This is a genomic window from Alloalcanivorax marinus, from assembly GCF_016785095.1.
GTDB lineage: Bacteria > Pseudomonadota > Gammaproteobacteria > Pseudomonadales > Alcanivoracaceae > Alloalcanivorax > Alloalcanivorax marinus_A.
Genome location: NZ_JAEKJB010000015.1, coordinates 1 through 112836, shown reverse-complemented (window position 1 = coordinate 112836; position 112836 = coordinate 1). Strand labels below are relative to the sequence as shown.

The window sequence follows — 112836 nt, the reverse complement described above, 5'->3', positions numbered from 1 at the left end:
CAGATTCTGGCGTTCCGAATGGGCACGGTTGGTGTTGCCGTGCATAAGTCTGGCGACCTTGCTGGTCGGCTGGCAGCTGTTGGTTCAGGGAATGGATATCGAGGAATGGATTCTGCCGGCCCCCACGGCGGTGGGCAGTACCGCTCTGGACTGGCGTACCGAGCTGTTCCAGCACAGTTGGGTCACCTTGTATGAAACGGTACTGGGCTTCCTGGTGGCGGTGGCCATTGCCTTACCGGTTTCCGTTCTGGTGGTGTATGTGCCGGCGCTGCATTACACCCTGTATCCGGTGCTGCTGGCGCTGCAGTCCGTGCCCAAGGTGGCGGTGGCGCCATTGATTACGTTATGGGTGGGGTTTGGTATTGCACCGAAGGTGATGGTGGTCTTTCTGGTGTGCTTTTTCCCCATCGTGGTCAATACCGTTGCCGGGCTGCGGTCCACACCGACGTCCATGCTGCATCTGATGACATCGATGCAGGCGGGGCCCTGGCAAGTGTTTCGCCGGGTACGGCTGCCGGTGGCCTTGCCGTCGATCATGGTGGGCTGCAAGGTGGCCATTACCCTGGCGGTGATCGGCGCGGTAATCGGTGAATTCGTGGGTTCGGAGGAAGGCTTGGGTTATCTGATTCTCACCTCCACGGCCCAGTCGAAGACCGCCCTGGCGTTCGCCGCCCTGGCGATCCTCACACTGATAAGCATTGTTCTATACTACTTGGTGGAGCTGCTGGAAAAGTTGCTGATCCGCTGGTGAAAGAATCATGGCGTGGCCCAAAACCGTCGGTGCAGGACCGCCGCTTCATCTTCCAGTAGTGGGCCTATCACCTCTATCTGGCGTTGCCCGGCGTTGAACACACACCGGCAGGGCAGGTCCAGGGTGGGGTTTTCCGGATGGTCGCCGGTGAGTGCCTTGAGGCGCTTTTCGGACAGGCCGTAGACCACCCGACCGACGCCGGTCCAATAGGCGGCGCCGGCGCACATGGCGCAGGGCTCCGCGGAGGTGTACATCGTGCAGCCGGCGAGAAAGTCCGGCGACCAGGCGGTGGAGGCGCGGGTCATCAACACCCGCTCGGCGTGGCCGGTCATGTCGTGATCGGGCAGGAAGGCGTTTTCCTGCTCCATCAGAATCTCGCCGTCCGGCCCGGCGAGCAGGGCGCCGAACGGGTGGCCGCCAGCCTCCAGGGCCCGTTGCGCCACCTGGAAGGCGAGGCGCAGATAGTGTTCGTGGTCCAGGACCGCCAGGGTGTCGCTCATGTTATTTCTCCGCGTCGGGCAGGCTCCAGGGGAACAGCAGGCGCTGGGTCAGGGACACCAACTGGAACAGTACCAGGCTCAGGGTGACCAGCACGCCCAGGGCGGCGAATGCCTGGGGTACCTTGAAGAAGGACGTGGAAAAGGCGATGAAGAAGCCCAGGCCGTCCTCGGCGGCCACGAACTCCGCCACCACCGCGCCGATGATCGCCAGGGTCACGGAGATGCGCAGCGCCGAGAAGATGTAGGGCACCGCGAACGGCAACTGGATGTTCTTCACCTCGCGCAGCCGGCTGGCGCCCAGCGAGCGGGACAGCTCAAGCATCGCCGGTGGCGTCGCCAGCAGGCCGGTGACCGTGGACACCACGATCGGGAAGAAGGTGATCAGAAAGGTGATCGCCACCCGGGGCGCGTCGCCGGCGCCGAGCACCACCACGATGATCGGCGCCACCGCCACGATCGGCGTGGACTGGATGATCACCAGCTGCGGATACAGGGTGCGCGACAACAGTCGGCTGTTGGCCAGGGCCACCGCCAGCGGAATGCCTATGATCACCGCCAGGGCGTAGCCCTGCAGGCTTACCCGCAGGGTGGCCCAGATGTGGCCCAGCCAGCTTTCCAGGGAAACGGACAGGGCGCCCTGGACGATGGCGCTGGGCGCCGGCAGCAGGTAGGAGGGCACCTGGAACAGCCGGCACCCCAGTTCCCAGATCAGCAGTAGAAGCAGCGACGCGAACAGCGGGGCACCCCGGTCGAGCACCTTGAGAAGGGCGCGCCCCATGTCAGGCCAGCGCCGCCGGTCGGAAGACCTGGGCGCGGATATGGTTGGCGATTTCATGGAAGCGGGGCTCCGACAGCGTCTGCATGGAACGGGGCCGGGCTAGGCCCACGTCGATGATCTCCCGCACCCGGCCCGGGCGCGCCGACATCACCAGGATGCGGTCGGCCAGCAACAGGGCCTCGGGAATGGAATGGGTGATGAACAACACGGTTTTGGGCCGCTCGGTCCAGATGCGCAGCAGTTCGAAGCTCATTTCATCCCGGGTCAGGGCGTCCAGTGCCGAGAACGGCTCGTCCATGAGCAGGATGTCCGGGTCGTGGAGCAGGGCGCGGGCGATGCCGACGCGCTGCTGCATGCCGCCGGACAGCTCGTTGGGGCGGCGGGTGGCGAAGTCCTCCAGGCCGACCATGGCGAGCAGTTCCGCGGCCCGTTGCTTCTCCGCCTGGGTGACCCGGCCATGCTTGTGTTTCATCGGGAAGGTCACGTTGTCGCGCACGTTCAGCCACGGCAGCAGGGTGGGCTGCTGGAACACGATGCCCACTTCCTCGCGGGGGCCGGTCACCGGCAGGCCGTAGATTTCCGCCTGGCCGCCGGTGGGTTTCACCAGCCCGGCGATGATGCGCAGCAGGGTGGACTTGCCGCAGCCGGAGGGCCCGATCACCGCCACGAATTCGTGGCGGTGCAGGGTGAAGCTGACGTCCTCCAGGGCGGTCACGCTGCCGCCGTCGGACCCGTTGAATACCTGGCCGACGCGGTCGAAGCGGATCGCCGGGCGGCTGCCGTCCGGTTCGATGCGGGTGGTCATGGCGTTACTCCGGGATGAACTCGCGGGTCACCGAGGTTTCCGGGTCCAGGCTGTCCTCGGGCAGATCCTGGGCCTTGGCCACCCAGCGCCAGGTCTCCGCCAGCAATTCCGGCTCGAAGGCGCCCAGGCCATCCTGTCCGGCGACGTCGGTATCGATCAGGCGCGCGGAGGCGGCGAATTCCTCGGCGGCGATGTCCGCGTCCACATCCGGCACCATGGCCTTGAGGGCGGCGCCGGCCTTGGCCGGGTCATCGATGGCGATGCGCAGGGCCTTCTTGTAGATATCGAGCACCTTGGCCACCAGCGCCGGGTTCTCCTGGATCAAGCGGTCGGAGGCGAACACCGACAGGCCATAGCCATTGAAGCCGTATTCGGACCAGGGCAGCACCTTGATCTCCTTGCCGGCGTCGTTCATCAGGGCCTCGAAGGCGGGCAGCTTGGTGATCCAGTTGATGGTGCCGTCCACCCGACCGGTGGCGAACATTGGGCCCATCGCGCCCGGGTCCACCTTGAGCACCTTCACCGCGTCCGGCTCCATGCCGTTGGCTTCCAGCACCAGCGGCCAGGTCACGTTGGAGGCGGAGAAAGTGGCGGTGGCCAGGGTCTTGCCCTTCAGGTCCTGCAGGCGGTCGATGCCGGCGCCCTTGGCGACGAACACCGCGTCCGGTTGTTTGGTGTAGATCGACATCACCGCGGTCACCGGCACCTCGGCGCCGGCCTGGGCCTGGAGCAGGGCGGACAGACCGCCGGTGCCCATGTCGGCGGCACCGGTGCCCAGCTTGGTGACCACGTCGCTGGAGCCACGGCCACTGTTGATTTCCACCTCGATGCCGGCGTCCTCGAACAGGCCTTCCTGCACGGCCAGATAGATCACCGCCTTGTCGCCGGCGGGCAGCCAGTCGTTCAACCAGCGGATTTTGTCGGCGGCGCCGGCGGTGGCGGACAGGGCACTTACCCCCAAGGCGAGCAATATGGATCGCAGGGCACGGAACGTCATGGCGTCACTCCTCGATAATAATTATGTATACAGTTCGGTATGCAATGGGCATGCCCGTCACGGTCTCGACGAGGCGAAAAAATCAGTCAGGTTGGCGGCGAGGTCGTCGGGGGCGGACACCTGGGGGGCATGGCCGGTGTCCAGGGACACCACCCGGGCGCCGGGTACCAGGGCCTGCATGCGACGCTGCGCGGCGGGCACCACGGAGCGGTCGCGCAGGGCTTCCACATACAGCCGGCGCACCCGGCCGAAGCGTTCCGTGCTCCAGCGCGGGGCGGCGGCACGGGCCTTTTCCGGTTGCGCGGTGAGTCGCCGCGCGGCTTGCTCGGCCACGGCGTCCGGCAGGTCCTGGAAGAAGATCGCCCGGGCCGCCTCCGGCGGTACCCGGCTGGCGCGGCGTTCGGCGTCCCATTGCAGGTGCGGCACGATGCCGGCGGCGTCCGGGTCGGCGGTTTTGAGCGGCGCGGTCAGTTCCGCGAAGCCCATGCCGGAGGGCAGCATCATGCCGGCCACATAGGCGACCCCGGCGATCCGTTGCGGCGCCCGTTCCGCCACCCGGGTAGCGGTGACGCCACCACCGGAATGGGCCACCAGGCCGACGCGGCCAGGCAGTGCCGCCAGCGTTTCCAGCACGCTGTTTTCGTAGTCGTCGAGGCCGGCGTCCAGCTCGCCGCGGGGGCCGTGGCCATTGCCGGGCAGGTCCACGGCATGGGGCTGGAAGCCGGCGGCGCGCAGCGGTGCCAGCAGACGCTCCCACACCCAGGCGCCGGCCCAGGCACCGTGAATCAGAATCAGGTGCTCAGGCATGCCTTCACGCATAGGTGCGCCGGTACATGTCGATGATGTGCTGTTCCACGGTCACTGGCGGGTACTTGGGCTGCTCGCCGGCGGCCAGGCAGCCGGGCAGGCAGCGTACTTCGTGGTCCGGGTTGCCGGAGTAGAAGAACGGAATGGAGTAGCGTTCCTGGCCGGAGATGTTCACCACCCGGTGCAGCGTCGAGCGGTAACGGTCGTTGGTCCACCGGGCGATCATGTCGCCCAGGTTGACCACGTAGGTACCGGGCACCGGGTCGGCATGAATCCAGGTGCCGCGGGTCTGGTTCCAGACCTGCAGCCCGGGGTTGTCGTCCTGCAGTAACAGGGTGATGCCGCCGAAATCCGTGTGCGCGCCGCAGCCCTTTTCGTTGGGCGCCGGGTTGGCGGGCTGGGGCGGATAGTGCAGCAGCCGCACGATGGCCTGGGGCTCCACGCAGAAGTCGTCGAAGTAGTGCTCGTCGAGATCCAGGGACAGGGCCAGGCCGCGCATGATCAATTCGCTGAGCGCGGTCATTTCCCGGTAATAGGCCTCGATGGCCGGGCGGAAATCCACCACCCCTTCGGGCCATTGATTGGGGCCATGGTTGAACTTGCCGGCTTTCACCTTGGGGTCGTCCGGGCCCCGTTCCTCGCCCATGTAGTAACTTTCCTTCAGATCCGGCGGCGCGCCGGCTTCCAGGGTCTGTCCACGCAATGGGTCGTAGCCCCGGTTGGCGGCGGAGTGCGCCATGCCGACCCGGTTCTTCTCTTCCATGGGGCGGGCGAAGAAGCGCCGGCTGGCGTCGAACACCCGGGCCTGCAGAGCCGGGTCGACGCCATGGTTGCGAATGTAGAAAAAGCCCTTGTCGGCGCAGGCGGCGCGCAGTGCCCGACCCACCGCCCGGCGCTCCGCCCGGTCCGGGGAGCGCAGGCCGGACACGTCGATAATGGGCAGGGCGCCCTGGGACACTCGCATCGCTTCGAAATCGGCGTTCATGGTGGTTTGCCCTCCGGGCAAGGCTGGCGGTCATTGATCCGGAATTCAGTGTGCGCCCGGCCGGCTGTCCGCCAAAGCAGAGAATATCGACCACGGTGATGCCGAATCGGCATCGGCCGCGGGCGGGCCCGGTTGAATCAGGTGGGGGCTGGCAACAGCGCCGCCTCGGCGGCCTCGCGGCGGGCCATTTCCTCGCCCAGCAGGCGGGCGAAGGCGTCCACCGCCACCGGCAGGGCCCGACCGGCGCGGGCGTAGATGCCCAGGTCGCTGTACACCGGACCGGCGTCGTTGAGTGGCAGGTGCACCAGGCTGCCCCGGTTGAGGTCCGTCTCCAGGCCGATGCGGGTCTGGAAGGCGATGCCGATGCCGCGGCGGGCCAGCTCCTTGCTCAACTCCACCGAGCCCGAGCGCACCACGCCCCGGGCGGTGGCGCCGGCCCGCTCCATGGCGGGGCGCATCAGGTGGTGGACGGACAGGTCCTGTTTGGCCAATACCAGGGGGTAGGCCATGCAGGTGGCCACGCTGACCTCCTCGCGACCGGCCAGGGGATGGTCCGGCGGCATCACCGCGCCGAGCCGGAAGCGCGCCAGGGTGAGCTGGCGCAGCTCGGCGGTGCGCGGCAGGGCGAACGCCAGCCCGAGATCGGCGGTGCCGTTGGTGACGGTTCCCGGAATCGCCTGGGAGCCCAGGGTGGCGATGCCGATGGTGATGTTGGGGAAATCCTCGCGCAGGCGGCCGATCACCACCGGCAGCAGATCCGTGGTGACGCCCTCCACGGTGGCCACTTCCACATGGCCGGTGCGCAGCCCCTTGAGGGCGTCCAGTTCGGAGCGGGCCCGCTCCGCGTCCTGCAGCACCACGATGGCGTGGCGGGCGAACACCTCGCCGGCGGCGGTGAGCTTGAGGCCGCCGGGCAGGCGTTCGAACAGGGGCGCGCCGATTTCATCCTCGAGTTTGAGTATCTGCCGGTTCACCGCCGACGACGCCACATGCAGGCGGCGCGCCGCTTCACGGATGGAGCCGGCGCGCCGCACCGCGTCGAAGTAGAGCACCGCCGGCGAATGAACGCGCAGCCGGGTGGCCATGTCAGCCGTCGACCAGTTGCCGGGCCAGGCGATTGTGTTGCTCCACCAGCACCGGTAGCTCGATGGGGGTAAGCCGGCCCCGGTCCACCACGGTGCGGCCGTTGATGATGCTGTAGGCGACCCGGCGCGGCGCCGAGAACAGCAGCGAGGCAAGCGGGTCGATCTGGCCGCCGGCGTAGGCGATGTCGCTCAGGTCGAAGGCGATCAGGTCGGCGCAGTAGCCCGGCGCCAGCCGGCCGATGTTGTCGTCGCGGCCGAGCACCCGGGCGCCGCCCCGGGTGGCCAGCCACAGGGCTTCCCGGGCGCTCATGGCGGTGGGGTCCTCGTGGCGCACCCGCGCCACCAGCATCGCCTGACGGGCCTCGCCGAGCAGGTCGTTGCCGTCGTTGGAGGCGGTGCCGTCCACGCCCAGGCCCACCTTGACGCCCTGATCGAGCATCTTGCGGATCGGCGCGATGCCCGAGGCCAGGCGCATGTTCGAACAGGGGCAGTGGGCGACGCCGGTGCCGGTGCGACCGAACAGCTTGATGCCATGGTCGTCCAGATGCACGCAGTGGGCGTGCCAGACGTCCTCGCCGACCCAGCCGGTTTCCTCGGCGAACTGGGCCGGCGTCATGCCGTAGCGTTCCTGACTGAACGCCAGGTCCTTGTTGTTCTCGGCGGTGTGGGTGTGCATCAGCACACCCAGGTCCCGGGCCAGTACGGCGCTCTGGCGCATCAGGTCCGGGCTCACGGTGAATGGCGAGGAAGGGCCCAGGGCGACGCGGATCATGGCGTCGTCGGCGTGGTCGTGGTGGGCTTCCACCACGCGCTGCATTTCCTTGAGCACCGCGTCCTCGTCGTGCTCAACCACGTGATCCGGCGGCAGGCCGCCCTGGCTCTGGCCCAGGGTGATGGCGCCGCGCACGCCGTGATAGCGCATGCCCAGGCGCCGGGCCGCTTCCAGGTTGTCTTCCAGGCGCGAGCCATTGACGTAGAAATAGGCATGGTCCGCCGCCGTGGTGCAGCCGGACAGCATCAACTCCGCCATGGAGGTCTGGGCGGACACCGTCATCATCTCCGGGGTGATGTTGCCCCACACCGGGAACAGGGCGCTGAGCCAGTCGAACAGCTCCGCGTTCTGGGCCGCTGGCAGGGCCCGGGTCAGCGACTGGAACATATGATGGTGGGTGTTCACCAGGCCCGGCATCAGCACATGGCCGCTCAGGTCGATCACCTGGTCGGCGTCGGCGGGCAGTTCGGCGGTGGGGCCCACGGCGGTGATGCGGTTGTCGGTGATCAGCACGGCGCCATCGGCGATCTCGCGCTGTTCATCGTCCATGGTGGCCACCACGGTGGCGTTCTTCAGCAGCAGGGTGCGGGGCATGCGGCGGCTCTCCTCTCGGCCTTTTTGTATACAGTCGGCGGTATGCGGTGCATCCAAGCAGGAGCCGTGCCGGAATCCGCGCTTTCAGGTTTCCGGGCGCAGAATGCGGGCCAGATCGATGGTGGTGTCGGCTTCGTTCAGGTCGAGCAGGTCTTCCAGGGCGCGCAGATGCCGGTGCGCCAGGTCCGCCGCCTGGTCCCCCTTGCCTTGGGCGATCAGTTCCGCCAGCCGGGCGTGGTCGTCGCCCAGGAAGCAGGCGCTCATGCCCGGTGACTTGTACAGGGCGATGACGATGGAGGTGCGCAGTACCAGTTCGCGCATCATTCGCCCGAGCACCTGATTGGGGCAGTGCCGGGCCAGAAAACGGTGCACTTCCATGGAGCAGTGCACCCGGTCCTGGTCGCGACCGCTCTGGTGGGCGCTTTTTTCGTCCTTCACCAGCCGTTTCAGCTCCTGCAGGCGCGCCTTGCTCAGAGTGCCGGCGGTGAGCCGCATCACCTCGCCTTCCACCAGCCGGCGGGCGGCAAAGATCTGGCGGGTTTCCTCCACGTCCGGGCGCGCCACCATGGCCATCTGGTTGGGGCGTTGCTCGATGACGTGGTCGGAGGCCAGCCGCGTCAGTGCCTTGCGGATGATCGAACGGCTCACCCCGAACAACTCGCTGAGGGCCACTTCGGGCAATCGCGAGCCTGGCGGTAGCCGCTGGGTCAGCACCGCCTCGTAGATGGCGTCATAGATGCTCTGGTCGCTGGCCTTGCGGTGGCGGTCCGGCGCGAGGGCCTGGGCCGCGGTCGGCTTGCCGGAATCGGGGGCCGTTGCCATAGATTCAATCTCCCTGGTCGAGCCCGAAATGTATACACCGGGTGGCGCCGGGGCAACCGCCCCCCGCCGCCGGATCAGGGCGTGCCGGCGGGCTGGTTCAGCCAGCGCTCCAGCAGGGCGCGCTCGTCGTCGGTCATGCCGGTCAGGTTGCCCGGCGGCATGATGCGGGTGCGCACCGCCACCTGGCCGATCTGGTCCCGGTGCTGGCGGATCGCCGCTTCGCTGTCCAGGCGAATCCCCTTGGGCGGCGCCGTGAAGCCGGCGAAGGAGGGCGCGGCGGCGTGGCAGGCGACGCAGCGCTGCTGGACCACCGTGTTGACCGCTTCCATGGCCACCGGCGGGGTGTCGGCGCCGGCCTCGCGGTGCGGGGCGCGGGGCGCGGTGGCCAGGATGATCGCCGCCAGGCCGGCCAGGCCCAGGAGCATCAGTCTCCAATGCCGGCCAGGCAGGTGGCGCACGTTGAAGTAATGGCGGATGACGATGGCCGCCAGCGCCAGGGCGGTTAGGATCAGCCAGTTCCAGCCGCTGCCGTAGGTGCTTGGGAAGTGGTTGCTGATCATGATGAACAGCACCGGCAGGGTCAGGTAGTTGTTGTGCCGGGAACGCAGGGCGCCGGCCCGGCCCCGCGCGCCGTCCGGCTCGCGGCCGGCTTTCATGGCTTCCACCATGGCGCGCTGGCCGGGAATGATCACGAAGAACACATTGGCCACCATGCAGGTGCCGATGGCCGCGCCCACATGAATGTAGGCGCCACGACCGCTGAACACCTGGCTCAGCCCCCAGGCCAGCAGCACCAGCAGCGCGAACAGCACGGCGGCCAGCGCCACCGGTTTGCGCCCCAGCGGCGAGCGGCACAGGCCGTCGTAGACCAGCCAGCTCAGCGCCAGGGTGGCCAGGCCGATCAGGCTGGCGGCCAGCGGCGACAGCTCCGCCACGGACGGGTCGATCAGGTTGGTGCGCGCGTTCAGGTAATAGACCACCGCCAGCAAAAGAACGCCGCTGATCCAGGTGTAGTAGGCCTCCCATTTGAACCAGTGCAGACGCTCCGGCAGCCGCGCCGGCGCCACCTGGAATTTTTGCAGGTGGTAGAAGCCGCCGCCGTGGATCGCCCAGAGGGTGCCTTCCACGCCGTCCGGCTTGTCGCCATGCCGTTCGAGCTGATTTTCCAGCCAGTTGAAGTAGAAGGAGGCACCGATCCAGGCGATGCCGACGGTGATGTGCAGCCAGCGAATCAGCAGGTTGGCCCACTCATACAAATGCGCTTCCATCAGCTTCCCCGGTAGGTGCTGTAGCCGTAGGGGGAAAGCAGCAGTGGCACATGGTAGTGACGCTGCGCGTCGGCGACGCCGAAACGCACCACCACCTCATCCAGGAACGCCGGCTCCGGCAGGGAGGTGCCTTGGCGGCGGAAGTGGTCGCCGGCCTGGAATACCAGTTGGTAGCGCCCCGGGCGCAGGGCTTCGCCCTCCAGCAGTGGCGCCGGGCAGCGCCCGTCGGCATCAGTATTGCATTGGCAAACCAGGGCCGGTGAATCACCGTCATCCAGCCGCCACAGCTGCAGCGCCAGGCCGGCGGCGGGCTGGCCCGAGGCAGTGTCGAGAACATGCGTGGTAAGACGCCCCATGGGCCGCTCCTCGAATTTGTATATTTCGATGTCGACAATAAAATCATAGAAATGTATACATGTACAATCCGAGCCCGGTGAACGCCACGACACCGTCACCACCCATGAATCAGGAGGAACGCCATGGCGGCTGCACGCTCCGGCGGGGACTATCCCCGGGATCTGATCGGCTATGGGCCGCATCCACCGGACCCGCGCTGGCCCGGTGGCGCGCGGCTGGCGGTGCAGTTCGTACTCAACTACGAGGAGGGTGGCGAGAACTGCGTGCTGCACGGCGATGCCGCCTCGGAATCCTTCCTTTCGGAAATGGTGGGTGCCGAGGCCCGTCCCGGCGTGCGCCACATGAGCATGGAATCGCTTTACGAGTACGGCAGCCGGGTGGGCCTTTGGCGGCTGATGCGCCTGTTTCGCCGCTACCGGATGCCGCTTACCGTGTTCGCCGTGGGCATGGCCGCCGAGCGCCACCCGGACGCCATCCGCGCCCTGGTGGACGAGGGCCATGAGATCTGCAGCCACGGTTACCGCTGGATCGACTATCAGTACGTGCCCGAGGCGGTGGAAGCGGAGCACATCGGCCGCGCCGTGGAGGCGCTGACCCGCGCCGCCGGCGCCCCGCCCCTGGGCTGGTACACCGGCCGCACCAGCCCCAATACCCGGCGCCTGGTGGTGGAGCACGGCGGTTTCCTTTACGACGCCGATGACTACAACGACGAACTGCCGTTCTGGACCCGGGTGGCCGATCGCCGCCATCTGGTGGTGCCCTACACCCTGGACGTGAACGACATGCGCTTTTCGTCACCGGCGGGCTTCAATAATGGCGAGCAGTACTTCAACTACCTGCGCGATAGCTTCGATTATCTCTACCAGGAAGGCGCGGAGCAGCCGCGCATGCTGTCGGTGGGCTTGCACTGCCGGCTCGCCGGGCGTCCTGGTCGAGCCGCTGCCCTGGAGAAATTTCTCAAGCATGTGAGCGCCCACCGGGACGTCTGGGTGACGCGCCGCATCGACATCGCTCGCCACTGGATGGAGCACCATGGCTGATACTCCGTTGCTGTCGCCACGTCCCAGCACCCTGGACGAGGAGGCGTTCGTGGCCTGCTATGGCGACGTCTATGAACACTCCCCCTGGATCGCCCGCCAGGCCCACCGGCAGGGCCTGGGCGAGGACGACGACTCCCCGGCGGCCCTGGCCGCGCGGCTGGCGGTGGTGTTCGACGCCGCCGACGCGGCGGCCCAACTGGCGGTGCTGCGCGCCCACCCGGACCTGGCCGGCAGGCTGGCGGTGGGCGAGGCGCTCACCGCCGACTCCAGCGCCGAACAGGCCGGTGCCGGCCTGGATCAGTGCACGGCGGAGGAATTCGAGCGCTTCCAGGCGCTCAACGAGGAATACAAGGCGCGTTTCCGGTTTCCCTTCATCCTTGCGGTGCGCGGCCTGCATCGTCGCGACATTCTTGCCGCCTTCGAAGCGCGGGTGCGCAACGATCCGGACACGGAACGGGCCACGGCGGTGGCCCAGGTGAACCGCATCGCCGCCCTGCGCCTGGCGGCCCGGGTCTAGGGCCTGTTAACAGGTCCTAGACCGGCGCGCCGCCAATCCAGGTTTGCAGGGGCCGGGTCTCCAGATCCCGGGCCTCGCCGCTCAGCAATTCCTCGAACCAGTCCTCGGCGGCCACGCCGGCGTCCGGCGCCGGCAACACCACGAAGTCCGCGCGCCTGCCCGAGGTAAGGCTACCGGCGCGGTCGCCGCGCCCCAGGCATTCGGCGCCGGCCAGGGTCGCGCGGTAGAGGGCCTCCTGGGGCGCGACGGCTTCGCCGGCCTGGCGATGCTGGGCCAGGAAACGCTGCATGACGTGCAGCATGCTGTGGCTGGGCCCGGCGCCCACGTCCGAGGCCAGCGCATAGCGGGTGCCATGGCGGCGTACCGCCGCCAGATCCATGCGCCCGCTGCCCAGGGCCTCATTGCTGGACGGGCAGTGGGCGATCCAGGCGCGGCGCCGGGCCAGGGTGTCATGTTCCCGCTCCGACAGATGGATGCAGTGGCCCAGCACCGAGCGTGGCCCCAACAGGCCGGCCCGATCGTACACGTCGGTGTAGTCCTCCGCCTCCGGGAAGGCGGCGCGGATCTCGCGGATCTCGTTCACTGATTCCGACAGATGGGTCTGCACGAAGGCGTTCTCGCGGCGCGCCAGCTCTCCCAGGTCACGCATCAGCCCGGCGCTGCAGTTGAGCGCGAAGCGCGGCGTGATGGCGTAACGCTCGCGACCGAGCTGTTCCAACAGCGGTGCCACCTGATCCACGTTGTCCGGACTGGCCCGGCGCAACGGCTCCGGTGCCGCCTTCTCCATGATGGCGTTGCCCAACAGCCAGTCGCCGCGGGCCTCCTCGCCGGCCAGCCGCAGGGCACTCAGGTGCGGGCTGGAGTAGGCCATGCCCAGGGTGGTGCCGGCGCGGACCGTGTCGGCGAAAAAGGCGCGGGCATGGCGGCGTGCGAAGTCGTCCGCCTCGAAGCCGGCTTCCTCGGGCCAGATGTGCTCGCGCAGCCATTCCATCAGGTCGCTCTGGAAGCGCCCGCGCACATGGTGCTGTACCCAGTGGATGTGCACGTCCACGAAGCCGGGCACCAGCACGCCGTCCACGTCCAGCACCCGGCTTGCCGGATGATCGCGGAAGCGCGTCAGCGGGCCGGCGTCGACGATGCGATCGCCGTGCAGCAGCAGGCCGCCTTCCCGGTGGAAATCCCAGCGGTCGGCGTGCACCGGGTTCAGCAGGCTGGCGCGGATCAGCAGAGAGTCGCCCATGGGGGTCCTTTTCCTAAAAATGTATACATGATTTAAACCAGTCTGGCACCGACCGGCAAGCCCGGATTGGTGGGCTCGCAAATGGTGCGACACCCTGTATTTTGCGCCATGCAGGTGCGCCGGGATGTTCCGGGCCAGAGCCCTTTCGGTTACGCGGTGAGCGCTCCGGGTGATGATCTGGAGCGTGGCATGGGCCTTGCCTGTATACAGAAAATGGCCCTGGCCGGGCATGCGACAACGCTGGAGATACCCCCATGCAAGAACCGATGCGCGTCTGCGTGATCTGCGATTCCCGTTACGGCACCACCCTGGAGCTGGCCCGCGCGGTGGCGCGTGGCGCCGAACAGGAAGGGGCGGAAGTGCGTCTGTGCCGGGTGGACATCGAGGAGCCGGAGTACAGCGTGGACCCGGAGCGGTCGGATTTTCAGGCCACCCTGGCGGAATACCGGGCTTTGCCCCGGGCCACCGGGGAGGATCTGGAGTGGGCGCGAGGCATCGTCTGGGGCTCACCAACCCGCTATGGGCTGATGAGCACGCCGTTGCGCGCTTTCATCGATGAGGTGGCGCCGTTGTGGCGGCGTGGTGCGCTGATCGGCAAGGTGGGCGCCGCCTTCACTTCCACCGGGGGCATGCATTCGGGCAATGAGATCACGTTGATTAATCTGCTGTTGCCGTTTTTTCAGCATGGGATGGTGCTGGTGGGGGTGCCGCACAGCGTGCCGGAGCTGGTACGCACGGTGAAGGGCGGGTCGCCCTATGGGGCGTCGGCGGTGACCGGGTTCGATGGCACCCGGGGAGTGGACGATAACGAGCGGGCCATTGCTCGGGCGTTGGGGGCGCGGGTGGCGCGTCTGGCCGGGCAGGTCCGGCCGGAGCCCGCCTCCGTGGAGTTGGCCGCCTACGGATATTAAGAACGGAAACCAAGTTGGTGCATTCGGGGCGGGCATGAAGGTTGCTTGTATACGAAAAGAACCAATGCAACCGGAGCAACAAGCATGCGCGTGATATCCACTCTTCGAACCTACGGGCGCCTGGGCGCCACTTTGATGGCGGTGGCGCTGGGCGTGGGCGTGGGCACCGCCCGGGCCGCCGATGAAGTGACCATCGGCACCAGCTGGTACGCCCAGGCCGAGCACGGCGGTTTCTATCAGGCCAAGGCCACCGGCATCTACGACAAGTACGACCTGGACGTGAACATCAAGATGGGCGGCCCCCAGGTGAATGGCCTGCAGTTGCTGGTGGCCGGGCAGTACGACTTCACCATGGGCTACCCGCTGCGCAACATCAAAGCGGTGAGCGAGGGGTTGCCGGTGGTGAGCGTGGCGGCCTGCTTCCAGAAGGACCCGCAGGGGCTGATTGCTCATCCGCACGTGAAGTCCCTGGAGGAGGTGGGTGATCGCACCGTGCTGATTTCCACCTCGGCCCGTTCCACCTATTGGCCCTGGCTGCAGTCCGAGTACGGTTTCACGGATGCTCAGGCCAAGCCTTACACCTTCAGCCTGGGGCCGTTCCTGGCGGACAAGGAACTGGTGCAGCAGGCCTATGTGAGTTCCGAGCCGTTTGCCGCCGAGAAGGGCGGGGTGACGCCGAATTTCTTCCTGTTCGCGGATAACGGTTATCCGCCGTACGCGGCCACGCTGGAGACGCGGCGGGAGCTGGTGGAAAGCAATCCGGATCTGGTGCGGCGTTTCGTGCAGGCGACCATGGAGGGCTGGAAGAGCTACCTGGAAAACCCGGCGCCGGGTAACGAGCTGATCCAGAAGGACAATCCGGAGATGACCGATGCGCAGTTGGCGTTCGGCCTCGAAAAGCTCAAGGAATACGGCATTGTCACCGGCGGCGATGCGGGGGAAGAGGGGATCGGCTACATGAACGATGCCCGTTGGCAGAAGACCTTCCAGTTCATGGTGGACGCGGATCTGGTGTCCGAGGACGTGGATTACAAGAAAGCCTACACCCTGGAGTTCCTGCCCGAGGAGCCGGTGCTGCCCTGATGGTTGGCGTTTTTGTGCACAACAGCGGGCCGGACGCACCGACCTGGCGCGTCCTGGCCGTCGCTGGAATCCGGGCCGGGGCGCGTAAGGTCCCGGCCTGCAAGGGAACCGGCCATACCCACAAAGGTGGCACGGCCTTTGCGTCGATATCGGCATCAGAACTGGATACCAAGCTGTATACATAATGGAGCTGGCACCATGAAGAAGGCACGAGAAAGTCGTTTCGAGGGCATCGGGAAGGGGGTTCGACGGACCGTGGCCGGGCTTGTCCTGGGGGCGGGCCTGCTGGGCACCGGCGTCGCCGGCGCCGAGGAACTCACCGAGCTGACGTTCGGCACCAACTGGTTTGCCCAGGCGGAGCACGGCGGTTTCTATCAGGCCAAGGCCACCGGCATCTACGAGAAGTACGGCCTGGATGTGTCCATCGAGATGGGTGGTCCGCAGGTCAATAACGTTCAGCTGCTGCTGGCCGGCAAGCAGGACGTGACCATGGGATATCCGATTCGCAACATCAAATCCCTGGTCCAGGATCTGCCGGTGGTGACCATCGCCGCGCCGTTCCAGAGCGACCCGCAGGCGCTGCTTGCGCACCCGCACGTGAAGTCCCTGGAGGAGATCAAGGGCAATCCGGTGTACGTGTTCTCCGGTGCCAAGCAGACGTTCTGGCCCTGGTTGGAAGCCAACTATGGTTTCACCGACGACATGATCCGTCCCTATACCTTCAGTGTGCAGCCGTTCCTCGCCGATAAGTCCGTGGTGCAGCAGGGCTATGTAACGTCCGAGCCCTACGCCATGGAGAAAGGCGGCGTGACGCCGTCGATCTTCCTGTTCGCCGAATACGGTTACCCGCCCTACGCCCAGACCCTGGAAACCACCCGCAAGATGGTGGCGGAGCAGCCGGAGGTTCTGCGCAAGTTCGTCCAGGCTTCCATGGAAGGCTGGAAGAGCTATTTCGAGAACCCGGCGCCGGCCAACGAACTGATCAAACAGGACAACCCGGAGATGACCGATGAGCAGATCGCCTTCGGCATCGAGAAGATGAAGGAGTACGGCCTGGTGGCCGGTGGCGACGCCAAGACCAAGGGGCTGGGCGTGATGACCGACGCGCGCTGGAAAGCCACCTTCGACTTCATGGCCAAGGCCGGCATGGTGCCCGAGGACCTGGATTACAAGCAGGCCTATACCCTGGAATTCCTGCCCGAGGAACCGGTGTTGCCATGAGCGTTACCCGCGTCCCGGTGATCGATTTCGCGCCCTTCTTGAAGGGGGGCGAGAGTGAGCGAGCCAAGGTGGTGGCGGCGGTTGACCGCGCCGCCCGTGACGTGGGCTTTATGTGTCTGGTGGGGCACGGCCTTCCGGAGGCCCGGTTGACCACGCTGTTCCAGGCCCAGCGTGACTTTTTCGCGCTGCCGGACGCGGTCAAGGCGGAAGCCGCCTTCGCCTACGACGATACCGATGCCAACACCGGTTATGTGGCGGTGGGCAAGGAGCGTCTGGACGTCAAGCGCGCGCCGGACTTGAAAGAGAGCTTTCAGATTCGCGAGCCCGGTCTGTACGGCCACGTTAATCGCTGGCCATCCGGGCAGGCGGCGTTCCGGGCCACGGTGGAGGACTTTTTTGCCGCGGTGTCGGATCTGTCCATGCAGGTGTTGGAAGCGTTCGAGCTGGGGCTGGGCACCGAGCCCGGCTACTTTCGCGACCGCCATCGCACCCACAGCCAGATTCTGCGGTTGCTCCATTATCCGCCGCTGCCGCCGGCGTTCGAGGCCGAGCGTGGCCAGGCGCGGGCCGGCGGACACACCGACTATGGCAGCGTGACGCTGCTGTTCCAGGATGACATTGGTGGCCTGGAAGTGCGCGACGGTGCCGGTAAGTGGGTACCCGTGGACCCGGTGCCGGGCGGCGTGGTGATCAACACCGGCGACATCATGGCCCGCTGGACCAACGATGTGTACCGCTCCACCTTGCACCGCGTGCGTCTACCCGAACACGCCGGTGGCGGTCGGGCCCGCTATTCGGTGGCCTTTTTCAACGACCCGGACAACGACGCGGAAATCCGCGTGCTTGATCAGTGCGTGGGCGACGACAACGCCCGTCGCTACCCGCCGATTCTCACCGGCGACTACCTGGTGAGCCGGCGCGCCGCTTCTTATTGATGTCCGGCGCGGGTCCGAATGGCGGAGGCCCGCGCCGCGTTCAACCTTCCGCCAACAGTGAGGAAAAGCCGGCCTTAAAGAGCGCGAACAGGCTCTCGGCGGGGGCTGCCTCGTCCATAGGAGATGAGCCATGCTAGTAACCCAACAACCCGTCCTGCGCCGTTTCTGGTATCCCGTGATTCCGATGGCGCAACTCGATGACGGCCCGAAACCGTTCCGTCTGCTCAATCAGGATCTGGTGCTGTGGCTGGATAGCCAGGGCAAACCGCAAGCCGCCGAAGACCGCTGTGCTCACCGCAGCGCCAAACTGTCCCTGGGCTGGGTGGAGGGCGACAATATCGTCTGCCCCTACCACGGCTGGAACTACGACGGCACCGGCGCCTGCAAGAAAATTCCGCAAACCCCGGACCGCCCCGCCGGCCGCGCCAAGGTGCCGGCTTTCAAGGCCGACGAGCGTTACGGCTACGTCTGGGTCTGCCTGGGCGAACCGCTTACCGATATTCCCGACATGCCGGAGGCCAAGGAGCCGGGCTATCGCATGTTCCATCAGTTCCATGAGGTATGGCACACCGCCGGCCTGCGTCTGATGGAGAACTCCTTCGACAACGCCCATTTCAGCTTCGTGCATCGGGAAAGCTTCGGCCAGTTCGACAAGCCGATTCCCGCCGACCTGAACATCGAGGAAGGCGAGTACGGCTTCCGTTTCGAGACCAAGGCGCCGGTGAACAACCCGGAATCCCAGAAAAAGCTGCTGCAAATGGACAGCGACACCACCGTGCGGCACATGACCAGCAACTGGTACATGCCGTTCGGCCGCCGCCTGAACATCCGCTATCCGAACGGCCTGGTGCACTCCATCGTTACCTACGCCACGCCCATCGACGACGAGTACTCCATGATCTGCCAGTGGGCGTTCCGCAGTGACACGGAAGAAGATGCGCCGCAGGCGGAGATCATCGCCTTTGATCGCCAGGTCACCGAGGAAGACAAGCGGGTACTGGAAAGCACCGATTACGACGTGCCCCTGGACACCGCCAGCGGCGAGGAAAAACACATGCCCTCGGATCAGCCCGGCATGGTGATGCGCAAGATGATGAAGGCGCTGCTGGAACGGTTCGGCGAAAGCGAGGCGCGCAGCGACCACGCGCGCATTCCGGTGAAGCAGGAGAAAGCGTCGTGACCGACCTGCTGATCCAGGGCGCGGACGCGGTGATGACCGGCCGGGCGGGCGACGCCGCCCGCGCCGGCGCCGTGGATATCCGCGTGCGTGACGGCCTGATCACGGAAATGGCCGCCGGGTTGACCCCGGCGGCCGGCGAGGAAGTGCTGGATGCCCGCGGCTGCGTGATCTATCCGGGCTGGGTGAACACCCACCATCACCTGTTCCAGAGTGTGCTCAAGGCGGTACCGGAGGGCATCAACGAGCCGCTGTTCGGCTGGCTGGGCGCGGTGCCCTATCCGCGCCTGACGCGCATTCGCGACCGCCATCTGGAAGTGGCGGCGGAGGTGGGGCTGGCGGAGCTGTTGCTGTCCGGCACCACCACCTGCGCCGATCACCATTACATTTATTACGGCGGTCTCGACAGCGAGATGGGCGATGTGCTGTTCGAGGTGGCCGGGCGGCTGGGGCTGCGTTTCACCTTGTGCCGGGGCGGCGCCACCGAACAGGGTCGCCACCCGGGTTACCCCAATGACCTGGAATCGGAAACCCTGGACGCCTACGTGGCCGACGTGGAACGACTCGCCGCCCGCTATCACCAAAGCGGCCCGCGCGCCATGCGCCAGGTGGTGATGGCGCCCACCACGCCAACCTTCTCGGTGGACCCGTCGACCTTGCGTGAGCTGGCCCGGGCCGGTCGTGCCCTGGGTTTGCGCCTGCACAGCCATCTGTCGGAAACCTTCAACTACGTGGAGTACTGCCGGGACGTGCACAACATGACGCCGGTGGAATTCTGCGGCGAGAACGAATGGCTGGGCGAGGACGTCTGGTTCGCGCACATGGTGCACGTGGCCGATTCGGAGCTGCCGATCCTGGCGGAAACCGGCACCGGCATCGCCCACTGCCCGCAAAGCAATTGCCGGCTGGGCAGCGGCATCGCCCGGGTACCGGAGATGGCCGCCCGCGGCATCCCGATTTCCCTGGCGGTGGACGGCGCCGCTTCCAACGAAGCCGCCGACATGATTCAGGAGGCGCACACCACCTGGATGATCCATCGCGCCCTGGGTGGCGCCGACGCGGTCACCGTGGAGGACGTGGTCCATTGGGGAACGTCCGGCGGTGCGCGTGTGCTCGGCCTCGACCAGGTCGGTGAGCTGGCGCCGGGGCGCGCCGCCGATCTGGCGCTCTATGATCTGGACCAGCCGCGCTACTTCGGCATGCACGACCCGGCCATCGCGCCGGTGGCCGGCGGCGGCAGCGCCTCGGTGCGCCATTTGCTGGTGGACGGCGAGGTGCGAGTGCGCGACGGCGCCATTCCGGGCCTGGAGCTGGCCGCTCTGCGTGAGCGCGCCGCCGAGGTGGTGGCGGAACTGAACTGAAGGAGCGCGGGGGCGTTCCGGGAGAAATCATATGGATTCAGCGAAACAGGCCGACGTCGCCACTATTCCGGTGATTGATTTCGGGCCTTTCCTGCACGGCGACGCCGAGGACCGCAAGGCGGTGGCACGGGCGATGCGCCAGGCCAGCGCTGACTGGGGCTTTTTCTATCTGTCCAATCACGGCGTGCCGGAGACCCTGCTGCGCCGCTCCTTTCAGGCGTCGCGTTCCTTCTTCGCGTTGCCCTATGAAGAGAAAATGGGCGTGGCCTGGCAAAACGCCAGTAGCAACCGGGGCTATGTGGCGGTGCGCCGTGAGCGACTGGACGCGAGCAAGCCCGGCGATCTCAAGGAAGCCTTCAATGCCGGCCCCGAGGCGGCGCCGGATAGCCTGTCGGAAGCGGAGCGCCCGTATCGGGAAAACCGCTGGCCAGTGGGGCAGCCCGCCTTTCGCGCCACGGTGATGGATTTGATGGAAGGCTGCGTGGCGGCGTCCAACCGGGTGCTGGCCGCTTTCGCCCTGGCATTGCATTTGCCCGACGGTTTTTTCGTCGACACCCATGATCAGCTCCATCATACCCTGCGGTTGCTTCACTACCCGCCGCTGCCCGGGTCGTTCCAGCCCCAGGGCGGCGAGCGTCGCGCCGGCGCGCACACCGATTACGGCAGCATCACCTTGTTGTTTCAGGATGGCGTCGGCGGTCTGGAGGTGCGCACCCGGGACGGCGAGTGGATCACCGCGCCGCCGATTCCCGGCACCGTGGTGGTCAACACCGGCGATCTGATGCAGCGCTGGACCAACCATGTATTTTGCTCCACGCCGCACCGGGTATCGCCGTTCACCGGTGAGGGGTCTCCGGATCGCTATTCCATTGCTTTCTTTTGCCACCCGAATCCGGACGCGGAAATCCGCTGCATTGAAAGCTGCGCGGACGCGGATAACCCGCCGCGCTATCCGCCGATCCGGGCCGGTGAGCACCTGATGGAAAGACTGAATGCCACCTACTGAGTCGCCGTCGGCGGCATTGAAAAGTCCGTCGGTGGCGCCGGCGGTGGGGTTGGGCTGGATCGCGGTGATGATCGTGGTGGCCGGGCTCAATCTGCGGCCCTTGTTGACCTCCCTGGGCGTGAGTCTGGAGGCGGTGCGTCTGGATCTGGGGTTGAGCAGTACCGGAGCCGGGTTGCTGGCGGCGCTGCCCACCTTCTGCATGGGCGCGGTGGCGCTGGTGGGCGGCTGGCTGATTGGCCGGCTGGGCATCGGCGTTGGCATGCGCGTGGCATTGTGGCTGGTGGCGGCGGGCTGTGCCGCACGCTGGGCGGGCCTGCATCCGGCGGTGATGTTCGCCGCCACACTGTTGGGCGGGTTGGGGATTGCCTGCGGGCAGGTGTTGATCCCGGTGGTGGTGAAACAGTATTTCCCCGGGCGTGCCGCGCTGATGATGGGAATTTTCACCACCGCCATGAATCTGGGGGCGGCTATCGGCGCCGCCGCCACCCCGGCCTTGACCGCCGGCGCCGGTGGCGACTGGCGGCTGGCGCTGGGCATCTGGGCGCTGCCGGCGCTGCTGGCCGCCTTGCTCTGGCCGGCACGGCTTGAGCGCGCCCGGGGTGAAAATGCCCGCGTGTTGCCCTGGCGCGATCCGTTGGCCTGGCGCATGGCGCTGCTGCTGGGCACCGGGTCGGTGGCCTATATGTCCTTGCTGGCCTGGCTGGTGCCGTTCTACGTGGCCCAGGGCCACAGCCAGGCTCAGGGGGCAGCGCTGCTGACCGTGTTCACCGGCGCCCAGATCGCTGGCGCTCTGCTGGTGCCGCCGCTGGCCCAGTTTCAGCGCGACCGCCGGCCGGCGTTGGCCGCCACTCTGGGGCTGCTGATGATCGGCGTGGCCGGTTTCTGGTGGTCTCCCGAACCCGGCGGTCTGCTTTGGGCGGTGATCGCCGGGGTCGGGCTGGGCGGTTCCTTTCCGCTGGCGTTGACCCTGCCGCTGGATTACTCGGCGACGCCCGCCGAGGCTGGTCGTCTGTCGGCGCTGGTGCAGGGGCTGGCCATGCTGATGGGCGCGCTGGGGCCGCTGGTGTTCGGTGTGCTGCGCGACGGCTACGGCTTTCCCGCGGCCATGTTGTTTTTGCTGCTGTCGGTGGTGGCGTCGTTCCTGATTGGCCTGACGTTCCGGCCGCCGCCGCTGCCCGCCCATTGAGGAGAACGCGTGATGAATGTCATGGAGCATCCCGTCTTTCGACGTTTCTGGTACCCGGTGATGCCGCTCGCCCATCTGCGTGAGGGGCCGCGTCGTTTTGTGCTGCTGGGGCAGCCGCTGGTGTTGTTTCTGGACCCGGATGGCGCTCCCGCCGCTCTGGAGGACCGCTGTTGCCACCGCAGCGCGCAGTTGTCGCTGGGTGACGTGTGTCAGGGCAGGGTGGCCTGTCCCTATCATGGCTGGCAGTACGACCGCACCGGCCAGTGCGTGCACGTACCACAGATGCCGGGCCGGGATCCGGGCCCCCAGCGTCGGGTGCGGGCGTTTCATTGTGACACCCGTTATGGCTATGCCTGGGTGGCCCTGGAGGATCCGATCTACGAAATCCCGACCATTCCGGAAGCCGGCGAGCCGGACTTCGAACTGATTCAGGAGTTCTACGAGGAATGGAAGGTGGCGGGGCTGCGGGTGATGGAGAACGAATTGGACATGGCCCACCCCAGTTATGTGCACTTGGGTACCTTCGGCAGCCCGGAGCATCTGGTGGCCCGGGATGCGCGCATCGAGGAATTCGAGGGCGGCTTCCACTACACGGGCCGGCTCGGGGTAACCCAGGCTCACCATGCACAGGAAGACGCCAATGAGCGCTTTCTGGATTGTTCCTGGTTCGCGCCTTTCGTGTGCCGCCTGCGCATCAATTACGCCGATGGCGGCCCGGCCCATGTGATCGTCAATTGCCAGGTGCCCATCGATCACGGCCGTTCCCAGGTGGTGCAGTTTTGCCTGCAGCAGGATGACGGCACCGGTTTTGATCGTGAAGCACTGCTTGCCTTCGACCGCAAGGTGACCCTGGAGGATAAGCACGTGCTGGAGAGCACCGACCCGGACATGCCGTTGGACCCGCGTGGTGAAAAACACATGGAGTCCGATAAGCCGGGGCTGGTGATCCGGCGCATGATGGAACGGCTGATCGAGGAGCATGAGTCGGCGGCGTCGGTCTGAGTCCTGGCGTGGGTTCTCCATCTGGCCGCGTCTCGGTGTGGCTTCGTTATTTTGTATACAAAAACACGTGTGAAAGGTTGAATTTTCACCGCTTCCTTTCCGTTCGCCGGGCCCGGCGGGCGCCCATGGCCCCGTCTGGCACGGCTTTTTTCTGTCCCCGCTCTTGTATTTTCCTCGCGCCCCCATAGGGCGAAATTTCCAGGTTCGCCCCAAAAGCGGGCAGGAAACACCCGGTCCGCCGACTGCCTTCCCTCCGTTTGACGTCCTGTTCACCCGTCCGTAGTGCCTTTCAGGCCGCCGCCGAGCGGCTGGCACGCATCTTGAAAGTAGAGGCTTATCGTGTATGCAAGGCTGGGTTTTGCCAGTCCGGTGCACAGGATAACGGCATGCCGCGGCCGAGCCGCCATGCCCGACGAGTCGCCGCCACGGGATGTGGTGGCGTCGGATGCAAGAGGGTTTCGTGGTCGTTCGGGAAGACGACGCGAATCCGGGGGACACCGGCCATACCGGTGGATCGAGGTCGCCTTTGGCGCGGTTCGGAATTCGCTACCGACGCGCGGGTGCCTCCCCACTTTTCAGAGAGGAAAGCACGTGAAACTTAACAGAAAGGTTGCTAAGACTTTGGGGGCCGCCACCCTGATGGGCGCCAGTGGCATGGCCTGCGCGGATGTTGAAGTGGACTTCTACGGTTTGCTTGATCTGTTCGCCGGCAGCCGGGAAAGCGCCGTGGCCGGAGACGATTCCAAGGTGCTGGACGCCGGCGGCATGACCACTTCCTTCGTTGGCTTCAGCGCCACCGCGGACCTTAACGAGAGCACCCAGGCGTTCGCCAAGGCGGAAATGTTCCTGCGCCCGGACACCGGTGACGATGGCCGCTACAACGGCGACGAGTTCTTCGCCCGCGCCGCGCAGATTGGCGTCAAGGGTGATCTGGGTACCTTCTCCGCCGGTCGTGTGGGAGCGCCCATGTTCCTGCCGGTGATTTTCTCCAACCCGTTTGGCGGCTCCTTCGTGTTCTCGCCGGCGATCCTGCATTCCTACCAGGGCGGCAACTATGGCGCCACCGTGGGTGACTCCGGGTGGAGCAACGGTGTCAGCTATACCTCCCCGAACATGAGCGGCCTGACCGCCACCGTGACCTACGCCTTCGGCGAGGAAGAGGGTGAGGACTCCGAGAACAAATTCGGTGGCAACCTGGTGTATCGCAACGGTGGCCTGATGCTCACCGCGGCGGCTCACTCCGTGAAGCAGGGTGCCCTGAACAGCGGCGACAGCCCGGGCTTCGGCGAGAGCGGTGGTCTGGCTGCCATTGGCGGCGGTGTTTTCTCCGTCACCGATCAGGACGCCTACCTGGTGGGCGCCAGCTATGACTTCCAGGTGATCAAGGTCTACGGCATGTTCCACAGCCTGGACACCGACACCACCACCGGCAGCGTGGACGTGGATACCTACCAGGGTGGCGTGGACATTCCGGTGGGCCCGGGCTCGGTACTGGCCTCCTACGCCAGCTCCGATTTCGAGGGTGACATCGACACCGAGCGTAACACCTGGACCGTGGGTTACGACTGGATCATCAACGACCAGTTCGACGTTTACGCCAACTTCATGAACGACGACATCGACGACCTTGGCGATGGCGACACCTACGGCGTGGGCGCCCGCTTCAAGTTCTAACCGTTCGCGTTGCCTTGGGGTGGCGGCGTCCCTCTGCGTCGCCGCCCCAGGGTCCCGCCTCACGGGCTATTTCGCAGTGATTTCGCAGTGAAGGGGCCGAGTAGAGATGAGCGATCAAACCACGCACCATCACCCCGAACTTCTACCGCTGGGCCCCCGGCCCGGCGGCCAGTGGCGGGTCAGCGACCAGGTCGCCGACCTTAGCCGCCGCGGACCGGCGCCGCGTCCCGTTGACGTGCCGGCCGCGCCCAAATCCCTGGTACTCGACCTGAATCGCACGGCGCTGATCGTCGTCGACATGCAGAACGATTTCTGTACCCCTGGTGGCTGGCTGGATCACATCGGCGTGGACACCACGCCGGCGCGCCGACCGGTGGCACCGTTGCAAACCCTGCTGCCCGCCCTGCGTCGTGCCGCCGTGCCGGTGATCTGGGTGAACTGGGGCAACCGCAAGGATCTGATGAACATCTCGCCGGCGCTGCGCCACGTCTACAACGGCAGTGGCCGGGACGTGGGCCTCGGTGACCCGGTGCCGGGCACCGGCGCGCCGGTGCTGGAGAAAGACAGTTGGGGCGCCGCGGTGATCGATGATCTGGACATCGCCGATCAGGACATCCGCGTCGACAAGTTCCGCATGAGCGGCTTCTGGGACACGCCCCTGGATTCCATTCTCCGCAATCTCGGTATCAGCACCTGTCTGTTCGCTGGCGTCAATGCCGACCAGTGCGTGCTGCACACCCTGGCGGACGCCAACTTCCTCGGCTACGACACCATTCTGCTGGAGGACTGCACCGCCACCACCTCCCCGGATTTCTGCTGGCAGGCCACGCTTTACAACGCCCGCCAGATCTTCGGCTTCACCGCCCTGTCGGCGGACCTGATTCCAGCTCTGGAGACATTCTGATGCTGCCGTTCTTCAAGCGCCCCGAGCAGTTCGAGGCTTTCCGCATCAAGGAAGGCGAGAGCAACCGGCTCGTGGTGATGTTTGATTCGATCAACGAAAAGCTGGATTTCATCGCCTGCGTGGAGATCTTCGACGTGGGCGGGCTGACGCCGCCCAATACCCACAAGGCCGCCGATGAACTGTTTTTCGTGCTGGAAGGCGAAGGCCGGGCGCGCTGTGATGACGACTGGCTGGAACTGCGCAAGGGCGACGCCATGGTGGTGCCCGCCGGCGCCGAGCACGTGGTGGAAAACACTGGCGATGGGCGGCTCTACACTCTTACGGTAATGGTGCCCGACGAGAATTTCGCGCGGCTGATCCGCAATGGCGTGCCCGACCATCTGGATGCCGAGGATCTGCGCGTGTTGCGGGGAGCGGGCCCATGACCGCCGGGCTGCCGATGCCGGAAGTGATCAGCATGCGCACCCGCGATGGCGTGCGTCTGGACGCGGATGTGTACCGCCCGGACGGCGAGGGCCCGTTCCCGGCGTTGCTGATGCGCCAGCCCTACGGGCGTCGTATCGCTTCCACGGTCACCTACGCCCACCCTTCCTGGTACGCGGAACAGGGCTATCTGGTGGTGATCCAGGATGTGCGTGGGCGTGGCTCCTCGGAAGGAGTGTTCGAGCCCTTCGTCAACGAGCAGCGGGACGGCGAGGACACCCTGGAATGGCTTGCCGGCCTGACGGACTGCAACGGCCGGGTGGGCATGTACGGCTTTTCCTACCAGGGCGTCACCCAATTGTTCGCCGCCGCCAGCGGGCACCCGGCCCTGAAAACCATCGTGCCGGCCATGACCGGCTTCCGGCTTGCCAGCGACTGGGCCTGCGAGGGGGGCGCCCTGCGTCTGCAGAACAGCCTGTCCTGGGCGGCCCAACTGGGCGCGGAAACCGACCGCCGCGACGGCCACCACGACCGCTTCGCCCAGCGCTACCGGCTGGGCCACGACCCGGCCGCCGATGAACTGATCGACCCGGCCTCGCCGGCGGTGCGCGAATTGCTGGAGGGCACCTTTTTCGGTGACTGGCTGGACCAGCCCCTGGACAGTAAGTACTGGACCGAGCGCTCCGCCGCCGGGACCTTGCCGGTGGTGGATCTGCCGGCGCTGCACGTGGGTGGCTGGTTCGACAGCTTCCTCACCGGCACCTTCGCCACCTACGAGCACCTGCGAGCCGGTGCCGCGCCCCAGCGTCTGGTGGTGGGTCCCTGGACCCACCTGCCGTGGACGCCGGCGGTGGGCCAGGCCTGGCTCGGCGACGCCGCCCGCTCCACCATCGATACCCTGCAACTGCGCTGGTTCGATCGTTTCCTCAAGGAGCGTGACACCGGCGTGGAAAGCGACCCTCCGGTACAGCTCTATGACCTGGGCGCCAATCGCTGGCGCGCCTATGAGGATTACGCCGGCCTGCCCACGGAGCGTTTGTGTCTGGCCAGCGACGGCAGTGCCGGGTTCGACCTGGACGGTGGCCGCCTCGGCGAGACCGGCGAAGCCACCGTGGACACCATCATCCATGATCCGTGGCGGCCGGTACCGGCGGTGGGCGGCCATCTGGCGCCGTCCCCCGGCATCCATGATCGCACCGTGGTGGACGCCCGCCCGGACGTGCTCACCTACACCAGCGCGCCGCTCGGCGCCGACCGTCAACTGGCCGGCCCGGTGCGCGCGACTCTCAATGCCGCCGCCGACGCCGACAGCTTTGATCTGTGCGCGGTGCTGTCGGTGGTGGACGCCGGCGGTCGCGCCCGCAATCTCACCCAGGGTTATGTCCGCGCCAGTGGCAACGGCCCGGTGCGGCTGGATCTGCGTGGTACCTGCGCTCTGGTGCGCGCTGGCGAGCGGCTGCGTCTGAGCGTCAGTGGCGCCTGCTATCCCGCCTATACCCTCAACGATGGCAGCGGCCGCGCCCCGGGCGCGGTGCGCGCCGCCGACTACCGCATTCTGACCCTCAGCCTGAACACCCAGGGGTCCTGGCTCGAGCTGCCAGCCCGAGCCCCGGCCGCAAAGGAGGAAGTGTCGTGACAAACGTCAAAGCAACCCGCCCCGAGGTGGTGGTGCCGATGAGCACCGAACAACAAACCCGGCCCGCCGTGGGCGGCCGGCCGGTGGTGTCCGTGCGCGACGTGGACAAGGTCTACGGCAACGGTACCGTGGCGCTGAAGGGCGTCAACCTGACCGTCAAGGAAGGGGAATTCGTCAGCCTGCTGGGCCCCAGTGGCTGCGGCAAATCCACCCTGTTGCGACTGATGGCCGGGCTCGGCGACGTGAGCGCCGGCAAGGTGAGCTGGTGGGAGCAGGATTACAACGTGGTCGGGCATAAGGGCCGCAAGCTGGCCTTCGTGTTCCAGAACGCCACCCTGATGCCATGGGCCCGGGTGCGCAAGAACGTGCGCCTGCCCCTGGACCTGAACCGGGAGAAAGGCCCGGAAACCGAACAGCGCATCGACCAGGCCCTGGACATGGTGGGCCTGAACAAGTTCGGCGACGCCTACCCCAGGGAGTTGTCCGGCGGCATGCAGATGCGTGTGTCCATTGCCCGCGCCATGGTTACCGAGCCGAACCTGCTGCTGATGGATGAGCCGTTCGGCGCCCTCGATGAAATGACCCGCAACAAGCTCAACGACGATCTGTTGCGTCTGTGGAAAGCCAACGGTTGGACCGTGGTGTTTGTTACCCACTCGGTGTACGAGGCGGTTTACCTGTCCAACCGGGTGGTGGTGATGGCCGCCCGTCCGGGCCGTGTGATCGAGGACGTGCCCATCGAGGCGCCCTATCCGCGCGGTCAGGAATTCCGCGTGTCCACCGAGTTCGCCGGTTACTGCCGGCGCGTGTCCGAGGCACTGGAAGTGGCCAGTCGCCAGGGCGAGGAGGCGAAATAATGAAATCCCCGTTGCTGGAAAACGAACGATTCGTGCAGATCGCCGCGCCGGTGTTCGTGGGCGTGGTGTTCCTGTTGTTGTGGGAAGCGGTGGTGCGCGCCACCGGCACGCCGGTGTACATCCTGCCCGGGCCGTTGGACATCGCCAAGGCGTTCGTGGCGGACTGGGCGGTGCTGTTCCACAGCCTGCTGATGACGCTCAAGGTGACGCTGATGGCGTTCGCCATTTCCGTGGTGCTGGGCACCGCCGCCTCGCTGTTGTTCGTGCAGAGCCGTTGGATCGAGGTAAGCCTGTTCCCCTACGCGGTGCTGATGCAGGTGACGCCGATCGTGGCGATCGCGCCGCTGATCATCATCTGGGTCGACGACACCACCTGGGCGCTCACCGTGTGCGCGGTGATCATCGCCATCTTCCCGATCATTTCCAACACCACCCTGGGGCTGCGCAGCGTCGATCCGAACCTGCTCAGCATGTTCCGTATGTATCGCACCGGGCGCCTGCAGCAACTGATTCGCCTGCGTATCCCCAGCGCCTTGCCGTACTTCTTCGGCGGCATGCGCATCAGCACCGGCCTGGCGTTGATCGGCGCGGTGGTGGCCGAATTCGTGGCCGGCACCGGCGGCACCCAGGCCGGCCTCGCCTATCTGATTCTGCAGTCCGGCTACAACCTGAATATTCCCCGTATGTTCGCCGCCCTGGGGTTGATCACTCTCACCGGGATCATTCTGTTCGCGCTGATGGTGTGGCTGTCGGACCGGGTGCTGCGCAACTGGCACGAAAGCGCACTCAAGGTCGAGCAATAGGATGGCGAGCGTAAGAATGGAGAGAACCATGACCGACGACAATACGTTAAAGCAGCTGTGCGCGGACCTGGACGGCCTGGAAATCAGCATGGAGGACCGGGCCCTGCAGCGTTACTCCAAGGATTTCGCCTGGTTCAGTCCGGTGCTGGTGGAGCGGCTCCGTGGCAAGCAGGCGGAACTGGTGGTCAAGCCCGCCAGCGAAGAGGAGGTAAAGCGGGTGGCGGCGGCCTGCAGCCGGCACCGCATTCCGCTCACCCTGCGCGGCAGCGGTACCGGCAATTACGGCCAGAGCACGCCGCTGCATGGCGGGGTGCTGATGGACATGAGTGGCCTGAACAAAATTCTCTGGATCAAGGACGGCGTGGCCCGGGTGCAGGCCGGCGCGCGCCTGGTGGACATCGACAAGGCCGCCCGTGAGCATGGTTGGGAGCTGCGGCTGATGCCGTCGACCTACCGGCTGGCCACCGCCGGCGGCTTTTTCTGCGGCGGTTTCGGCGGCGTCGGTTCGATTTCCTACGGCTCCATCGGCGACCCGGGTAACGTACTGGGCGTGCGTGCCCTGAGCATGGCGGAGCAGCCCGAGGCCGAGGAACTGCGCGGCGCCGAGGCCCGCGATCTTTACCACGCCTATGGTGTCAACGGGCTGATCAGCGAGCTGGAGTTCGCCCTGGCCCCGGCCCTGGACTGGCGCGAGAACCTGCTCAGTTTCCCGGATTTCATGCAGGCGGTGAAATTCTGCCAGGCCCTGGGCAGCACCTGCGGCACCATGAAGAAGCTGCTCACCCTGCTGGCGGACCCGTTGCCGCAAATGTGCGGCCTGGAAGACAAGATCGCCGCCGGCCACACCGCGGTGGTCACCATCGTTAACCAGCCGGGGATGGACGCGCTCCACGAGCTGCGCGAGAAATTCGGCGGCGAACTGGTGGAGGAGCAGTCCCATGCCGAGGTGTTCGGTACCACCAAGAGCATGATCGAGCACAGCTGGAACCACACCACCCTGCACATCTTCCGCAAACACAAGGACATCACTTACCTGCAAAGCGGTTTCCGGCCCTGGGAGAACGTGCAGCGGGTGGAACAGATGCACGAGCACTTCGGCGAGGAAGTGATGATGCATCTGGAATTCCTGCGCGCCGACGGTGCCGTTACCTGCAGTGGCATCCAGGTGGTGCGCTACACCACCGAGGAGCGTCTCAACGAGATCATTCAGTACCACCGGGAGCAGAACGTGCACATCAGCAACCCGCACACCTACATCCTGGAAGACGGCGGCAAGCTCAGCGTCGACCCGGGCCAGCTCGCCATGAAGCGCCGGCTCGATCCCCAGGGCCTGCTCAACCCCGGCAAGATGCGCACCTGGGACGAGGAGGCCGCGGCATGACCCAGCTCCACGGCGCCGTGCCGCCGTCCCGTTTCCTGCCGTATTTCACCGCGCCGGCCATCGAGGCGCTGCCGGACAAGGAAAACACGGTGATCGTGCTGCCCATCGGCGCCATCGAGCAGCACGGCCCCCACCTGCCGGTGTGCACCGACACCGCCATCGCCACGGAGCTCACCGGTCGCGCCCTGGCGGCGCTGCCGGAATCCGTGCCGGCGTTCGCGTTGCCGCCGGTGTGGTGTGGCAAATCCAACGAGCACATTAATTTTTCCGGCACCGTGATCCTCAAGGCCGAGACTCTGATGCGGATTCTCTGGGACATTGGCGAAAGTGTTTACCGCATGGGTTTCCGCAAGCTGGTGTTGCTTAACGGCCACGGCGGCCAGCCCCAGGTGGTGGAAATCATCGCCCGGGATCTGCGCGCCGAATACCAGGATTTCTGTCTGTTCCCGGTGTTTTCCTGGGCGGTGCCGAATTGCGCCAGTGAGTTCCTTTCCACCAAGGAACTGGAAGAGGGCATCCACGCCGGCCGCTCGGAAACCAGCCTGATGATGGCCCTGGCCGGGGATTACGTGCACGCCGACAGGGCGGTGGGGGAGTACCCGCCACCGCACCAGGGCCTGCTTACCCCGGAAGGGCGTTTCCGCTACGCCTGGCTGACCCATGATCTGAGCAAGAGCGGAGTGGTCGGCGATCCGGCGGGCTCCTGCCCGGAAGAGGGGAGCCGGATGCTGGATTCCCTGATCGATGGCTGGGTGCGGGCGTTCACCGAGATTCACCATTTCCGAATGCCGGGCAACGGCCAATAACGATGCAATCGTGGAGGTAGCGATGAAACTCTGGACCCTGACGCGCGTGGCTCTCGCCGGCGCGCTGCTTGGCGGCGCCCTGTCGGCCCAGGCCGAGGAACTGACGCCGGTGACGGTGAGCACCACCTGGTACGCCCAGGCGGAACACGGCGGCCTGTACGCCGCCAAGGCCATGGGACTCTACGAGCAGCACGGCCTGGACGTGACCATCAAGATGGGCGGGCCCCAGGTCAACAACATGCAGTTGCTGCTCGGCGGCGCCACGGATTTCAGCATGAGCTACAGCCTGCAGGCCCTGAACGCGGTCCAGCAGGGGTTGCCGCTGGTCACCGTGGCGGCGTTTTTCCAGAAGGACCCGCAATCGCTGATGGTTCATGAAGGGCAGGGTTACGACGAGATCGCCGATCTCAAGGGTGCCGGCATCCGCGTTCCCACCGCCGGCCGCGTCGCTTACTGGCCCTGGCTGAAAGCGGAGTACGGTTTCACCGATGATCAACTGCGTCCCTACGATTACACCATCGGCCCGTTCATCGCCGACCCCACCATCGCCCAGCAGGGCTATATCACCAACGACGGATATTTCCTGGCCAAGGAAAACGTGGATGCCAAGAGTCTGCTGCTGGCGGACGCCGGTTGGGGGGCCTATTCCGCCACCCTGGTGACCACCCGGGACATGATCGAGGAGCAACCGGAAGTGGTGCAGGCCATGGTGGACGCCACCGCCGAGGGCTGGGCCGCTTACTTCGAGAACCCGGCGCCGGCCAATGCACTGATCAAACAGGATAACCCGGAAATGCAGGACGACCTGATCGCCTATTCAATCCGGGAAATGGAGGAGCAGGGAATTCTGTTGTCGGACGCCGCCGAGGGCGGCGAGTACGGAATGATGACCGACGCACGCTGGCAGTCGTTCTACCAGGACATGGTCGAGGCCGGCACCCTGCCTGAGGGACTGGATTACCGGAAAGCCTACGACCTGCGTTTCATTCAGGAAACCTGGAAGTCCGGCGACTCCTGATCGCCGTCCCGGGGCGCGCGGCGTTCCAGCAGATCCTTGGAGGTACGGTGGGCACTGAGCACGTGGTCGCGGATCTGTTCCGCCGCGTGCTCGCTCTCGCCGCGCACGATGGCCATGACGATGGCGCTGTGCTCGGCGAAGGAGTTGGACAACCGGTCGCCCACGGTGAATTGCACCCGCCGGTAGGCCAGCACCCGTGAGCGCGCCGCCATCGCCGCTTCGAACAGATAGCTGTTGTGGCAACCCCGGAACAGCCGTTCATGGAAGCGCAGGTTGGCGGCGTCGTAGGCGTCCATGTCCTCGTTGACCACGTGCACGTGGCTGTCCAGATGCACGGCCAGCAGCTCCTCCCGTTCCGCCCGGCTCATCTTGGTCGCCGCCATGCGCGCGCACACCGCTTCCATCTCCGCGGCGTACTCGAACATGTCCGCGAGCCGCTGATCGGGGATCTCGATCACGAACACGCCACGCCGGTGCTGGTGTTCCACCAGGCCGGCGGACGCCATCTCCCGCAGCGCCTCACGGACCGGCGTGCGTGACACATCGAAGCGATTGGCGAGCGCGATTTCATCCAGGCGGGTGCCCGGCGGCAGAACGCCGCTGAGAATTTCATCTGAGAGGACGCGCCGGATCTGTTCCGCCAGCGGGCGATCCGAGTCCATCGGGACTTGCACGGAAAACTGCTCGTTCATTGTTATTAACCCTCGTCCATGAACGATACATGGGCGGCGACGACGCGCCATCCCTCCGGCCGTCGTGCCCACACCTGGCTTTGACGCCCGGTGCGCGGATTGCCCGGCCGGTGGAACTCGGTCCAGACCGTGGCGAGGTCGCGGCCGTGGGTGGTGATACGGGTGTTATGCAGGGTGCGGGCCAAATTGCCACCGGGGCGGCCGGCGCGAAACGCCTGAATCTGGTCGTAGCCGTACAGGTTCTCCCCGGCGCCGTAACGCACCACCCGGGCATCCTCCCAGAATAACCGATCCAGCACCGCCACGTCGTTATTTACCAAGGCTTTTTCGTATTCCTGGAAAGCCGCGCTCACTTCCTCGATCACTTCCGGGATATCCAGTTCCTGGGACATTAGCCGTTCTCCCATCGTGCGGCCAGTTGCAGAAGCGCCAGGTCAGCCCCTGGCGGGCCGATCAATGACAGGCCCACCGGGCCGCGCTCGTCATGCAGCAACGGCAGGGTCAGTTGTGGCAGGCCGGCGGTGCCGGCCACCGCGGTCATGCACAGGGTGCGCAGGCGCACCTCGTCCACCGCCGCGTCGCTGGCGTCCAGGGCAATCGCCGCGGTGGGCGTGGTGGGCAGGCACAGCACGGTGCCGTCGGCGACCAGTTGGCGTACCCGGCGGCGCAGCAGGTCGCAGGCCTCGCGGGCCTCGGCGGCCTGGGCCGGCGTGACGTCGGCGGCGGCGGCGAAGCGTTCACGAATACCGGGGCCGAATTCAGGCCGGTGTTCGCTGATCCAGTCGCCAAAATAGCGCCAGGCCTCGAACGCCTGGGCCGGCCGGAAAGCATCGAAGAAGGCCCGCAGCGGGCCCACGGATACCGGCTCGCCGGGGCTCAGCCCGGCGAAGCCCTCGGCGGTGAGTTCGTTAAGCTGGCCGGCCAGGTTCTCGCCGGCCATGGTCAGCGCTTCCCGCAGGGGGCACAGACGCCGCAACGCCGGACCGGTGTAGGCGGGCAGCAGTTGCCGACCCACCGCCAACAGGGTGGCGGCGTCGCGGGCGAACCAGCCGAGCGTGTCGAAGCTTTTCGCCAGGTGCGCGGTGTGGCGGTCGTCGACCAGGCCATGGGTGGGGCGCAGCCCATAAATACCGCAGTAACTGGCCGGCACTCGCACCGAGCCGCCGGTATCGCTGCCCAGGGCGAAATCCACCAGGCCGGCGGCCACCACCGAGGCGGAGCCGCTGGAGGAGCCGCCGGGGATGCCGTCCGGCACCGCCGGATTGGGCGGCGTGCCGTAGTGTATGTTCTGGCCGGCCAGGCTGTAGGTGAGTTCGTCGGTGTGGGTCTTGCCCACTAGTTCGGCGCCGGCGGCCAGCAGGGCGGTCACCACCGGGGAGGTGTGCTCGGCGGGGGCGTGGGTGGCGCGATAGAGCGGGTGGCCGACGCCGGTGACGGTGCCGGCGATATCGTAAACATCCTTGGCGGCGAAGCGGAGCCCGTCCAGGGGGCCGCTACCAGTAGGGGCGAGGTGGACCGGGTCGAAGTCCAGAAAGCCGTTGTCCAGTTTCACTCGTATCTCCAAACAGATTCAAAGGCCCGACATCACGGAGCGCGGCAGCCACAGGCTGATTCCCGGGAACACATTGACGATCACCAGGGCCAGCAGTGCCAGCCACACCAGGGGCAGGGCGCCGCGCACCGCCTCCGCGTAGCGCACATCGCCCAGGCCGCTGGCGACGAACAGGTTCATGCCGAACGGTGGCGTGAACATGCCGATGGCGCAGTTCACGCACAGGATCACGCCCAGATGCACCAGGTCGATGCCCACCGCCCGGGCCACGTTGACGATCAACGGTACCAGGATGATGACGATGGAGTTGGGGTCCAGGAACATACCGGCCACCAGCACCACCAGGTTGATCATCAGCAGCAGGGTCCAGGGATTGTCGCTGAGCGCCAGCAGCCCGCCGGCGATGGTCTCGGTGATGCCACTGGAGGTCAGGTACCAGGAAAACGCCGCCGCCGCCGAGATGATGACCATCACCTGGGCGGTGACCACGGCGCTGTCCACGCATACCTTCCAGAGGCCGGGGAGGTCCAGTTCCCGGTACACGAACAGCCCCACGAAGGCGGCGTAGGCCACCGCCACGGCGGCCGCCTCGGTGGGCGTGAAAATGCCGCCGTAGATGCCACCCAGGATCAACACCGGAATCGCCAGTCCCCAGGATGCCTCGCCCACGGCGCTGAGCCATTCCTCCAGGCCGGGCCAGGGCTTCGGTTCCAGGCCGTCCCGGTGGGCCCGGTAGAAACAGTAGGCGAAGAACACCGCCCCGTACACCAGGCCGGCGCCGATACCGGCCATGAACAGGGCGCCGATGGAAACGCCGGCCACGGCACCGTAGACGATCATGAAGATGCTCGGCGGAATAATAATGCCCAGGGCACCGGTGGCCATCAGCAGGCCCAGGGTGAACTTCTTGTCGTAGCCCTGCTCGGTCATGGTGGGCAGCATCATGCGACCGATGGACACCACCGTGGCCGGGCTGGAGCCGGAGATGGCGCCGAAGAACATGGAGCCGGTGACGGTGGTCATCGCCAGGCCGCCACGCATCGGGCCCACCAGCAGCATGGCCACGCGCAGGATGCGCTGGGACAGACCGCCGGTGCTCATCAGGTTGCCGGCCAGGATGAACAGCGGAATCGCCATCAGCGGAAAGCTGTCCAGGCCGGAGAACATGCGCTGAATGATCAGCATCAGCGGCGTGCCGTTTTCCAGGTGCAGGCCGATGAACACCGCCAGCAGCAGCGCCACGAAGATTGGCAGGCCCACGGTGAGCAGACCCGATACCATCACGAAGAATCCCGCGCCCATGCCGCTACCCCGCCAGTACCGGCGCCGTGGAGGGCGCCGGCTTGCAACGCAGCACCCGTACCAGGGATTCGCCCAGGCGGATCAGCATAAGCACGCCGCTCACCGGGATCGCCAGGTAGAACAGGTACATGGGCGCCTCCATGGCCGGCGATACCTGGCCGAAACGGTACAGGGTGGCGACCATGGCGCCACCGTACCAGACCAGCAGTCCGGCCAGCGCCGCGCAGGCCAGGATGATGATCACTTCCAGCACCTTGCGCGCCGGGCCGGGGAGCAACTGGCGCAGCACGTCGATGTTGATGTGCGCGTCCTGCCGGAACGCCAGGCCACAGGACAGGAACACCATCCAGATAATGGCGTAGCGCACGCTCTCCTCGGCCCAGCTGAACGAATGATTGAACAGGGCGCGGGCGGTGATTTGCACGCACAGCATGACGGCGGCGAACAGGATCAGGGCGCCCACGGACGCCGCCTCCACCCTGGCCAGGCCGCGACTGAATCGTTGCCACATGACGCTAACTCCCCGGGGCTGTTTATTGCCCCTCGTTGAGACGATCCAGTTCCTGGCGAGTGGCCTGCATCAGGTCCTCGCCGAGAATGGCGCCGAATTCCTCGTAGACCGGGTCCATGGCATCGCGGAAGGCCTGCTTTTGCTCGTCATTGAGTACCACCACCTCGGTGCCGCCGGCTTCCTTGATGCCGTCCAGGTAGCCCTGTTCGCGGGCGACGGAGCGCTCACGCTGGTACTGGCCGGCTTCCCGGGCGGCGTCCATCAGGATTGTTTGCTGCGCTTCGGGGAGCTTGTCGAACCACACCTTGCTGAAGATGAAGGCGGTGCCCAGGTAGCCGTGGTTGGACAGCATCAGGTAGTCCTGGACCTCGTAGAACTTCATTTGCGAGATCGATACCAGCGGGTTCTCCTGGCAATCCACCACGCCCTGCTGCAGGGCGGTGTAGGTTTCCGAGAAGGCGATCGGCACCGGGTTTGCGCCCACCGCCTTGTACTGGGCGATCAACAACGGGCTTTCCATGACGCGGAACTTGGCGCCATCCAGGTCCGCGGGTTCATGCACCGGCTTGTTGCAGGTCATCTGCTTGAAGCCACTCTCCCAAAAACTGGCCGGTTCGAAGCCGGCGTCGCGCAGGCCATCCAGCACGCGCTGACCCACCGGGCCGTCCAGGAATTGATAGGCGATGTCCCGGGAGGGGAACAGGAAGGGCAGGTCGATCAACTGAAGCTGCTTGTTGAAGCCGCTCAGTTTGGCGGTGGGAATGGGCGCCGCCTGCACCGCGCCGAACTGCATCTGCTGGGCCACCTGGACGTCGTCGCCAAGGGCGTTGTTGGGGAAGATCTTGACCTGGATGTCGCCGTTGCTGCGTTCTTCCACCAGCTTTTTGAAGCGCAGGGCCCCTTCGTGCTGGGCGCTGTCCTCGGTGAGGTCGTGGTGCAGTTTGACCACGGTGGCGGCCTGGGCGGTCAGGGTGCCCAGACTCAAGGTGACCAGGGATAGCGCCACCACGGTGAGCGGGCGGATCAGTCGGTTCAACATGCTGTTCTCCTGCCAATCGGATAAGGACGACAGGAACAGAGCAGGCTTTGTGCCAAACAGAAAAGCCCTTCCTAATCAAAGGCTTGAATATTTATTGCCCACAAAAAATGATCCGCCTTGGTGCGCTGTGCTCCGAATGTATACACAGGCCCGGCGAGGAGAAGGCGGGAGAAGAAAGGAAAGGGGAAAAAAGAAGGCGGACGACACGACCGGGAAGGGGCCGTGCCGCCGCCGAGGGTTGCTCGGTTGAAACGGGTTACAGCGTTGCCACCAGGCCGTCACTGCGCGGATCGCTGGCGCCTTCGATGACGCCGTCCGGATGGCGCACCACGGCGCCGGCATGGCCCATGGTGTCGCTGAAGTCCTGGTCCAGCACTTCCACCTGGTGGCCGGCGTCGCGCAGCTTTTCCACCAGCTCCGCTTCGAAGCGGGCCTCCAGCTTCAGGCTGGTGCTTTCCTCGCCCCAGGTACGGCCCAGCAGCCAGCGCGGCGCGGTCACCGCCTGCTGTAGCGACTGGTTGAACAGCCCGTAACGGCTGAACACCGCCGCCTGGGTTTGCGGTTGCCCTTCGCCGCCCATGGTGCCGTAGACCATGGTGCGACCGTCGTCGAAGCGGGCCATGGCCGGGTTCAGGGTGTGGAACGGCTTGCGGCCCGGTTTCAGGGCCTGGGGCGCGTTTTCGTCCAGAGAGAAGCTGATGCCCCGGTTTTGCCACAGCACGCCGGTGGCGGGCAGCGCCACGCCGCTGCCGAATTCCCAGTAGATGCTCTGGATAAAGCTGGCGGAGCGGCCCTCGCGGTCGATGCAGCCCATCCAGATGGTGTCGCCGGGCAGCGCCGGTTGCGGCCAGGGCAGGGCGCGGGTGGGGTCGATGCCGGCGGCCCGTTCGGCCAGGTCATCGCCGGACAGGAAGTCCGCCGGGTCCACGTCCATGTAGGCCGGGTCGGTGCAGTGGCGGTCGCGGATCAGGAACGCCTGCTTGGTGGCTTCCACCAGGCCGTGGATGTGGTCGAAGCCTTCCGCCTCGGTGACGCCCAGGCGGTCGAACATGCCCAGGATCATCAGCGACGCCATGCCCTGGGTGGGCGGTGGCTGGTTGTAGAGGGTAGCGGTGCGCAGCCGGGTGGACAGCGGTTCCACCACCCGGGCCCGGTAGGCGGCCAGGTCGTCCCCGGTCAGCGGGCTGCCGGCCCGGGCCAGATCCGCCGCCAGGGCGGCGGCCAGCTCGCCCCGGTAGAAATCATCCAGGCCGGCCTGGCCCAGACGCTCCAGGGTATCGGCCAGGGCCGGTTGACGCAGCACCTGGCCTTCCTTGGGAACCTGGCCGTCGAGCAGGAAGGCGTCGGCGAAGCCGGGGACGTCGGCCAGCTCCGCCAGTTTGGCGCGGGTCAGGCCTTCCTGGCTGGCGGTGACCGCCACGCCGTCGCGGGCGTGGCGCCGGGCGTCGTCCAGCAGTCGCGGTAGAGGCAGGCGACCGCCCCACCGCTCGGCGATTTCCCGGGCGCGCTCCCAGCCGCCGATGGTACCGGCCACGGTGAGCGCCGCCAGCGGCCCCCGGGACGGGATCACGTCGTGGCCGCGGGCACGGTAGAAATCCGCGTCGGCGGCGGCGGCCGCGGGGCCGCAGGCTTCGATGGCCTTGGGCGCCTGGCCGGGTTCGGCGAGCAGCCAGAAGCCGTCGCCGCCGATGGCGTTCATGTGCGGGTAGACCACGGCGATCGCCGCCGCCGCCGCGATCATCGCTTCGGCGGCGTTGCCTCCCTCGCGGAGCACGTCCCGACCGGCCTGGGCGGCCAGGTGATGGGGGGCGACGAAGACACCGCCGAGGGCGCGTTTGGTATGCAGCATGGTGATTCCTCAGAGCAGGCCGTAGAACATCCGCAGGGATGTCAGGAACAGGAACACGGCGAACGCCTGGCGCAGCCGGGTGGCGTTGATGGCGTGGGCCAGGCGCGCGCCCACCGGGGCCATCAGCATGGTCATTGGCACGATCAGAATAAAGCCGATCAGGTTCACGTAGCCCACGGTGAACGGCGGCCGGCCCGGATCGTCCATGCCATGCAGCAGAAAACCAATGGCGCCGGGCACGCTGATGAACAGGCCGATGGCGGCGGCGGTGCCGACCGCCTTGTGAATCGGATAGTTGAACAGGGTCAGGATCGGCACCGTCAGGGTGCCACCGCCGATGCCCATGAGCGTGGAGAAGCCGCCGATCACGGTACCGATCAATTGCTTGAACGGGGTCGGCGGCAGTGATTCGGCCAGCGCGCCGCCCTGGGTACGGAACGCCATGTTGGCGGCCACCAGCAGGGCCACGGCGGCGAAGATGGCGGTCAGGGCGGTGCCGCCCAGGTAGCCACTCAGCCAGGTGCCGATCAGCACGCCGATCACCAGCGCCGGGCCCAGGGTCTTGAGCAGTGAGAAATCCAGGTTGCCCTTGGCGGCGTGGGCCCGTGCCGACATGATCGAGGTGGGAATGATGGTGGCCAGGGAAGTGCCCACCGCAACGTGCATTTTCACGGATTCGTCCACGCCCAGCAGGGTGAACAGATGATAGAGCACCGGCACGATGACGATGCCGCCGCCCACCCCCAACAGGCCGGCCATGACGCCGGCGATCACGCCGGTGGCCAGCAGCGCCACCACCAGGCCCGCCAGCCAGGCGATGCTGTATTGATCCAGGAATTCCAAAAGGTGACTCCTTCAACGGCTTTGTGGTCCGTCCCGGCGGCGCATCCCCAGCATATCGAGGCCGCCCTGGGCGGTTTCAGGGCATGGAGCAAGTTATGTGCCGTTCTTGTATACACGAAAATTGGCAGGAAAGTGAAGGGTTTAGGGGTATTTAGGTGGTGAATGTTGGGGGTTCATGGGATGGATGCACTTTTATGGTGCGTTTTTGTGGGGTGGGTGGGTGGTTTGGGGGCAGGGTGGGGGTGGCGGGCCGGCGGGGGGAAGGTGGCCGGATCGCTTTTGGCGATCCGGCCATCCCGGCCTTTGGCCGGGACCGTCCCCGCGGGGCGGGGACGTCCTGCGCGAAGCTTTGCTTCGCTTGTCGAACCCCGACGGGGGTTCTTAACCCTCCACCCCCGACCGCGCAAAGAAAAAGGGGCACCCCGTTTGGGGTGCCCCTTTTTCTTTGCGTTGGTGGAGGCGGGGGGAATCGAACCCCCGTCCGCCAGCAATCCGCCTGTGGATCTACATGTTTAGTCTGGTCTATTGATTTAAGTGGCTGCGGCCCGACCGACAGGGCGCAGTCACCGAGTCCCTAAGAGTTTTAACGGCGCCGTCCGGGACGGACTTTGCCGCGAGCCTGTGTAGCGATGCTCGCCGCACTTCCCCACAGGCTGGGTCGTTTGGCGATAAGCGGGGTTTAAGCCGCTAGTGCGTAAGTATCGTCGTTTGCGATTACTTTAAAATGCCACAAGGAATTTACGAGCATTGCGACGCTACTCGACATGCACCACAGGTTTCTTTACCGGCGTCGAATCCATGTCGCCCCCTGTGATCTGGCCGCACAGGCCAAGCGGCGTATTGTAGGAGATGGGGGCGCCGGGAGGAAAGCCAAGGGGCGCTTTATTTGTTGAGAATGCTCAAAGAGGGCCGCATTGCCGGTTTTTTGTACGCCTTGTCGGACAATCAGACCCGAATGCCATGGCGTTGTCATTGCCCGGGTGCATGATTCTGGTCAAAGCGAGCCTCGAATACCGATGACAAAGTCAGCCGCTAACCCATCCGTTTAAAGAGGGAGCGAGATCATGAAAGCGATCTTCCGGTCAGCTGAACAGGTTGTCGAGAAAGCCCTGGCGCCGGTGGCGGCGCGTCCGTTGCTGGCGCGTACCCTGCAGTTGGTGCTGGCGGTGGCATTATACGCCGGCGGTATCGCGGCGTTGGTGGCGGTGAGCGGCGACGCCCGGATTCCGGTGCTGTTGTTCGCGGTGTACTTTCTGCCGGCGGTGCTGCGTGCCTGGCTGCGGGTGTACTGGTGGGTGCGTGACGAGGTGCGCGGCTGGCGCCGCCGCCATGGCCGCACCGGCAAGGCGTTTTAATCGAGTCTGGCGAAATCGCGACCAAAGTCGCTCCTACGGGATTGCTGTAGGAGCGACTTTGGTCGCGATCAGTGCTGGCGCAGAATACGCTGCTTCTGGCGGTTCCAGTCGCGTTCGCGCTCGGTGGCCCGTTTGTCGTGTTTCTGCTTGCCCTTGGCCAGGGCGATGTCCAGTTTCACCCGGCCCCGCCTCCAGTGCAGGTTCACCGGCACGCAGGTGAAGCCTTGTTTTTGCACGCCGCTGAACACCTTGGCCAGCTCCTTGCGGTGCAGCAGCAGCTTGCGGCTGCGCTGCGGGTCCGGCACGAAATGGGTGCTGGCGGCGGGCAGGGGTTCGAAGCGGGCGCCAAACAGGAACGCCTCGCCATCCTTGAGCAGGATGTAGGATTCCGTCAGGTTGGCCTTGCCGGCGCGCAGGGACTTAACCTCCCAGCCTTCCAGGGCCAGGCCGGCCTCGAAGAATTCTTCCAGATGATAGTCGAAGCGCGCCTTGCGGTTCTGCGCGATGGCGTCGGACGTCGACTTTTGCTTTTTCGCTTTGCCCATGGGGCGGCGATTATAGAGAGTGCCCGCGGTTCTGGCGAGGGCGCCGTTCGTCGGGGTGGGTGAGCGTTCACGCACTGTCCCTTGAGGGGTCCCTGGAAAATCAAGACAATGGCCGCATTGCGTCGAGGGGTTGATAGCCGATGAGCGAACAGAACAAGCCGGTCCACGGCATGTGGGCCAGCCGGTGGGTCTTTATTCTTGCCGCCACCGGGTCCGCGGTGGGCCTGGGCAACATATGGCGGTTTCCGTACATCACCGGCGAGTATGGCGGCGGGGCCTTCGTGGTGCTGTATCTGCTCTGCATCGCCTTGATGGGCGTGCCGATCATGATCGCCGAAGTGCTGCTGGGGCGCCGGGGTGGCCTCAGCCCGATTCATTCCATGGGGCGGCTGGCCGAGCAGAGTAAGGTGAGCCAGCGCTGGAAGGGCATTGGCTACCTGGGGGCACTGGCCGGCTTTCTGATTCTGTCGTTCTATTCCGTGGTCGCCAGCTGGGCGCTGATCTACGTCTGGGAGGCGGTCACCGGCATGTTCCAGGGGCTTACGGCGATGCAGTCCCAGGCTAACTTCGAGGCCATGCAGGCCAATCCCTGGCTGATGATGGGCTCGCACACCGCTTTCATGGTGCTGACCATGGGCGTGGTGGCCCTGGGGGTGAAACGGGGTCTGGAGCGGGCGGTGGAAGTGCTGATGCCGTTGCTGTTCCTGCTGCTGGTGGTGTTGATCGGTTACGCCGCCACCACGCCGGGGTTCGCCGAGGGCGTCAGTTTCCTGTTCGCGTTCGATTTCTCCAAGCTGTCCGGAGAGGCGGTGATCATCGCCCTGGGCCAGGCGTTCTTCACCCTCAGCCTGGGGATGGGCGCGATCATGGCCTACGGCGCCTACATGCCCCGCGAGATCAAGGACAAGAAGAGCGGCCGCTCCCGGCCGGTATCGATCGTTTCGTCGGTGGTCATTATCGCGGCCCTGGACACCCTGGTGGCTCTGGGCGCCGGGCTGGCCATGTTCCCACTGCTGTTCACCGGCGGGCTGGAGCCGGCCCAGGGGCCGGGCATGATGTTCGTCACTCTGCCGCTGGCCTTCGGCCAGATGCCCGGTGGCATTCTGTTCGGCAGCTTGTTCTTCGTGCTGGTGGTGTGCGCCGCCTGGAGCTCCTCGATTTCCCTGGGCGAGCCGATGGTGGCCTGGCTGGTGGAGCGCGGTCACAAGCGCGGCGTGGCCGCCACCATGGTGGGGCTGGCGGCCTGGGTGCTGGGTATCGGTTCGGTGCTTTCGTTCAATCTGTGGAAGGAAGATACCTTCCTGATGGGTACCTTCTTCGACAATATCGAGTTCCTGTCCACCAGTATTCTGCTGCCGCTGGGCGGCTTGCTGATCGCCGTGTTCACCGGCTGGGTGATGAAGGAGACCCAGGTGCGCAAGGAGCTGGCGATGAAGAGCTTCCCGCTGTACCTGGTGTGGCGGGCCCTGGTGAGGGTGTTCTCGCCGCTGGCGGTGATCGCCCTGATTCTCTACTCGATCTGGTCCGCGGTCGGAGGTGGTGGTGGCTGAGTCGATCCGCGTGGAGGTGGTCTACGCGCTGCCGGACAAGCAGCGCCTGGTCGCCCTGGAGGTGGCGCCGGGGACCACCATGCTGGACGCCGCGCGCCAGTCCGGTATCGCCGGGCAGTTCGAGGGGCTGGAATTGGAAAATATGCCCATGGGCATCTTCGGCAAGGCGGAGCCGGACCCGGCCCGGCGCGTACTGGCGGACGGCGAGCGGGTGGAGATCTACCGGCCGCTCAGCATCGACCCGAAGGCCGCCCGGCGGGCCCGGGCGGAGCGTTCACGCTAGCAGGGCCTGTCGGCGTCTTCAGCCGTCGCGGGGCAGGGGAACGGTGGTGGCGTCCGGGGTGCTCTGGGCGCCCGGTTCCGGGGCCGGATCGTTGAGCGGCTCCTGATCCACCACATTGCCTTCGCGGCGGTCCTCGGCGCGCTGTTCCAGCTCCCGGTCTCGGCGACCGGAGGTCCGTTCGCGCACATTGGCCACCACTTCGCCCCGGTAATGGCTGTATTGACCGTTTTCGAAGAACACCACGATGTCCTGCTCGACGGTATCGGCCTTGCCGGGCTGGTAATGCAGCAGGTAGTACCAGGTGTCCGGGGTGAAGGGGTCGGTGAGGGTCGGCGGCCCCAGCACGAAGCGTACCTGTTCCGGGCTCATGCCCGGTTCCAGTTCGGCCAGCATGTCCTCGGTCACCACGTTGCCCTGGGGGATATCAATACGGTATACCCCGGGGAAGCGGAGGGAGCTGCAGCCGGTGAGAAGACCGGCCAATAACAGGGATAGGAGAAAGGTCCTTGGCATGATGTTTCGACTTGGCATAATGTCCGGGCGATAATACAGACTTGTTGAAGGGGAACAAGGTTCCTCACGGAATCAGGAATCCCCGCTGGCGGCATACGGAGCAATTGTTTTGGATAATCAGGATCTTAGAAAAGCAGGCTTGAAGGTGACCCTGCCGCGGATGAAAATTCTGCAGCAGCTGGAATCCTCCAAGGAGCGGCATCTCAGCGCCGAGGACATCTATAAATCGCTGATGGACGCCGGCGAGGACGTGGGGCTGGCCACCGTTTACCGGGTGCTGACCCAGTTCGAGCAGGCCGGTATCGTGCTGCGCCATAACTTCGAAGGCGGTTCCGCGGTGTTCGAGCTGGCCGACGAGGATCACCATGATCACATGGTGTGCATGGAGACCGGCGAGGTGATCGAGTTCGTGGACCAGGAGATCGAGGAGCGTCAGCACCGCATCGCCGAGGAGCACGGTTACGAGATCGTCGACCACTCCCTGGTGCTTTATGTGAAGCCCAAGGGCGGCAAGAAGTAAGCCGCCTTCCCGCCAGCCTGCGCCGCGGCACCCGCCGGGACGCGCCGCCAGCCCCATGAAACACCCCGCCCGGATTGCCGTCAGGCAATCCGGGCGGGGTGCGTTCAGGCGACCCGCTGGCCCTTGTCGAGCATTTCCCGGGCATGGGCCAGGGTGGATTCGGTGATTTCCACGCCGCCGAGCATGCGCGCCACTTCCTCCACCCGGGCGGTTTCCGCCAGGGGCTGAATGCGGGTGCGGGTGCTGTCCTTGCCCTGCAGTTTGTGCACCTGCCAGTGCTGGTGGCCCTGGGCGGCCACCTGGGGCTGGTGGGTGATGCACAGTACCTGGGCGTGATCACCCAGTTCGCGCAGCAGCCGACCGACGATCTCGGCGACCCCGCCGCCCACGCCCACGTCCACTTCGTCGAACACCAGGCTGGGCACGGTCAGGTTGCGCGCGCAGATCACCTGGATCGCCAGACTCACCCGGGACAGCTCGCCGCCGGAGGCCACCTTGGCCAGGGCGCGCGGCGGCTGGCCCGGGTTGGCGGAAAAGCGGAATTCCACCTCCTCGAGCCCGTCCGGTCCCGGTTTGCTTTCCTCGACCACCGCTTCCAGGCGGGCGGCCTTCATGCCCAGGGCCTTGAGTTGCTTGAGCACGTCGCGGGTCAGTATGCCGGCGGCGTCGCGGCGTCGCCGGCCCAGCGCCTGGGCCTGTTTCATGTAGGCGTCGCGGGCCTTTTGCTCGGTGGCGGCGAGGGCTTCCAGGTGTTCGTCGAAATGTTCCAGGGTGTCCGCTTCCTCGGCCAGGCGCTGGTGGTGTTCCACCAGTTCCTCCGGGCGCAGGCGGTGCTTGCGGGCCAGGGTGTAGGCCTGGCCGAGCCGCTCTTCCACGTGATTGAGCCGTTCCGGGTCCAGGTCCAGCCTCTCCAGGTAGTGACGCAGGTCCTCGGCGGCGGCCTCCACCTGCAGGCGGGCGGATTCCACGGTATCGAACACGCCGGCCAGGGCGTCGTCGCTGGCGCGGGCTTCCTCCACCCAGTGGCTGACCTGGCCCAGGTGGTCGTTGACGGTGCCGTCCTCGCCGTCGTAAAGGGCGGTGACCGCCTGCTGGCACAGGCGGATCAGGGCGTCGGCGTTGCCCAGGCGCTGCTGTTCCTGCTCCAGCTCCGGCAGCTCGCCCTCGGCCAGAGCCAGGGCATCCAGTTCCTCGAGCTGGAAGCGCAGCAGCTCCTGACGCTCGGTTTGCTCCCGGGCGCTGGCCAGAGCGTCGTCATGGGCGCGCCGGGCGGCCTGCCACTCGCGCCAGCGCTCACGTACCCTGGTGGCAAGGTCTCCGGCTTCGGCCAGGTTGTCGAGCAGGGCGCGGTGGGTTTCCTTGCGAAGCAGGGCCTGGTGTTCGTGCTGGCTGTGGATGCTGATCAGGTGTTCGCCCAGGTCGCGCACCTCGGTGAGTGGCGTGGGGGTGCCGTTGATGTAGGCGCGGGAGCGACCATCGGCGCGTACCGTGCGGCGCAGCAGGCATTCGTCGCCGTCGTCCAGCTCGCGCTCGGCGAGCCAGGCACGGGCCGCCGGGTTGTCGCCCAGGTGAAAGGTGGCCAGCACCTCGGCGCGTTCGCAGCCGGGCCGCACCACGGCGCTGTCCGCCCGTTCCCCCAGGGTCAGCGACAGGGCGTCGATGAGCACCGATTTGCCGGCGCCGGTCTCGCCGCTGATCACGGTCAGGCCGCCCTCGGGTTCCAGCTCCAGCTGGTCCACGGTGGCGAAGTGGCGAACACTGAGATGGGTCAGCATGGACTGTCCTTCTGGCCAGTAGTTGTGAGGATGTTAGGGCATTCCCGCCGCCAGTGTAAGCCCCTGTCCCGGGGCACTGGACGGCGCCGCCGCCGGACGCCGAAAATGGGCGCCGGGAATCAGGCTATACTGAGTCGTCTTTCTTGGTATTTGAAGTATATGTCCAGGCTGGAACTGAACGAACGCAAGCAACGGTTGTTGATGACCCTGGTGGAGCGCCATATCCGTCACGGGCAACCCGTGGGCTCCAAGACCCTGGCGGCCGGCAGCGGCCTCAGCGTGAGCCCGGCCACCATCCGCAACATCATGGCCGAGCTGGAGGAAATGGGCTTGCTGGCCAGCCCGCACACCTCCGCCGGCCGGGTTCCCACCGAGTTGGGCTATCGGCTTTACGTGGACACCCTGCTTGCCTCCAGCACCATGGAGCGGCCGGACAACGCCCGCCTGCGCGATGAACTGCGGCGCATGCTGGCGCCGGATCAATCTCCCCAGGCGCTGGTGTCCCAGGCTTCGCGAACCCTGGCGGAGTTGACCCGCATGGCCGGGCTGGTGGCGGTGCCGCGCCGTCAGGTCACCACCTTGCGCCAGGTGGAATTCCTGCCGTTATCCGGCCAGCGGGTGCTGGTGGTGCTGGTGGTGAACCGCTCCGAGGTGCAGAACCGCATCATCCAGACCAGCCGGGAATACGATGAGGTGGAGCTGCGTCAGGCCGCCAACTACATCAACCAGACCTACGCCGGCTGCGATCTGGACGGTATCTGTGAAGGCCTGCTCAGCACCATGGAGGCGGATCGCGCCCAGCTCGATGAAATGATGCAGACCACTCTGGACGTGGCCGGCAAGGCGCTGCGCCCGGAGCGTGAGGACTCCGACTATGTGGTGTCCGGTGAGTCCAATCTGATCGACAGTGCCGGGCTGGACAGCATCGACAAGCTGCGCGACCTGTTCGATGCGTTCAATCGAAAGCGTGACATTCTGCATTTGCTGGAACGCAGCATGAAGGCGGACGGCGTGCAGATATTCATCGGCCGCGAATCCGGCTACCAGCCGTTCGAGGAATATTCCCTGGTGTCCGCTCCGTACCGGGTGGACAACGGTCCCATGGGGGTGCTGGCGGTGGTCGGTCCCACCCGCATGGACTATGAGAAGGTGATTCCCACCGTGGACATCACCGCCCGCATCCTCTCCGCCGCGCTTACCCAATTGTAGGCCGTGACTCGGCGGTTCCGGGGCGCGCGTCGTCGTCGCCCTTGAATCCCTCCCCGGCGTTCCCATATCTTTGCCCGCTTTCCCAGAATTCGGGATGTCTGGAGTGGATATGAGCGAACAGGACAAAAAACAGCCGGCCGACGAGGCCGAAATCAACGAAGGTGCCCGCCCCGAGGCGGAAGCCGAACAGGTGGCGTCCGGGCAGCAGGACGGCAACGGCGTCGAGGACGAGCTGGCGGAAACCCGCGATCGGCTCGCCCGCGTGGAAAAGGCGCTGGCCGAGGCCGACCTGCGTGCCCAGGCGGAAATTCAGAATGTGCGCCGCCGCGCCGAGCGCGATGTGGAGAGTGCTCACAAGTTCGCGCTGGAGAAGTTCGCCGCCGATGTGCTCACCGTGGCGGACAGCCTGGAGCGGGGCCTGGCCACGCTGAACCCCGAGGACGAGGCGCTCAAGCCCGCCCGCGAGGGGCTCGAACTGACCCTCAAGGTGCTGCTCGATGTGTTCGCCAAATACAACCTCGAGCAGATCGATCCTCAGGGGCAGCCCTTCAACCCGGAGCACCACGAAGCGATGACCATGGTGCCGGCACCCAATGCCGAGCCCAACACCGTGATCGAGGTGCTGGAGAAGGGGTATCAACTCAACGGTCGCCTGATCCGCCCGGCCCGGGTGGTGGTCAGCAAGGCCGAATAAGGCGCGCGGCGCCTCTCTTGAAAAGCCACCGCCAGCCGCCATATAGCTGGCAGGTCATTAAGGTTCAGCTGTCCGGGCGGCCATTCGGGGTCCGGACCGTGTGAAGGAGAATGGAGCATTATGGGTAAGATCATTGGTATCGACCTTGGCACCACCAACAGCTGTGTCGCTGTCATGGAAGGGGACAAAACCAAGGTCATCGAGAACGCCGAGGGCGCGCGCACCACGCCGTCCATCATCGCCTACACCGAGGACAACGAGATCCTCGTCGGTCAGGCCGCCAAGCGTCAGGCGGTGACCAACCCCACCAACACCCTGTACGCGGTCAAGCGTCTGATCGGTCGTCGTTTCGAAGACGACGTGGTGCAGAAGGACATCAAAATGGTGCCCTACAAGATCACCAAGGCCGACAACGGTGACGCCTGGGTGGAAGTGAAGGGCGAGAAGATGGCGCCGCCGCAGATCTCCGCGCAGGTCCTCAAGAAAATGAAGAAGACCGCGGAAGACTATCTGGGCGAGGAAGTCACCGAGGCGGTGATCACCGTGCCCGCCTACTTCAACGACTCCCAGCGTCAGGCCACCAAGGATGCCGGGCGCATCGCCGGCCTCGAGGTCAAGCGCATCATCAACGAGCCCACCGCCGCGGCCCTGGCCTATGGTCTGGACAAGAAAGGCGGTGATCGCACCATCGCGGTCTACGACCTGGGTGGCGGTACCTTCGACATCTCCATCATCGAGATCGCCGAGGTGGACGGTGAGCATCAGTTCGAGGTGCTGGCCACCAACGGTGACACCTTCCTGGGTGGCGAGGACTTCGACCTGGCGATCATCAACTACCTGGCGGATGAGTTCAAAAAGGACTCCGGCATTGATCTGGGTGGCGACGCCCTGGCCATGCAGCGCCTCAAGGAAGCCGCCGAGAAAGCCAAGATCGAGCTTTCCTCCGCGGAACAGACCGAGGTCAACCTGCCTTACATCACCGCCGATCAGACCGGTCCCAAGCACCTGGTGGTGAAAGTGACCCGGGCCAAGCTGGAATCCCTGGTCGAGCAGCTGGTGACCCGCTCCCTGGAGCCGTGCAAGACCGCGCTCAGCGATGCCGGCGTGAAAGCCTCCGACATCACCGACGTGATCCTGGTGGGCGGCCAGACCCGCATGCCCATGGTGCAGAAGAAAGTGGCCGAGTTCTTCGGTAAGGACGCCCGCAAGGACGTCAACCCGGACGAAGCCGTGGCCATCGGTGCTGCTATCCAGGGCGCGGTACTGTCCGGCGACGTGAAGGACGTGCTGCTGCTCGACGTGACCCCGCTGACCCTGGGCATCGAGACCATGGGTGGCGTGATGACGCCGCTGATCGAGAAGAACACCACGATCCCGACCAACGCGTCGCAGGTGTTCTCCACCGCCGAGGACAACCAGACCGCGGTGACCGTGCACGTGCTGCAGGGCGAGCGCAAGCAGGCGGCCCAGAACAAGTCCCTGGGGCAGTTCAACCTGGAGGACATTCCGCCGGCGCCGCGTGGCGTGCCGCAGATCGAGGTAACCTTCGACATCGACGCCAACGGCATCCTGCATGTGGGCGCCAAGGACAAGGCCACCGGCAAGGAACAGACCATTCAGATCAAGGCTTCCTCCGGCCTGTCCGATGATGAAGTCGATCAAATGGTCAAGGACGCCGAGGCCCACGCCGACGAGGACAAGAAGTTCGAGGAGCTGGTGCAGGCGCGCAACCAGGGCGACCACCTGGTGCACGCCACCCGCAAGACCCTGGAAGAAGCCGGCGACAAGGCCAGCGAGGAAGAGAAAGAGGCCATCAACAAGGCCATCGCCGAGCTGGAAGAGGCCCTCAAGGGTAGCGACAAGGACGACATCGAGGCCAAGACCAAGGCGCTCACCGAGGCGTCCGGGGCTCTGGCGCAGAAGATGTACGCCGAAGCCCAGCAGGCCGAAGCCGGCGCCGGTGATCAGCAGAAGGCCTCCGGCGATGACGTGGTCGACGCTGAATTCGAGGAAGTCGACGACGACAAGAAAAAATAAGTCCGCACGCCGGCACGCTGCACGCTGACACGCTGGTCTGCCGCGTTGCCAAGCGCTCACCGCGCTTCACGTGAGTACGCTTCGCGTTTTTTAGCGTGTAGCGTGCAAGCGTGAAGCGTGTTTGCGTTTTCGAACAGAGAATTTCTATGTCCAAACGCGATTATTATGACGTGCTGGGTGTGGCCAAGGACGCCAGCCAGCAGGATCTGAAAAAAGCCTATCGTCGCCTGGCGATGAAGTACCATCCGGATCGCAATCCGGATGACCAGGAGGCGGTGGCCAAGTTCAAGGAGGCAAAGGAAGCCTACGAAGTGCTCGCCGACGAGCAGAAACGCGCCGCCTACGATCAGTTCGGCCATGCCGGCGTCAACGGCCAGGGTGGCTTCGGCGGCGGTGGCGCCGGCGGTTTCGGCGGTGGCGGTTTCGGCGATATTTTCGGGGACATCTTCGGTGATATCTTCGGCGGCGGTCGTCGCGGCCCGGCCCGTGGCGCCGACCTGCGCTACACCCTGGAGCTGACCCTGGAACAGGCGGTACGCGGCTGCGAGGAACAAATCCGCGTGCCCAGCTGGGATACCTGTGAAGTTTGCGACGGCAGTGGTGCCCAGGCCGGCGAGCAGCCGGTCACCTGCCCGACCTGTAATGGCATGGGCCAGGTGCGCATGCAGCAGGGTTTCTTCACGGTGCAACAGGCCTGCCCCACCTGTCACGGCGAGGGCAAGGTGGTGGAAAACCCGTGCGGAAACTGCGGTGGCCAGGGCCGGGTGCAGACCACCCGTACCCTGTCGGTGAAAATTCCCGCCGGCGTCGACACCGGCGACCGCATCCGCCTGGCAGGCAAGGGCGAAGCCGGCATGAACGGGGCGCCCCCGGGGGACCTGTACGTGCAGGTGGCGGTGCGCGAGCACGACATCTTCAAGCGCGACGGCGAGAACCTGCACGTGGACGTGCCGCTCAGTTTCGTTGATGCCGCCCTGGGTGGCGAGTTGGAGGTGCCCACCCTGAATGGCCAGGTGAAGCTCAAGGTGCCGCCGGAAACCCAGACCGGCAAGCTGTTCCGGTTGCGTGGCAAGGGGGTTACTCCGGTGCGCGGCGGGCCGCCCGGCGATCTGATCTGCAAGGTGGTGGTGGAGACTCCGGTGAAGCTGTCCGGCGAACAGAAAGACCTGCTGCGCGATTTCCAGGAATCCCTGGAGAAGGGCGGCGAGCGCCACAATCCGCGTCGCACCAGTTGGTTCGAGGGCGTGAAACGCTTCTTCGAAGGGCTCTGAGGAAAGATCATGAAAGTAGGCATTATTGGCGCCGCCGGGCGCATGGGACGCATCCTCATGGAGGCCACGCTGGCCAATCCGGATACCGAACTGGCCGCCGCCGTGGATGTGCCCGGCTCCAGCCTGATCGGTGTCGACGCCGGTGAACTGGTGGGCCAGGGCCGCCTCGGCGTGGTCCTGGCGGATGAGCTGGAAAAGGTGGTTCGCGACGCGGATGTGTTCATCGACTTCACCGTGCCCGAGGCCACCGCGCGCCATATCGAGGTGTGCCGGGCCGCCGGCACCCGGCTGGTGATCGGCACCACCGGGCTGGATGATCACCAGACCGCCTCGTTGCGCGCCGCCGGCGAGGACATCGCCATCTGCTTCGCGCCCAACTATTCGATCGGTGTGAACCTCTGCTTCAAGCTGCTGGAGACCGCCGCCGCGGTGCTCGGTGACGAGGTGGACATCGAGGTAATCGAGGCCCACCACCGGCACAAGATCGATGCCCCCTCCGGCACCGCCCTGCGCATGGGCGAGGTGGTGGCCCAGACCCTGGGCCGTGATCTCAAGGAGTGCGCGGTGTATGGCCGCGAGGGCCGCACCGGCGAACGGGAGCGGCGCACCATCGGCTTCGAGACCATCCGTGCCGGCGATATCGTCGGCGACCACACGGTGCTGTTCGCCGCCGATGGTGAACGCGTGGAAATCACCCACAAGGCGTCCAGCCGCATGTCCTTCGCCCGGGGCGCGGTGCGGGCGGCTCTGTGGCTGGGCGGGCACGATCGCGGGCTGTACGACATGCAGGATGTGCTCGGTCTGGCCGGCGACAGCGCCGGCTGGGGCCGCTGAGGCGGCACGATCGCGGCTAAAGCCGCTCCTACAGCGGGCGCCACCTCTTTGTAGGAGCGGCTTCCGCCGCGATTACGGGCGTGTGACGTGACACCAGGGCGGTTACGTCCTAAAATGGCGCCTGCCCAAGATGGGCGAGCGGGTGGCCGAGTGAAAAATGGGCTTCTGGCCCAAGAGCGCGTTTCATGAAAGCGAGGTGGAGCAATCCATCTCGCTTTTTTGCGAACCCCGGACGGGGTGGCGCGCGGCCCCCGCCACCGATCTCCACAAGTCCCTATCCGCCAGGAGGTTGCGTTGACGGTACCCGCCATACTAGCTCTGGAAGACGGTAGCCTCTTTCGGGGCGTCGCCATTGGCGCCACGGGTGAAACCGTGGGTGAAGTGGTGTTCAACACCGCCATGACAGGCTATCAGGAAATTCTCACCGATCCGTCCTATGCCAAGCAGATCGTGACCCTGACCTACCCGCATATTGGCAATACCGGGGTGAACCCGGAGGACGAGGAGTCCGACCGCGTCTGGGCCGCCGGCCTGGTGATCCGCGATCTGACGCTGACCGTGAGCAGTTGGCGGGCCGAGCAGTCCCTGCCGGACTACCTCAAGGCGCGTGACATCGTCGCCATCGCCGACATCGATACCCGCCGCCTGACGCGCATCCTGCGCGACAAGGGTGCTCAGAACGGCTGCATCCTGGCCGGCGACGACATCGATGAAGAGAAGGCGCTGGCCGCCGCCCGGGGCTTCCCCGGCCTCAAGGGCATGGATCTGGCCCGGGAAGTCAGCGTGCGCGACACCTATACCTGGACCGAAGGCACCTGGGACCGGCCCACCGGGCACCGGCCCGGCGGCGACCCGCGCTTCCACGTGGTGGCCTACGATTATGGCTGCAAGCGCAATATTCTGCGCATGCTCGCCGATCGCGGCTGCAAGCTCACCGTGGTGCCGGCGCAAACCCCGGCCTCGGAAGTGCTGGCGATGAACCCGGACGGCGTGTTCCTGGCCAATGGCCCCGGTGACCCGGAGCCGTGTGATTACGCCATCGCCGCGATCCGCGAGATCCTCGCCACCGGCCTGCCGGTGTTCGGCATCTGCCTGGGCCACCAGTTACTGGGGCTGGCCAGCGGCGCGCGCACCATGAAGATGAAGAACGGCCACCATGGCGCCAACCACCCGGTCAAGAACCTGGAGGACGGCACCGTGATGATCACCAGTCAGAACCACGGGTTCGCGGTGGACGCCGATACCCTGCCGGACAACGTCAAGGTGACCCATGTGTCCCTGTTCGATGGCACCCTGCAGGGCATTCACCGTACCGACGTGCCGGCGTTCAGCTTCCAGGGGCACCCGGAAGCGAGCCCAGGCCCGCACGATTGCGCGCCGTTGTTCGATCATTTCATCGAGCTGATGGAGGCCCACGGGGCCCGCTGAGAGCGTCCGGCGCCGCGCGCGCCGGACCCCTGGAAAGAATCAACGCCTGACGGTTAGCACTTATGCCCAAGAGAACCGATCTAAAGAGCATCCTCATCATCGGCGCCGGCCCCATTGTCATCGGCCAGGCCTGCGAGTTCGATTACTCCGGCGCCCAGGCCTGCAAGGCCCTGCGCGAGGAAGGCTTCCGGGTGATCCTGGTGAACTCCAACCCGGCCACCATCATGACCGACCCGGCGATGGCGGATGCCACCTACATCGAACCCATCACCTGGGAAACGGTGGCCAGGATCATCGAGAAGGAGCGCCCGGACGCGCTGCTGCCCACCATGGGTGGCCAGACCGCGCTCAACTGCGCCCTGGATCTGGAGCGCCACGGCGTGCTCGCCAAATTCAACGTCGAGATGATCGGCGCCAACGCCGACACCATCGACAAGGCCGAGAACCGTGATCGCTTCGACAAGGCGATGCGGAACATCGGCCTGGAATGCCCGCGCGCCAAGGTGGCCCGTACCATGGAACAGGCCTGGGAAATCCAGGCCGAGCTGGGCTTCCCCACCATCATCCGGCCATCGTTCACCATGGGCGGCTCTGGTGGTGGCGTGGCTTATAACAAGGAAGAGTTCGAGGAAATCTGCGGTCGCGGGTTCGAGCTCTCTCCCACCCATGAGCTGCTGATCGACGAGTCGCTGCTGGGTTGGAAGGAATACGAAATGGAGGTCGTTCGCGACAAGAACGACAACTGCATCATCGTCTGCGCCATCGAGAACTTCGACCCCATGGGCGTGCACACTGGTGACTCCATCACCGTGGCCCCGGCGCAAACGCTCACCGACAAGGAATACCAGGTGATGCGTGATGCCTCCCTGGCGGTGCTGCGCGAAATCGGCGTGGAAACCGGCGGCTCCAACGTGCAGTTCGGCATGTGCCCGGACACCGGCCGCATGGTGGTGATCGAGATGAACCCGCGGGTGTCTCGCTCCTCGGCGCTGGCCTCCAAGGCCACCGGCTTCCCGATCGCCAAGGTGGCCGCCAAGCTGGCGGTGGGCTACACCCTGGACGAGCTGCAGAACGAGATCACCGGCGGTGCCACCCCGGCCTCCTTCGAGCCGTCCATCGATTACGTGGTCACCAAGATCCCGCGCTTCAACTTCGAGAAGTTCGCCGCCGCCGATCCGGTGCTGACCACACAGATGAAATCCGTCGGCGAGGTGATGGCCATCGGCCGTAACCTGCAGGAATCCCTGCACAAGGCACTGCGTGGCCTGGAAACCGATTCCGTGGGCTTCGACCCGAAGGTGGATCTGGACGCGCCGGATGCCCGGGAAGTGATCGCCCGCCAACTGTCCACGCCGGGCCCGGAGCGCATCTGGATCGTCGGTGACGCCTTCCGTGCCGGTATGACCGTGGACGAGGTGTTCCAGATTTCGCAGATCGACCGCTGGTTCCTGGTGCAGATCGAGGATCTCATCAAGGAAGAGGCCGCGGTGGCCGCCGGTGTTTTCAGCGATCTTACCAAGGCTCGCCTATACGGGCTTAAGCGCAAGGGCTTTTCCGATGCCCGCCTGGCGCAGTTGCTGGGCGTGAAAGAGCAGGATGTGCGCAGCCGTCGCCGCGAACTGGGCGTGCAGCCGGTGTTCAAGCGCGTTGATACCTGCGCCGCGGAGTTCCCCACCGCCACCGCCTACATGTACTCCAGCTACGACGAGGAGTGTGAGGCGAACGTCTCCGACCGCGACAAGATCATGGTGATCGGCGGCGGCCCCAACCGCATCGGGCAGGGCATCGAGTTCGATTACTGTTGCGTGCACGCCGCCTTCGCCATGAAGGATGACGGTTACGAGACCATCATGGTCAACTGCAACCCGGAGACCGTGTCCACGGACTACGACACTTCCGACCGGTTGTATTTCGAGCCGGTTACCCTGGAAGACGTGCTGGCCATCGTCGACAAGGAAAAACCCAAGGGCGTGATCGTCCAGTACGGCGGTCAGACGCCGCTCAAGCTGGCCCGCGAACTGCAGGCGTTCGGCGTGCCGATCATCGGCACCAGCCCGGACGCCATCGACGAGGCCGAGGACCGCGAACGCTTCCAGCAGATGGTCAACAAGCTCGGCCTCAAGCAGCCGCCGAACCGTACCGCTCGCTCCCTGGACGAGGGCCTGCGGCTGGCCGCCGAGATCGGCTACCCGCTGGTGGTGCGGCCTTCCTACGTGCTCGGTGGCCGGGCCATGGAGATCGTCTACAACGAGGCGGAGCTGCGCAGCTACATGAACAACGCGGTGAGCGTGTCCAACGACTCGCCGGTACTGCTGGACCGCTTCCTGGACGACGCCATCGAGGTGGACGTGGACGCCATTTGTGACGGCAAGCAGGTGGTGATCGGCGGCATCATGCAGCACATCGAACAGGCCGGCGTGCATTCCGGCGACTCGGCCTGTTCCCTGCCGCCGTACTCCCTGGACGCGGCTGTGCAGGACGTGATGCGCGAACAGGCCGCCGCCATGGCCCTGGAGCTGGGCGTGATCGGCTTGATGAACGTGCAGTTCGCGGTCAAGGGCGACGAAGTCTATGTGCTGGAAGTGAACCCGCGCGCCTCGCGCACGGTCCCCTATGTGTCCAAGTGCATCGGCGTGTCCCTGGCCAAGGTGGCGGCGCGCTGCATGGCCGGCACCTCGCTGGCCGAGCAGGGGTTCACCGAGGAGGTGGCGCCGCGTCACTACTTCGTCAAGGAGGCGGTGTTCCCGTTCGCCAAGTTCCCGAAGGTGGACCCGATCCTCGGCCCGGAAATGAAATCCACCGGTGAGGTGATGGGGGTCGGCGAAACCTTCGCCGAGGCGTTCGGCAAGGCGTCCCTGGGCGCCGGTGAGCGTCTTCCGGAGGGCGGCACCGCCTTTATTTCCGTGCGCGACGCCGACAAGGCCGCCGCCGTGGAAGTAGCGCGCTCGCTGATCAGCCATGGCTTCGAGTTGGTGGCCACGCGCGGTACCGCCGCTCACCTGGCCGAGGCCGGGCTGGCGGTGAAGGCGGTGAACAAGGTGCTGGAGGGGCGTCCGCACATCGTCGACATGATCAAGAACGACGGCGTGGACCTGATCGTGAACACCACCGAGGGCAAGCAGGCGATCCGCGACTCGTTCGCCATCCGCCGCTCCGCCCTGCAGCACAAGGTGTTCTACACCACCACCATCACCGCGGCCTACGCGGTTTGCCAGGCGATGGCCATCAGCGGTGAGCCGCGGGTGCGTCGTCTGCAGGACCTGCACGCCGATATGCACTGACCGTTGCCGTCCCGAGGGCCGTTTCCTTCGGGGCGGCCCCAAGGACGACAAAAGAGGTTAATCCTATGCAACGCTTTCCCATGACGGTGGCCGGCGCCGACGCGCTTCGCCGCGAGCTGGAGCGGCTCAAGAGGGAAGACCGGCCGCGCATCTCCGCGGCCATCGCCGAGGCCCGTGAACACGGTGATCTGAAGGAAAACGCCGAGTACCACGCCGCCCGCGAACAGCAGGGCTTCTGCGAAGGCCGTATCCAGGACATCGAGAGCAAGCTCTCCAATGCCCAAATCATCGACATCACCAGTATCCAGAATACTGGCAAGGTGATTTTCGGCGTTACCATCACCATCGTCGACGTGGACACCGACGAGGAGAAGGTCTACCAGATCGTCGGTGACGACGAGGCCGACATCAAGAACGGCAAGCTGAGCGTCAATTCACCCATCGCCCGGGGCCTGATCGGTCGCGAGGAAGGTGATGTGGTGCAGATCGAGACCCCGGGCGGGGTCAAGGAATACGAAGTGGACAAGGTGGAGCATCTCTGAGGCTGGACGCTGGACGCCGGACGCTGAGAACCCTTAACCGGATAGGTGCGACGTGTTTCCTGCCTGCATCGAGCTGAACCTTTCAGGCAAACACGCCAATGCCATCCGCACCGGGTTGTAGCGTCCGGCGTCCAGCGTCAGGCGTCTAGCTTTCATTGGCCCGCAGGATATTGGACAGCTTCGGGTTAGGCTTGGCGGCGGCGCGGTAGAGCAGGGCGATGTTGCCGATGCGCTGCACCAGTTCGGCGCCGCTTTGCTCGCAGAGCTCGTCGATCATGCGGGCGCGGTCATCGCGGGTGGGCGCGCTGATTTTTACCTTGATCAGCTCGTGATCTTCCAGGCGGCCCTGAAGTTCTTCCAGGAAGGTTTCGCTGAGGCCCTTGTCGCCGGACAGCAGCACCGGTTTCAGGTGGTGGCCGATACGGCGCAGGCGTTTCTTGTCCAACGGGCTCAGGGGCATGATCTTCTCCAAAAACGGGGGCGCCATTCTAGAGCCGTGCGCGCCTGAAACCAACCGATCTCGACGCAGTGGTGACCGATGGCCCGATCAAAAAGCAGCCAGCGCTGGCTCAGGGAGCACTTCGACGACCATTGGGTGGCGAAGGCCCAGGCCGAGGGGTATCGCTCCCGGGCCAGCTTCAAGTTGCTGGAAATCCACGAGAAGGACAAGCTGTTCCGCCCCGGCATGCGCGTGCTGGACCTGGGGGCGGCCCCGGGCGGCTGGTCCCAGGTAGCGGCCCGCCTGGTGGGTTCACGCGGTACCGTCGTGGCCAGCGATATTCTGCCCATGGACGCCATTCCGGACGTCTCCTTCGTGCAGGGGGATTTTCGGGAACAGGATGTGTATGCGCAAATAACCGCATTGCTGGGTGAGCAGAAAGTCGACCTTGTAATGTCGGACATGGCCCCCAATATGAGTGGTAATAAGGCCGTGGATTTGCCCCGCGCCATGTATCTCGCCGAACTGGCACTGGATATGGCGGTCAATGTGCTGCAACCGCGCGGGATGTTCCTGGTCAAGGTGTTCCAGGGCGAAGGGTTCGACGAGTATCGCCGCACCCTGCAAGGCGCCTTCAAGAAGGTGGTCAGCCGCAAGCCGGCGGCCAGCCGGCCGCGCTCTACCGAGGTGTACCAATTGGGGTCCATCCTGAAGTAGTGTAGAGTTGCAAGTCTGTCAGTACGCGCAATTGCGCCCAGTAAGTCGAGGTCTCCCTTGAACGACATGACCAAGAACATCGTGCTGTGGCTGGTGATCGCCGGGGTGCTTTACGTAGTCGCCTCCAGCATCAATCCGCAGCCGTCGCAGCAAATGCTGAACTACTCCTCGTTCATTCATAACGTGGAGAGTGGCAACGTGGATCAGGTGACCATCGGTGGCACCCGCATTTCCGGGCAGATGAAGGACGGTACCCGCTTCGAGACCGTCAAGCCGCAGGCCATGGACACCAACCTGATGCCCACCTTGATCCAGAACGACGTGCAGGTCACCGGTAAGGAGCCGGAGCGCCAGGGTTTCCTGACCCAGCTGTTCCTGTCGGTGCTGCCGATTCTGCTGATCCTGGCGATCTTCATCTTCTTCATGCGTCAGATGCAGGGTGGCGGCAAGGGCGGCTCCGGGCCCATGACGTTCGGCAAGTCCAAGGCCCGCCTGATGGGTGAGGACCAGATCAAGACCACTTTCGCCGACGTGGCGGGCGTGGAGGAATCCAAGGAAGAAGTGCAGGAACTGGTGGAGTTCCTGCGTGATCCGGCCAAATTCCAGCGCCTCGGCGGCAAGATTCCGCGCGGCGTGCTGATGGTGGGCTCGCCGGGTACCGGTAAAACCCTGCTCGCCAAGGCCATCGCCGGTGAGGCCAAGGTGCCGTTCTTCAGCATTTCCGGTTCCGATTTCGTGGAAATGTTCGTGGGCGTGGGCGCTTCCCGCGTGCGTGACATGTTCGATCAGGCCAAGAAGCACGCGCCGTGCATCATTTTCATCGACGAGATCGACGCCGTGGGCCGCTCCCGGGGCGCCGGCGTGGGCGGTGGTCACGATGAGCGTGAACAGACCCTCAACCAGCTTTTGGTGGAGATGGACGGTTTCGACGCCAACGACGGCATCATCGTGATCGCCGCCACTAACCGTCCGGACGTGCTCGACCCCGCGTTGCTGCGCCCCGGCCGGTTCGACCGTCAGGTCACCGTGCCGCTGCCGGACGTGCGCGGTCGCGAGCAGGTGCTCAAGGTGCACATGCGCCCGGTTCCGGTGGGCGAGGACGTGGACGCCAGCGTGCTGGCCCGTGGTACGCCCGGCTTTTCCGGCGCCGACCTGGCCAACCTGGTCAATGAGGCCGCCCTGTTCGCCGCTCGCGCCAACAAGCGCGTGGTGGGCATGGAGGAGTTCGAGAAGGCCAAGGACAAGATTTTGATGGGCTCCGAGCGTCGCTCCATGGTGATGAGCGAGAAAGAGAAGCTGAACACCGCCTATCACGAATCCGGCCACGCCATCGTCGGTCGGCTGGTGCCGGACCACGATCCGGTCTACAAGGTCAGTATCATTCCCCGTGGCCGCGCCCTGGGCGTGACCATGTACCTCCCCGAGGAGGACAAGTACTCCCAGTCCAAGCGCGCCATCGAGTCCTCGATCTGCTCGCTGTACGGCGGTCGCCTGGCCGAGGAAATGACGCTGGGCTTCGACGGGGTCACCACCGGTGCCTCCAACGATATTGAGCGCGCCACCAAGATGGCCCGTGCCATGGTCACCAAATGGGGCCTGAGCGAGAAGATGGGGCCGCTGGCCTACGAGGAAGACGAAGGCGAGGTGTTCCTCGGTAAGCAGATGTCGCAGCGCAAGCACGTCTCCGAGCAGACCGCCGAGGAGATCGACCGCGAAGTGCGTGCCATCATCGATAGCTGCTACCAGCGGGCCAAGCAGATCCTGGAGGACAACCGGGACAAGCTCGACCTGATGGCCGAGGCGCTGATGCAGTACGAGACCATCGATGCCGATCAGATCGACGACATCATGGCTGGCCACAAACCCCGTCCGCCCCGTGACTGGCGCGACCAGGGCCCGGGTGGCAGCGGCGCTTCCTCCAAGGGCGACGAAAGCACCGGTGACGCCAAGCCCGGCGACGACGCCATCGGCGGTCCGGCGAACACGCACTGACGACCGGGCTTCAATGACGACAACCAGCCTGACCTGTGGGGCGCGGACACTGAATCTGTCCGCGCCCCTCGTTATGGGGGTCCTCAATGTGACCCCGGATTCCTTTTCCGACGGCGGCCGCTATACCTCGCGGGACGCAGCCCTGCGCCAGGCGGAACGCCTGCTGGCGGACGGGGCGGCGATCATCGACGTGGGCGGTGAATCCACCCGCCCCGGGGCCGAGCCGGTCTCCGAGCAGGAAGAACTGGACCGCGTGATTCCGGTGGTGGAAGCGCTCACCCGGGAGCTGGATGCCCTGGTGTCCGTGGACACCAGTACTCCGGCGGTGATCCGCGATTGCGCCGCTGCCGGCGCCGGTCTGATCAACGACGTGCGCTCCCTGCGCCGTCCCGGCGCCCTCGAAGCTGCCGCCGCCACCGGTTTGCCGGTATGTGTCATGCACATGCGTGGTGAACCCGGCAATATGCAGGACGATCCCCGCTACCAGGATGTCACCGCCGAGGTGATCGCCTTTTTGCGCGAGCGGGTGGAGGCCTGCGTGGCCGCTGGTATTGCCCGTGACAAGCTGCTGGTGGACCCGGGGTTCGGATTCGCCAAGACCCTGGAGCATAATTTGCGCCTGTTGGCCGAGCTCGAGCAGCTTCGTGTCCTGGAGCTGCCCATCCTGGTGGGCCTGTCGCGCAAGGGCATGATCGGCAAGGTGCTGGACCGTCCCGTGGACGAGCGCATGCCGGGTTCGGTGGCGGCGGCGGTACTGTGCGTGGAACGGGGCGCGATGATCGTGCGCGCCCATGACGTCAAGGCCACTTTGGACGGCGTGCGTTTCGCCCACGCCGTGAACCAATATAAGAAACGCTGAACGCGGCCCGGCGGCGACGCGCGCCGGACGCGGGAAACCCCTGGCAGAGGAGGCAAGGGATGAGTCGCAAGTATTTTGGAACCGATGGCATTCGCGGCACGGTTGGGGAGCCGCCGATCACGCCGGATTTCGTGCTCAAGCTGGGCTGGGCCGCGGGCCGGGTGCTGGCCGCCCGGGGCAGCAGCAAGATTCTGATTGGCAAGGACACCCGCATCTCCGGCTATATGTTCGAGTCGGCCCTGGAAGCCGGTATTTCCGCCGCCGGCGTGGATGTTCGCCTGCTCGGCCCGATGCCCACTCCGGCCATCGCCTACCTCACGCGCACCCTGCATGCCCAGGCGGGCATCGTGATTTCCGCGTCGCACAATGCCTATACCGATAACGGCATCAAGTTCTTTGGTGACGATGGGCGCAAACTCAGCGATCAGATCGAAGCGGACATCGAGCGCATGCTCGACGAGCCGATATCGGTGGTGCCCACCGACAAGCTTGGTAAGGTGCGGCGGATCGATGATGCCCGTGGGCGTTACATCGAGTTTTGCAAAAGCACCGCGCCGGGGCTGAACCTGGGCGGGCTCAAGATCGTGGTGGATACCGCCAACGGCGCCGCTTACCACATTACGCCGGATGTGCTTGAGGAACTGGGCGCCGAGGTGGTGCCCATGGCCAACAAGCCGGACGGCTTCAATATCAACCGTGACTGCGGTTCCACCAACCCGGATGCACTGCGCCGCCAGGTGGTGGAAGAGGGCGCGGATCTGGGGCTGGCCCTGGACGGCGATGCCGATCGCCTGATCATGGTGGATGACCGGGGCCAGGTGGTGGATGGTGATCAATTGCTGTACATCATCGCCCGTGACCGCCACCGGCGCGGCCGCCTTGAGGGCGGGGTGGTCGGCACGCTGATGTCCAATCTGGGGCTTGAGCTGGCGCTGCGCGCCCGGGATATCCCGTTCGTTCGCGCCAAGGTGGGCGACCGCTATGTCATGGAACAACTGGACCAGCGTGGCTGGCTGCTGGGAGGCGAATCCTCCGGGCACCTGGTCTGTCTGGACCGTACCTCCACCGGGGATGGAACCGTGGCGGCCCTGCAGGTGCTCGATGCCTTGCGGCGCGAGGGGCGCGGTCTGCGCGAGGCGGTCACCGAGGCGCCGCTGTTGCCGCAGACGCTGATCAATGTACGTGGCGCTCACCGTGATCGCTATCAGGATGACGATGGGCTGCGCGCGGCGCTGGGCGAAGTGGAGGCGGAGCTGGGCGATAATGGTCGGGTGCTGTTGCGCCCCTCCGGTACCGAACCCCTGGTGCGGGTGATGGTGGAGGGCAAGGACGCCGACCAGGTGGAACGGCTGTGCCGGCGCCTGGCGGACGCGGTGGAAACGGCGATTGCCTGAGATCGGTTTTAAGAGGGTCGACCCATGACAAGAACACCGCTGGTGGCGGGCAACTGGAAGATGAATGGCCGGCTGGCGCTGGTCGAAGAGGTCGCCGCCGCTCTGCGCGGCGTCATGACCGAGGGCGTGGAAGCGGCGCTGTGCCCGCCTTTCCCGTACCTGGCGGCACTGCGCCGGGCACTGGACGGCAGCGGTATCATGCTTGGCGCCCAGGATCTCTGTGATCATGAGGACGGTGCTTTCACCGGTGAAGTCTCCGCGGAAATGCTCAAGGAGCTGGGCTGCGTGTACGTCATCGTCGGCCATTCCGAGCGCCGCGAGCTGTATGGCGAGGACGATGACCGGGTAGCCAGCAAGTTCCTGCGCGCGCAACAGGCCGGGCTCACTCCGATCCTGTGCGTGGGCGAGACTCTGCGCGAGCGGGAGGCGGAGCAGACCGAGCAGGTGGTGGTGCGGCAATTGATGGCGGTGGTGGAGGCCGCCGGCGTGGGCGCTCTGGCCGGGGCGGTGGTGGCCTATGAGCCGGTCTGGGCGATTGGTACCGGCCTTACCGCGACGCCTGAACAGGCCCAGGAAGTGCACGCCCGGCTGCGTGCCGCGGTGGCCGATCTGGACGCCGGGGTGGCCGCCGGCCTGAGGCTCCTTTACGGCGGCAGTGTAAAGGCGGATAATGCCGCCCCTCTATTTGCTCAGCCGGATATCGACGGTGGTCTGATCGGCGGGGCCTCATTGAAAGCAGAACAATTTATCGCCATTTGTCGGGCGGCAGGTTGATTTATGGATATTGTGCTTCACGTAGTGCACGTGCTTGCGGCATTGGGTCTTATTGGCCTGATTCTGATCCAGCACGGCAAGGGCGCCGACGCCGGCGCCTCCTTTGGTGGCGGCGGTTCGCAAACCGTGTTCGGCAGTGCCGGCTCCGCCAACTTCCTGACCCGCTCCACGGCGGTGCTCGCGGTGGTGTTCTTTATCACCAGCCTGGGCCTGGCCTGGATGGCCCGCCAGGAAGCCACGGGTGGCGGCAGTATTCTGCCGGCGCTGGAATCCGTGGACGAGCAGGACGTGCCGGCCATGGATCAGAGCGGTGCCGAGGTGCCGTCCACGGACGCTCCGGCCGCCAGTGACGTGCCCGGTGGCGACGTGCCGGCGATGGATTCGCCCGAATCCGAAAAAGAGTCTTTAGATGTGCCGGCGGCTGAGTTAGAATCCCCGGCCCCGGATGAGACCACGTCTCAGCCGGAGCAGTAAGCGAGTTCTTTGCCGAAGTGGTGGAATTGGTAGACACGCTATCTTGAGGGGGTAGTGACCTTACGGTCGTGCCGGTTCAAGTCCGGCCTTCGGCACCAAAATAAGGTTGGGTTCCTGGCGGAACCCGCTTGTGATTCTTGGCCGCACTGCCGGCCAACGCCGAGACGCGGCGGGCGGTATCCCCGCCGCTGCGTTGGCGCGGGAAGCGGGGCTTCCCGCCCAGCCTTCGGCAGCAAATGTGGAAGGGTTTTGCACTCGTTAAGGTTCGGAAAAATAAATACTTTTTTCTCGAATCGGATTGACAAGGCCCGCGCGAATCCTTAGTATTTGCGCTCGATTTCAAGTGCGGGGTGGAGCAGTCTGGTAGCTCGTCGGGCTCATAACCCGAAGGTCGTAGGTTCAAATCCTGCCCCCGCTACCACTTGTCGGAGCCGATCCCGGTTCCGTAGAACAAAAAGCCCCTCTAGAGGGGCTTTTTGCTATCCACAACCGGGGTCGCTAGTGGGAATGGGCGTTATGCCCATTTTTTGTTTGTGGCGCCGGAAAAGAGGCACATGTCAAAACGCACTGAACAACTCAAGGAGCTGCTGGCTCCGCTGGTCGAGGACCTGGGTTATACGCTCTGGGGCGTGCAATACCTCCAGGGGCGCAGTGCCGTGTTGCGTCTTTTTATCGACCACGACGAAGGCATCACCGTTGATGATTGCGTACGGGTGAGCCATGAGGTCAGCGGCCTGTTGGACGTGGAAGACCCGATTCCCGGTGAATACAACCTGGAAGTGTCTTCCCCGGGCATGGACCGTCCCCTCTTCGAACTTTCCCAATTCGACCGTTACCTGGGCGAGGACGTGCAGCTCAAGCTGCTGGCTCCGGTGGCGGGCAAGCGTAAAATGACGGCGACCCTGGTTGCCGTGGATGGCGATACGCTGGTGGTGACGCTTGACGGCGACACCCTGCGTGTTCCCTACAGTCAGGTGGACCGCGCCCGATTGCAGCCCCGCTTCGATTGAGCGCGCCCCGGAGACATAGGTAAAGGCCTGGCCATGAACAAAGAGATCCTGCTGGTAGCGGAAACCGTTTCCAACGAGAAAGGCGTCAGTCGCGATGTAATTTTCGAGGCCATCGAATCGGCCCTGGCGGCGGCGACCAAGAAACGGTTCAAGGAAGAAGACGTGGAAATCCGCGTGGAAATCGATCGCGTCAGCGGCGATTACCGCACCTTCCGCGTCTGGCACGTGGTACCCGACGAAGAGCTGTTCGAGTTCGGGCGCCAACTGACTTTGGATGAGGCCCACGAGCAGGATAAGAGCCTCCGGATCGGCGACACCTACGAAGAGGAAGTCGAATCCGAGGCGTTCGGCCGCATCGCCGCCCAGACCGCCAAGCAGGTGATCGTGCAGAAGGTGCGCGAAGCCGAGCGCCGGCAGATCATCGAGGAATATCGTGATCGCATCGGCGAACTGATCAGCGGCGTGGTCAAGAAGTCCAGCCGTGACGCCATCGTGCTCGACCTGGGCGGCAACGCCGAGGCGCTGATCACCCGCGAGCACATGATTACCCGCGAAAGCGTGCGCCAGAACGACCGGCTGCGCGCCTATCTGCTGGGCGTCAACGAGGAGAACCGGGGCCCGCAGTTGTTCGCCAGCCGCGCCTGCCCGGAAATGCTCATCGAGCTGTTCAAGATCGAAGTGCCGGAGATCGGCGAGGAGCTCATCGAGATCAAGGGCGCCGCCCGTGATCCGGGTTCCCGCGCCAAGATCGCGGTGAAGACCAACGACCAGCGCATCGATCCGGTGGGCGCCTGCGTCGGCATGCGCGGCGCGCGCGTGCAGGCGGTGTCCAACGAACTGGCCGGCGAGCGCATCGACATCGTCCTGTGGGACGACAATCCGGCGCAACTGGTAATCAACGCCATGCAGCCGGCGGAAGTGGCCTCCATCGTCGTCGATGAGGAAAGCCACACCATGGACATCGCGGTGGAAGACGAATCCGCCCTGGCCCAGGCCATCGGCCGCAGCGGCCAGAATATCCGTCTCGCTTCCGAGCTGACCGGCTGGGAACTGAACGTGATGACCATTGACGAGGCGGAGAACAAGCAGCAGCAAGAGGCCGAACAGGCCCTGGAAACCTTCATGGAGTTCCTCGACGTGGACGAGGACGTGGCCGCCGTGCTGGTGGAGGAAGGTTTCTCCTCCCTTGAGGAAGTGGCTTACGTGCCCACCGAGGAGATGCTGGCCATCGAGGGTTTTGACGAGGATATCGTCGAAGCGCTGCGCCAGCGCGCCAAGGATGCGCTGTTGACCCGGGCCCTGGTGTCCGAGGAAAAATTCGAACAGGCCGAACCCGCCGACGATCTGCTGAACATGGACGGCATGGACCGTGACCTGGCGGTGGAGATGGCCTCCAAAGGCATCGTCACCATGGAAGACCTTGCCGAACAAGCGGTGGATGACCTGCTCGACATCGAAGGGATGGACGAAGAGCGCGCGGCCCAGTTGATCATGACCGCTCGCGCCCCCTGGTTCGAAGGTGAGGAAGCCGGCGAGTAACCTCCGTCGGAGAAAGCAGGGCGTCACCAAGAAGCGGACAGGAGAGTGTTGCTGACATGGCAGAAACGACCGTAAAAAAACTGGCCGACGTGGTTGGCATTCCGGTGGATACACTGCTTACGCAGATGAAGGAAGCCGGGCTGCCGCACACCGACGCTGGTGATGGGGTCTCCGATGAACAAAAGCAGCAGCTGCTCGCGCATCTGCGCAAGTCCCATGGTGCCCAGTCGTCGGAGCCCAGCAAGATCACCCTGAAGCGTCGTTCCACGAGCACCATCAAGACCACCGGCGCGGCGGGCAAGGCCAAGACCGTGAATGTGGAAGTGCGCAAGAAGCGCACCTATGTGAAGCGCGCGGCGATCGAGGAAGAAGAGCGCCTGGAAGCCGAGCGCAAGGCCGCCGAGGAAGAAGCGGCGCGCCTGGCCGAGGAAGAAGCGAAGCGCAAGGCCGAGGAAGAAGAGGCCAGGCGCAAGGCGGAGGAAGAAGAAGCCCTGCGTCGCGAGCAGGAAGCCAAGGCCCGCGCCGAGGAAGAGCGCAAGGCCGAGGAAGAAAAGGCTTCCCAGGAAAAAGCCAAGCGTGCCAGCGTGCCCAAGACTGGCAAGAAGGCGCAGAAGGAAGAAACCGAGGAAGAACGCAAGCAGCGTGAGGCCGAGGAGCGCAAGCAGCGCGAAGCCGAGGAAGCACGCCGCAAGCAGGAAGCCGAGCAGCGCCAGAAAGCCGAGGAAGAGGCCGCCCGGCGCACCGCCGAGGAAGCCAAGCGTATCGCCGAGGAGCTGGAGAAGCGCGGCGGCGAACAGGAACAGGAAAAGAGCGACGAGGAAGAAGAGAAAGGCTCGTCCATTGTTCGCGACGCCGTGGAAGCCGGCTACCGTACCGAGGAGCGGCAATCCCGCCGTCGCCGCCGCAAGCCCCGCGGTGGTGGCGTGGCCCACGGCCAGATGCGCAGCTCCATGAACAAACAGCACGGGTTCAAGAGCCCCACGGAGAAAATGGTATACGACGTCGAGATTCCCGAGACCATCACCGTGGCCGAGCTGGCTCAGCGCATGAACATCAAGTCCAAGGAACTCATCAAGGCGATGATGAAGATGGGCGAGATGGCCACCGTGAACCAGTACATCGACCAGGAAACGGCGGTACTGCTCACCGAGGAAATGGGCCATACGCCGAAGCCGGTGAAAGGCGAGGAAGAAGCCCTGGAAGACGATCTGGCCAACCTGGCGGACTACAGCGGCGTGGATGAAGTGCCGCGCGCCCCGGTGGTGACCATCATGGGCCACGTGGACCACGGCAAGACCTCGCTGCTGGATTACATCCGCAAGGCCAAGGTGGCCGCCGGCGAGGCCGGGGGTATCACCCAGCACATCGGTGCCTACCATGTGCAGCTTGACAAGGGCATGATCACCTTCCTGGATACCCCGGGCCACGCCGCCTTCACGGCGATGCGCGCGCGCGGTGCCAAGGCCACCGACATCGCCATCATCGTGGTAGCCGCCGACGACGGTGTGATGCCGCAGACCGAGGAGGCGATCAACCACGCCAAGGCGGCCGGTATTCCCCTGATCATCGCGGTCAACAAGATCGACAAGGAAAGCGCCGATCCGGACCGGGTCAAGAACGAACTGGCCGGCAAGGATGTGATCCCCGAGGAATGGGGCGGTGAGTATCAGTTCGTTAACGTGTCCGCGCACAGCGGCCAGGGTGTCGACGATCTGCTCGAAGCGGTGCTGCTGCAGGCGGAACTGCTGGAGCTCAAGGCGCCGGATTCAGGCCCGGCCAGCGGCGTGGTGATCGAGTCCCGCGTCGAGAAAGGCCGTGGCACCGTGGCGTCCGTGCTGATCCAATCCGGTGAGCTTAATGTCGGCGACATGCTGCTGGCCGGCGCGCACTATGGTCGTGTCCGGGCGTTGGTCGACGAAAACGGTCAACCGGTCAAAAAAGCCGGCCCCTCCATTCCCGTGGAGGTGCTGGGTCTGGACGGCGCGCCGGAAGCCGGCGAGCAGATCCAGGTGGTGCCGGACGAGAAGAAAGCCCGCGAAGTGGCGGAATTCCGGCAGGATCGCGACCGCGACGTCAAGCTCAAGCGTCAGCAGGCCTCCAAGCTGGAGAACCTGTTCGAGAACATGGGCAGCGCCGAGGCCAGCCAGGTCAATATCGTGCTCAAGACCGACGTGCGCGGCTCCCTGGAAGCACTGATCGGCGCGCTCAACGACCTGTCCACCGACGAAGTGAAGGTGAGCCTGGTGTCCGCCGGCGTGGGCGCGATCAACGAATCCGACGTCAACCTGGCGATGACCAGCGAGGCGGTACTGCTCGGCTTCAACGTGCGTGCCGACAGCAAGGCCAAGAAGCTGTGCGAGCAGGAAGGCATCGACCTGCGCTACTACAGCGTGATCTACGAGCTGATCGACGACGTCAAACAGGCCATGAGCGGTCTGCTGGCGCCGGAGAAACGCGAGGAGATCCTCGGTGTCGCCGAGGTGCGGGATGTGTTCCGCTCCTCCAAGTTCGGCGCCGTGGCCGGCTGCATGGTGGTGGAGGGTACCCTCTACCGGAACCGTCCGATCCGCGTGCTGCGCGACGACGTGGTGGTCTTCGAGGGCGAGCTGGAATCCCTGCGCCGCTTCAAGGACGATGTCCAGGAAGTTCGCAGCGGTATCGAGTGTGGCATCGCCGTGAAGAGCTACAACGACGTCAAGGAAGGCGACAAGATCGAGGTGTTCGAAGTGAAGGAGGTGGCGCGCAGCCTGTAGGCGCGCCCAGCCATGAGCCGTCATCGTCGCCCCAGTGGTTTTCAGCGCACCGACCGTGTCGCCGACCAGATCCAGCGCGAGCTGTCCCGGGTGCTTCAGTTTGAACTGAAGGACCCGCGGGTCGGGCTGGTGACGGTGCAGGACGTGACCGTGGCCCGGGATCTGGCCTTCGCCGACGTGTATTTCACGCTGCTTGGCGAGGGCGAGGACGCCGGCCTGGAGGCGGAGCAGGTGCTGTCCGGCGCCGCCGGCTTCCTGCGCACGGCGCTGGCCCAGACGCTGAACACCCGCATCACGCCGCGCCTGCGGTTTCACTACGACAAGACCCCGGAGCGGGCGTCGGAGCTGTCCAAGCTGATCGACGAAGCTCGCGCCGAGGACCGGGAATTGCGCCCGGAAGACGACACCAACCCCGATAACGATTGATCACGGAGCAAGAACAGTGGGAAGACGGCGCCGTGGAGGTCGTAATCTCAATGGCATTCTGTTGCTCGACAAGAGCCAGGGCGTAACCAGCAATGGTGCCCTGCAGATGGCCAAGAAGATGTTCGCCGCCGCCAAGGCCGGCCATACCGGGAGCCTGGACCCTCTGGCCACCGGCATGTTGCCGATCTGTTTCGGCGAGGCGACCAAGTTCAGTCAGTTTCTGCTCGACGCGGACAAGCGTTACCAGGTCACCGCCCAATTGGGCGTGAGCACGGAAACCGGCGACGCCGACGGCGAGGTTCGCGAAACCCGGCCGGTGGAGGTCACCGAGGCCCGGGTGCTGGAAGCGCTGGATCGTTTCCTGGGCGAGATCGAGCAGGTGCCGAGCATGTACTCGGCGATCAAGCACAACGGCACGCCGCTCTACAAACTGGCCCGCGAGGGCATCACCGTGGAGCGCAAGCCGCGCCGGGTCACGATTCACGAGATCAGTGACGCGCGCCTGGAAGAGGGCGACCGGGTCAGTTTCGAGGTGGCCTGTTCCAAGGGCACCTATGTGCGCTCCCTGGTCGAGGACCTGGGCGAGATGCTCGGTTGCGGCGCCCATGTGGCGGCTCTGCGGCGGCTGTCCGCCGGCCCTTACCCGGCGGAGCGCATGCTGACCCTGGAGCAGCTTGGCGAAATCAAGGCCGCCGGTGGCTTCGAGGCGATTGATGAATTGCTCTTGCCTTTATCCACCAGCGTGGCAGACTGGCCGCGCGTTGCCTTGGGCGAGACCTCGGCGTATTACCTGCGTCAGGGGCAGCCGGTGATGACCAGTGACCGGCCGCTGGACGGCTGGGTCAGTATTTATGAAGCTTCCACGGACACCTTCATGGGTGTCGGTGAAGTACTGGAGGACGGGCGGATCGCCCCTCGTCGTCTGGTTTCCTGAAGGCGGCGGCTGTAAATATGCACGGCCGACCGTGACATGAACTGCATATTGGAGCAATGATCATGGCTTTGACCAACGAGCAAAAAGCACAAATCCTGAAGGACTTCGGCCTCAAAGAAGGCGATACCGGTTCCCCGGAAGTTCAGATCGCCCTGCTGACCGAGAACATCAACCAGCTGCAAGGTCACTTCAAGGATCACCACAAGGATCACCACAGCCGTCGCGGCCTGATCCGCATGGTAAACCAGCGCCGTAAGCTGCTGGACTACCTGGCCGGCAAGAACCGCGATCGCTACCTGAAGCTGATCGAGCGTCTGGGCCTGCGCCGCTAAGCGAGCCCCTGACCTTGGTGACATTGGAAGCTCGGCCCCGTGCCGGGCTTCCTTTGTTTCTGGGTGGTGGTTTTCTGGCCGCTAAAAGGCTTCGGTGCCGGCCAGCGCCGGGTTATGATGCCCCGGCATGTAACGGAAAGCATGAGCGATAGCGACGAGAGAGCAACGTCGCGCAGTCGAAGAAAAGAGACGACGAAACGAAGAGAAGCGATATGTTCAATATAGTGCGCAAGGAAATTCAATACGGCGACCACAACGTGGTGCTGGAAACGGGGCGCATCGCCCGCCAGGCCACCGCCGCCGTGATGGTGACCATTGGTGAAACCCAGGTACTGGTCACCGTGGTTGGCAAGAAAGAAGCGGATCCGAACAAGCCGTTCTTCCCCCTGACCGTGAACTACCAGGAAAAGACCTACTCCACCGGGCGCATTCCCGGGGGCTTCCTCAAGCGCGAAGGCCGGCCCAGCGAGAAAGAAACCCTCACCTGCCGCCTGATCGACCGGCCGATCCGCCCGCTGTTCCCGAAAGGCTTCATGAATGAAGTCCAGGTGGTGGCCACGGTGATGTCCTCCGACAAGAACCAGGACCCGGATATCGCCGCCATGATCGGCACCTCCGCCGCCCTGGCGATCTCCGGCATTCCGTTCAACGGCCCCATCGGCGCCGCTCGCGTGGGCTTCAAGGACGGTTTCTACCTGCTCAACCCGAGCTACTCCGAGCTGGAAGCCTCCAACCTGAATCTGGTGGTGGCCGGCACCGAAGCCGCCGTGCTGATGGTGGAGTCCGAAGCCGAGGAACTCAGCGAAGACCAGATGCTGGGCGCCGTGCTGTTCGGCCACCAGGAAATGCAGGCCCTGATCGAGGGTATCAAGGCGTTCGCCGCCGAGGTGGGCACCCCCGCCTGGGACTGGCAGCCGGCCCCGGAAAACACCGAGCTGAAGTCGGTGATTCAGAGCAAATACCAGGCCCCGCTGGCCGAGGCCTACACCATCACCGACAAGATGTCCCGTCAGCAGAAAGTCGGCGAGCTGCGTGATGCCTGCGTGGCCGAGTTCGCCACCGAGCAGGACGGCGCGCCGGAAGCCGGCGAAGTGAAGGACCTGTTCGGCAAGATCGAGAAGAGCGTGGTCCGCGAAGCGGTGGTGTCCGGCAAGCCGCGTATCGACGGCCGTGCCCTGAACGCCGTGCGTCCCATCGATTGCCAGGTGGGCGTGCTCAACAAGACCCACGGTTCCGCCCTGTTCACCCGTGGCGAGACCCAGGCCATCGTCACCGCCACCCTGGGCGGCATGCGCGATGCCCAGCTGATCGACGCGCTGGAAGGGGCCCGTCAGGACCACTTCATGCTGCAGTACAACTTCCCTCCGTACTGCGTCGGCGAGACCGGCATGATCGGCTCTCCCAAGCGTCGTGAGATCGGCCATGGCCGTCTCGCCCGCCGTGGCGTGGAAGCGGTGGTGCCCAACGAGCAGGACTTCCCGTACACCATTCGCGTGGTGTCCGAGATCACCGAATCCAACGGTTCTTCCTCCATGGCGTCCGTGTGTGGTACCTCCATGGCGCTGATGGACGCCGGCGTGCCGCTGAGCGCTCCGGTGGCCGGTATCGCCATGGGCCTGGTCAAGGAAGAAGACGGTCGCTACGCGGTGCTGTCCGACATCCTTGGCGACGAGGACCACCTCGGCGACATGGACTTCAAGGTGGCCGGCACCGAGCGCGGTGTTACCGCCCTGCAGATGGACATCAAGATCGAGGGTATCACCGAGGAAATCATGGAGAAGGCCCTGGGCCAGGCCCGCGAAGGCCGCCTCCATATCCTCGGCGAAATGAGCAAGGCGATCAGCGAATCGCGCAGCCAGGTGTCCGAGAACGCGCCCACCCTGATCACCCTGAAGATCAACCCGGAGAAAATCCGCGACGTGATCGGCAAGGGCGGCGCCACCATCCGCGCTCTCACCGAAGAGACCAAATGCACCATCGACATCGAGGACGATGGCAGCGTGAAGATCTACGGTGAAACCCGCGAAGCGGCCGCCGAGGCCCAGCGCCGGGTGGAGGAGATCACCGCCGAGGCCGAGATCGACAAGATCTACGAAGGCAAGGTGATGCGCGTGGTGGACTTCGGCGCCTTCGTGCAGATCATGCCGGGCACCGAGGGCCTGCTGCACATCTCCCAGATCGCCGAGGAGCGCGTGGAGAAGGTCACCGACTACGTCAACGAGGGCGACATCATCAAGGTGAAAGTCCTGGACGTGGACCAGCGTGGCCGCATCAAGCTGTCCATGAAGGAAGCCAAGGAAGCGTAAACGGATATTACAATCCTTTTACATTTGGCTAGAATGAAAAGCCCGCCTATCAGGCGGGCTTTTTTTTGACCAAATGGAAGGGAATACATCCATGAAAACCATAATGGGAACGGCGGCGTTGGCCGCCACGATTCATCTTTCGGGTTGCGCGTCCATTGTTTCTGATTCCAGCTACCCGGTGAGCATCCAAAGCTCGCCGGATCGGGCCGAATACGTGATCACCGATATTCACGATGGCAAACGGGTGGCGGCGGGGACCACGCCGGACACCGTGACCCTGCGGGCCAAGCACGGGTTCTTTTCCAGTGCCCGTTATCAGGTGTCCTTCGAGAAAGAGGGCTATCAGGGCACGATTTCTCCCCTGGACGCGAATTTGGATGGCTGGTACTTCGGCAACATTCTGATCGGCGGCTTGCTGGGTATTCTGATCGTTGATCCGGCCACTGGTGCCATGTGGAAGCTCGACGACAGTCTCCAGGTAGGACTGGATAGCGTACCGGTGGCGCAGCCGCTGCTGGCGCCTCTGGAGGCCGCACCGGGTGAGGAGGTCGTGCCCGCCGGGGACGAGGCGGCCGGCCAGGAAACCGACACCTTGTCCTTGAACCAGAGCGGCGCCACGACGCGCTGATTCCCGCCCGCCGCGCCCCCGCTGTGCGTGGGGGCGCCCATGATTCCTTCCTCCTTTCCCCCTTTGCAAAGAATATAAAGCAAGTTGCCTTAATGGTCTTCATGTAATAAGCTTGCTTATTATAAGTTTCCTTATGAATGGGGTCTCCCATGAACAAAGACACCACCGTGGGCCTGGGGCTGCACGATGTGGCGCGCATGCTGCGTCGGGAATTCGACCGGCGCGCTCGGGCCCAGGGCCTGACCCGCGCCCGCTGGCAGGTGCTTTGGAACCTGTCGCTCCGGGAGGGCATTCACCAGGCCGCCCTGGCCGAAATCATGGATGTGGCGCCGATTTCCCTGACCCGCCAGTTGGAGCGCCTGGAGGAAGAGGGCCTGGTGGAGCGCCGCGTGGATCAGACCGACCGCCGCCGGCTGCGCCTGTACCTCACCGATCAGGCGGCGCCGGCGTTGGAGAGCCTGCGCGAACTGGCCATGGGCGTCCGTCATCAAGCCCTGGCGGGCATCGAGGCCGACGACATCGACATCCTGGTGCGCGTGCTGGGCCGTATGCGCGCCAATCTTTGCCAGCGAACCGAAAAAGAGGAATAACGACGTGACCACCACGCAACGAAATCGCCGCTTCGCCATGGGCCTGGGCCTGATCGTCGCCCTGGTCGTGGTGCTCTGGCTGGTGTTTGGCGGCCGGCGCTATGTCGGCACCGAGAACGCCTATGTAAAGATCGATATGGTATCGCTGACCGCCGATGTGAGCGGCCCGCTGGTCAGCGTCACGGTGGACCGCAACCAGGCGGTGAAGAAAGGTCAGGTGCTCGCCGAGGTGGATCCGGAGCCCTACCGGATCGCCTTGGAGGAAGCCCGTGCCGACCAGCAGGCGGTGCGCAATCGGATTCTTTCCGAGCGCGCCGACTATGCGCGCCTGGAAGCCCAGCAAGACCAGGCGCGTCGGGATCTGGCTTACTACCAGCGCGAACTGGATCGTTTCCAGGGGCTGGATCGGGTGGCGGTGTCCAAATCCCAGTTGGACGGCGCTGAACAGAAACGTGATCAGGCCCGCTCCCAGCGGGATGTGATCGGCCAGGAGCTGGCCAGCCTCAAGGCCCGTCTGGGCGGCGGGCCGGATGTGGCGGTGGAAGAACACCCGGACTATCAGGCGGCCACCGCCAAGCTGGAGAAAGCCCGCTACGATCTGGCGCACACCCGCATCGTGGCGCCCTCGGATGGGGTCATCGGCGGCTCCACGCCCATGCTGGGCGAGCGGGTCAACGCCGGGGTGCCGGTGTTCACCCTGGCCAAGAACGGCTCCGCCTGGGTCGAGGCCAACCTCAAGGAAACCCAGCTCACCAACGTGCGTGAGGGCCAGGAGGTCGAGGTGGAGGTGGATACTTATCCCGGCGTGACCTGGAAGGCCAGGGTGCAGAGTCTGAGCCCGGCCACCGGTTCCGAATACGCGCTGATCCCGCCCCAGAACGCCAGCGGCAACTGGGTGAAAGTGGTGCAGCGGGTACCGGTGAAGCTCCAGCTTACCGACCTGGATGGCAAGCCACCGCTGCGTGCCGGCATGAGCGCGGAGATTTCCATCGATACCGGGGCGTCGTTGTTCGCCGATGACCCGGCGCAACCGGCCAGGACCGCCGATGCCACGCATTAACGACCAGCGCCTGGTCACGGCCAGCATCATGCTGGCCACGATCATGCAGGTGCTGGATACCACCATCGCCAACGTGGCCCTGCCGCACATGCAGGGCAGCCTGTCGGCGAGTACCGACCAGATTACCTGGGTGTTGACCTCCTACATCGTGTCGGCGGCGATCATGACGCCGGCGGTGGGTTTCTTCGCCGGGCGGTTGGGCCGGCGTCAGCTGTTCCTCTGGTCGGTGGCCGGGTTCACGGTGGCGTCGGGACTGTGCGGGCTATCCGCCAACCTGGACCAGATGGTCATGTTCCGCATCCTGCAGGGCATCTTCGGTGCCGCTCTGGTGCCGTTGTCGCAGTCCGTGCTGCTGGATGCCTACCCGGTGGAGAAACACGGCCAGGCCATGGCGATCTGGGGCATGGGCGTGATGGTGGGGCCGATTCTGGGGCCCACCCTGGGCGGCTGGCTCACCGAGTGGTACAGCTGGCGCTGGGTGTTCTACATCAATCTGCCGTTCGGGTTGTTGGCGTTCGCCGGTATCTGGCTCAGCGTGGCGGAAACGGAAACCCGTAAGATCCGCTTCGACTTGATGGGCTTCGCCTATCTGGGCCTGGCCATCGGCGCCTTCCAACTGATGCTCGACCGGGGCGAGCAGGAGAAATGGTTCGAGAGTTTCGAGATTCAGCTCGAGGCGCTGCTGGCCATGCTGGGCTTCTACCTGTTTCTGGTCCACTCGCTGACCCGCAAGGACCCGTTCATCAACCTGAGTCTGTTCAAGGACCGTAATTTCCTCACCGGCGTGGTGTTCATCTTCGTGGTCGGGATCATCCTGCTCGCCACCATGGCCCTGCTGCCGCCGTTCCTGCAGCAATGGAAGGACTATCCGGCGGTGACCACCGGCCTGGTGCTGGCGCCCCGGGGGCTGGGTTCCATGTTCTCGATGATGCTGGTGGGGCGGCTGATGCGAACCCGCCTGGACCCCCGCGTGCTGGTGGTGGTCGGCCTGGTGCTGATCACCGCGTCGCTGCATGAAATGGCGGGGTTCACCCTGGAAGTGAGCCGCGACATGCTGGTCTGGACCGGCGTGCTCCAGGGCCTGGGGCTGGGCTTGGTGTTCGTGCCCGCCAGCGCGCTCACGTACGCCACTCTCAAGCCTGAATTGCGCACCGAGGGCGCGTCGCTGTTTTCCCTGTCCCGCAACCTGGGTTCCAGCGTGGGCATCTCGATCATGACCGCCATGCTGTCGCGTAACATGTGGATTAACCAGCAGCAGTTGGGCGAGCATGTTCAGTTGGGTGCCTGGATCAGCCAGGGGCTGCCGATGAAGGACATGGTGGGTGGCGTGCCGGCGGCGCTTTATCAGACCCTGATGGCGCAGGCGGCGGAAATCAGCTACATGAATGATTTCCGGTTGCTTATGTGGATCAACATGGCGGCGATACCGCTGGTGTTGCTGCTCAAGCACAGCCGGCCGGCGACTGCGTAGCTTTTTGGGACGCGGTACGCCGCCCGGTCGCTTCTACGGCAATGCCGCTGATCCGCGAGAATAAAAAAGGGCGCCGTTAAGGCGCCCTTGTTCATGGTGGCCTGGCCGGCGTTAGTCGCCGTTGCCGTTCTTGCGGGTCTTGATCAGCTGGTCCACCACGGACGGGTCGGCCAGGGTGGAGGTGTCGCCCAGGGAGTCCAGCTCGTCGGCGGCGATCTTGCGCAGGATGCGGCGCATGATCTTGCCGGAGCGGGTCTTGGGCAGGCCCGGCGCGAAGTGGATCAGGTCCGGCTTGGCGATCGGGCCGATCTCCTGGGTGACCAGTTCGCGCAGTTCGGTGATCAGGTCGTCACTGCCCTCGGAGCCGCTCATCAGCGACACATAGGCGTAGATGCCCTGGCCCTTCACGTCGTGCTGGTAACCCACCACGGCGGCCTCGGAGATGCTCTTGTGCAGTACCAGCGCGGATTCGATCTCCGCGGTGCCCAGTCGGTGGCCGGACACATTGAGCACGTCGTCCACGCGGCCGGTGATCCAGTAGTAGCCGTCCTCGTCCCGGCGCGCGCCGTCGCCGGTGAAGTAATACCCCGGGTAGGCACTGAAGTAGGTGTCGATCATGCGCTGATGGTCGCCATACACGGTACGGATCTGGCTCGGCCAGCTGGCCTTGATCACCAGGTTGCCGGCGTTGGCGCCTTCCAGCTCCTTGCCGTCCGGGTCCATCAGAGCGGGTTGCACGCCAAACATGGGCAGGGTGGCGGAGCCGGGTTTCAGGTCCACGGCGCCGGGCAGCGGCGCGATCATGATGGCGCCGGTCTCGGTCTGCCACCAGGTGTCCACGATCGGGCAGCGGTTTTCACCCACCACCCGGTAGTACCACTCCCAGGCTTCCGGGTTGATCGGTTCGCCCACGGTGCCCAGCAGTTTGAGGCTGGAGCGGTCGGTCTTGCGCACCGGCTCGTCGCCCTGGCCCATCAGGGCGCGGATGGCGGTGGGCGCGGTGTAGTAGATGTTGACCTTGTGTTTGTCCACCACTTGCCAGTGGCGGGAGGCGTCCGGGTAGGTGGGCACGCCCTCGAACATCACCGTGGTGGCGCCGTTGGCCAGTGGTCCGTAGACAATGTAGCTGTGGCCGGTGATCCAGCCCACGTCGGCGGTGCACCAGTAGATGTCGCCTTCGTGATAGTCGAACACGTATTTGTGGGTGAGCGCCGCCTGCAGCATGTAGCCGGCGGTGCTGTGCAGCACGCCCTTGGGCTTGCCGGTGGAACCGGAGGTGTAGAGAGTGAACAGCGGGTCCTCGGCTTCCACCCATTCCGGCTCGCACTGATCGGAGACCTGTTGCACCGCCTCGTGGTACCAGACGTCGCGGCTGTCTTTCCAGTCCACGCCGTTGCCGGTGCGCCGCACCACCACGCAGGTGTGCACGCCGTCGCCACCGTTCATGGCCTTGTCGGCGTTGGCTTTGAGGGGCACGATCTTGCCACCGCGCACGCCCTCGTCGGCGGTGATCAGCGTGCAGGCCCCCGCGTTCTGGATGCGATCCTTGAGCGCTTCCGGCGAGAAGCCGCCGAACACCACGGAATGGATGGCGCCGATGCGCGCGCATGCCAGCATGGCGTAGGCCGCTTCCGGAATCATCGGCATATAGATCACCACCCGGTCGCCTTTCTTGACGCCGCGTTCCTTGAGTACGTTGGCCAGCCGTGAAACGTGCTCCAGCAGCTCCTGATAGGTGATGTGCTTGTCCTGGTCCGGCTCGTCACCTTCCCAGATGATGGCGGTCTGATTGGCGCGCTTGGGCAGGTGGCGGTCCACGCAGTTGTAGCAGGCGTTCAGTTTGGCGCCCTGGAACCAGGCCGCGCGGCCTTCCTTGAAGTCCCAGTCGCTGACGGTGTCCCAGCGGGTCCGCCAGTCGAGCAGCTCGTCGGCGCGTTCCGCCCAGAAGGTGTCCGGGTCGCGCACGGATTGCTCGTACCAGCGATCGTAGGTGGCCCGATCCATCAGGGTCTGGCGCTTGAACGCCTCCGGAACCGGGTGAATCTTCTTCTCTGACATAACTGCCTCCTTCGTACTGCCCGCTGGTATTTGTTATTCCCGCGTGACGCGGGAGCCGTATTCGTATGGCGACGCATTATCCCGTTCGCGTCGACCGGACTGAATTCCACCATGGTCTATAAAGCCCGTGGTTATACATACTGTAGATCGGATACGAAGGGCCTGCACCCCGGACTACGACTAAAGAACAATGGCCGCGATCGGCGGGGTGGTTAGCATGGGACGTTGCTGAAGGGCGCGAAAAGGCTATAAAAAGAAACGCCGGCGCGAGGGCCGGCGTTCATGAAAGGGTCAACCGTGCAAAACGGTCGAGGCGGCGGGAGCCGCGCGGAAGTCAGGCCACCTGCACGGGAATCGCGTTGCTGCTGCCTTTCACCGCGTTGCCTTCGCCCATGTAGATCAGGCGCGGCTTGTAATTGATCAGCTCGGAACTGCTGTAGCCGGCGTAGGCGCAGATGATCACCCGGTGACCCGGCTGCGCCTTGTGGGCGGCGGCGCCGTTCACGGAGATGATTTTGGAGCCTTCCTCGCCACGAATGGCGTAGGTTTCGAAGCGCTCCCCGTTATCCAGGTTGTAGATCTGGATCTGCTCGTACTCCAGGATACCGGCCATGTCCATCAACTCGCCGTCGATGGCGCAGGAGCCTTCATACTCGAGTTCCGCGTGGGTTACGCGGGCCTGGTGCAACTTGGCTTTCAGCATGGTGCACTGCATGTCGGGTACCTCTCTGAACAACCCCGGGCGGGCCCGTCGGGCCGGCCTCCGCGAGGGGCCGGCAGTATGCATGAACCCCCGGTCACATACAAGAAAACAGCCTGTTTCCTGACCAGCGGGGGATGAGTGTATCAGCCCGCCGGCAGTGACAACGTCAGATTGTCGATCAATCTCGGCTTGCCCAGCCGGGCGGCGGCGGCGATCAGCAGGTCCCGGTCGTCCGGGCCCGCCGGGGCCAGCGTGTCGGCATTGGCCACGGTCAGGTAATCCACCTCGAAGCCATGGTCTGCCAGGGACACGGTGAGGCGTTTCTCCAGGGCCCGGAAGTCGCGCTCGCCCTGTTCCACGGCGCGGCGGGCATCCTGCAGATGCTGTTGCAGCAGCGGTGCCCGGGCACGCTCCGTTTCGGTGAGAAAACCGTTGCGCGAACTCATCGCCAGGCCGTCCGCCTCGCGGGCGGTGGGCGCGCCGATGATGCGGATCGGGAACAGCAATTCGGTGGCCATGCGGCGCAGGATGGCGAGCTGCTGGAAGTCCTTCTCGCCGAACACCGCCACGTCCGGCTGCACGATGTTGAACAGTTTGCTGACCACCGTGGCCACGCCACGGAAATGGCCGGGCCGGTCGGCGCCGCACAGGTGATCCCCAAGGGCGTCCACTTCCACCCAGGTGCGGTTGGCGCCAAGCGGGTACATGGCCTCCACGGTGGGCGCGAACAGCATTTCCACGCCGGCCTCGCGGAGCCGTTCGGCGTCCGCTTCCAGGGTGCGCGGGTAGGCGTCGAAGTCTTCCCCCGGACCAAACTGGGTGGGGTTGACGAACACCGAGACCACCACCCTTTCGCAGTGGCGCCGGGCCTCCCGGACCAGGCTCAAGTGGCCGTCATGAAGATTGCCCATGGTGGGCACCAGGCCGACGGCGCGGCCTTCGCGACGCCATTGCGTCACGCGCTCGCGCACCTCGGCGACAGCGTGCAGTCGTTCCATGGTCAGAAGCAGTGCTCGTCGGTGGGGAAGCGGCCGTCCTTGACGGCCTCGTGGTAGGCGCGGAAGGCACCGGCCAGATCGCCGCCACCGTCTGGCATGAAATCCTTCACGAAGCGGGCCGGGCGAGGGTTCAGGCCCAGCATGTCGTGCATCACCAGCACCTGGCCGTCGCACTCCGGCGCCGCGCCGATGCCGATCACCGGCGCTTCCACGGCGGCGGTGATCTCCGCGCTCAGCACCCGTGGCACGCACTCGAGCACGAACAGGGCGGTGCCGGCACGGTCCAGCTCGCAGGCGGCATCCAGCAGCTCCCGGGCGCCATGCTCGTCCTTGCCCTGCACCCGGTAGCCGCCGAAGGCATTCACCGATTGCGGCGTCAGGCCCAGGTGCGCGCACACCGGAATACCGTTGCGTTTCAATACCTTGACCGCGTCGGCCAGCCAGGCGCCGCCTTCCAGCTTGATGACGTTGGCGCCGGCCTGCATCAGCGCGGTGGCCGCCTCCAGGGTACGTTCCAGAGTGGCGGCGCCCATGAAGGGCACGTCGGCGATGATCAGGCTGCCCTGGTTGCCGCGCGCCACGCACTCGGTGTGGTAGACCATCTGTTCCAGGGTCACCGGCACGGTGCTGTCGCGGCCCTGGACCACGTTGCCCAGGGAGTCGCCAATCAGCATGGCGTCCACCCCGGCCTCGCTGATCAGGCGCGAGAAAGTGGCGTCATAGGCGGTCAGGACGGAGAATTTTTCGCCGTCCTCCTTGCGTTTCTTGAGGGTGCGGATGGTAACGGGCATGGGAGCTCCCTTGGGACGCTATACCAGCGGGCGGGGGTTAAAATAGTGTCGCCCCGTGCGGATGTCCAGCAACTCGTCCACCAACTGTTGATAGTCCGCCTCGCCATCGACCAGATCAATCTCGGCGGCGTTGACGATCAGCAGCGGGGCGCCGTCGTAGAAGTGGAAGAAACGGGTGTAGGCGTCGTTGAGGCGGGCCAGGTAGTCCGGGTCGATGCGCTGCTCGAAATCGTTGCCCCGTTTCTGAACCCGCTGGCGCAGCACGCCGGTGGGGGCTTGCAGGTAGATCACCAGATCCGGCGCCGGGGCGTCCAGCAGCATGTGCCGGTAGACATTGTCGTACAGCTCGAACTCGTCCTCGTCCAGGTTCACCTCGGCGAACAGGCGGTTCTTGTCGATCAGGAAATCCGCCACCTTGGGGCCGGTGAACAGATCCTGCTGACGCAACTGACGCAGCTGATCGGCACGCTGGAACAGGAAGAACAGCTCGGTCTGCAGGGCGTAGCGGGCCGGGTCCTGATAAAAGCGGGTCAGGAACGGATTGTCCTCGGCCTGTTCGAGCAGGGTGTCGAAGCCGAAGGTGTCCGCCAGTCGGCGGGTGAGGGTGGTCTTGCCCACGCCGATCGGGCCTTCCACGGCGATGAAGCGGGGCAGGTCGCCACTGGCGCGCAGCCGGTTGATGCGTTCAGTCAGCAAACTCATCCTCCTCCAGGCGGTGCAGCCGATGCAGCGGCTGATCGGACACCGATGCCCAATGGTCGGCCAGCGCAGTGCCGTCCGGCAAGCGGCAATCCGGCAGCCGGTCGAGCAGCGGGCGCAGCACGAAGGCGCGGCGGGTCATTTCCGGGTGCGGCACCACCAGTCTTGGCAGGCGGATCGTCGCCTCGCCCCACAGCAGCACATCCAGGTCCAGGGTGCGCTCGCCCCAGTGGCGGCGGCGCTCGCGGCCGGCGGCCTGTTCCAGGCCTTGGAGAGCGTCGAGCAGGGTGAGCGGATCAAGGGCGGTTTCCAGCAGCGCCACCGCGTTAACGTAGTCGGGCTGGTCCTGGGGCCCCACCGGCGCGGTGCTGTACAGGTCGGAGTGGCCGCTCAGGCGGGTATCGGGAAGGCCGGCCAGGGCCTTCAGGGCCGCCGTGACCTGAGCCTGCGGATCGTTCAGGTTGCTGCCCAGGCCGATCACCACCATGGGGTCAGTCCTTGTTGCCGGAAGAGCGGGGCCGCCGGCGCCGGCGGCGTCGGCCGCCATTCCCGCCGCCACCCCCGCCACTGCCCTGGTTGGGGCCCAGGGCCTGGACCATGTCGTAGCGGTCCTGCTCGTCGAGCTGCTGATAGCGGGTCCACCAGGCTCCCAGGCCGGCCTTGATTTCACCGGCGTCCTCGCGTAGCAGCAGGAAGTCATAGGCGGCGCGGAAGCGTGGATGCTGCAGCAGCGTATCCGCCCGTTTGCCGCCCCGGCGGGGCAGCCGTTGTTGCAAATCCCACATTTCGCGCATCACCGTGGAGAAGCGGCGCGGCACGGCGGTGTGGTCCACCTGGCGGGCCAGGGCCCAGCCGGCGGCTTTGTGCAGCGCCGGCGCTGGCGGCATGCCATCGGCGCGCAGCTTGTCGAAACGCGTCACCACCACCGGCCACAGCAGTACCGCCAGGATGAAGGCCGGCGTTACCGGCTTGTCCTCGGCCAGGCGCCGGTCGGTGTTGTCCATGGCGGCCAGGATCAGCCGTTCCCAGAGTTCGCCTTGCTCACCGTTCAGGCATTCCTCGGTTTCCGGAAACAGGAACGGGAACAGCCCCAGGTGGCGCAACTGGGTAAAGGAGGCGCGGGCATGGCCGCTGAGAAACAACTTGAGCACTTCGTCGAACAGGCGTGCCGGTGGTACCTGAAGCAGCAGTTCGGCGAGGCGCGGGATGGGGCCGGCGGTGGCGGGCTCAAGCTCGAAGCCCAGCTTGGCGGCGAATCGGGCAGCGCGCAGCATGCGCACCGGGTCTTCCCGGTAACGCTGCTCAGGATCGCCGATCAGGCGGATCACGCCTTTTTCGATGTCACGGCGGCTCTGAACGAAATCGTAGAGCGCGAAATCGGCGATATTGTAATAGAGGGCATTGATGGTGAAGTCGCGGCGCAGGGCGTCTTCCTCGATGCAGCCCCAGACGTTATCGCGCAGCACCAGGCCGGTTTCCTCGTGGGCCAGGTGCTGGTCCTCGTCCAGGTCGTCGCGCTGGAAGGCCCGGAAGGTGGAGACCTCGATCACCTCGCGGCCAAAGCGCACATGCACGATCTGGAAGCGCCGGCCGATAATGCGGCTGCGTTTGAACAGCCGGTGCACTTCATCGGGGGTGGCGTCGGTGACCACGTCGAAGTCCTTGGGCTTGCGGCCACTGAGCAGATCACGCAGGCAGCCGCCCACCAGGTAGGCCTCGAAACCGGCTTTGTGCAGCCCGTAGAGCACATTGAGGGCCGCCCGGGAGACGTCCTTGCGGGAAATGGAGTGCTGGTCCCGGGGAATGATCCGCGCCTGGGGAAGCCGGGGCCGGGTGGCGGAACCTTTGCCCAGGAGACGGGTCCAGAGGAGTACAAGCGGTCTAGATATGCGAGTCCAAAGGAGCGGAAGAAATGCCGCGGGGCGCTCTGAGAATCTGGATGTCATTGAGCAAAAAACGTCCTGACGAGATGAAAGGCGGCATGGTAGCACTTTTTGACCGCCACCGGTCACGCGATCTGGAGAAAGGGGCGGGTTTCGGGTTACCATCCCTCCTTGGCCCTGAAAGTAAAAAGGGACCACAACCTTGGTCGTGGTCCCCTATGCGCTGATTCTGTTGTTGTTATTGTTTGTGTTGTTTTCTGCCTTGCGCCGTAACCAATTTTCGCTACGGCATTTGTTTCGGGCTCAACGTTTATTCTTCTTCTTTTCTTGTTCTTATTGTGAGCCTTCGCCGCCGTGTTGTTTTGTTTATCTGGCGTGGGATTCATAGTGCATGGATGGATTTTGCATTGCAACAGGTTGTTAAAACCTTAAAAAACAACGACTTACGGAAATTTTGAAAAATGGGGTGGTGGCGCGGGGTGCGCGCGGTAACGCACCTGTTACCGCGCTGTGTAGTAAGGTAACACTTCTGGGCAGTCCGGCGAGCAGGGGTGACGACGGCGCCGGAAGCAAGAGCGAAAATGGGGAAATATTTTTCGTCATCGCTTGCTCCGGGCGTGGAATCAGCGGCGGGCGCCACGTTTGGGGCGTTGAATTCCGAGGCGCTGGCGCCGTTCCCACAGGCTCTTGCGGCTGATCCCCAGCTTCTGGGCCAGTTCGGTCTCGGTCATGTTGTCCTGGTTTTCCATCACGAAGCGGGTGAAGTAGTCCTCCAGGGACAGATCCTCGGAGGGGTCCAGGCTGGCCCGGCTGGGGCGCTGTGGGGTGCGGTTGGGGTTGAGGCCCAGTTGGGCCGGGCCGATACGGTCCTCCTCGCTGAGAATCACCGCCCGCTCGATCACATTTTCCAGTTCCCGTACGTTGCCCGGCCAGGCATAGCGCTGCATGGCGGACAGGGCCTCCTCGGTGAAAGAGAGCTCGCCGCGATGCATTTTCTCGCGGCTGCGTGCCAGCAGGGCATTGGCCAGTTCCTCAATGTCGTCCTCGCGTTCGCGCAGCGGTGGCAATTCCAGCTCCATGACGTTGAGACGGTAATAGAGATCGTGGCGGAAGCCGCCATCGCTGACCCGCGCCGGCAGGTCCACCTGGCTGCTGGCGATCACCCGCACATCCACGCGGCGCGGGGCCAATGAGTCCTGACGGTGGATCACTCCCTGCTCGAGCAGGGTCAACAGACGGCTCTGAACCTCCGGGTCCAGTTCACCGACTTCATCGAGAAACAGGGTGCCGCCGTCCGCTTCCTCGATGCGACCGGGTTGTTCCTCGCTGCCGAACAATTCCTCCAGTTGCAGGGCCTTGGGCAAGGCGGCGCAGTGCACCGTGACCAGCGGCGCCGAGGCACGCTCGCTGTGCTCGTGCAGGGCTCGGGCGGTGAGTTCCTTGCCGGTGCCGGCCTCGCCGAGGATCAGCACCGGGGTTTCGGTGGGGCCGACCCGGCTGATGCGGTGCTTGAGATCACGCATGGCTTCGCATTCACCGATCATCGAGTGGACCGGATAGGTGCGCTCCAGGTCCCGGCGCAGAGCCTGATTGCCGCGATTGATGCGGCCCTCCTTGAGGACCCGCTCCACCGCCATCAGCATCTCGTCGTGGTCAAACGGTTTGGGGATGTAGTCCACGGCGCCTTCGCGCATGGCGTCCACCGCCGAGCGCAGGCTGGCGTAGCTGGTCATGATCAACACCGGTACCGGCCGCGCCAGTTCGATCAGGGCGGTGCCCGGTTCGCCGGGCAGGCGCAGGTCGCTGATGATCAGATCATACTGTGTCAGGCCCTGATCATGGGCCTGTTCCACGGATTCCGCCTCCGCCACCGAGTGGTCATGTCGCTCCAGAAGCTTGCGCAGGGCGCCGCGAATAACGGGCTCGTCCTCGACGATCAGGATATGGCTCATGGTGCCGTTCCTTCTTTTAATCCGTGCTTTTTAATCTCCGGACGACCGCTGGCCGGCGAAAACAGGCAACTCGATCACGAAGCGGGTGCCGTGTCCGTCGATGATCGGGCTTTCCACCCGCACCGTGCCGCGATGGTCCTCGATAATACTGTAAACCAGCGCCAGACCGAGGCCGGTGCCCCGGCCCGGCGGCTTGCTGGTGACAAACGGTTCAAACAGGGCGTCGCGAAGTTCCGCGGGCACCCCATGGCCCTGGTCCTCGACGCGAATACGCAGGCGCTCGCCATGGCGCTCGCAGCCTACCACGATGGGTTGCTCGTCCCGGCAAGCGTCGGCGGCATTGCCGAGCAGGTTCACGAATACCTGTAGCAGGCGCTGCGGGTCGCCCTTCACTTCCTGCCCTCGCGGGCACAGATTATCAAATCGCTGGCCACGATGGTCCGGGTCGAGGCGCAGCAGAGCAATGGCTTCCTGGACGGTGTCGGCCAGATCCACCGGCCCCTGGATGGTGTCGCGCACGCCGCCGGAGTGGCTGAAGGTGACCAGGGATTCAACGATGCGGGTGATGCGGCGGGTCTGCTCGACGATCTGGCCGGCGCTTTGCCGCTGTTCCTGCTCGTCGCAGTGACCGTCCAGGTTCTGTGCCAGGCAGGCGATGGCGGTGACCGGATTGCCGATCTCGTGGGCCACGCCGGCGGCCAGCCGGCCGATGGAGGCGAGCCGCTCATTGTGCGCCAGGTGTGATTCCATCTGGCGCAGGTCGGTGATGTCCTCAAGCACCAGCACCTGGCCGCCGGCCTGCTCGGTGGGCCCGGGGCTGTGGATGCGCGAGCGATGCAGGCTCAACCAGCGTGGCTGGCCATCCACTTCCAGTTGCCGCTGGGGGTCGTGTTCGGACTCGCCGCGGCTGAATTCCGCCAACAGATCGCCCCAGGGCGCGGGCAGGTGATCCAGGCGCGAGCCGATAGTGTGTTCGGCGTCGATGCCGGTCAGTGTTTCCACCGCCCTGTTCCAACCGATGATTTCGCCGTCCGCGCCCAGGGAGATGACGCCCATGGGCAGCTCCAGCAGGGTCTGACGGTGAAAGCGACGCAGGCTGTCCAGCTCCGCCGCCAGCCCGGAGAGCCGGTCCCGGTATTGCTCCAGGCGTGATTCGATGAACTGGATGTCCTCCGATTCTCCTTCCTGGGGCCGATAGGGCAGGTTGTCGTCCATCAACTGGTGGGCCACGGACGGTCCCAGCAGCCCGGACAGATTGGTTTCCAACTGGTCGCGCAGGCGCCGCAACGCGTAGGGCCGGGTCTCGCCCTGCTTGAGGCGCAGGTCGCGCAGCGCCATGTCCACCTCGCGGGCGGCGGTTACCGGCCCCAGCGGGCCGCTCAGAGCCTTGATGAAATCGTCCACGGTCTGCGCGCCCAGGTCCCAGCGATAGGGCCGGCGCAGGCTGTCCACGGCACAGGCCTCGGCGGCGGTGCGTTCGGCCCGGGAGGTGGGGGTGACAATGGAGACGATGGCGTAGATCAGGCCGTTCAGGCTCAGGGAGGCGACCGCCACCTGATTCCAATGGGTCATGCCCTGTTCCGGGTCCAATCCCAGGGCGTTGATCAGGGTGGTGGCCCGCCAGTCCGGGAACACCATGGGAATCAGCAATCCCAGAACCCATACCGCGAAGCCCACGCCGAGACCGGCGAACAGGCCACTGCGGTTGCCGGAGGGCCAGAACAGCGTGCCGATAAGGCCCGGCACGAACTGTAGCGCGGCCACGAACGACAGCACCCCCAGCTCCACCGAGGAGTGCCCGGGGCCGGCCAGGCGGTAGAACCCGTAGGCCAGCGCCAGGATGGCGCCGATCAGAACCCGGCGGGTCCAGAGCAGGTTGCGGTACAGATCGTGGGCGGAACTCAGCGGGCTGGCGGGCAGCACCAGATGGTTGAGGCTCATGCCGGACAACGCCAGGGTGGCGACGATCAGCATGCCACTGGCGCCGGCCAGCCCGGCCAGGTAGCCGAGCACGGCGCCGCCGCCGTTGGCCAGTCCCACCCCCAGGGCGAAATAGTCCGGTTTGGTGGGTGCGTTGCTGGCCAGCGCCGCCCACAGGATCAGCGGCACGCACAGGGCCATGACCAGGAACAGCAACGGCAGTGCCCAGCTTGCCGATACCAGGGCGCGCGGGTTGAGGTTTTCGGTGAACGCCATGTGGAACATATGTGGCATCACCACCGCGGACACGAAGAACGCCATGATCAGGCTGTGCCAGGTGCCGTTCTGAAGCGGACCGTAAAGCCGTGACAGCATCTCCGGGTGGGCATTGAGCCACTGGCCGAGGCCGCCGGGGCCGTCGAACACGCCGAACAGGCCGATCAGAGCCACCGCCACGAACGCCACTACCTTGATCAGGGATTCCGTGGCGATCGCCACCACCAGCCCTTCGTGGCGTTCCCGGGCGGTGGCGTGGCGGGCGCCGAACAGGATCGCGAACAGGGTGATCAGCAGGCAGAACCACAATGCCACCCAGGCCGGGTCCGGTTCGCCGGTAAGAATCTGGATCGATTCCGCCACCGCCTTGATCTGCATGGACAGCAGCGGCAGCATGCCGGCCAGCATCATCAGGGTGGTCAGGGCACCGGCCAGGCGGCTGCGGTAACGGAAGGCGAACAGGTCCGCCAGGGAGCTCAACTGGTAGGTGGTGGTCAGGCGGAGGATCGGCGCCAACAAGATCGGCGCCAGCAGGAACACCCCGGAAATGCCGAGGAAATAGGCCAGGAAATTGTAGCCGTAATCATGAGCATAGCCCACTGAGCCGTAAATCGCCCAGGCGCTGGCGTACACCCCCAGCGAGAACACGAACACCGCCGGATGGCGTACCAGTCGGGCGGGAATGTGCCCTTTCTCGGTGACCCAGGCCACCAGGAACAGGAACAGCAGGTAGCCGCCGGCGATCAGAATCAGTTCGCTAACACTATAGGTCATCGACGTCCCGGCTCCTGGCGATCCAATAGCTGAGCGCGATCAGGCCCAGCCAGACCAGATACGGACGGTACCAGGCACGCCCGCCTTCACTCCACCAGTCGATCAGCGCCGGTGACAGCAGGTAGGTGCCCAGGATGAAAATGATCAGCAGGCGGTCGGTATACATGGCGGCTCCCAGACGGCCAGCATATCAATCCCACTCCGTGCGTAAAAACGCCGGAGGCGGCTGGCGTCGGCCGCCGGGCAGAAGCGCCGGGCGCCAATGGGCCCGTGCCCAGGCCAGTTGTTCGTCGATGCCGGCCCGGCCCAGGGCCGGCTCCGGCGCCAGGCCCACACAGGCCAGGGCGGCGAACAAGGCGGGCGCCGGATGGTCCGGGTCCAGAGCGGCGGCGCCGGCGGACTTGCTCATCTTGCCGCCGGTCGGGTCCATGATCACCGGCAGGTGGGCATAGCGTGGCGGCGGCGCGGCCAGGCATTCCAGCACGCGTAATTGACGCAGGGTGGAGGCCAGCAGGTCGCTGCCGCGCACCACGTCGGTAATGCCCTGGTCGGCGTCGTCCAGGGCACAGGCCAGTTGATAGGCGAACAGGCCGTCGCGGCGTCGAATCACGAAGGGGCCGCCCTCGCGGGCCAGGTTCGCGCACACCCGGCCTTGCAGACGGTCCTCGAAACAGCGCTCCGCGTCGGGCACGGTCAGACGCACGGCACGGTCCGGTCCGGGCGGCTGGGCCGCCGCCGGGCCCGGATGGACATTGTCCAGCGCCTGGAGCTGTTTGCGCGACAGGGTGCAGTAAAAGGCCTGTTTGCCAGCCAGCAGCCGCTCCACCGCGGCGTCATAGGCGTCGGCGCGCCGGCTCTGATGGAGCGGCGCGCCGTCCCAGTGCAGGCCGAAGCGATCAAGCTGATGGAGGATGGTGTCCACGGCGCCGGGTTGCTGGCGGGGTGGGTCAAGATCGTCCACCCGCAGCAGCCAGCGCCCGCCGTGATGGCGGGCATCCAGCCAGCTCGCCAGCGCCGTGACCAGGGACCCGAAGTGCAGCGGGCCCGATGGTGTGGGCGCGAATCGCCCGACGTAGGCGCGCTTCACCCCGCCAGTTGTCTTTCCTTGATTTCCGCCAGTTCCTTGCAGTCGATGCAAAGCTCGGCGGTGGGGCGGGCTTCCAGGCGGCGAATGCCGATTTCGACGCCACAGGCTTCGCAGAAGCCGTAGTCGTCCTTGTCGATCTGGTCCAGGGCCTTCTCGATCTTCTTAAGCAGCTTGCGCTCCCGGTCCCGGGTGCGCAGTTCCAGCGCGAATTCCTCTTCCTGGGTGGCGCGGTCCGCCGGGTCCGGCAGGTTGGCCACTTCGTCCTGAAGGTGGTGCATGGTGCGGTCGGCTTCCTCCATCAGTTCCTGGCGCCAGGCCAGAAGGATCTGACGAAAATGCGCGCGTTGAGCCTCGTTCATGTACTCCTCGCCTTTCTTGGGAACGTACGGAGTAAAACCATGAATGAGCGTGTCCGCCTTGGCGGCGGTGGCGGGGGATTTCTTCACCTTGGATGTCACCTGATCAGAAGCGGTGGAACGGGACGCAGCCCTTGCCTGGCTCTTGGACGCCGTCCTGGCGGTCCCGGTGGGACGCTGTGTGTTGGTTTTGGCGGTCGCCTTGGCGGCCGGCCCGGCGGGCTTCGCCGTCGTCTGTTTACGGGGCGCGGCCGTTTTCGCGGTCGCGGTGGTGCTGTTCGTGGTCTTGCGCGCCGGTGCCTTGCCAGCGGTCTTGGTCGCCGGGCGGCTGGCCGGTTTGCTCGCCGAGGTCTTCTTCACGGCGGCCTTTTTGGCCGTCGTTTTCGTGGTCACGGCTTTCTTGGCGGTGGCGGTCTTGCGAGTGGGGGAGGCCGCGGTCTTGCGGGCGCTGGCTTTCTTCGGCGCGGTTTTCTTGCTGGTGGCCTTACTTGCCGCCGCCGTTTTCTTCGCGACGGCCTTCTTCACCGCTGCTTTCTTGGTGGCTTTCTTGGCGGTGGTCTTTTTCGCCGCCGCCTTTTTCACCGTCGTCTTTTTCGCCGCGCTTTTCCGGGCCGTCGTCTTTGGGGTCGTGGCCTTTTTCGCCGGCGCGGCCTTGGCCGCCGCCTTCTTCGCCGGGCTCTTCTTCACCGCCGCTTTTTTGGCGGTGCTTTTCCCGGCGCCGGTTTTACTGGCCGTCTTTTTTTTGCTTTTGCTACCGGTGGCCATTTTGATCAACTCCCTTAACATAGTCGCGACTCGCTGTCCTGGGCTCCCCCCGGAGGTGAAGGCCGGCCCGACGGGTTCGCCCGGGCGAGTACCGCCCCGGGACGGACGATAGTGTAAGCTTCGACCTTACCGTTTTATTGCGACCCTTGTCACCATTGGCCGGCGCCGTTCAAGGCGGCCCGATTATAGCCAACTCGGGGCGCTTTCCCAGCCCCCCGACAGTGGTCGAAGCGACGAACATATATCAGAGCTTTCCCCGCGGAAAAAGAGGTTTTTCTTGAGTGGTATCCAACTCTCCCGGCTGGCCGGGCAAACACCCCCCTTTCACGTCATGGCGTTACTTGAGCGGGCTCAGGCCTTGCAAGCGGCGGGCCGGGATATTCTGCACCTGGAAGTAGGGGAGCCGGATTTTCCTTGCCCGGCGCCGATCATGGCCGCTGCCGGGGCCGCTCTGGAACGTGGTGATACCCGTTATACACCGGCGGCGGGGCTGCCGGCGCTGCGTGAAGCCATCGCCCGCGATTACCGGCAACGCCTTGGCGCGCCGGTCGATGCCGGGCAGGTGGTGGTCACGCCGGGTGCCTCCGGCGCTCTGCAACTGGTGATGACGGCCCTGCTGGACCCCGGCGACGAGGCGTTGCTGTGCGATCCGGGTTACCCCTGCAACCGCCAGTTCGTGACCCTGGCCGGTGGCGTGCCCAAGCCGCTGCCGCTGGACGTGGGTGACCAGTTCCGGCTCAGCCAGGAGAAACTTGCCCGATATTGGGGCGCGCGCACCCGCCTGGCCATGGTGGCCAGCCCGGATAACCCCACCGGCAACCGGGTCGATACCGGTGAACTCGCGGCCATGGCCGCCTGGTGCGAGGAGCGAGGTGGCACCCTGGTGGTTGACGAGATCTACCAGGGCCTGTGCTACGGCGCGCCGGCCGACACGGTGCTGCGCCATGGCGGCCAGGCCGTGGTGATCAACAGTTTCAGCAAGTACTTCGGTATGACCGGCTGGCGGTTGGGCTGGCTGGTGGCGCCTCGGGAAATGGTGCCGGCGCTGGAGCGCCTGGCGCAGAACTGGTTTCTGGCGCCGGCCACCGTGGCCCAGCACGCCGCGCTGGCGGCGTTCGATGAGGAAACCCTGCTGATCGCCGAGCAGCGCCGTCAGTTGCTGGACCGCCGCCGCACCCTGCTGCTGGAAGCTCTGCCTGCGCTAGGCTTGCCGGTGGTCGGCGGTGCCGAGGGCGCCTTCTATCTGTATCTGGACGCGAGCCGGCACACCGATGACAGCTTCGCGTTCTGCCAGGACCTGCTGGAGAAGGCGGGCGTGGCGTTGACGCCGGGGCTGGACTTTGGCGAAGGCCATGATCCGCGTCGTTATCTGCGCCTTGCCTATACCTGTGACGAGGACCGGCTGCGCGAGGCGCTGCGTCGCCTGGCGAACTACCTGGAGGCCCGGTGAACTTCGATCCGCCACTGATGGCCGTCACCCTGCTGCGCCGTTATAAACGTTTCCTTGCCGATGTGCGCTTGCCCGGCGGCGAGGAGATCACCGTGCACTGCCCAAACACCGGCTCCATGAAATACTGCGTGCTGCCCGGTGAGGAACAGGCGGCGTTGATTTCCGATAGCGGCAACGACAAACGCAAGTACCGGCACACCCTGGAGGCGGTCCGGGTCGCCCACGGGCACTGGGCCGGGGTCAACACCGGGCGCACCAATGCCCTGGTGGCGGAGGCGCTGCGCGCCGGTCGTCTGCCGGGGCTGGACCCGACCGGCGGGGTGGAGCGGGAGGTCACCTTCGGTGACAGCCGTTTCGACCTGGCACTGGGGGAACGGGCCGCGCCGCACACCTATATTGAAGTGAAGAACGTGACCCTGGGGCCGGGGCCGGATGATCCGGACCATGGGGTGATCCGCTTTCCGGATTCAGTCACCGAGCGTGGTCAAAAGCACCTGCTGTCACTGATGGACGTGGTTCGCGCCGGCCAGCGGGCGGTGCTGTTTTTCTGCGTGCAGCACAGCGGGGCTCGCGCCGCCGGGCCGGCGGACCATGTCGATGCCCGTTATGGGCGGCTGTTGCGGGAAGCCATGGAGGCCGGCGTGGAGGTGCGTGCCTGGCGCACGCGCATGGCGCCGGCGTGCTTCGAGCTGGATGCGGAGGTGCCGGTGACCTTGGCGCCCCCGGAAACCGATATTGAAGGACATCGCGGCTGAAGCGGAGTCGCTCCTGCCGCGCCGGTTTAATCACTGTAGGAGCGGCTTCAGCCGCGATTGCCGCTAGCCGTTATCGTCCGAGGTCAACGCCGCCAGTTCCTGCTGAAGATCATTGAGGTGATCCTGCCAGTAACGGGGCGACTCGAACCAGGGAAACGCCGGCGGGAAGGCCGGGTCGTCCCAGCGTTGCGCCAGCCAGGCGCTGTGGCGCAGCAGGCGGCGGGTGCGCAGCGGTTCGATCAGCCGGCGCTGCTCCCAGGGGAATGGCAGGAAGGTCTCGTAGCCTTCAGCGAGCACCCGCAGTTGCTGGCGGTTCTCTTCCTGGTCACCGGACAGCAGCATCCACAGGTCCTGCATGGCCGGGCCGCGCAGGCTGTCGTCCAGGTCCACGAAGTGCGGCAGGTCGTCACGCCACAGGATATTGCCGGTGTGGCAGTCGCCATGCACGTTGATCGCTGGCCACTGGTGGTCGCCGAGCCGGGCGGCCATGGCGTCGAGCAGGGCGGCGGTCAGGTCCCGGTAGGGAGCGGCGAAGTTGGGGTCGATGACGCCGCCGCCGACATAGTCCGCCGCCGCCCGGCTGTCGGCGAGGATGTCCAGCACCGGGCGGGCCTGGAACGGGCGATCGTTGCCGGCGGCGTGCCAGCGCGCCAGGGTGCGGCCCAAAAGACGAAGGTGGCTGTCATTGTCCAGCTCCGGGGCGTGCCCGCCCTGGCGCGGGAACACCGTGAACCGGAAGCCGGCGTGCTCGAACAGGGTTTCGCCGTCGCCGTTGGCGAGCGGCGCCACCACGGGCAGCTCCTGGTCGCGCAGGAAGCGGCTGAAGGCGTGCTCTTCGTGGATCTGATCGTCGCTCCAGCGGTTCGGTCGGTAAAACTTGGTGACCACCGGCTCGGCGTCCTCAAGCCCTACCTGATAGACCCGGTTCTCGAAGCTGTTCAGCGCCAACAGACGGCCATCGGTGACGAAACCGGCGCCATCCACCGCGTCGAGGATGACATCCGGCGTCAGGTCGTCGAACGGATGGTGGCTGGCACTGGTCTCGCTCATGCCGGCGTCTCGGCCTGGCCCACCCAGATTTCCTCGCCGCGTACCTCCAGGGGTACCGCGGTGAGGGCGTCGCCGCTGCACGGCCCGGACAGGCATTGGCCGTTCTCCGGTTCGAACAGGGCGCCGTGGTTGGCGCACACCAGGAAACGGCCCTCGTCGTCCATGAACTGGTCGGGCATGAAGTTCAACTCGATGCCCAGGTGCGGGCACCAGTTCAGGTAGGCGTGGAACTGTCCATCGAACTTGACCACCACCACCGACTGGTCGCCGACCTGGAATTCCCGGGCGCTTTCGTCGGCCACGTCGTGCACCGAGCACACCGCCCGCAGCTGCGCGGCGCTCATTCGCCCAGCACCCGCCGGCGGACTTCCAGATGCGCCTCGGCGGGCAGGCGCGGGCCGAACTCGCGGATCAGCCGCGCGCAGGCGGCGCTGGCCAGGCGACCGGCGGTGGGGAAGTCGTGCCCCTGAGTGATCGCGTAGAGGAAGGCTCCAGCGAACATGTCACCGGCGCCGTTGGTGTCCACCGGCTTCACCGGTTCCGCTTCCACGTGGTGGGTGTTCTCACCGTCCCAGAGCAGGGCGCCACGGGCGCCCAGGGTCATGGCCAGGCCGTTGCACATCGGTTTGAGGGCTTCCAGGGCCGCTTGCGGGGAATCGGTGCCGGTGAAGCCCAGGGCCTCGGCCTCGTTGCAGAACAACAGGTCCACGCCGGTGCCGAGCATCTCCACCAGGCCGTCGCGGAACAATTGCACCATGGCCGGGTCGGAAAACGTCAGCGAGGTCCGCACGCCATGCTGTTCCGCCAGCTCTCGCAGGCGCACGGCGGCGGCGCGGGCACTGTCGGAACTGACCAGGTAGCCTTCCAGATAGACATAACGGGAGGCGGCGATGGCGGCCTCGTTCAGTTCGCCCTTGCCGACGAACTGGGAAATGCCGAGGAAGCTGTTCATGGTGCGTTCCGCGTCCGGGGTGATCATCACCAGGCATTTGCCGGAGGTTCCCGGTTCGCGGTCGCCATCCATGTTGGTGTCCACCCCGGCGGCGCGCAAAGCGTCCACAAAAAAGGTGCCGGTGTCGTCATCGGCCACCTTGCAGGCGTAGTAGCCGCGGCCACCGAAATAGCGGGTGGCCACCACGGTATTGCAGGCGGAGCCGCCGCAGGTGTGGTTGTGTGGTTCGGCTTCGCCGGCCAGGGCGTCCAGAAGTTCCCGCTGGCGGGCCTCGTCAACCAGGGTCATCAGGCCCTTGCCCAGGTCCATGCGGGCGAGGAACTCGTCGCTGACCTCGATTTCGGTATCCACCAGGGCGTTGCCGATGGCGTACACGTCGTATTTCTTTTCCACGGGGACTCCGGACTCGATTGCGAAGGGGCCTATTATGGTGACGCCGTCTAACAGTGTAAAACCGGAACCGCGCCCGTAGGCGGCTTCCCGGTGTCTCTCTATACTCGCGGCCATGGCGAAGAAAGCGAAAACATCGAAGAAGCGGAAAACTTCCGCTAAGCAGCGGCAGCGCCGTTGGTGGAGCTGGCGTTTCATCGGCAAGCTGGCCTTGGTCGGGCTGGTGCTGTCGGCCGCCGGCCTGGTGTATCTGGATGCCTATGTGCGTGACCGTTTCGACAGTCACGTCTGGCAGTTGCCGGCGCGGGTCTATGCCCGGCCGGTGGAGCTGTATCCCGGCCGGGTGCTGTCGCGCAACGACATGCTCAAGCTGCTGGAGCTGATGCGCTACCGGCGCGCCGCCGGCGCGCCCACGCCTGGCAGCTACACCACCGACGGCAACACCCTGGTGATCCATACCCGTGGCTTCCGCGACAGCGACGGCGGCGAGCCGTCGGAACGCCTGCGGGTGTCGCTCAGCGGAGGCCGTGTCAGTGGCCTGAGCGGTGGCGATGGCGACTCGGTGGCGCGGCTGGAGCCGCTGCAGATCGGCAGTATCCACCCGGGGCACACCGAGGACCGGGTGTTCGTGCCCCTCGACCGGGTACCGCCCCTGCTGGTGCAGATGCTGATCGCCACCGAGGACCGGGATTTCTACGACCACCACGGCATTTCCCCGCGCGGCCTGGCCCGGGCCATGGTCGCCAACGTCAAGGCCGGCGGGCTGGTCCAGGGCGGCAGTACCCTGACCCAGCAACTGGTGAAGAACTTCTGGCTCACCCAGGACCGCACCCTGGCGCGCAAGCTGGTGGAAATGCCCATGGCGGTGCTGCTCGAACTGCACTACAGCAAGGAGCAGATTCTCGAGGCCTATCTGAACGAGGTGTACCTGGGCCAGGACGGCAACCGCGCCATCCACGGCATGGGCCTGGGCGCGCAGTTTTACTTCGGTCGTCCGCTGGAGGAACTGGAGCCTCACCAGTTGGCGACCCTGGTGGCGTTGCTGAAAGGGCCCAGTTATTACGATCCGCGTCGCAACCCGGAGCGTGCCAAGTCCCGCCGCGATACCGTTCTGCGGGTGGCCCGGGATGAAGGCGCTCTCGATGATCAGGCGTTCCAGCGTTACAAGGAGCGGGACCTGGAAGTGGTGCCCCGGGGCGTCTCTCCCCTGTATGCCTTCCCCGCCTTCATCGATCTGGTGCGCCGCCAACTGGCCCGGGACTATCCGCCGGAAGTGCTCGGCGAGGACGGGATGCGTATTCACTCCACCCTGGATGTGCTGGCGCAGCTGGCCTCGGAAAGTGCCTTGCGTGACCATCTCAATCGCATCGACGGCTCCGGCGACCGCCTCAATGGTTCGGTGGTGGTGGTGGCGCCCTCGCAGGGTGACGTGCTGGCGTTGGTGAGCAGTCGCAAACCTCGTGACCATGGGTACAACCGGGCCCTGGACGCGGTGCGCCCGATCGGTTCGCTGGTCAAGCCGGCGGTGATGCTGACCGCCCTGGAGCAGCCCAAGCGTTACAGTCTGGCCACGCCGGTCCCCGACGAGCCGATCAGCGTGTCCTTGCCCAACGGCACCACCTGGACGCCCCAGAACTTCAGCGGCGAATCCCACGGACCGATCCCGATGCTCGATGCTCTGGTGCATTCCCGTAATCAGGCCACCGTGCAGCTGGGTATGGACCTGGGGCCGGGCAAGGTGGTCAAGACCCTGGATCAGCTCGGCGTGAAGCGCAAGGTGCCTGCCTATCCCAGTATCCTGCTGGGCAGCATCAACATGACCCCCTTCGAGGTAGCGATGTGGTACCAGCCGCTGGCCACCGGTGGCTTCGCCACGCCGCTTCGCTCCATCACCGATGTGCTCGACAAGAACGGCGAGCCGCTGGCCCGTTACCCGGTGGAAACCCGGGAAGTGCTCGATTCCGGCCCGGCGTTTCTGATTCAGTGGGCCATGCAGCAGGTGATCAACGACGGCACCGGTCGCGGTGCCCGCAAGGTGCTGCCTGCGGATCTGCGCGTGGCGGGCAAGACCGGCACCAGCGATGAGTACCGCGATGCCTGGTTCGCCGGCTTCTCCGGCAACCATCTGGCGGTGGTCTGGGTGGGCCGCGACAACAATCAGAGCGCCCGGGTGACCGGCGCCACCGGCGCGCTGCCGGTATGGAGCCAGTTGATGGCGTCGCTGCCGCAGACCAGCCTGCCGGAGGCGCCGCCCCCGGGCGTGGAAATGGTGTGGATGGACCCGGCCGGCGACAAGACCAGTGGCGAGGGCTGCGCCGGCGCCCGCCTTTATCCGATGCTGGAGGCCTCGATTCCGGAGAAGAGTGACGGCTGTGGCACCGTGCACAAGGCCGGCAAGGGTGTGGTGGACTGGTTCAAGGGCCTGTTCAACTGACCACCGGGGTGGGGCCATGCCGGGAGCATCGCGACTGAAGTCGCTCCTACAACGGTGATCGTAGGAGCGGCTTCAGCCGCGATGCTGTTGGCGGGCCGCCTGTTTTTCGAATTCCGCGCGGATCGCCTCGGCGCCGTAGGTTCGCTCCAGGCGTTTGACGGTGAAATGGCCCAGGGCCATGTCCTGGTAGAAGTCCGTGAACAGCGCATTCAGGGTGGCACCGGTAGCGGCGCCGATGATCGGTACCGCCTGGGCCGCCACCTTGTTGGTGATCACCACGCCGAAGCGCTCCGCCACCTTTTCGATCAGGCGAGCCATCCACTTGCCCGTCTGGGTGGATGTCATCAGTCGGGCGCTCTGGCCGGCGCCCTGGCGGGCGGCGATCTCCGCCAACTCCCGGGACAACTGGTTCATGGCCTGGGTGGCGAAGCCGCGCGCCATGTAATAGCCGGTCTCCGCCGCGTCGTCCTGGTCCGTGGGGCCGCCCATGGCGAACACCTCCAGGCAGGCCGCCTTGGTATCCATGTCGCTAAGGTCGAAGCCCTCGGCCCGGGCCACGTCCGCCACGGCGCGCATCATCAGGGTGGTGGAAACCGGTAATTCGGCGAGCAGGGAAGTCAGGCCAAAGGCGCCGCCCACCGCCCCGGAGGCCGCCGCGTAGAGCTTGTGGCGCCGTGTCGAGGCGGCGGTGTGGGGGCGGTTCTCCAGGCTCCACAGGGCGGCGTCCACGGCCTTGCGCAGCGCCGTTTCCACGGCCTCGTTGATGCGCGCGGACGCGGCGGCGGGCAGCCGTCTCACCGCGCCCTCGATGGGCGAGCCGACCAGGTTGGATAGCCGGGCGGTGACGCTGGGCGCGGTCAGCAGGGCCACCGCCTTTTTCAGCGCCGCGTAATCCTCGGGATGGTCGCGAATTTCCATGGAATATCCGGTGTGCGGGTCGGATCACAACTGTAGCCGTGGCCAACGGCGAGGAAAAGCAGCAGAATTCCGCCCATTCCCGCGAACACAAAACGAGGACTGCAACGATGCCGCAAGGACCGGTTCGACTGATTTTCCTGGCCGCGCTGCTGGTCTCCGGCTGTTCGGTGATGCCGCCGGCCGAGGAGGCGCAGACGCCGGTGACCGCCGACACCGAACTGGCCGGCTCGCCGGCGCTGTCGCTGCTGGAGCGTGCTGACCAGGCCCGTGATCAGGGGCGTATGGCCGCCGCCGGCCGCTATCTGGAACGGGCGTTGACCATGGCTCCCAACTCTTCCTGGCTGTACCGGGAGCTGGCGTTGCTGCGCCTGGAGGAGGGTGATCCCGCCGGCGCGGAGGGGCTGGCCCGGCGTGCCCTGCGCCTGGCGCCGGACAACGATGCCTACCGGGCCGATCTCTGGGAACTGGTGGCCGCGGCGCGCGCCGAGCAGGGTGATCCGGACGGCGCCGATGCCGCCCGCAAGCGGGCTGAAAGCCTGCGTAGGGATCGCGCATGACGCCGGCGGTGAAGGTCGCCGAGAGAGCCGGCGTCGACTTTCATCTGCACGCCTATGAGCACGATCCCCAGGCGGAAAGCTATGGCCGCGAAGCGGCGGAGGCCCTGGGGCTGGCTCCGGAACGCGTGTTCAAGACACTGCTGGCGGAGGTGGATGGCAAGGTTCAGGTGGCCATGGTGCCGGTGGACCACAGCCTCGATCTCAAGGCTCTGGCGCGGGCGGCGGGCGGTAAGAAGGCGGCCATGGTGGACGGCCCGAGGGCGGAGCGGCTCACCGGCTATGTGCTCGGTGGGATCAGCCCGCTGGGACAGAAAAAGCGTCTGCCCCTGTGGCTGGATGACAGCGCCGACCAGCAGCCGAGCCTGTACATGAGCGCCGGCCGGCGCGGGTTGGAAATCGAGATGGCGCCGGCGGATCTGCTGGCCTTGACCGGCGGTCGGCTGGCGCCGCTGGCGCGCTGATCGGGTAGCGCGGCTGAAGCCGCTGTAAAAATACCGTGGGAGCGGCTTCAGCCGCGATACCCTTGCTACAGCGTGGTGAAGGTTATAGCGCCGCGAAGGCGCCGCGCGCCGCCTCCAGGGTGGCATCAATGTGCTCGTCACCGTGGGCGATGGACACGAAGCCGGCTTCGAAAGCACTGGGCGCCAGGTACACGCCGCGATCCAGCATGGCGTTGAAGAAGGCGCCGAAGCGGGCCTGGTCGCAGGCCATCACTTCGTCGAACCGGGTGATCCGGGTTTGCTCGGTGAAGTACAGGCCGAACATGCCGCCCGCCCGGGTGGTGTGGAAGGCGATGCCCGCTTCCCGGGCCAGGGTGGCCATGCCCTCGGTGAGTTTCTCGGTCTTGGCGGCCAGTTCCTCGTGGAAACCCTCGCGGCGCAGTTGCCGGAGAGTGGCCAGGCCGGCGGCCATGGCCACCGGGTTACCGGACAGCGTGCCGGCCTGGTAGACCGGGCCCAGCGGTGACAGGTGCTCCATGATCGCCTTCTTGCCACCCAGGGCGCCCACCGGCATGCCGCCGCCGATGATCTTGCCCAGGGTGGTCAGGTCCGGGGTCACGCCATAGAGCGCCTGGGCACCGCCCAGGGCCACCCGGAAGCCGGTCATCACCTCGTCGAAGATCAATACCGCGCCGTGTTCGTCGCAATACTTGCGCAGCGCTTCCAGGAAGCCCTGGGTGGGAGGCACGCAGTTCATGTTGCCGGCCACCGGCTCAACGATCACGGCGGCGATCTCATCGCCCCGGGCCCTGAACACTTCCTCCAGGCCGCCGGCGTCGTTGTAATTGAGCGTCAGGGTGTCGTCGGTGACCGCCTTGGGCACGCCGGGGGAACTGGGGGTGCCCAGGGTCAGGGCGCCGGAGCCGGCCTTTACCAGCAGGCTGTCCACATGGCCGTGGTAGCAGCCTTCGAATTTGATGATCTTGTCGCGGCCGGTGTAACCGCGCGCCAGGCGGATGGCGCTCATGGTCGCCTCGGTGCCGGAGTTGACCATGCGCACCATGTCCATGGAGGGCACCAGCTCACAGACCAGATCCGCCATGTCCACCTCGGCGGCGGTGGGCGCGCCGAAGCTGAGGCCGTCGGCCGCCGCTTTCTGAACCGCCTCTCGCACCGCCTCGTTGTTGTGGCCCAGGATCATCGGGCCCCAGGAACCCACGTAGTCCACGTAGCGGTTGTCGTCCTCGTCATAAAGCCAGGGGCCCTCCGCGCGGTGGAAGAACACCGGCGTGCCGCCCACGCCCTTGAAGGCGCGCACCGGGGAGTTCACACCCCCTGGAATATGCTGCTGGGCGCGACGGAACAACTGCTCGGAATGCGTGCGACTCATTGGGACTCCTTGGAAGATAAACGGGCCTTAGTCTACTCCCTGCCCGAAATTCTGTCAGACGGACATGGCACTTTTCCTACCGGCGTGGGTATTAACGGTGCGCGAACAGGCCGGCCAGGCGGCGGGCGGCGGCTTCCACGGCGGCGTCGTCCGGGGCGCCGAACAAGCCATGGATCACCGCTACCGCGTCGGCGCCGGCCTCGATCAGGGAGGCGGCGTTATCGGCGTTGATACCGCCGATGGCCACCAGGGGCTGGCGGAAGCGGCGCCGGGCCTCGCGCAGGGTATCCAGGTCCGCCGGAGGCGCCTGGGGTTTGGTGCGCGACGGGAAAAAACGACCCAGGGCCAGATAGTCGGCGCCTTCTTCGGCGGCTTGCCGGGCCAGCTCCAGGCTGCCGTGACAGGACACGCCGATCAGCTTGCCGCTACCCAGCATGGTGCGGGCGGCGTCGATGCGCCCGTCGCTTTGGCCGAGGTGCACGCCGTCGGCTTCCACCTCGGCGGCCAGGGCCGGGTCGTCATTGACGATGAACAGGGCGCCGTATTCCTGGCACAGCAGCGCCAGGCGGGCGGCGCGGTGACGGCGGGTGGCGGTGTCGGCGTGCTTGTCGCGGTACTGCAGCATGGCGGCACCGCCGCGCAGGGCGGCGGCGCCGGCGTCCAGCACCCGTTCGCCGGGGCACAGATCCGGGTCGGTGACCGCGTACAGGCCGCGCACGCGGTGGGTTTCGGGAGCGCTCATGGCTGGAACCTCCGGTCGGGAACGAACTGGCCGCCGCCGGGCCGCCAGGCATCACGCAGGCCCTGGTGGAGCCACGCCTGGGCGGCGCCGGTGGCGTCGTCGAGGGCGTCGCCCCGGGCCAGTCGGGTGGCCAGGGCGGAAGCCAGGGTGCAGCCGGAGCCGTGGTAGACCTCCGGCAGGCGTGGCCAGTCCCAATGGTGGCGGCGTTCGCCGTGGAACAGATGATTGCTGACCTGGTCGGTATCGTCGTGGGTGCCGGTGACCAGCACCGCGCGCCCGGTGCGCGCGGCCAGAGCCGTGCCGGCGGCGTCCACCCCGCTTTCGCCGCTGAGCTTCTCCGCCTCCGGCAGGTTGGGAGTGAGCACCGTGGTCAGCGGCGCCAGGCGGTTAAGCATGGTCTCGGCGAGATCTCCCTGGGACAGGCTGCCGCCGGCTTCGGCGGCGAGCACCGGATCCAGCACCACCGGCACGCCCGGCAGACGCGCCAGTAGCCGGGCTATCCATTCCACCATTGCCACCGAGCCGGTCATGCCGATCTTCACCGCCTGGTAATGGTAGTCGGCGAGCAGGGCATCGGCCTGGCGTTCCAGCAACTCGATGGGGGTGAGCTGGAAGCCGGTGACGTTGCGGCTGTTTTGCACCGTGAGGGCGGTGATCAGGGTGCTGGCGAAGCCACCCAGGGCGTGGATCGCTTCGATGTCGGCGTGAATGCCGGCACCCCCGGAGGGGTCGTGGCCGGCGATCACCAGAATATTGGGTTTCATCATGGGCTCCCGTGGTCGCCGTTCAGAAAGGGCGCACCACCACCAGGATAACAATGGCGATCAGCAACAACACCGGGATTTCGTTGAACACCCGGTAGAACTTGTGGCTCTTGGTGTTGGCGTCGGCGGCGAACTTCTTCAAGTAGGCCAGGCACACGTGGTGGTAGCCGATCAGCAACACCACCAGCGCCAGCTTGGCGTGCATCCAGCCCTGGGTCTTGTAGTAGTCCCAGCGCAGCACCAGCATCCACGCGCCCAGCAGCACGGTGGCGATCATGGACGGGTTCATGATGCCCCGGTAGAGCTTGCGTTCCATGATCTTGAAGCGATCCCGGCTGGTCTGGTCCTCGGCCATGGCGTGATAAACGAACAGCCGGGGCAGGTAGAAGATGCCGGCGAACCAGCAGATCACGGCGATAATGTGGAAGGCCTTCAGCCACAGCATAGGGAGCGTCTCCGACGAACGCCGGCGCTACCGGCGTAGAGGTTGCTTACAAGTTGATCGGGGCGCGGCATTGGAGTGTTGCCGCTTCGGGGGGCTATACTAAAGCCGTCCGTAAATGATCCCAACATTCTTTCCTGCCCGGTCGCCCGCGCGGCGATCTCGCAAGCGCGGCCCCACCGAGCCGCCCGACCCGAACAAAGAGGAGTGCCGTGAACAAGCCAAAGCGCGCCAGCCGTCTGCTGCGATACTACCTGTTTCGCACCCGGCGTCTGACACGCAGGCAGCTCGGCACCCTGGAAGACTGGAAAATGCGGGTGGTGTTCTGGATCGGCGCCCTGCTGGTGGGGCTGGTCACGGTGGGGTTCGCCTGGGTGGCGGAGTATTGCGCCAGCCTGTTCTTTCAGATGCAACAGCGCTCCGCGCTGCTGCCGATTCTGGTCACGCCGTTGGGCATGCTGCTGGTGGTGGCGCTGATGCGCCGCACCGGGCCGGAGTCCCAGGGCAGTGGTATCCCCCAGGTGCTGGTGGTCCTTAAGCAGCGTTATCACTGGTTGCGTCCCACCTTTCTTTCCTTTCGCGTGATCATGATGAAATTCGCGCTGACCTGCATGGGCCTGCTGTGTGGCGCCAGCATCGGGCGCGAAGGGCCGAGCGTGCACATGGGCGCTGCGATGATGTATTCGGTGGGCCGGATCGGGCGGCTGCAGCAAAAGTACGTGGATACCTCTCTGATCGTCGCCGGCGGTGCCGCCGGCGTGTCGGCGGCGTTCAACGCACCGCTGGCGGGGATCGTGTTCGCCATCGAGGAACTGGCCGGCTCCTTCGAGCAACGCAGCAGCGGTACTCTGATCCTGGCGATTATCCTGTCCGGCGTGGTGGTGCTGGCGATCGCCGGCCACTACAGCTTCTTCGGCCACCCCGAGGGGACCCTGGACATCACCCGCGACTGGCTGGCCGTTGGCGTCACCGCGGTGGTGTGCGGCCTTCTGGGCGGCGCCTTCAGCCGCATGCTGATCGCCGGCAGCCGCTTCCTGTCACCGTACGCGCGCCAGCATCCCTACCGGGTGGTGCTGTTGTGCGCCCTGGTGGTGGTGTTTCTCGGCCTGGTCACCGGGGGCGCCACCTACGGAAGCGGTTATGAACAGGCGCGCCACCTGCTGGCCGGCGAGACCCAGGGCGACTGGACCTTCCCGCTGGCCAAGATGGCCGCCACCCTGGTGTCCTACTTCACCGGGATTCCCGGTGGTCTGTTCTCCCCCAGCCTGGCGGCCGGCGCCGGTGTCGGCAATGTGATTGGCGGGCTGTTCCCGGGGATTTCCGTGGTCGGGCTCACCCTGGTCGCCATGGCCGCCTTCCTGGCGGCGGTGATTCAGCGTCCGATCACTTCCTTCGTGATCGTCATGGAGCTCACCGGCAACCGCCACGATATCCTCTTGCCGTTGATGGCGGGGGCTTTCATGGCGGCGGGTATCTCCAAGATCGTCTGGCTGCGCCCGCTCTATGACTCCCTGGCGGAGCGGCTTCAGGAAGGCGAGGGCATGGCCCTGGACCGCGCCCGGGTGGTGGGTACTGAGGGCGGCGAGGAAAAACGCTGAGTTGCCGCCCCCGTCGACGGTGCCTATCATTCGGGTTTTCCCGAATGAAGCTTTGATGGAGTTCCTGTCTATGGCCCAGCCGACAAGGCTCGCGGAGTGGACGATGGCCGTGATCGGCCCGGTCCTCGGCGGGGCCGGCCACTGATGGCGCGCCGCGACCGTCCCCGCGCCGGCGTGGACGACGTGGTGCTGATGCCGGTGAGCCCGTCCCGGCGGCGGCGCCGGCTGGCGCTGGCCACGGTGCTGGCGGTGCTGGCGGTACTGATCGCCTTCGGCGCCGGTATCTGGCTGGCGCGGGGCGGTGCACTGGACCAGGACCGCCGCAACCAGGAGTTGCGCACCGACCTTCAGCAGGCCCGCGACCGGCTGGCCAGCGCCCGCCATGATCTCGCCCGGTTCCGGGCCGACGCCCAGGTTTCCGATCAGGCCGGCGAGCAGTTGCGTCAGGAAATCCGCGGGTTGCGTGATCAGATGGCGGAACTGGAAGAAGCGGTGGCGTTCTACAAGAACGTGATGTCCCCGGGCACCGTCGACCAGCCCCTGCAGGTGCAGAAGTTCGAGGTGGTGCCGGCTGACGGTGAGCGCCGCTTCCGCTATCGGCTGATTCTGGTTCAGGCCGGCGACAATCGTGGCTATCTGTCGGGCCGGGTGAGCCTGAGACTCAAGGGCACCCAAGACGGGGAGGCGGTGACCGTGGAGGCCGACGATCTGCTCGACGAGAGCAGCGATTTGCGCTTCAGGTTCCGTTATTTCCAGGAGCTTTCCGGTACCTTGACGGTGCCGGAAGTGCTGCAGGTGAGCGCGCTGGAGATGACCGCGCGCGCCACCGGTGGCCGGCGGGGCGAAGTCACCCAGAGCCTGCCATGGTGATGGGCTGGTTCCGCCCTCAGCGAAACCGACCGACAAGCAGGAGAGAGCAGGTGAGGCGAGACAAAAAAAACGCGGGTGGTCAGAATTTCCGTGACCACACCCTGATCGCCCCCAGTGCCCGCGTCGTGGGGGACATTGAGTTCAACGGCGGCTTGCACATCCAGGGGGAAGTGGACGGCAACATCACCGTCGGCGAACAAGGGGGGCAGTTGGTGATTGGTGAGAGTGGCGTGGTGCGTGGCGAAATCCGCGTGCCCCGGATCACCATCAATGGCCGGGTGGAGGGCGACGTCAACGCCACCGAGCACCTGGAACTGGCCGACAAGGCCCAGGTCGAGGGCAATGTTTTCTACGTGATGATCGAGATGCTCATGGGTGCCCGGGTCAACGGCAAGCTGGTGCGCCTGGATGAAGAGCGGCGCAACCTGCCGGCACCGGAAAAATCCGGGGCCGCCGATGGTGACCGTGTCTCGCCGGAGAATTCTTGACTGTAACACTCGGGTATTGGACCATGAGCGGGTGATAGCATTTCAGGCCGACATGAGCGATTCCAGTCCCATCATTCTGACCGAACGGGCCGCCGCCAAGGTGCGCGAGCTCCGTGACGACGAAGGCAACCCCGACCTCAAGCTGCGGGTGTACATCACCGGTGGCGGCTGCGCGGGGTTTTCCTATGGGTTCACCTTTGACGAGGCCGTCAACGAGGATGACACCGCCGTCGATCGCGAGGGCGTGACCCTGCTGGTGGACGCCATGAGCATCCAGTACCTGGACGGCTCCGAGGTGGACTACGAGCAGGGGCTGATGGGGTCCCGATTCATCGTCAACAACCCCAACGCCGCCACCACCTGTGGCTGTGGTTCCTCCTTCTCGGTATGATCGGGGGAACCGTCGCCGTCATCTAACGGTCATCAAAGTATCAGAGGATTGTCGTCAACGGCACGGAAGCTGGAGGACATGATGATACAGCGACCTTCACTACAGAGAATGACCGCCGCCGATACCCGCGCCATCTGCTGGTTATTGCGGCAGCCCCGGGCGGCGCATCGCGCGCAACTGGCCCGTGGTATCTCCCGGCTCGGCGACGGCCCCTTCTACGTATTTCTGATTCTCGTCATCTGGTTGCTTGATCGCGCCCACGGCGCCCAGTTCGCGTTGGCGGCGGTGATTGCCTACGGTCTTGAAGTGCCGGCGTTCATGGCGCTCAAGAATCTCATCAAGCGGCCCCGACCGGCGGATATGGACGATTCCCTGTGCGTGTTTCTGCAGCCGGCGGACCGTTTCAGCTTCCCCTCCGGCCACACCGCGGCGGCCTTCGTGATGGCGACGCTTATGGGGGTATTCTATCCGGTGGCGGCCACTCTGGCTTTGGCGTTCGCCATGCTGGTGGGGTTGTCCCGGGTCTTGCTGGGCGTGCATTACCCATCCGACATCGGCGCCGGTGCTTTGCTCGGCGCGGTCTGCGCCTTGGCGGGCACGCTGTTCGTCTAGAAGCCGCTTAATCCGGCACGGTCAGCCGTCCCAGCACCGCCGGACGACGGGCGCCGGTTACCGCCGGCGCGTTGCCGGGCACCCGCTCCCACCAGGCCCAGGCCAGCCAGGCGAACGCCGCCGCCTCCACCCGGTCCGGCGCCAATCCGGCCACTTCGGTGCTTTCCGCGTCGATGCCCAGCCGCCGCGACAGGCGCTTCATCAGGTCCTGGTTATGGGCGCCGCCACCGCACACCAGTAGTCGTTGAGGGGCGAAGCCAGCCAGGGCGTCGGCCACGCCGCGGGCGGTAAGTTCCGCCAGGGTGGCTTGCACGTCCCGGGGCGCCATGGTGTGGTTCAGGAAAGGGGCCAGCCAGTCCGGATGGAAATACTCCCGACCGGTGCTCTTTGGTGGCGGCAACTGGAAGTAGGAATCCGCCAGCAGGGCGTCGAGCAGGTCGGGAAGCACCCGCCCTCCGGCGGCCCAGGCGCCGTTCCGGTCGAAGGCGCCGCCCTGGTGGCGCTGGTGCCAGAGGTCCAGCAGGGTATTGGCGGGGCCGGTGTCGAACCCGCCAGTCAGCGTGCCACGGTCGAGCAGGCTCACATTGGCGATGCCACCCAGGTTGAGCACCGCCACGCGGCGCGCCGGATCAGCGAACAGGTGCTCGTGGAAGCGAGGCGCCAGCGGCGCGCCCTGGCCACCGAGCACCATATCCTTGTTGCGGAAATCATGAATCACCGGGATGCCGGTGGCGGTGGCCAGGGTGTCCGGGCAGCCCAACTGCAGACTGAAGCCGTCCTCTCCGCCGGGCCGGTGGCGCACGGTCTGCCCGTGGCAGCCGATGGCCGTGACCCGGTCCGCGCTGATGGCGGCGCTGTCCAGCAACGCGGTCACGGCTTCGGCGTAAATCCGCCCAAGGGCGCGGTGGCAGGGCCCGGCGCGATCGATCTCGTCGGCGCCGGGGCGGGTCAGGCTCGACAGGCTGTCGCGAAGGGGGGCGGGCAGGGCGCGGCTATCGGTGGCCAGCAGTTCCACCCGTCGGTGGCCGAAGCGAGCCAGAACGGCGTCCACGCCGTCCAGGCTTGTGCCGGTCATCAGGCCGGCGAATAACCTTCCGGAGGACAACGCTCCCTCAGAGGACATTGCTGCTGGCCAGAGTGGCGGCCTCGGCGAACAGGGTCATCTGAGCTTCCATCCGTTTCGCCTGGACCAGGAACTGGGGTTTCTCGTTGTCGGACACGCTCTGCGCCTTGGGCAGAGGCACGGTTTGCGGGTTGCGGTGCACCCCGTCGACCCGGAACTCATAGTGCAGATGGGGGCCGGTGGCCAGACCGGACATGCCCACATAGCCAATGGTCTGGTTCTGGTTGACGCGGCTGCCGACGCGGATGCCCCGGGCGAAGCCGCGCATGTGCGCGTACAGCGTGGTATAGCGTTGGCCGTGCTTGAGGATCAAAACATTGCCGTAGCCACCCTTGACCCCGGCGAAGATCACCTTGCCCTTGCCGGCGGCTTTGATCGGCGTGCCGCTCGGGGCCGCGTAATCAATGCCCCGGTGGGCGCGCACCTTGTTGAGGATCGGGTGCTTGCGGCCCAGATTGAAGCGCGAACTGATGCGCGAGAAGGCCACCGGGGTACGGATGAATTCCTTGCGCATGGAGCGTCCTTCGCTGTCGAAGTAGTCGGCGTCGCCGGACCGGGTTTCGAAGCGGTAGGCGGTCAGGTGCCGGCCCTGGGTCCAGAACTCCGCCGCCAGGATGTTGCCGGTGCCGACCTTCTCACCGTCCAGGTAGAGTTCCTCGTACAGGACGCGGAAGCGGTCACCATTGCGGATATCGAGCACGAAATCGATGTCCCAGCCAAAAATGTTGGCCAGTTGCATGGTCAGGTTGTCGCTCATGCCGGCGGCGTGCCCGGCCAGGAACAGGGAATTGTCGATGGTCGCCTCGGCGAAGCGGACACGGCGCTGATACTCGCGGGTCTCGCTTTGCACTTGCCAGCGGCCATCGTCGCCCAGGGTGGCCTTGACGGTCTGTATGCGGGTCGGGTGGTAGCGCAGGGCGTTGAGTTCGCCGTCGTCGTCCAGGGTAATGCCGAGGGTCTCCCCGGGGCGGATACGGGCCAGCGCAGCCAGTCGTTCGTCGCCGGTCACCAGCCGGTGTACCTGGGCCGCCGTGACGCCATGTTCCTGCAGCAGGGCGGAAAGGGTGTCACCGGATTGTACTTCCAGTTCTATCCACTCGGGCTCCGGGGGAGCCGGGGCCGGCCGCGGGCGTGCCGGTTGAGTGGTCGCCACCGGGCTTGCGGCCCCGGTCGCGGGGGCGGTGCCGGGTTTCGGCAGGGTCAGGGCTTGTTTGCGTTCCGGATGGCTTTCGCCGGATTCCGGACTCAGCGCCATGGCGACCACGGTGATGGCCAGAGCGGCGGAAAGGGCGAGATGCAAACGGGGAAATCGGCGCACCATGCGGCCGAGGGCGGAAAAATTCATGCTCATCTGGTCGCTACACTCTGAGGTGGCCGCCTGGGGCATTGATGGCGGGCCTCCGGTTGTACGGGATGGGGAGGTCCCTTGAATTGCAGCAAAGATACCCGCCTTCTACCGGCGCCTTCAAGTGCTACAATAGCCAGCTTTTCCGGGCCTCGCGGTCCCGGCGGATGCCTGGTGTGACCGCCGCGGGGTGGTCGGGTTCCCTGTCAGTCAGTCTGGCGGCGCCGCGCGGTGCGCCCCATGAATCGAGGTGGTAATGGTCAAGCTGGAAGATCGAGAGGTGGAAGAACAAATGGCGCTGCTGTCACGCGGCGCCGATGAAATCATCCAGGAAGACGAGCTGCGCGAGCGCATCGCCAGTGGTCGCCCGCTGCGGGTCAAGGCCGGGTTCGACCCCACCGCGCCGGATCTCCACCTTGGGCATACGGTGCTGATCAACAAGCTGCGCCAGTTCCAGGAACTCGGCCACCATGTCATGTTCCTGATCGGCGACTTCACCGGCATGATCGGTGACCCCACGGGCAAGAGTGCCACCCGGCCGGCGCTGACGCCGGAGGAGATCGAGCGCAATGCCGAGACCTACAAGGAACAGGTGTTCAAGATTCTCGACCCGGAGAAGACCGAGGTGGTGTTCAATTCCACCTGGATGAACCAGGTTGGCGCCGCCGGCATGATCAAGCTGGCCGGCCAGTACACCGTGGCGCGCATGCTGGAACGGGATGACTTCGACAAGCGCTACCGGGCCAACCAGTCCATCGCCATTCATGAGTTCCTCTATCCGCTGGTCCAGGGCTACGACTCCGTGGCCATGAAAGCGGACGTGGAGCTGGGCGGCACCGACCAGAAGTTCAACCTGCTGATGGGGCGTACCCTGCAGAAGGCCCACGGCCAGGCGCCGCAGATCTGTCTGACCATGCCGATCCTGGAAGGCCTGGATGGCGTCCAGAAAATGTCCAAGTCGCTGAAGAACTACGTGGGCGTCAACGACGCGCCGGGGGAGATGTACCGTAAGCTGCTGTCGATCCCGGATGATCTGACCTGGCGTTATTACGAACTGCTCAGCGGGCTTTCCAACGAGGCTTTGGCGGAGCGCAAGGCCGAAGCCGGGCGGCTCGGCAGTCCCCAGGAGGCGAAGAAGGCGTTCGCTCTAGAAATGGTGACCCGCTTCCATGGCGAGGAGGCGGCTCGCTCCGCGCCGTCCTCCGCTGGCAACCTCACTGCTCTGGGAGATATCCCCGACAACGTGCCGGAAGTGGAGGTGGTCCTGGAGGAAGGTGACGACATTCACGTGGTGCCGCTGCTGCGGCTCGCCGGCCTGGCCCAGAATGGCAAGGCCGCCAAGGATGTGTTCGGCCGGGGCGCCGTTTATGTGGACGGCCAGCAGCTCACCGAAGAGCGAACCTTTGCCCGGGGCGAGAGCCCGGTGATCCAGGCGGGCAAAAAGAAGATCGCGCGGGTAATCATTAAGTAAATCAATAGGTTGTGCGTATTTCTGGCCGCCGGAAGGCGGCAGCGACTGGGTGAAAACTGAGCGACCGGAAAGAATTTCCAGAAAAGCGGGAAAAAAGGTTTGACAGGTACGGCCCGATCCGTAGAATGCGCACTCCTCGACGGGGCAACGACGCAAGACGCCGAACGCTCCGCGGCTCTTTAACAATCAGGCAAGCAAACGTGTGGGACCTGTTCGAAGTAGGTGTCTAAAAAGATATCGGCTTTGAGCAAGTCAACCTAGTTGAATTTGTTTCGAGCTGAGCATGCTTTAAGTGCGAAGGCACTTTAAAGACTTAATCGAACTGAAGAGTTTGATCATGGCTCAGATTGAACGCTGGCGGCAGGCC

The 112836-nt window shown here is 65.5% G+C and carries 107 protein-coding genes, 2 tRNA genes and 1 other RNA gene (1 of these 110 only partly in view); 63 read left to right on the top strand and 47 right to left on the bottom strand.

The window, feature by feature from the left end:
• Positions 1 to 751 carry the 3' portion of an ABC transporter permease gene (locus JF515_RS18055; RefSeq protein WP_203105844.1) on the top strand. It extends 5 nt beyond the left edge of the window, so the window shows 751 of its 756 coding nt (coding positions 6-756); its start codon lies beyond the left edge, outside the window; its stop codon occupies positions 749 to 751.
• Between the two features lie 5 nt (positions 752 to 756).
• Here JF515_RS18055 and JF515_RS18050 read toward each other — a convergent pair whose 3' ends face one another.
• The 11 genes from JF515_RS18050 to uraH all read right to left on the bottom strand — a co-directional run bounded on the left by JF515_RS18050 (position 757) and on the right by uraH (position 10520).
• On the bottom strand, positions 757 to 1251 hold the full coding sequence (locus tag JF515_RS18050) for a nucleoside deaminase (RefSeq protein ID WP_203105843.1): 495 nt from the start codon (positions 1249 to 1251) through the stop codon (positions 757 to 759).
• Between the two features lies 1 nt (position 1252).
• The gene (locus JF515_RS18045; protein WP_203105842.1) at positions 1253 to 2029 is read right to left on the bottom strand and encodes an ABC transporter permease; all 777 of its coding nucleotides are present in this window, start codon (positions 2027 to 2029) and stop codon (positions 1253 to 1255) included.
• 1 nt (position 2030) lies between these two features.
• Complete coding sequence (locus JF515_RS18040) at positions 2031 to 2834, bottom strand: ABC transporter ATP-binding protein (RefSeq protein ID WP_203105841.1); 804 nt, start codon at positions 2832 to 2834, stop codon at positions 2031 to 2033.
• A 4-nt stretch (positions 2835 to 2838) separates the two neighbouring features.
• The gene (locus JF515_RS18035) at positions 2839 to 3831 is read right to left on the bottom strand and encodes an ABC transporter substrate-binding protein (protein WP_203105840.1); all 993 of its coding nucleotides are present in this window, start codon (positions 3829 to 3831) and stop codon (positions 2839 to 2841) included.
• Positions 3832 to 3888: 57 nt separating this feature from the next.
• Positions 3889 to 4638: an alpha/beta fold hydrolase gene (locus JF515_RS18030; RefSeq protein WP_203105839.1), complete on the bottom strand. Its 750-nt coding sequence runs from the start codon at positions 4636 to 4638 to the stop codon at positions 3889 to 3891.
• A gap of 4 nt (positions 4639 to 4642) precedes the next feature.
• Positions 4643 to 5623 carry an isopenicillin N synthase family dioxygenase gene (locus JF515_RS18025; RefSeq protein ID WP_203105838.1) on the bottom strand — a complete coding sequence of 327 codons (981 nt, stop codon included), beginning with the start codon at positions 5621 to 5623 and terminating at the stop codon, positions 4643 to 4645.
• 137 nt (positions 5624 to 5760) lie between these two features.
• The gene (locus tag JF515_RS18020; protein WP_203105837.1) at positions 5761 to 6708 is read right to left on the bottom strand and encodes a LysR family transcriptional regulator; all 948 of its coding nucleotides are present in this window, start codon (positions 6706 to 6708) and stop codon (positions 5761 to 5763) included.
• A gap of 1 nt (position 6709) precedes the next feature.
• Entirely contained in the window at positions 6710 to 8074 is a 1365-nt protein-coding gene (locus JF515_RS18015; RefSeq protein WP_203105836.1) for an 8-oxoguanine deaminase, read from the bottom strand.
• 84 nt (positions 8075 to 8158) lie between these two features.
• Positions 8159 to 8896: a GntR family transcriptional regulator gene (locus JF515_RS18010; RefSeq protein ID WP_203105835.1), complete on the bottom strand. Its 738-nt coding sequence runs from the start codon at positions 8894 to 8896 to the stop codon at positions 8159 to 8161.
• Positions 8897 to 8970: 74 nt separating this feature from the next.
• A complete protein-coding gene (locus tag JF515_RS18005) occupies positions 8971 to 10164 on the bottom strand; it encodes a urate hydroxylase PuuD (RefSeq protein ID WP_203105834.1) in 1194 nt (397 codons plus the stop codon).
• Positions 10164 to 10520 carry a hydroxyisourate hydrolase gene (gene uraH / locus JF515_RS18000; protein WP_203105833.1) on the bottom strand — a complete coding sequence of 119 codons (357 nt, stop codon included), beginning with the start codon at positions 10518 to 10520 and terminating at the stop codon, positions 10164 to 10166. Before uraH ends, JF515_RS18005 begins: the two co-directional genes overlap by 1 nt.
• Positions 10521 to 10643: 123 nt before the next feature.
• Between uraH and puuE the strand changes: the two genes are divergently transcribed.
• Positions 10644 to 11561 (top strand): allantoinase PuuE, encoded by a 918-nt coding sequence (puuE, locus tag JF515_RS17995; protein ID WP_203105832.1) that lies wholly within the window; start codon positions 10644 to 10646, stop codon positions 11559 to 11561.
• A complete protein-coding gene (uraD, locus tag JF515_RS17990; protein ID WP_203105831.1) occupies positions 11554 to 12078 on the top strand; it encodes a 2-oxo-4-hydroxy-4-carboxy-5-ureidoimidazoline decarboxylase in 525 nt (174 codons plus the stop codon). Before puuE ends, uraD begins: the two co-directional genes overlap by 8 nt.
• 16 nt (positions 12079 to 12094) lie before the next feature.
• Here uraD and JF515_RS17985 read toward each other — a convergent pair whose 3' ends face one another.
• Positions 12095 to 13318, bottom strand: a complete 1224-nt coding sequence (locus JF515_RS17985) for an amidohydrolase family protein (protein ID WP_203105830.1) — start codon at positions 13316 to 13318, stop codon at positions 12095 to 12097.
• A 254-nt stretch (positions 13319 to 13572) separates the two neighbouring features.
• On the opposite strand from JF515_RS17985, the gene wrbA reads away from it, so the two are divergent.
• From wrbA to JF515_RS17895, 18 genes are all read left to right on the top strand, one after another.
• Positions 13573 to 14229, top strand: a complete 657-nt coding sequence (gene wrbA, locus JF515_RS17980) for an NAD(P)H:quinone oxidoreductase (protein WP_203105829.1) — start codon at positions 13573 to 13575, stop codon at positions 14227 to 14229.
• An 84-nt stretch (positions 14230 to 14313) separates the two neighbouring features.
• Positions 14314 to 15312 (top strand): ABC transporter substrate-binding protein, encoded by a 999-nt coding sequence (locus JF515_RS17975; RefSeq protein ID WP_203105828.1) that lies wholly within the window; start codon positions 14314 to 14316, stop codon positions 15310 to 15312.
• 198 nt (positions 15313 to 15510) lie between these two features.
• On the top strand, positions 15511 to 16533 hold the full coding sequence (locus JF515_RS17970; RefSeq protein WP_203105827.1) for an ABC transporter substrate-binding protein: 1023 nt from the start codon (positions 15511 to 15513) through the stop codon (positions 16531 to 16533).
• Positions 16530 to 17468, top strand: a complete 939-nt coding sequence (locus JF515_RS17965; protein ID WP_203105826.1) for an isopenicillin N synthase family dioxygenase — start codon at positions 16530 to 16532, stop codon at positions 17466 to 17468. The genes JF515_RS17970 and JF515_RS17965 overlap by 4 nt, the downstream gene beginning before the upstream one ends.
• Before the next feature lie 130 nt (positions 17469 to 17598).
• Entirely contained in the window at positions 17599 to 18648 is a 1050-nt protein-coding gene (locus JF515_RS17960) for an aromatic ring-hydroxylating oxygenase subunit alpha (RefSeq protein ID WP_203105825.1), read from the top strand.
• A complete protein-coding gene (locus JF515_RS17955) occupies positions 18645 to 20006 on the top strand; it encodes an amidohydrolase family protein (RefSeq protein WP_203105824.1) in 1362 nt (453 codons plus the stop codon). Before JF515_RS17960 ends, JF515_RS17955 begins: the two co-directional genes overlap by 4 nt.
• 31 nt (positions 20007 to 20037) lie before the next feature.
• A complete protein-coding gene (locus tag JF515_RS17950) occupies positions 20038 to 21012 on the top strand; it encodes an isopenicillin N synthase family dioxygenase (protein WP_203105823.1) in 975 nt (324 codons plus the stop codon).
• Entirely contained in the window at positions 20999 to 22198 is a 1200-nt protein-coding gene (locus tag JF515_RS17945; protein WP_203105822.1) for a CynX/NimT family MFS transporter, read from the top strand. Before JF515_RS17950 ends, JF515_RS17945 begins: the two co-directional genes overlap by 14 nt.
• Positions 22199 to 22210: 12 nt before the next feature.
• Entirely contained in the window at positions 22211 to 23200 is a 990-nt protein-coding gene (locus tag JF515_RS17940) for an aromatic ring-hydroxylating oxygenase subunit alpha (protein WP_203106115.1), read from the top strand.
• A 591-nt stretch (positions 23201 to 23791) separates the two neighbouring features.
• The gene (locus JF515_RS17935; RefSeq protein ID WP_203105821.1) at positions 23792 to 24874 is read left to right on the top strand and encodes a porin; all 1083 of its coding nucleotides are present in this window, start codon (positions 23792 to 23794) and stop codon (positions 24872 to 24874) included.
• Between the two features lie 106 nt (positions 24875 to 24980).
• Positions 24981 to 25778 carry a cysteine hydrolase family protein gene (locus JF515_RS17930; protein ID WP_203105820.1) on the top strand — a complete coding sequence of 266 codons (798 nt, stop codon included), beginning with the start codon at positions 24981 to 24983 and terminating at the stop codon, positions 25776 to 25778.
• Positions 25778 to 26203, top strand: a complete 426-nt coding sequence (locus JF515_RS17925; protein ID WP_203105819.1) for a cupin domain-containing protein — start codon at positions 25778 to 25780, stop codon at positions 26201 to 26203. Before JF515_RS17930 ends, JF515_RS17925 begins: the two co-directional genes overlap by 1 nt.
• Entirely contained in the window at positions 26200 to 27837 is a 1638-nt protein-coding gene (locus tag JF515_RS17920; protein WP_203105818.1) for a CocE/NonD family hydrolase, read from the top strand. The genes JF515_RS17925 and JF515_RS17920 overlap by 4 nt, the downstream gene beginning before the upstream one ends.
• Entirely contained in the window at positions 27834 to 28694 is an 861-nt protein-coding gene (locus tag JF515_RS17915) for an ABC transporter ATP-binding protein (RefSeq protein ID WP_338015249.1), read from the top strand. Before JF515_RS17920 ends, JF515_RS17915 begins: the two co-directional genes overlap by 4 nt.
• Complete coding sequence (locus tag JF515_RS17910; protein WP_203105817.1) at positions 28694 to 29497, top strand: ABC transporter permease; 804 nt, start codon at positions 28694 to 28696, stop codon at positions 29495 to 29497. Before JF515_RS17915 ends, JF515_RS17910 begins: the two co-directional genes overlap by 1 nt.
• Positions 29498 to 29525: 28 nt before the next feature.
• Entirely contained in the window at positions 29526 to 30878 is a 1353-nt protein-coding gene (locus JF515_RS17905) for an FAD-binding oxidoreductase (protein ID WP_203105816.1), read from the top strand.
• Complete coding sequence (locus JF515_RS17900) at positions 30875 to 31684, top strand: creatininase family protein (RefSeq protein WP_203105815.1); 810 nt, start codon at positions 30875 to 30877, stop codon at positions 31682 to 31684. Before JF515_RS17905 ends, JF515_RS17900 begins: the two co-directional genes overlap by 4 nt.
• Before the next feature lie 22 nt (positions 31685 to 31706).
• Entirely contained in the window at positions 31707 to 32702 is a 996-nt protein-coding gene (locus JF515_RS17895) for an ABC transporter substrate-binding protein (protein WP_203105814.1), read from the top strand.
• Here JF515_RS17895 and JF515_RS17890 read toward each other — a convergent pair.
• The 9 genes from JF515_RS17890 to ssrA all read right to left on the bottom strand — a co-directional run bounded on the left by JF515_RS17890 (position 32672) and on the right by ssrA (position 41299).
• The gene (locus JF515_RS17890; RefSeq protein WP_203105813.1) at positions 32672 to 33394 is read right to left on the bottom strand and encodes a GntR family transcriptional regulator; all 723 of its coding nucleotides are present in this window, start codon (positions 33392 to 33394) and stop codon (positions 32672 to 32674) included. The genes JF515_RS17895 and JF515_RS17890 overlap by 31 nt on opposite strands.
• Before the next feature lie 5 nt (positions 33395 to 33399).
• The gene (gene hpxZ / locus JF515_RS17885; protein WP_203105812.1) at positions 33400 to 33786 is read right to left on the bottom strand and encodes an oxalurate catabolism protein HpxZ; all 387 of its coding nucleotides are present in this window, start codon (positions 33784 to 33786) and stop codon (positions 33400 to 33402) included.
• On the bottom strand, positions 33786 to 34946 hold the full coding sequence (locus tag JF515_RS17880; RefSeq protein ID WP_203105811.1) for an amidase: 1161 nt from the start codon (positions 34944 to 34946) through the stop codon (positions 33786 to 33788). The genes hpxZ and JF515_RS17880 overlap by 1 nt, the downstream gene beginning before the upstream one ends.
• Positions 34947 to 34964: 18 nt before the next feature.
• Entirely contained in the window at positions 34965 to 36227 is a 1263-nt protein-coding gene (locus JF515_RS17875) for a TRAP transporter large permease (protein WP_238401191.1), read from the bottom strand.
• 25 nt (positions 36228 to 36252) lie between these two features.
• A complete protein-coding gene (locus JF515_RS17870) occupies positions 36253 to 36759 on the bottom strand; it encodes a TRAP transporter small permease (protein ID WP_203105809.1) in 507 nt (168 codons plus the stop codon).
• Between the two features lie 22 nt (positions 36760 to 36781).
• Entirely contained in the window at positions 36782 to 37798 is a 1017-nt protein-coding gene (locus JF515_RS17865) for a TRAP transporter substrate-binding protein (RefSeq protein WP_238401170.1), read from the bottom strand.
• Positions 37799 to 38054: 256 nt separating this feature from the next.
• Complete coding sequence (locus JF515_RS17860; RefSeq protein WP_203105808.1) at positions 38055 to 39647, bottom strand: gamma-glutamyltransferase family protein; 1593 nt, start codon at positions 39645 to 39647, stop codon at positions 38055 to 38057.
• Between the two features lie 9 nt (positions 39648 to 39656).
• A complete protein-coding gene (locus JF515_RS17855) occupies positions 39657 to 40490 on the bottom strand; it encodes a sulfite exporter TauE/SafE family protein (RefSeq protein WP_203105807.1) in 834 nt (277 codons plus the stop codon).
• A 451-nt stretch (positions 40491 to 40941) separates the two neighbouring features.
• Positions 40942 to 41299, bottom strand: a transfer-messenger RNA (tmRNA) gene (gene ssrA, locus JF515_RS17850).
• Positions 41300 to 41554: 255 nt separating this feature from the next.
• Between ssrA and JF515_RS17845 the strand changes: the two genes are divergently transcribed.
• A complete protein-coding gene (locus JF515_RS17845; protein WP_203105806.1) occupies positions 41555 to 41845 on the top strand; it encodes a hypothetical protein in 291 nt (96 codons plus the stop codon).
• Between the two features lie 68 nt (positions 41846 to 41913).
• Here the strand turns inward: JF515_RS17845 and smpB are convergent, their stop codons facing one another.
• Positions 41914 to 42390, bottom strand: coding sequence for an SsrA-binding protein SmpB (gene smpB / locus JF515_RS17840; protein WP_203105805.1), 477 nt, complete (start codon positions 42388 to 42390; stop codon positions 41914 to 41916).
• 140 nt (positions 42391 to 42530) lie between these two features.
• On the opposite strand from smpB, the gene JF515_RS17835 reads away from it, so the two are divergent.
• A complete protein-coding gene (locus JF515_RS17835) occupies positions 42531 to 43940 on the top strand; it encodes a sodium-dependent transporter (protein ID WP_203105804.1) in 1410 nt (469 codons plus the stop codon).
• Positions 43933 to 44223 (top strand): RnfH family protein, encoded by a 291-nt coding sequence (locus JF515_RS17830; protein WP_203105803.1) that lies wholly within the window; start codon positions 43933 to 43935, stop codon positions 44221 to 44223. The genes JF515_RS17835 and JF515_RS17830 overlap by 8 nt, the downstream gene beginning before the upstream one ends.
• An 18-nt stretch (positions 44224 to 44241) precedes the next feature.
• Here the strand turns inward: JF515_RS17830 and JF515_RS17825 are convergent, their stop codons facing one another.
• Positions 44242 to 44736, bottom strand: a complete 495-nt coding sequence (locus JF515_RS17825) for an outer membrane protein assembly factor BamE (protein ID WP_203105802.1) — start codon at positions 44734 to 44736, stop codon at positions 44242 to 44244.
• Between the two features lie 109 nt (positions 44737 to 44845).
• On the opposite strand from JF515_RS17825, the gene fur reads away from it, so the two are divergent.
• A complete protein-coding gene (gene fur, locus JF515_RS17820; protein WP_203105801.1) occupies positions 44846 to 45256 on the top strand; it encodes a ferric iron uptake transcriptional regulator in 411 nt (136 codons plus the stop codon).
• Between the two features lie 104 nt (positions 45257 to 45360).
• Here the strand turns inward: fur and recN are convergent, their stop codons facing one another.
• Complete coding sequence (gene recN / locus JF515_RS17815) at positions 45361 to 47031, bottom strand: DNA repair protein RecN (RefSeq protein ID WP_203105800.1); 1671 nt, start codon at positions 47029 to 47031, stop codon at positions 45361 to 45363.
• Between the two features lie 159 nt (positions 47032 to 47190).
• On the opposite strand from recN, the gene hrcA reads away from it, so the two are divergent.
• The 8 genes from hrcA to greA all read left to right on the top strand — a co-directional run bounded on the left by hrcA (position 47191) and on the right by greA (position 58327).
• The gene (hrcA, locus tag JF515_RS17810) at positions 47191 to 48240 is read left to right on the top strand and encodes a heat-inducible transcriptional repressor HrcA (protein WP_203105799.1); all 1050 of its coding nucleotides are present in this window, start codon (positions 47191 to 47193) and stop codon (positions 48238 to 48240) included.
• A 109-nt stretch (positions 48241 to 48349) separates the two neighbouring features.
• Complete coding sequence (gene grpE, locus JF515_RS17805) at positions 48350 to 48934, top strand: nucleotide exchange factor GrpE (RefSeq protein WP_203105798.1); 585 nt, start codon at positions 48350 to 48352, stop codon at positions 48932 to 48934.
• Between the two features lie 120 nt (positions 48935 to 49054).
• Positions 49055 to 50971, top strand: coding sequence for a molecular chaperone DnaK (gene dnaK, locus JF515_RS17800; RefSeq protein WP_203105797.1), 1917 nt, complete (start codon positions 49055 to 49057; stop codon positions 50969 to 50971).
• A 146-nt stretch (positions 50972 to 51117) separates the two neighbouring features.
• On the top strand, positions 51118 to 52242 hold the full coding sequence (dnaJ, locus tag JF515_RS17795; RefSeq protein ID WP_203105796.1) for a molecular chaperone DnaJ: 1125 nt from the start codon (positions 51118 to 51120) through the stop codon (positions 52240 to 52242).
• A gap of 9 nt (positions 52243 to 52251) precedes the next feature.
• A complete protein-coding gene (gene dapB, locus JF515_RS17790; protein ID WP_203105795.1) occupies positions 52252 to 53076 on the top strand; it encodes a 4-hydroxy-tetrahydrodipicolinate reductase in 825 nt (274 codons plus the stop codon).
• Positions 53077 to 53370: 294 nt separating this feature from the next.
• Positions 53371 to 54504: a glutamine-hydrolyzing carbamoyl-phosphate synthase small subunit gene (gene carA / locus JF515_RS17785; protein ID WP_203105794.1), complete on the top strand. Its 1134-nt coding sequence runs from the start codon at positions 53371 to 53373 to the stop codon at positions 54502 to 54504.
• A 62-nt stretch (positions 54505 to 54566) separates the two neighbouring features.
• On the top strand, positions 54567 to 57785 hold the full coding sequence (carB, locus tag JF515_RS17780) for a carbamoyl-phosphate synthase large subunit (protein WP_203105793.1): 3219 nt from the start codon (positions 54567 to 54569) through the stop codon (positions 57783 to 57785).
• Between the two features lie 65 nt (positions 57786 to 57850).
• Positions 57851 to 58327 (top strand): transcription elongation factor GreA, encoded by a 477-nt coding sequence (greA, locus tag JF515_RS17775; RefSeq protein ID WP_161385590.1) that lies wholly within the window; start codon positions 57851 to 57853, stop codon positions 58325 to 58327.
• Positions 58328 to 58472: 145 nt separating this feature from the next.
• Here the strand turns inward: greA and JF515_RS17770 are convergent, their stop codons facing one another.
• Positions 58473 to 58787 (bottom strand): YhbY family RNA-binding protein, encoded by a 315-nt coding sequence (locus tag JF515_RS17770; protein WP_161385589.1) that lies wholly within the window; start codon positions 58785 to 58787, stop codon positions 58473 to 58475.
• Between the two features lie 78 nt (positions 58788 to 58865).
• On the opposite strand from JF515_RS17770, the gene rlmE reads away from it, so the two are divergent.
• The 19 genes from rlmE to JF515_RS17675 all read left to right on the top strand — a co-directional run bounded on the left by rlmE (position 58866) and on the right by JF515_RS17675 (position 78025).
• Entirely contained in the window at positions 58866 to 59483 is a 618-nt protein-coding gene (gene rlmE, locus JF515_RS17765; protein WP_161385588.1) for a 23S rRNA (uridine(2552)-2'-O)-methyltransferase RlmE, read from the top strand.
• Positions 59484 to 59549: 66 nt separating this feature from the next.
• A complete protein-coding gene (gene ftsH, locus JF515_RS17760; protein WP_202553116.1) occupies positions 59550 to 61475 on the top strand; it encodes an ATP-dependent zinc metalloprotease FtsH in 1926 nt (641 codons plus the stop codon).
• Positions 61476 to 61488: 13 nt separating this feature from the next.
• Positions 61489 to 62334 carry a dihydropteroate synthase gene (gene folP / locus JF515_RS17755; RefSeq protein WP_238401168.1) on the top strand — a complete coding sequence of 282 codons (846 nt, stop codon included), beginning with the start codon at positions 61489 to 61491 and terminating at the stop codon, positions 62332 to 62334.
• 59 nt (positions 62335 to 62393) lie between these two features.
• A complete protein-coding gene (gene glmM / locus JF515_RS17750) occupies positions 62394 to 63728 on the top strand; it encodes a phosphoglucosamine mutase (RefSeq protein WP_161385586.1) in 1335 nt (444 codons plus the stop codon).
• 24 nt (positions 63729 to 63752) lie between these two features.
• A complete protein-coding gene (gene tpiA, locus JF515_RS17745) occupies positions 63753 to 64502 on the top strand; it encodes a triose-phosphate isomerase (protein ID WP_203105792.1) in 750 nt (249 codons plus the stop codon).
• Positions 64503 to 64505: 3 nt separating this feature from the next.
• Positions 64506 to 64976: a preprotein translocase subunit SecG gene (gene secG, locus JF515_RS17740; RefSeq protein ID WP_203105791.1), complete on the top strand. Its 471-nt coding sequence runs from the start codon at positions 64506 to 64508 to the stop codon at positions 64974 to 64976.
• An 11-nt stretch (positions 64977 to 64987) separates the two neighbouring features.
• Positions 64988 to 65074 (top strand) — tRNA-Leu (locus tag JF515_RS17735).
• A 246-nt stretch (positions 65075 to 65320) separates the two neighbouring features.
• Positions 65321 to 65397: transfer RNA gene (locus JF515_RS17730), tRNA-Met, on the top strand.
• A 133-nt stretch (positions 65398 to 65530) separates the two neighbouring features.
• Positions 65531 to 65986: a ribosome maturation factor RimP gene (gene rimP / locus JF515_RS17725; RefSeq protein WP_203105790.1), complete on the top strand. Its 456-nt coding sequence runs from the start codon at positions 65531 to 65533 to the stop codon at positions 65984 to 65986.
• Positions 65987 to 66019: 33 nt separating this feature from the next.
• Positions 66020 to 67525, top strand: coding sequence for a transcription termination factor NusA (gene nusA / locus JF515_RS17720; protein ID WP_203105789.1), 1506 nt, complete (start codon positions 66020 to 66022; stop codon positions 67523 to 67525).
• 56 nt (positions 67526 to 67581) lie between these two features.
• On the top strand, positions 67582 to 70278 hold the full coding sequence (gene infB, locus JF515_RS17715) for a translation initiation factor IF-2 (protein WP_203105788.1): 2697 nt from the start codon (positions 67582 to 67584) through the stop codon (positions 70276 to 70278).
• 12 nt (positions 70279 to 70290) lie between these two features.
• Positions 70291 to 70704, top strand: a complete 414-nt coding sequence (gene rbfA / locus JF515_RS17710; RefSeq protein WP_203105787.1) for a 30S ribosome-binding factor RbfA — start codon at positions 70291 to 70293, stop codon at positions 70702 to 70704.
• Positions 70705 to 70720: 16 nt separating this feature from the next.
• Positions 70721 to 71638 carry a tRNA pseudouridine(55) synthase TruB gene (truB, locus tag JF515_RS17705; protein ID WP_203105786.1) on the top strand — a complete coding sequence of 306 codons (918 nt, stop codon included), beginning with the start codon at positions 70721 to 70723 and terminating at the stop codon, positions 71636 to 71638.
• Positions 71639 to 71700: 62 nt separating this feature from the next.
• The gene (rpsO, locus tag JF515_RS17700) at positions 71701 to 71970 is read left to right on the top strand and encodes a 30S ribosomal protein S15 (RefSeq protein WP_203105785.1); all 270 of its coding nucleotides are present in this window, start codon (positions 71701 to 71703) and stop codon (positions 71968 to 71970) included.
• Positions 71971 to 72182: 212 nt separating this feature from the next.
• Positions 72183 to 74276 carry a polyribonucleotide nucleotidyltransferase gene (gene pnp / locus JF515_RS17695; RefSeq protein ID WP_203105784.1) on the top strand — a complete coding sequence of 698 codons (2094 nt, stop codon included), beginning with the start codon at positions 72183 to 72185 and terminating at the stop codon, positions 74274 to 74276.
• A 91-nt stretch (positions 74277 to 74367) separates the two neighbouring features.
• Positions 74368 to 74904, top strand: a complete 537-nt coding sequence (locus JF515_RS17690; protein WP_203105783.1) for a hypothetical protein — start codon at positions 74368 to 74370, stop codon at positions 74902 to 74904.
• 149 nt (positions 74905 to 75053) lie between these two features.
• The gene (locus JF515_RS17685; RefSeq protein ID WP_203105782.1) at positions 75054 to 75494 is read left to right on the top strand and encodes a MarR family winged helix-turn-helix transcriptional regulator; all 441 of its coding nucleotides are present in this window, start codon (positions 75054 to 75056) and stop codon (positions 75492 to 75494) included.
• Positions 75495 to 75498: 4 nt separating this feature from the next.
• A complete protein-coding gene (locus tag JF515_RS17680) occupies positions 75499 to 76554 on the top strand; it encodes an HlyD family secretion protein (protein WP_338015248.1) in 1056 nt (351 codons plus the stop codon).
• Entirely contained in the window at positions 76541 to 78025 is a 1485-nt protein-coding gene (locus JF515_RS17675) for a DHA2 family efflux MFS transporter permease subunit (RefSeq protein ID WP_203105781.1), read from the top strand. The genes JF515_RS17680 and JF515_RS17675 overlap by 14 nt, the downstream gene beginning before the upstream one ends.
• A 111-nt stretch (positions 78026 to 78136) precedes the next feature.
• Here JF515_RS17675 and acs read toward each other — a convergent pair whose 3' ends face one another.
• The 12 genes from acs to dksA all read right to left on the bottom strand — a co-directional run bounded on the left by acs (position 78137) and on the right by dksA (position 91525).
• Positions 78137 to 80083: an acetate--CoA ligase gene (gene acs, locus JF515_RS17670; protein WP_203105780.1), complete on the bottom strand. Its 1947-nt coding sequence runs from the start codon at positions 80081 to 80083 to the stop codon at positions 78137 to 78139.
• 334 nt (positions 80084 to 80417) lie between these two features.
• On the bottom strand, positions 80418 to 80798 hold the full coding sequence (gene panD / locus JF515_RS17665; protein WP_203105779.1) for an aspartate 1-decarboxylase: 381 nt from the start codon (positions 80796 to 80798) through the stop codon (positions 80418 to 80420).
• Positions 80799 to 80929: 131 nt separating this feature from the next.
• Positions 80930 to 81784, bottom strand: a complete 855-nt coding sequence (gene panC / locus JF515_RS17660) for a pantoate--beta-alanine ligase (protein ID WP_203105778.1) — start codon at positions 81782 to 81784, stop codon at positions 80930 to 80932.
• Positions 81785 to 81786: 2 nt separating this feature from the next.
• Positions 81787 to 82575, bottom strand: coding sequence for a 3-methyl-2-oxobutanoate hydroxymethyltransferase (gene panB / locus JF515_RS17655; RefSeq protein ID WP_203105777.1), 789 nt, complete (start codon positions 82573 to 82575; stop codon positions 81787 to 81789).
• 18 nt (positions 82576 to 82593) lie between these two features.
• Positions 82594 to 83277 carry a deoxynucleoside kinase gene (locus tag JF515_RS17650; RefSeq protein ID WP_203105776.1) on the bottom strand — a complete coding sequence of 228 codons (684 nt, stop codon included), beginning with the start codon at positions 83275 to 83277 and terminating at the stop codon, positions 82594 to 82596.
• Positions 83261 to 83761, bottom strand: coding sequence for a 2-amino-4-hydroxy-6-hydroxymethyldihydropteridine diphosphokinase (gene folK / locus JF515_RS17645; protein ID WP_203105775.1), 501 nt, complete (start codon positions 83759 to 83761; stop codon positions 83261 to 83263). The genes JF515_RS17650 and folK overlap by 17 nt, the downstream gene beginning before the upstream one ends.
• Positions 83762 to 83765: 4 nt before the next feature.
• Entirely contained in the window at positions 83766 to 85082 is a 1317-nt protein-coding gene (gene pcnB / locus JF515_RS17640) for a polynucleotide adenylyltransferase PcnB (protein WP_425305609.1), read from the bottom strand.
• A gap of 698 nt (positions 85083 to 85780) precedes the next feature.
• On the bottom strand, positions 85781 to 87109 hold the full coding sequence (locus JF515_RS17635; RefSeq protein WP_203105773.1) for a sigma-54-dependent transcriptional regulator: 1329 nt from the start codon (positions 87107 to 87109) through the stop codon (positions 85781 to 85783).
• Between the two features lie 30 nt (positions 87110 to 87139).
• Positions 87140 to 90079 (bottom strand): sensor histidine kinase, encoded by a 2940-nt coding sequence (locus JF515_RS17630; RefSeq protein WP_203105772.1) that lies wholly within the window; start codon positions 90077 to 90079, stop codon positions 87140 to 87142.
• The gene (locus JF515_RS17625; protein ID WP_203105771.1) at positions 90069 to 90245 is read right to left on the bottom strand and encodes a hypothetical protein; all 177 of its coding nucleotides are present in this window, start codon (positions 90243 to 90245) and stop codon (positions 90069 to 90071) included. Before JF515_RS17625 ends, JF515_RS17630 begins: the two co-directional genes overlap by 11 nt.
• Positions 90246 to 90269: 24 nt before the next feature.
• Positions 90270 to 91166, bottom strand: coding sequence for a tRNA glutamyl-Q(34) synthetase GluQRS (gene gluQRS, locus JF515_RS17620; RefSeq protein ID WP_203105770.1), 897 nt, complete (start codon positions 91164 to 91166; stop codon positions 90270 to 90272).
• Complete coding sequence (gene dksA / locus JF515_RS17615; protein WP_203106106.1) at positions 91163 to 91525, bottom strand: RNA polymerase-binding protein DksA; 363 nt, start codon at positions 91523 to 91525, stop codon at positions 91163 to 91165. The genes gluQRS and dksA overlap by 4 nt, the downstream gene beginning before the upstream one ends.
• Before the next feature lie 1039 nt (positions 91526 to 92564).
• Between dksA and JF515_RS17610 the strand changes: the two genes are divergently transcribed.
• Together JF515_RS17610 and sfsA are read left to right on the top strand one after the other, a co-directional pair.
• Positions 92565 to 93737 (top strand): aminotransferase class I/II-fold pyridoxal phosphate-dependent enzyme, encoded by a 1173-nt coding sequence (locus tag JF515_RS17610; RefSeq protein ID WP_238401167.1) that lies wholly within the window; start codon positions 92565 to 92567, stop codon positions 93735 to 93737.
• Positions 93734 to 94492: a DNA/RNA nuclease SfsA gene (sfsA, locus tag JF515_RS17605; protein WP_203105769.1), complete on the top strand. Its 759-nt coding sequence runs from the start codon at positions 93734 to 93736 to the stop codon at positions 94490 to 94492. The genes JF515_RS17610 and sfsA overlap by 4 nt, the downstream gene beginning before the upstream one ends.
• Before the next feature lie 63 nt (positions 94493 to 94555).
• Here the strand turns inward: sfsA and JF515_RS17600 are convergent, their stop codons facing one another.
• Genes JF515_RS17600 through JF515_RS17590 form a run of 3 tightly spaced genes read right to left on the bottom strand, consistent with a single transcriptional unit; the run spans position 94556 to position 96887 of the window.
• On the bottom strand, positions 94556 to 95542 hold the full coding sequence (locus tag JF515_RS17600; protein WP_203105768.1) for a serine/threonine protein kinase: 987 nt from the start codon (positions 95540 to 95542) through the stop codon (positions 94556 to 94558).
• Positions 95539 to 95886, bottom strand: coding sequence for a Rieske (2Fe-2S) protein (locus JF515_RS17595; RefSeq protein WP_238401166.1), 348 nt, complete (start codon positions 95884 to 95886; stop codon positions 95539 to 95541). Before JF515_RS17595 ends, JF515_RS17600 begins: the two co-directional genes overlap by 4 nt.
• On the bottom strand, positions 95883 to 96887 hold the full coding sequence (locus JF515_RS17590) for a PfkB family carbohydrate kinase (RefSeq protein WP_203105767.1): 1005 nt from the start codon (positions 96885 to 96887) through the stop codon (positions 95883 to 95885). The genes JF515_RS17595 and JF515_RS17590 overlap by 4 nt, the downstream gene beginning before the upstream one ends.
• 112 nt (positions 96888 to 96999) lie before the next feature.
• Here JF515_RS17590 and mrcB point away from each other — a divergent pair, with 112 nt between their 5' ends.
• Positions 97000 to 99318 (top strand): penicillin-binding protein 1B, encoded by a 2319-nt coding sequence (mrcB, locus tag JF515_RS17585; protein ID WP_203105766.1) that lies wholly within the window; start codon positions 97000 to 97002, stop codon positions 99316 to 99318.
• Positions 99319 to 99390: 72 nt separating this feature from the next.
• On the opposite strand, the gene JF515_RS17580 is transcribed toward mrcB, so the two are convergent.
• Positions 99391 to 100236 carry an EcsC family protein gene (locus JF515_RS17580; protein WP_203105765.1) on the bottom strand — a complete coding sequence of 282 codons (846 nt, stop codon included), beginning with the start codon at positions 100234 to 100236 and terminating at the stop codon, positions 99391 to 99393.
• Between the two features lie 107 nt (positions 100237 to 100343).
• Here JF515_RS17580 and JF515_RS17575 point away from each other — a divergent pair, with 107 nt between their 5' ends.
• A complete protein-coding gene (locus JF515_RS17575) occupies positions 100344 to 100793 on the top strand; it encodes a tetratricopeptide repeat protein (protein WP_203105764.1) in 450 nt (149 codons plus the stop codon).
• The gene (gene ybaK / locus JF515_RS17570) at positions 100790 to 101254 is read left to right on the top strand and encodes a Cys-tRNA(Pro) deacylase (protein ID WP_203105763.1); all 465 of its coding nucleotides are present in this window, start codon (positions 100790 to 100792) and stop codon (positions 101252 to 101254) included. Before JF515_RS17575 ends, ybaK begins: the two co-directional genes overlap by 4 nt.
• A gap of 82 nt (positions 101255 to 101336) precedes the next feature.
• On the opposite strand, the gene hemL is transcribed toward ybaK, so the two are convergent.
• From hemL to hemJ, 4 genes are all read right to left on the bottom strand, one after another.
• Positions 101337 to 102623, bottom strand: coding sequence for a glutamate-1-semialdehyde 2,1-aminomutase (hemL, locus tag JF515_RS17565; RefSeq protein ID WP_203105762.1), 1287 nt, complete (start codon positions 102621 to 102623; stop codon positions 101337 to 101339).
• Between the two features lie 91 nt (positions 102624 to 102714).
• Complete coding sequence (gene thiE, locus JF515_RS17560; protein WP_203105761.1) at positions 102715 to 103365, bottom strand: thiamine phosphate synthase; 651 nt, start codon at positions 103363 to 103365, stop codon at positions 102715 to 102717.
• Positions 103362 to 104132, bottom strand: coding sequence for a bifunctional hydroxymethylpyrimidine kinase/phosphomethylpyrimidine kinase (thiD, locus tag JF515_RS17555; protein ID WP_238401165.1), 771 nt, complete (start codon positions 104130 to 104132; stop codon positions 103362 to 103364). Before thiD ends, thiE begins: the two co-directional genes overlap by 4 nt.
• A 19-nt stretch (positions 104133 to 104151) precedes the next feature.
• Complete coding sequence (gene hemJ / locus JF515_RS17550; RefSeq protein ID WP_203105760.1) at positions 104152 to 104574, bottom strand: protoporphyrinogen oxidase HemJ; 423 nt, start codon at positions 104572 to 104574, stop codon at positions 104152 to 104154.
• 209 nt (positions 104575 to 104783) lie between these two features.
• Between hemJ and JF515_RS17545 the strand changes: the two genes are divergently transcribed.
• The 5 genes from JF515_RS17545 (at position 104784) to JF515_RS17525 (ending at position 108530) form a co-directional block, all read left to right on the top strand.
• Positions 104784 to 106169, top strand: a complete 1386-nt coding sequence (locus JF515_RS17545; protein ID WP_338015247.1) for a chloride channel protein — start codon at positions 104784 to 104786, stop codon at positions 106167 to 106169.
• 144 nt (positions 106170 to 106313) lie between these two features.
• Positions 106314 to 107039: a DUF6776 family protein gene (locus tag JF515_RS17540; RefSeq protein ID WP_203105759.1), complete on the top strand. Its 726-nt coding sequence runs from the start codon at positions 106314 to 106316 to the stop codon at positions 107037 to 107039.
• Positions 107040 to 107089: 50 nt separating this feature from the next.
• Positions 107090 to 107527 (top strand): bactofilin family protein, encoded by a 438-nt coding sequence (locus tag JF515_RS17535; protein ID WP_338015246.1) that lies wholly within the window; start codon positions 107090 to 107092, stop codon positions 107525 to 107527.
• A gap of 52 nt (positions 107528 to 107579) precedes the next feature.
• Positions 107580 to 107918 (top strand): iron-sulfur cluster insertion protein ErpA, encoded by a 339-nt coding sequence (erpA, locus tag JF515_RS17530; protein WP_203105758.1) that lies wholly within the window; start codon positions 107580 to 107582, stop codon positions 107916 to 107918.
• A gap of 78 nt (positions 107919 to 107996) precedes the next feature.
• On the top strand, positions 107997 to 108530 hold the full coding sequence (locus tag JF515_RS17525) for a phosphatase PAP2 family protein (protein WP_238401164.1): 534 nt from the start codon (positions 107997 to 107999) through the stop codon (positions 108528 to 108530).
• Between the two features lie 7 nt (positions 108531 to 108537).
• On the opposite strand, the gene JF515_RS17520 is transcribed toward JF515_RS17525, so the two are convergent.
• Positions 108538 to 109653: an anhydro-N-acetylmuramic acid kinase gene (locus JF515_RS17520; RefSeq protein WP_203105757.1), complete on the bottom strand. Its 1116-nt coding sequence runs from the start codon at positions 109651 to 109653 to the stop codon at positions 108538 to 108540.
• On the bottom strand, positions 109643 to 111004 hold the full coding sequence (locus JF515_RS17515) for a peptidoglycan DD-metalloendopeptidase family protein (protein WP_203105756.1): 1362 nt from the start codon (positions 111002 to 111004) through the stop codon (positions 109643 to 109645). Before JF515_RS17515 ends, JF515_RS17520 begins: the two co-directional genes overlap by 11 nt.
• A gap of 250 nt (positions 111005 to 111254) precedes the next feature.
• Between JF515_RS17515 and tyrS the strand changes: the two genes are divergently transcribed.
• Positions 111255 to 112469, top strand: a complete 1215-nt coding sequence (gene tyrS, locus JF515_RS17510) for a tyrosine--tRNA ligase (RefSeq protein WP_203105755.1) — start codon at positions 111255 to 111257, stop codon at positions 112467 to 112469.
• The last annotated feature ends 367 nt before the right edge of the window (positions 112470 to 112836 follow it).

What these genes read in the sequence shown, in the direction of transcription:
- thiE (WP_203105761.1), bottom strand. Translation starts at nt 103,365, where the DNA reads ATGAGCGCTCCCGAAACCCACCGCGTGCGCGGCCTGTACGCGGTCACC.
- uraD (WP_203105831.1), top strand. Translation starts at nt 11,554, where the DNA reads ATGGCTGATACTCCGTTGCTGTCGCCACGTCCCAGCACCCTGGACGAG.
- rpsO (WP_203105785.1), top strand. Translation starts at nt 71,701, where the DNA reads ATGGCTTTGACCAACGAGCAAAAAGCACAAATCCTGAAGGACTTCGGC.
- JF515_RS17970 (WP_203105827.1), top strand. Translation starts at nt 15,511, where the DNA reads ATGAAGAAGGCACGAGAAAGTCGTTTCGAGGGCATCGGGAAGGGGGTT.
- JF515_RS17580 (WP_203105765.1), bottom strand. Translation starts at nt 100,236, where the DNA reads ATGGAAATTCGCGACCATCCCGAGGATTACGCGGCGCTGAAAAAGGCG.
- JF515_RS17875 (WP_238401191.1), bottom strand. Translation starts at nt 36,227, where the DNA reads ATGGTATCGGGTCTGCTCACCGTGGGCCTGCCAATCTTCGTGGCGCTG.
- JF515_RS17985 (WP_203105830.1), bottom strand. Translation starts at nt 13,318, where the DNA reads ATGGGCGACTCTCTGCTGATCCGCGCCAGCCTGCTGAACCCGGTGCAC.
- JF515_RS17930 (WP_203105820.1), top strand. Translation starts at nt 24,981, where the DNA reads ATGAGCGATCAAACCACGCACCATCACCCCGAACTTCTACCGCTGGGC.
- hemL (WP_203105762.1), bottom strand. Translation starts at nt 102,623, where the DNA reads ATGAGTCGCACGCATTCCGAGCAGTTGTTCCGTCGCGCCCAGCAGCAT.
- JF515_RS17770 (WP_161385589.1), bottom strand. Translation starts at nt 58,787, where the DNA reads ATGCCCCTGAGCCCGTTGGACAAGAAACGCCTGCGCCGTATCGGCCAC.
- JF515_RS17625 (WP_203105771.1), bottom strand. Translation starts at nt 90,245, where the DNA reads ATGTATACCGACCGCCTGCTGATCATTTTCATCCTGGGCACCTACCTG.
- JF515_RS17945 (WP_203105822.1), top strand. Translation starts at nt 20,999, where the DNA reads ATGCCACCTACTGAGTCGCCGTCGGCGGCATTGAAAAGTCCGTCGGTG.
- JF515_RS18030 (WP_203105839.1), bottom strand. Translation starts at nt 4,638, where the DNA reads ATGCCTGAGCACCTGATTCTGATTCACGGTGCCTGGGCCGGCGCCTGG.
- grpE (WP_203105798.1), top strand. Translation starts at nt 48,350, where the DNA reads ATGAGCGAACAGGACAAAAAACAGCCGGCCGACGAGGCCGAAATCAAC.
- secG (WP_203105791.1), top strand. Translation starts at nt 64,506, where the DNA reads ATGGATATTGTGCTTCACGTAGTGCACGTGCTTGCGGCATTGGGTCTT.
- JF515_RS17630 (WP_203105772.1), bottom strand. Translation starts at nt 90,079, where the DNA reads ATGACCTATAGTGTTAGCGAACTGATTCTGATCGCCGGCGGCTACCTG.
- JF515_RS17905 (WP_203105816.1), top strand. Translation starts at nt 29,526, where the DNA reads ATGACCGACGACAATACGTTAAAGCAGCTGTGCGCGGACCTGGACGGC.
- JF515_RS17635 (WP_203105773.1), bottom strand. Translation starts at nt 87,109, where the DNA reads ATGAGCCATATCCTGATCGTCGAGGACGAGCCCGTTATTCGCGGCGCC.
- JF515_RS17835 (WP_203105804.1), top strand. Translation starts at nt 42,531, where the DNA reads ATGAGCGAACAGAACAAGCCGGTCCACGGCATGTGGGCCAGCCGGTGG.
- JF515_RS17595 (WP_238401166.1), bottom strand. Translation starts at nt 95,886, where the DNA reads ATGAGCGCCGCGCAGCTGCGGGCGGTGTGCTCGGTGCACGACGTGGCC.
- JF515_RS17900 (WP_203105815.1), top strand. Translation starts at nt 30,875, where the DNA reads ATGACCCAGCTCCACGGCGCCGTGCCGCCGTCCCGTTTCCTGCCGTAT.
- JF515_RS18015 (WP_203105836.1), bottom strand. Translation starts at nt 8,074, where the DNA reads ATGCCCCGCACCCTGCTGCTGAAGAACGCCACCGTGGTGGCCACCATG.
- JF515_RS17685 (WP_203105782.1), top strand. Translation starts at nt 75,054, where the DNA reads ATGAACAAAGACACCACCGTGGGCCTGGGGCTGCACGATGTGGCGCGC.
- carB (WP_203105793.1), top strand. Translation starts at nt 54,567, where the DNA reads ATGCCCAAGAGAACCGATCTAAAGAGCATCCTCATCATCGGCGCCGGC.
- panD (WP_203105779.1), bottom strand. Translation starts at nt 80,798, where the DNA reads ATGCAGTGCACCATGCTGAAAGCCAAGTTGCACCAGGCCCGCGTAACC.
- JF515_RS17950 (WP_203105823.1), top strand. Translation starts at nt 20,038, where the DNA reads ATGGATTCAGCGAAACAGGCCGACGTCGCCACTATTCCGGTGATTGAT.
- tpiA (WP_203105792.1), top strand. Translation starts at nt 63,753, where the DNA reads ATGACAAGAACACCGCTGGTGGCGGGCAACTGGAAGATGAATGGCCGG.
- JF515_RS18020 (WP_203105837.1), bottom strand. Translation starts at nt 6,708, where the DNA reads ATGGCCACCCGGCTGCGCGTTCATTCGCCGGCGGTGCTCTACTTCGAC.
- dapB (WP_203105795.1), top strand. Translation starts at nt 52,252, where the DNA reads ATGAAAGTAGGCATTATTGGCGCCGCCGGGCGCATGGGACGCATCCTC.
- JF515_RS17650 (WP_203105776.1), bottom strand. Translation starts at nt 83,277, where the DNA reads ATGAGTTTGCTGACTGAACGCATCAACCGGCTGCGCGCCAGTGGCGAC.
- JF515_RS18025 (WP_203105838.1), bottom strand. Translation starts at nt 5,623, where the DNA reads ATGAACGCCGATTTCGAAGCGATGCGAGTGTCCCAGGGCGCCCTGCCC.
- folP (WP_238401168.1), top strand. Translation starts at nt 61,489, where the DNA reads ATGACGACAACCAGCCTGACCTGTGGGGCGCGGACACTGAATCTGTCC.
- JF515_RS17600 (WP_203105768.1), bottom strand. Translation starts at nt 95,542, where the DNA reads ATGAGCGAGACCAGTGCCAGCCACCATCCGTTCGACGACCTGACGCCG.
- JF515_RS18010 (WP_203105835.1), bottom strand. Translation starts at nt 8,896, where the DNA reads ATGGCAACGGCCCCCGATTCCGGCAAGCCGACCGCGGCCCAGGCCCTC.
- JF515_RS17890 (WP_203105813.1), bottom strand. Translation starts at nt 33,394, where the DNA reads ATGAACGAGCAGTTTTCCGTGCAAGTCCCGATGGACTCGGATCGCCCG.
- hpxZ (WP_203105812.1), bottom strand. Translation starts at nt 33,786, where the DNA reads ATGTCCCAGGAACTGGATATCCCGGAAGTGATCGAGGAAGTGAGCGCG.
- greA (WP_161385590.1), top strand. Translation starts at nt 57,851, where the DNA reads ATGCAACGCTTTCCCATGACGGTGGCCGGCGCCGACGCGCTTCGCCGC.
- JF515_RS17860 (WP_203105808.1), bottom strand. Translation starts at nt 39,647, where the DNA reads ATGCTGCATACCAAACGCGCCCTCGGCGGTGTCTTCGTCGCCCCCCAT.
- JF515_RS17965 (WP_203105826.1), top strand. Translation starts at nt 16,530, where the DNA reads ATGAGCGTTACCCGCGTCCCGGTGATCGATTTCGCGCCCTTCTTGAAG.
- hrcA (WP_203105799.1), top strand. Translation starts at nt 47,191, where the DNA reads ATGTCCAGGCTGGAACTGAACGAACGCAAGCAACGGTTGTTGATGACC.
- acs (WP_203105780.1), bottom strand. Translation starts at nt 80,083, where the DNA reads ATGTCAGAGAAGAAGATTCACCCGGTTCCGGAGGCGTTCAAGCGCCAG.
- dksA (WP_203106106.1), bottom strand. Translation starts at nt 91,525, where the DNA reads ATGAACGAGGCTCAACGCGCGCATTTTCGTCAGATCCTTCTGGCCTGG.
- puuE (WP_203105832.1), top strand. Translation starts at nt 10,644, where the DNA reads ATGGCGGCTGCACGCTCCGGCGGGGACTATCCCCGGGATCTGATCGGC.
- JF515_RS17575 (WP_203105764.1), top strand. Translation starts at nt 100,344, where the DNA reads ATGCCGCAAGGACCGGTTCGACTGATTTTCCTGGCCGCGCTGCTGGTC.
- JF515_RS17925 (WP_203105819.1), top strand. Translation starts at nt 25,778, where the DNA reads ATGCTGCCGTTCTTCAAGCGCCCCGAGCAGTTCGAGGCTTTCCGCATC.
- uraH (WP_203105833.1), bottom strand. Translation starts at nt 10,520, where the DNA reads ATGGGGCGTCTTACCACGCATGTTCTCGACACTGCCTCGGGCCAGCCC.
- JF515_RS17960 (WP_203105825.1), top strand. Translation starts at nt 17,599, where the DNA reads ATGCTAGTAACCCAACAACCCGTCCTGCGCCGTTTCTGGTATCCCGTG.
- smpB (WP_203105805.1), bottom strand. Translation starts at nt 42,390, where the DNA reads ATGGGCAAAGCGAAAAAGCAAAAGTCGACGTCCGACGCCATCGCGCAG.
- panC (WP_203105778.1), bottom strand. Translation starts at nt 81,784, where the DNA reads ATGGAACGACTGCACGCTGTCGCCGAGGTGCGCGAGCGCGTGACGCAA.
- JF515_RS18050 (WP_203105843.1), bottom strand. Translation starts at nt 1,251, where the DNA reads ATGAGCGACACCCTGGCGGTCCTGGACCACGAACACTATCTGCGCCTC.
- JF515_RS18005 (WP_203105834.1), bottom strand. Translation starts at nt 10,164, where the DNA reads ATGGAAGCGCATTTGTATGAGTGGGCCAACCTGCTGATTCGCTGGCTG.
- JF515_RS17940 (WP_203106115.1), top strand. Translation starts at nt 22,211, where the DNA reads ATGAATGTCATGGAGCATCCCGTCTTTCGACGTTTCTGGTACCCGGTG.
- recN (WP_203105800.1), bottom strand. Translation starts at nt 47,031, where the DNA reads ATGCTGACCCATCTCAGTGTTCGCCACTTCGCCACCGTGGACCAGCTG.
- rbfA (WP_203105787.1), top strand. Translation starts at nt 70,291, where the DNA reads ATGAGCCGTCATCGTCGCCCCAGTGGTTTTCAGCGCACCGACCGTGTC.
- panB (WP_203105777.1), bottom strand. Translation starts at nt 82,575, where the DNA reads ATGCCCGTTACCATCCGCACCCTCAAGAAACGCAAGGAGGACGGCGAA.
- JF515_RS17845 (WP_203105806.1), top strand. Translation starts at nt 41,555, where the DNA reads ATGAAAGCGATCTTCCGGTCAGCTGAACAGGTTGTCGAGAAAGCCCTG.
- infB (WP_203105788.1), top strand. Translation starts at nt 67,582, where the DNA reads ATGGCAGAAACGACCGTAAAAAAACTGGCCGACGTGGTTGGCATTCCG.
- JF515_RS17515 (WP_203105756.1), bottom strand. Translation starts at nt 111,004, where the DNA reads ATGAGCATGAATTTTTCCGCCCTCGGCCGCATGGTGCGCCGATTTCCC.
- JF515_RS18040 (WP_203105841.1), bottom strand. Translation starts at nt 2,834, where the DNA reads ATGACCACCCGCATCGAACCGGACGGCAGCCGCCCGGCGATCCGCTTC.
- JF515_RS17690 (WP_203105783.1), top strand. Translation starts at nt 74,368, where the DNA reads ATGAAAACCATAATGGGAACGGCGGCGTTGGCCGCCACGATTCATCTT.
- JF515_RS17540 (WP_203105759.1), top strand. Translation starts at nt 106,314, where the DNA reads ATGGCGCGCCGCGACCGTCCCCGCGCCGGCGTGGACGACGTGGTGCTG.
- JF515_RS17865 (WP_238401170.1), bottom strand. Translation starts at nt 37,798, where the DNA reads ATGTTGAACCGACTGATCCGCCCGCTCACCGTGGTGGCGCTATCCCTG.
- JF515_RS17675 (WP_203105781.1), top strand. Translation starts at nt 76,541, where the DNA reads ATGCCACGCATTAACGACCAGCGCCTGGTCACGGCCAGCATCATGCTG.
- erpA (WP_203105758.1), top strand. Translation starts at nt 107,580, where the DNA reads ATGAGCGATTCCAGTCCCATCATTCTGACCGAACGGGCCGCCGCCAAG.
- JF515_RS17525 (WP_238401164.1), top strand. Translation starts at nt 107,997, where the DNA reads ATGATGATACAGCGACCTTCACTACAGAGAATGACCGCCGCCGATACC.
- ftsH (WP_202553116.1), top strand. Translation starts at nt 59,550, where the DNA reads ATGACCAAGAACATCGTGCTGTGGCTGGTGATCGCCGGGGTGCTTTAC.
- folK (WP_203105775.1), bottom strand. Translation starts at nt 83,761, where the DNA reads ATGGTGGTGATCGGCCTGGGCAGCAACCTGAACGATCCGCAGGCTCAG.
- JF515_RS17825 (WP_203105802.1), bottom strand. Translation starts at nt 44,736, where the DNA reads ATGCCAAGGACCTTTCTCCTATCCCTGTTATTGGCCGGTCTTCTCACC.
- JF515_RS17975 (WP_203105828.1), top strand. Translation starts at nt 14,314, where the DNA reads ATGCGCGTGATATCCACTCTTCGAACCTACGGGCGCCTGGGCGCCACT.
- JF515_RS17520 (WP_203105757.1), bottom strand. Translation starts at nt 109,653, where the DNA reads ATGTCCTCTGAGGGAGCGTTGTCCTCCGGAAGGTTATTCGCCGGCCTG.
- wrbA (WP_203105829.1), top strand. Translation starts at nt 13,573, where the DNA reads ATGCAAGAACCGATGCGCGTCTGCGTGATCTGCGATTCCCGTTACGGC.
- rimP (WP_203105790.1), top strand. Translation starts at nt 65,531, where the DNA reads ATGTCAAAACGCACTGAACAACTCAAGGAGCTGCTGGCTCCGCTGGTC.
- dnaK (WP_203105797.1), top strand. Translation starts at nt 49,055, where the DNA reads ATGGGTAAGATCATTGGTATCGACCTTGGCACCACCAACAGCTGTGTC.
- dnaJ (WP_203105796.1), top strand. Translation starts at nt 51,118, where the DNA reads ATGTCCAAACGCGATTATTATGACGTGCTGGGTGTGGCCAAGGACGCC.
- JF515_RS17870 (WP_203105809.1), bottom strand. Translation starts at nt 36,759, where the DNA reads ATGTGGCAACGATTCAGTCGCGGCCTGGCCAGGGTGGAGGCGGCGTCC.
- JF515_RS17895 (WP_203105814.1), top strand. Translation starts at nt 31,707, where the DNA reads ATGAAACTCTGGACCCTGACGCGCGTGGCTCTCGCCGGCGCGCTGCTT.
- tyrS (WP_203105755.1), top strand. Translation starts at nt 111,255, where the DNA reads ATGGTCAAGCTGGAAGATCGAGAGGTGGAAGAACAAATGGCGCTGCTG.
- JF515_RS18045 (WP_203105842.1), bottom strand. Translation starts at nt 2,029, where the DNA reads ATGGGGCGCGCCCTTCTCAAGGTGCTCGACCGGGGTGCCCCGCTGTTC.
- JF515_RS17920 (WP_203105818.1), top strand. Translation starts at nt 26,200, where the DNA reads ATGACCGCCGGGCTGCCGATGCCGGAAGTGATCAGCATGCGCACCCGC.
- JF515_RS17910 (WP_203105817.1), top strand. Translation starts at nt 28,694, where the DNA reads ATGAAATCCCCGTTGCTGGAAAACGAACGATTCGTGCAGATCGCCGCG.
- rlmE (WP_161385588.1), top strand. Translation starts at nt 58,866, where the DNA reads ATGGCCCGATCAAAAAGCAGCCAGCGCTGGCTCAGGGAGCACTTCGAC.
- pnp (WP_203105784.1), top strand. Translation starts at nt 72,183, where the DNA reads ATGTTCAATATAGTGCGCAAGGAAATTCAATACGGCGACCACAACGTG.
- mrcB (WP_203105766.1), top strand. Translation starts at nt 97,000, where the DNA reads ATGGCGAAGAAAGCGAAAACATCGAAGAAGCGGAAAACTTCCGCTAAG.
- nusA (WP_203105789.1), top strand. Translation starts at nt 66,020, where the DNA reads ATGAACAAAGAGATCCTGCTGGTAGCGGAAACCGTTTCCAACGAGAAA.
- JF515_RS18035 (WP_203105840.1), bottom strand. Translation starts at nt 3,831, where the DNA reads ATGACGTTCCGTGCCCTGCGATCCATATTGCTCGCCTTGGGGGTAAGT.
- thiD (WP_238401165.1), bottom strand. Translation starts at nt 104,132, where the DNA reads ATGATGAAACCCAATATTCTGGTGATCGCCGGCCACGACCCCTCCGGG.
- hemJ (WP_203105760.1), bottom strand. Translation starts at nt 104,574, where the DNA reads ATGCTGTGGCTGAAGGCCTTCCACATTATCGCCGTGATCTGCTGGTTC.
- glmM (WP_161385586.1), top strand. Translation starts at nt 62,394, where the DNA reads ATGAGTCGCAAGTATTTTGGAACCGATGGCATTCGCGGCACGGTTGGG.
- ybaK (WP_203105763.1), top strand. Translation starts at nt 100,790, where the DNA reads ATGACGCCGGCGGTGAAGGTCGCCGAGAGAGCCGGCGTCGACTTTCAT.